The organism is Microbacterium sp. ZW T6_19, from assembly GCF_044987465.1.
GTDB lineage: Bacteria > Actinomycetota > Actinomycetes > Actinomycetales > Microbacteriaceae > Microbacterium > Microbacterium natoriense_A.
Genome location: NZ_JBJDRH010000010.1, coordinates 1 through 111,839, shown reverse-complemented (window position 1 = coordinate 111,839; position 111,839 = coordinate 1). Strand labels below are relative to the sequence as shown.

General features: G+C 68.6%; 108 protein-coding genes and 1 tRNA gene (1 of these 109 running past the window's edge). 40 read left to right on the top strand and 69 right to left on the bottom strand.

Annotated features, from left to right (window positions below; all coding sequences use genetic code 11):
• A protein-coding gene (locus tag ACI3KT_RS15260) for an asparaginase (protein ID WP_292905711.1) crosses the window boundary here: on the top strand, positions 1-671 show its 3' portion. 325 nt of this gene lie to the left of the window's left edge; only the last 671 of its 996 coding nucleotides appear in the window; its start codon lies beyond the left edge, outside the window; the stop codon is at positions 669-671.
• 7 nt (positions 672-678) lie between these two features.
• Here ACI3KT_RS15260 and ACI3KT_RS15255 read toward each other — a convergent pair whose 3' ends face one another.
• The 17 genes from ACI3KT_RS15255 to prmC form a co-directional block, all read right to left on the bottom strand.
• The gene (locus ACI3KT_RS15255; RefSeq protein ID WP_404905345.1) at positions 679-3,402 is read right to left on the bottom strand and encodes an FtsK/SpoIIIE domain-containing protein; all 2,724 of its coding nucleotides are present in this window, start codon (positions 3,400-3,402) and stop codon (positions 679-681) included.
• Positions 3,403-3,470: 68 nt separating this feature from the next.
• Positions 3,471-4,268, bottom strand: a complete 798-nt coding sequence (locus tag ACI3KT_RS15250) for a PP2C family serine/threonine-protein phosphatase (protein WP_307296112.1) — start codon at positions 4,266-4,268, stop codon at positions 3,471-3,473.
• 178 nt (positions 4,269-4,446) lie between these two features.
• Positions 4,447-5,334 carry a hypothetical protein gene (locus ACI3KT_RS15245; RefSeq protein WP_404905342.1) on the bottom strand — a complete coding sequence of 296 codons (888 nt, stop codon included), beginning with the start codon at positions 5,332-5,334 and terminating at the stop codon, positions 4,447-4,449.
• A gap of 163 nt (positions 5,335-5,497) precedes the next feature.
• Complete coding sequence (locus ACI3KT_RS15240) at positions 5,498-6,118, bottom strand: DUF4870 domain-containing protein (protein ID WP_292905704.1); 621 nt, start codon at positions 6,116-6,118, stop codon at positions 5,498-5,500.
• Between the two features lie 114 nt (positions 6,119-6,232).
• The gene (locus ACI3KT_RS15235) at positions 6,233-6,979 is read right to left on the bottom strand and encodes a YaaA family protein (protein WP_404905340.1); all 747 of its coding nucleotides are present in this window, start codon (positions 6,977-6,979) and stop codon (positions 6,233-6,235) included.
• A 68-nt stretch (positions 6,980-7,047) separates the two neighbouring features.
• Positions 7,048-7,308 (bottom strand): F0F1 ATP synthase subunit epsilon, encoded by a 261-nt coding sequence (locus ACI3KT_RS15230; protein ID WP_045258871.1) that lies wholly within the window; start codon positions 7,306-7,308, stop codon positions 7,048-7,050.
• A gap of 2 nt (positions 7,309-7,310) precedes the next feature.
• Positions 7,311-8,765 (bottom strand): F0F1 ATP synthase subunit beta, encoded by a 1,455-nt coding sequence (gene atpD / locus ACI3KT_RS15225; protein WP_105674674.1) that lies wholly within the window; start codon positions 8,763-8,765, stop codon positions 7,311-7,313.
• 21 nt (positions 8,766-8,786) lie between these two features.
• A complete protein-coding gene (locus ACI3KT_RS15220; protein WP_292904357.1) occupies positions 8,787-9,686 on the bottom strand; it encodes a F0F1 ATP synthase subunit gamma in 900 nt (299 codons plus the stop codon).
• A 20-nt stretch (positions 9,687-9,706) separates the two neighbouring features.
• Entirely contained in the window at positions 9,707-11,347 is a 1,641-nt protein-coding gene (atpA, locus tag ACI3KT_RS15215; protein ID WP_292904359.1) for a F0F1 ATP synthase subunit alpha, read from the bottom strand.
• Between the two features lie 47 nt (positions 11,348-11,394).
• On the bottom strand, positions 11,395-12,183 hold the full coding sequence (locus ACI3KT_RS15210; protein ID WP_404905337.1) for a F0F1 ATP synthase subunit delta: 789 nt from the start codon (positions 12,181-12,183) through the stop codon (positions 11,395-11,397).
• A complete protein-coding gene (locus tag ACI3KT_RS15205) occupies positions 12,183-12,722 on the bottom strand; it encodes a F0F1 ATP synthase subunit B (RefSeq protein ID WP_292904363.1) in 540 nt (179 codons plus the stop codon). Before ACI3KT_RS15205 ends, ACI3KT_RS15210 begins: the two co-directional genes overlap by 1 nt.
• A gap of 26 nt (positions 12,723-12,748) precedes the next feature.
• Complete coding sequence (atpE, locus tag ACI3KT_RS15200) at positions 12,749-12,982, bottom strand: ATP synthase F0 subunit C (RefSeq protein ID WP_292904365.1); 234 nt, start codon at positions 12,980-12,982, stop codon at positions 12,749-12,751.
• A 46-nt stretch (positions 12,983-13,028) separates the two neighbouring features.
• A complete protein-coding gene (gene atpB, locus ACI3KT_RS15195; RefSeq protein WP_292904367.1) occupies positions 13,029-13,811 on the bottom strand; it encodes a F0F1 ATP synthase subunit A in 783 nt (260 codons plus the stop codon).
• 147 nt (positions 13,812-13,958) lie between these two features.
• Entirely contained in the window at positions 13,959-14,465 is a 507-nt protein-coding gene (locus ACI3KT_RS15190; protein WP_292904369.1) for a hypothetical protein, read from the bottom strand.
• Complete coding sequence (locus tag ACI3KT_RS15185; RefSeq protein WP_307296086.1) at positions 14,465-15,652, bottom strand: glycosyltransferase family 4 protein; 1,188 nt, start codon at positions 15,650-15,652, stop codon at positions 14,465-14,467. Before ACI3KT_RS15185 ends, ACI3KT_RS15190 begins: the two co-directional genes overlap by 1 nt.
• Positions 15,649-16,347 carry an L-threonylcarbamoyladenylate synthase gene (locus tag ACI3KT_RS15180; RefSeq protein ID WP_404905334.1) on the bottom strand — a complete coding sequence of 233 codons (699 nt, stop codon included), beginning with the start codon at positions 16,345-16,347 and terminating at the stop codon, positions 15,649-15,651. Before ACI3KT_RS15180 ends, ACI3KT_RS15185 begins: the two co-directional genes overlap by 4 nt.
• A 41-nt stretch (positions 16,348-16,388) precedes the next feature.
• Positions 16,389-17,249 carry a peptide chain release factor N(5)-glutamine methyltransferase gene (gene prmC / locus ACI3KT_RS15175; RefSeq protein WP_307296083.1) on the bottom strand — a complete coding sequence of 287 codons (861 nt, stop codon included), beginning with the start codon at positions 17,247-17,249 and terminating at the stop codon, positions 16,389-16,391.
• 99 nt (positions 17,250-17,348) lie between these two features.
• Here prmC and cysK point away from each other — a divergent pair, with 99 nt between their 5' ends.
• Positions 17,349-18,287 carry a cysteine synthase A gene (gene cysK, locus ACI3KT_RS15170; protein ID WP_292904377.1) on the top strand — a complete coding sequence of 313 codons (939 nt, stop codon included), beginning with the start codon at positions 17,349-17,351 and terminating at the stop codon, positions 18,285-18,287.
• Between the two features lie 5 nt (positions 18,288-18,292).
• Entirely contained in the window at positions 18,293-18,865 is a 573-nt protein-coding gene (gene epsC / locus ACI3KT_RS15165) for a serine O-acetyltransferase EpsC (RefSeq protein ID WP_404905331.1), read from the top strand.
• Here the strand turns inward: epsC and ACI3KT_RS15160 are convergent, their stop codons facing one another.
• Both ACI3KT_RS15160 and ACI3KT_RS15155 read right to left on the bottom strand, forming a co-directional pair.
• Complete coding sequence (locus ACI3KT_RS15160) at positions 18,866-19,267, bottom strand: phage holin family protein (RefSeq protein ID WP_292904381.1); 402 nt, start codon at positions 19,265-19,267, stop codon at positions 18,866-18,868.
• 72 nt (positions 19,268-19,339) lie between these two features.
• Complete coding sequence (locus ACI3KT_RS15155; protein WP_404905328.1) at positions 19,340-20,884, bottom strand: CitMHS family transporter; 1,545 nt, start codon at positions 20,882-20,884, stop codon at positions 19,340-19,342.
• Positions 20,885-21,048: 164 nt separating this feature from the next.
• On the opposite strand from ACI3KT_RS15155, the gene ACI3KT_RS15150 reads away from it, so the two are divergent.
• Together ACI3KT_RS15150 and ACI3KT_RS15145 are read left to right on the top strand one after the other, a co-directional pair.
• Positions 21,049-22,686 (top strand): ATP-binding protein, encoded by a 1,638-nt coding sequence (locus tag ACI3KT_RS15150; protein WP_404905390.1) that lies wholly within the window; start codon positions 21,049-21,051, stop codon positions 22,684-22,686.
• Entirely contained in the window at positions 22,683-23,336 is a 654-nt protein-coding gene (locus ACI3KT_RS15145; RefSeq protein ID WP_404905326.1) for a response regulator, read from the top strand. The genes ACI3KT_RS15150 and ACI3KT_RS15145 overlap by 4 nt, the downstream gene beginning before the upstream one ends.
• A 10-nt stretch (positions 23,337-23,346) precedes the next feature.
• Here the strand turns inward: ACI3KT_RS15145 and prfA are convergent, their stop codons facing one another.
• The 5 genes from prfA to lysA form a co-directional block, all read right to left on the bottom strand.
• The gene (gene prfA / locus ACI3KT_RS15140) at positions 23,347-24,426 is read right to left on the bottom strand and encodes a peptide chain release factor 1 (RefSeq protein ID WP_404905323.1); all 1,080 of its coding nucleotides are present in this window, start codon (positions 24,424-24,426) and stop codon (positions 23,347-23,349) included.
• 8 nt (positions 24,427-24,434) lie between these two features.
• On the bottom strand, positions 24,435-26,372 hold the full coding sequence (gene rho, locus ACI3KT_RS15135) for a transcription termination factor Rho (protein WP_292904303.1): 1,938 nt from the start codon (positions 26,370-26,372) through the stop codon (positions 24,435-24,437).
• Between the two features lie 178 nt (positions 26,373-26,550).
• Positions 26,551-27,480, bottom strand: a complete 930-nt coding sequence (gene thrB / locus ACI3KT_RS15130) for a homoserine kinase (protein WP_292904325.1) — start codon at positions 27,478-27,480, stop codon at positions 26,551-26,553.
• 2 nt (positions 27,481-27,482) lie between these two features.
• Complete coding sequence (locus ACI3KT_RS15125; protein WP_292904305.1) at positions 27,483-28,790, bottom strand: homoserine dehydrogenase; 1,308 nt, start codon at positions 28,788-28,790, stop codon at positions 27,483-27,485.
• A 57-nt stretch (positions 28,791-28,847) separates the two neighbouring features.
• A complete protein-coding gene (gene lysA, locus ACI3KT_RS15120) occupies positions 28,848-30,266 on the bottom strand; it encodes a diaminopimelate decarboxylase (RefSeq protein WP_292904307.1) in 1,419 nt (472 codons plus the stop codon).
• Positions 30,267-30,415: 149 nt separating this feature from the next.
• Here lysA and ACI3KT_RS15115 point away from each other — a divergent pair, with 149 nt between their 5' ends.
• Both ACI3KT_RS15115 and ACI3KT_RS15110 read left to right on the top strand, forming a co-directional pair.
• On the top strand, positions 30,416-31,468 hold the full coding sequence (locus ACI3KT_RS15115) for a YihY/virulence factor BrkB family protein (protein WP_404905321.1): 1,053 nt from the start codon (positions 30,416-30,418) through the stop codon (positions 31,466-31,468).
• A 26-nt stretch (positions 31,469-31,494) separates the two neighbouring features.
• Complete coding sequence (locus ACI3KT_RS15110; protein ID WP_404905318.1) at positions 31,495-32,388, top strand: alpha/beta fold hydrolase; 894 nt, start codon at positions 31,495-31,497, stop codon at positions 32,386-32,388.
• A gap of 18 nt (positions 32,389-32,406) precedes the next feature.
• Here the strand turns inward: ACI3KT_RS15110 and ACI3KT_RS15105 are convergent, their stop codons facing one another.
• Both ACI3KT_RS15105 and argS read right to left on the bottom strand, forming a co-directional pair.
• Entirely contained in the window at positions 32,407-33,255 is an 849-nt protein-coding gene (locus ACI3KT_RS15105) for an LmeA family phospholipid-binding protein (RefSeq protein ID WP_404905315.1), read from the bottom strand.
• Between the two features lie 26 nt (positions 33,256-33,281).
• Positions 33,282-34,946, bottom strand: coding sequence for an arginine--tRNA ligase (gene argS / locus ACI3KT_RS15100; protein ID WP_307296053.1), 1,665 nt, complete (start codon positions 34,944-34,946; stop codon positions 33,282-33,284).
• A gap of 71 nt (positions 34,947-35,017) precedes the next feature.
• Between argS and ACI3KT_RS15095 the strand changes: the two genes are divergently transcribed.
• Together ACI3KT_RS15095 and ACI3KT_RS15090 are read left to right on the top strand one after the other, a co-directional pair.
• Positions 35,018-35,824 carry an SGNH/GDSL hydrolase family protein gene (locus ACI3KT_RS15095; RefSeq protein ID WP_404905312.1) on the top strand — a complete coding sequence of 269 codons (807 nt, stop codon included), beginning with the start codon at positions 35,018-35,020 and terminating at the stop codon, positions 35,822-35,824.
• A 16-nt stretch (positions 35,825-35,840) separates the two neighbouring features.
• Positions 35,841-35,913 (top strand) — tRNA-Arg (locus ACI3KT_RS15090).
• Positions 35,914-35,994: 81 nt separating this feature from the next.
• On the opposite strand, the gene ACI3KT_RS15085 is transcribed toward ACI3KT_RS15090, so the two are convergent.
• A complete protein-coding gene (locus ACI3KT_RS15085; RefSeq protein ID WP_307296047.1) occupies positions 35,995-36,171 on the bottom strand; it encodes a hypothetical protein in 177 nt (58 codons plus the stop codon).
• Positions 36,172-36,493: 322 nt separating this feature from the next.
• Between ACI3KT_RS15085 and ACI3KT_RS15080 the strand changes: the two genes are divergently transcribed.
• The 4 genes from ACI3KT_RS15080 to ACI3KT_RS15065 all read left to right on the top strand — a co-directional run bounded on the left by ACI3KT_RS15080 (position 36,494) and on the right by ACI3KT_RS15065 (position 38,834).
• A complete protein-coding gene (locus ACI3KT_RS15080; RefSeq protein ID WP_404905310.1) occupies positions 36,494-36,925 on the top strand; it encodes a MarR family winged helix-turn-helix transcriptional regulator in 432 nt (143 codons plus the stop codon).
• Positions 36,926-36,939: 14 nt separating this feature from the next.
• Positions 36,940-37,362 (top strand): organic hydroperoxide resistance protein, encoded by a 423-nt coding sequence (locus tag ACI3KT_RS15075; RefSeq protein WP_292905240.1) that lies wholly within the window; start codon positions 36,940-36,942, stop codon positions 37,360-37,362.
• 11 nt (positions 37,363-37,373) lie between these two features.
• On the top strand, positions 37,374-38,351 hold the full coding sequence (locus ACI3KT_RS15070) for a zinc-binding dehydrogenase (RefSeq protein ID WP_404905307.1): 978 nt from the start codon (positions 37,374-37,376) through the stop codon (positions 38,349-38,351).
• 81 nt (positions 38,352-38,432) lie between these two features.
• On the top strand, positions 38,433-38,834 hold the full coding sequence (locus ACI3KT_RS15065; RefSeq protein ID WP_404905304.1) for a RidA family protein: 402 nt from the start codon (positions 38,433-38,435) through the stop codon (positions 38,832-38,834).
• A 68-nt stretch (positions 38,835-38,902) separates the two neighbouring features.
• Here the strand turns inward: ACI3KT_RS15065 and ACI3KT_RS15060 are convergent, their stop codons facing one another.
• The 5 genes from ACI3KT_RS15060 to ACI3KT_RS15040 all read right to left on the bottom strand — a co-directional run bounded on the left by ACI3KT_RS15060 (position 38,903) and on the right by ACI3KT_RS15040 (position 42,980).
• Positions 38,903-39,979, bottom strand: a complete 1,077-nt coding sequence (locus tag ACI3KT_RS15060; RefSeq protein ID WP_404905301.1) for a DNA polymerase IV — start codon at positions 39,977-39,979, stop codon at positions 38,903-38,905.
• A gap of 52 nt (positions 39,980-40,031) precedes the next feature.
• Positions 40,032-40,424: a DUF1304 domain-containing protein gene (locus tag ACI3KT_RS15055; protein ID WP_404905298.1), complete on the bottom strand. Its 393-nt coding sequence runs from the start codon at positions 40,422-40,424 to the stop codon at positions 40,032-40,034.
• A gap of 26 nt (positions 40,425-40,450) precedes the next feature.
• Positions 40,451-41,341 carry a CPBP family intramembrane glutamic endopeptidase gene (locus ACI3KT_RS15050; protein WP_404905295.1) on the bottom strand — a complete coding sequence of 297 codons (891 nt, stop codon included), beginning with the start codon at positions 41,339-41,341 and terminating at the stop codon, positions 40,451-40,453.
• The gene (gene trmB / locus ACI3KT_RS15045) at positions 41,338-42,063 is read right to left on the bottom strand and encodes a tRNA (guanosine(46)-N7)-methyltransferase TrmB (protein WP_404905292.1); all 726 of its coding nucleotides are present in this window, start codon (positions 42,061-42,063) and stop codon (positions 41,338-41,340) included. Before trmB ends, ACI3KT_RS15050 begins: the two co-directional genes overlap by 4 nt.
• 74 nt (positions 42,064-42,137) lie before the next feature.
• On the bottom strand, positions 42,138-42,980 hold the full coding sequence (locus tag ACI3KT_RS15040) for a DUF3097 domain-containing protein (RefSeq protein ID WP_404905289.1): 843 nt from the start codon (positions 42,978-42,980) through the stop codon (positions 42,138-42,140).
• Positions 42,981-43,070: 90 nt separating this feature from the next.
• Between ACI3KT_RS15040 and ACI3KT_RS15035 the strand changes: the two genes are divergently transcribed.
• The 4 genes from ACI3KT_RS15035 to ACI3KT_RS15020 all read left to right on the top strand — a co-directional run bounded on the left by ACI3KT_RS15035 (position 43,071) and on the right by ACI3KT_RS15020 (position 47,240).
• Complete coding sequence (locus ACI3KT_RS15035; RefSeq protein WP_404905286.1) at positions 43,071-45,122, top strand: TPM domain-containing protein; 2,052 nt, start codon at positions 43,071-43,073, stop codon at positions 45,120-45,122.
• A 55-nt stretch (positions 45,123-45,177) separates the two neighbouring features.
• Positions 45,178-45,924, top strand: coding sequence for a PspA/IM30 family protein (locus ACI3KT_RS15030; RefSeq protein ID WP_292905256.1), 747 nt, complete (start codon positions 45,178-45,180; stop codon positions 45,922-45,924).
• Positions 45,925-45,987: 63 nt separating this feature from the next.
• Positions 45,988-46,791, top strand: coding sequence for an arginase family protein (locus ACI3KT_RS15025; protein ID WP_404905283.1), 804 nt, complete (start codon positions 45,988-45,990; stop codon positions 46,789-46,791).
• Positions 46,788-47,240: a Fe-S oxidoreductase gene (locus ACI3KT_RS15020; protein ID WP_292905260.1), complete on the top strand. Its 453-nt coding sequence runs from the start codon at positions 46,788-46,790 to the stop codon at positions 47,238-47,240. Before ACI3KT_RS15025 ends, ACI3KT_RS15020 begins: the two co-directional genes overlap by 4 nt.
• Here the strand turns inward: ACI3KT_RS15020 and ACI3KT_RS15015 are convergent.
• From ACI3KT_RS15015 to ACI3KT_RS15005, 3 genes are read right to left on the bottom strand one after another with little or no spacing between them, the layout of a single operon-like run.
• On the bottom strand, positions 47,231-47,695 hold the full coding sequence (locus ACI3KT_RS15015; RefSeq protein WP_292905262.1) for an SIP domain-containing protein: 465 nt from the start codon (positions 47,693-47,695) through the stop codon (positions 47,231-47,233). The two genes, ACI3KT_RS15020 and ACI3KT_RS15015, sit on opposite strands and share 10 nt — an antisense overlap.
• 34 nt (positions 47,696-47,729) lie before the next feature.
• Positions 47,730-48,449: a tyrosine-protein phosphatase gene (locus tag ACI3KT_RS15010; RefSeq protein ID WP_404905280.1), complete on the bottom strand. Its 720-nt coding sequence runs from the start codon at positions 48,447-48,449 to the stop codon at positions 47,730-47,732.
• Positions 48,446-48,922 (bottom strand): carboxymuconolactone decarboxylase family protein, encoded by a 477-nt coding sequence (locus ACI3KT_RS15005; RefSeq protein WP_292905266.1) that lies wholly within the window; start codon positions 48,920-48,922, stop codon positions 48,446-48,448. The genes ACI3KT_RS15010 and ACI3KT_RS15005 overlap by 4 nt, the downstream gene beginning before the upstream one ends.
• 171 nt (positions 48,923-49,093) lie before the next feature.
• Here ACI3KT_RS15005 and ACI3KT_RS15000 point away from each other — a divergent pair, with 171 nt between their 5' ends.
• The 6 genes from ACI3KT_RS15000 to ACI3KT_RS14975 all read left to right on the top strand — a co-directional run bounded on the left by ACI3KT_RS15000 (position 49,094) and on the right by ACI3KT_RS14975 (position 55,020).
• Positions 49,094-50,005: an alpha/beta fold hydrolase gene (locus tag ACI3KT_RS15000; RefSeq protein WP_404905277.1), complete on the top strand. Its 912-nt coding sequence runs from the start codon at positions 49,094-49,096 to the stop codon at positions 50,003-50,005.
• 91 nt (positions 50,006-50,096) lie between these two features.
• Positions 50,097-51,617 carry an ABC transporter substrate-binding protein gene (locus tag ACI3KT_RS14995; protein WP_404905274.1) on the top strand — a complete coding sequence of 507 codons (1,521 nt, stop codon included), beginning with the start codon at positions 50,097-50,099 and terminating at the stop codon, positions 51,615-51,617.
• Positions 51,618-51,624: 7 nt separating this feature from the next.
• On the top strand, positions 51,625-52,575 hold the full coding sequence (locus ACI3KT_RS14990) for an ABC transporter permease (protein ID WP_404905271.1): 951 nt from the start codon (positions 51,625-51,627) through the stop codon (positions 52,573-52,575).
• Complete coding sequence (locus ACI3KT_RS14985) at positions 52,572-53,441, top strand: ABC transporter permease (protein ID WP_404905268.1); 870 nt, start codon at positions 52,572-52,574, stop codon at positions 53,439-53,441. Before ACI3KT_RS14990 ends, ACI3KT_RS14985 begins: the two co-directional genes overlap by 4 nt.
• Positions 53,438-54,229, top strand: a complete 792-nt coding sequence (locus tag ACI3KT_RS14980) for an ATP-binding cassette domain-containing protein (protein WP_404905265.1) — start codon at positions 53,438-53,440, stop codon at positions 54,227-54,229. The genes ACI3KT_RS14985 and ACI3KT_RS14980 overlap by 4 nt, the downstream gene beginning before the upstream one ends.
• Entirely contained in the window at positions 54,226-55,020 is a 795-nt protein-coding gene (locus ACI3KT_RS14975) for an ABC transporter ATP-binding protein (protein ID WP_404905262.1), read from the top strand. Before ACI3KT_RS14980 ends, ACI3KT_RS14975 begins: the two co-directional genes overlap by 4 nt.
• On the opposite strand, the gene ACI3KT_RS14970 is transcribed toward ACI3KT_RS14975, so the two are convergent.
• The 3 genes from ACI3KT_RS14970 to ACI3KT_RS14960 are packed head-to-tail and all read right to left on the bottom strand — an operon-like array spanning position 55,009 to position 57,117.
• Positions 55,009-55,620 carry a GNAT family N-acetyltransferase gene (locus ACI3KT_RS14970; protein ID WP_292905280.1) on the bottom strand — a complete coding sequence of 204 codons (612 nt, stop codon included), beginning with the start codon at positions 55,618-55,620 and terminating at the stop codon, positions 55,009-55,011. The two genes, ACI3KT_RS14975 and ACI3KT_RS14970, sit on opposite strands and share 12 nt — an antisense overlap.
• 4 nt (positions 55,621-55,624) lie before the next feature.
• Positions 55,625-56,335: a uracil-DNA glycosylase gene (locus ACI3KT_RS14965; protein WP_292905282.1), complete on the bottom strand. Its 711-nt coding sequence runs from the start codon at positions 56,333-56,335 to the stop codon at positions 55,625-55,627.
• Positions 56,335-57,117 carry an SDR family oxidoreductase gene (locus tag ACI3KT_RS14960; protein WP_404905259.1) on the bottom strand — a complete coding sequence of 261 codons (783 nt, stop codon included), beginning with the start codon at positions 57,115-57,117 and terminating at the stop codon, positions 56,335-56,337. Before ACI3KT_RS14960 ends, ACI3KT_RS14965 begins: the two co-directional genes overlap by 1 nt.
• A 149-nt stretch (positions 57,118-57,266) precedes the next feature.
• Here ACI3KT_RS14960 and ACI3KT_RS14955 point away from each other — a divergent pair, with 149 nt between their 5' ends.
• From ACI3KT_RS14955 to ACI3KT_RS14945, 3 genes are all read left to right on the top strand, one after another.
• Positions 57,267-58,589 carry a bifunctional o-acetylhomoserine/o-acetylserine sulfhydrylase gene (locus tag ACI3KT_RS14955; protein ID WP_404905256.1) on the top strand — a complete coding sequence of 441 codons (1,323 nt, stop codon included), beginning with the start codon at positions 57,267-57,269 and terminating at the stop codon, positions 58,587-58,589.
• Positions 58,590-58,828: 239 nt separating this feature from the next.
• Positions 58,829-59,650 (top strand): endonuclease/exonuclease/phosphatase family protein, encoded by an 822-nt coding sequence (locus ACI3KT_RS14950; protein ID WP_404905253.1) that lies wholly within the window; start codon positions 58,829-58,831, stop codon positions 59,648-59,650.
• A 46-nt stretch (positions 59,651-59,696) separates the two neighbouring features.
• Positions 59,697-60,905 (top strand): homoserine O-acetyltransferase, encoded by a 1,209-nt coding sequence (locus ACI3KT_RS14945; protein ID WP_404905250.1) that lies wholly within the window; start codon positions 59,697-59,699, stop codon positions 60,903-60,905.
• Here the strand turns inward: ACI3KT_RS14945 and ACI3KT_RS14940 are convergent.
• From ACI3KT_RS14940 to ACI3KT_RS14920, 5 genes are read right to left on the bottom strand one after another with little or no spacing between them, the layout of a single operon-like run.
• Positions 60,891-61,487, bottom strand: a complete 597-nt coding sequence (locus tag ACI3KT_RS14940) for an NUDIX hydrolase (protein WP_404905248.1) — start codon at positions 61,485-61,487, stop codon at positions 60,891-60,893. The genes ACI3KT_RS14945 and ACI3KT_RS14940 overlap by 15 nt on opposite strands.
• 9 nt (positions 61,488-61,496) lie before the next feature.
• Positions 61,497-62,717: an MFS transporter gene (locus ACI3KT_RS14935; protein ID WP_404905245.1), complete on the bottom strand. Its 1,221-nt coding sequence runs from the start codon at positions 62,715-62,717 to the stop codon at positions 61,497-61,499.
• A gap of 9 nt (positions 62,718-62,726) precedes the next feature.
• On the bottom strand, positions 62,727-63,059 hold the full coding sequence (locus tag ACI3KT_RS14930; RefSeq protein ID WP_307295980.1) for a thiamine-binding protein: 333 nt from the start codon (positions 63,057-63,059) through the stop codon (positions 62,727-62,729).
• Positions 63,060-63,061: 2 nt separating this feature from the next.
• Positions 63,062-64,297, bottom strand: coding sequence for a hypothetical protein (locus ACI3KT_RS14925; RefSeq protein ID WP_404905242.1), 1,236 nt, complete (start codon positions 64,295-64,297; stop codon positions 63,062-63,064).
• Positions 64,294-65,139 (bottom strand): NAD(P)H-hydrate dehydratase, encoded by an 846-nt coding sequence (locus tag ACI3KT_RS14920; protein ID WP_404905239.1) that lies wholly within the window; start codon positions 65,137-65,139, stop codon positions 64,294-64,296. The genes ACI3KT_RS14925 and ACI3KT_RS14920 overlap by 4 nt, the downstream gene beginning before the upstream one ends.
• 56 nt (positions 65,140-65,195) lie before the next feature.
• On the opposite strand from ACI3KT_RS14920, the gene ACI3KT_RS14915 reads away from it, so the two are divergent.
• Complete coding sequence (locus ACI3KT_RS14915) at positions 65,196-66,263, top strand: NADH:flavin oxidoreductase/NADH oxidase (RefSeq protein WP_307295975.1); 1,068 nt, start codon at positions 65,196-65,198, stop codon at positions 66,261-66,263.
• 18 nt (positions 66,264-66,281) lie between these two features.
• Here the strand turns inward: ACI3KT_RS14915 and ACI3KT_RS14910 are convergent, their stop codons facing one another.
• From ACI3KT_RS14910 to ACI3KT_RS14900, 3 genes are all read right to left on the bottom strand, one after another.
• On the bottom strand, positions 66,282-67,343 hold the full coding sequence (locus tag ACI3KT_RS14910) for a hemolysin family protein (RefSeq protein WP_307295972.1): 1,062 nt from the start codon (positions 67,341-67,343) through the stop codon (positions 66,282-66,284).
• Positions 67,340-68,650 carry a hemolysin family protein gene (locus tag ACI3KT_RS14905; RefSeq protein WP_307295969.1) on the bottom strand — a complete coding sequence of 437 codons (1,311 nt, stop codon included), beginning with the start codon at positions 68,648-68,650 and terminating at the stop codon, positions 67,340-67,342. The genes ACI3KT_RS14910 and ACI3KT_RS14905 overlap by 4 nt, the downstream gene beginning before the upstream one ends.
• 121 nt (positions 68,651-68,771) lie before the next feature.
• Positions 68,772-70,226: a GuaB1 family IMP dehydrogenase-related protein gene (locus ACI3KT_RS14900; RefSeq protein WP_404905237.1), complete on the bottom strand. Its 1,455-nt coding sequence runs from the start codon at positions 70,224-70,226 to the stop codon at positions 68,772-68,774.
• A gap of 160 nt (positions 70,227-70,386) precedes the next feature.
• Between ACI3KT_RS14900 and ACI3KT_RS14895 the strand changes: the two genes are divergently transcribed.
• Positions 70,387-74,064, top strand: a complete 3,678-nt coding sequence (locus ACI3KT_RS14895) for a multifunctional oxoglutarate decarboxylase/oxoglutarate dehydrogenase thiamine pyrophosphate-binding subunit/dihydrolipoyllysine-residue succinyltransferase subunit (RefSeq protein ID WP_404905234.1) — start codon at positions 70,387-70,389, stop codon at positions 74,062-74,064.
• Between the two features lie 64 nt (positions 74,065-74,128).
• Here ACI3KT_RS14895 and ACI3KT_RS14890 read toward each other — a convergent pair whose 3' ends face one another.
• From ACI3KT_RS14890 to ACI3KT_RS14840, 11 genes are all read right to left on the bottom strand, one after another.
• Positions 74,129-75,142, bottom strand: coding sequence for an N-acetylglucosamine kinase (locus ACI3KT_RS14890; RefSeq protein ID WP_404905231.1), 1,014 nt, complete (start codon positions 75,140-75,142; stop codon positions 74,129-74,131).
• Positions 75,139-76,395 (bottom strand): 6-phospho-beta-glucosidase, encoded by a 1,257-nt coding sequence (locus tag ACI3KT_RS14885; RefSeq protein WP_404905228.1) that lies wholly within the window; start codon positions 76,393-76,395, stop codon positions 75,139-75,141. The genes ACI3KT_RS14890 and ACI3KT_RS14885 overlap by 4 nt, the downstream gene beginning before the upstream one ends.
• Positions 76,396-76,432: 37 nt before the next feature.
• Positions 76,433-77,569, bottom strand: coding sequence for an ROK family protein (locus tag ACI3KT_RS14880; RefSeq protein ID WP_404905225.1), 1,137 nt, complete (start codon positions 77,567-77,569; stop codon positions 76,433-76,435).
• A gap of 100 nt (positions 77,570-77,669) precedes the next feature.
• A complete protein-coding gene (locus tag ACI3KT_RS14875; protein ID WP_404905222.1) occupies positions 77,670-78,527 on the bottom strand; it encodes an ABC transporter ATP-binding protein in 858 nt (285 codons plus the stop codon).
• Complete coding sequence (locus ACI3KT_RS14870) at positions 78,524-79,381, bottom strand: ABC transporter ATP-binding protein (RefSeq protein ID WP_404905219.1); 858 nt, start codon at positions 79,379-79,381, stop codon at positions 78,524-78,526. Before ACI3KT_RS14870 ends, ACI3KT_RS14875 begins: the two co-directional genes overlap by 4 nt.
• Positions 79,378-80,361 (bottom strand): ABC transporter permease, encoded by a 984-nt coding sequence (locus tag ACI3KT_RS14865; protein ID WP_292905321.1) that lies wholly within the window; start codon positions 80,359-80,361, stop codon positions 79,378-79,380. The genes ACI3KT_RS14870 and ACI3KT_RS14865 overlap by 4 nt, the downstream gene beginning before the upstream one ends.
• Positions 80,354-81,352 carry an ABC transporter permease gene (locus ACI3KT_RS14860; RefSeq protein WP_292905323.1) on the bottom strand — a complete coding sequence of 333 codons (999 nt, stop codon included), beginning with the start codon at positions 81,350-81,352 and terminating at the stop codon, positions 80,354-80,356. The genes ACI3KT_RS14865 and ACI3KT_RS14860 overlap by 8 nt, the downstream gene beginning before the upstream one ends.
• Before the next feature lie 38 nt (positions 81,353-81,390).
• Positions 81,391-83,055 (bottom strand): ABC transporter substrate-binding protein, encoded by a 1,665-nt coding sequence (locus ACI3KT_RS14855; RefSeq protein ID WP_404905217.1) that lies wholly within the window; start codon positions 83,053-83,055, stop codon positions 81,391-81,393.
• A 176-nt stretch (positions 83,056-83,231) separates the two neighbouring features.
• A complete protein-coding gene (locus ACI3KT_RS14850; protein WP_404905214.1) occupies positions 83,232-84,536 on the bottom strand; it encodes a GNAT family N-acetyltransferase in 1,305 nt (434 codons plus the stop codon).
• Positions 84,537-84,569: 33 nt separating this feature from the next.
• Complete coding sequence (locus tag ACI3KT_RS14845) at positions 84,570-84,815, bottom strand: zf-HC2 domain-containing protein (RefSeq protein WP_292905329.1); 246 nt, start codon at positions 84,813-84,815, stop codon at positions 84,570-84,572.
• Positions 84,812-85,474 (bottom strand): sigma-70 family RNA polymerase sigma factor, encoded by a 663-nt coding sequence (locus ACI3KT_RS14840; protein ID WP_373426284.1) that lies wholly within the window; start codon positions 85,472-85,474, stop codon positions 84,812-84,814. Before ACI3KT_RS14840 ends, ACI3KT_RS14845 begins: the two co-directional genes overlap by 4 nt.
• Positions 85,475-85,546: 72 nt before the next feature.
• Here ACI3KT_RS14840 and aroA point away from each other — a divergent pair, with 72 nt between their 5' ends.
• From aroA to bcp, 3 genes are read left to right on the top strand one after another with little or no spacing between them, the layout of a single operon-like run.
• The gene (aroA, locus tag ACI3KT_RS14835) at positions 85,547-86,872 is read left to right on the top strand and encodes a 3-phosphoshikimate 1-carboxyvinyltransferase (protein ID WP_307295947.1); all 1,326 of its coding nucleotides are present in this window, start codon (positions 85,547-85,549) and stop codon (positions 86,870-86,872) included.
• Entirely contained in the window at positions 86,869-87,942 is a 1,074-nt protein-coding gene (gene rsgA / locus ACI3KT_RS14830; protein WP_292905333.1) for a ribosome small subunit-dependent GTPase A, read from the top strand. Before aroA ends, rsgA begins: the two co-directional genes overlap by 4 nt.
• Before the next feature lie 9 nt (positions 87,943-87,951).
• Positions 87,952-88,425, top strand: coding sequence for a thioredoxin-dependent thiol peroxidase (bcp, locus tag ACI3KT_RS14825; protein WP_292905335.1), 474 nt, complete (start codon positions 87,952-87,954; stop codon positions 88,423-88,425).
• A gap of 14 nt (positions 88,426-88,439) precedes the next feature.
• Here the strand turns inward: bcp and ACI3KT_RS14820 are convergent, their stop codons facing one another.
• On the bottom strand, positions 88,440-88,826 hold the full coding sequence (locus tag ACI3KT_RS14820) for a hypothetical protein (RefSeq protein WP_307295941.1): 387 nt from the start codon (positions 88,824-88,826) through the stop codon (positions 88,440-88,442).
• Positions 88,827-89,059: 233 nt separating this feature from the next.
• Here ACI3KT_RS14820 and ACI3KT_RS14815 point away from each other — a divergent pair, with 233 nt between their 5' ends.
• Positions 89,060-89,308 (top strand): WhiB family transcriptional regulator, encoded by a 249-nt coding sequence (locus tag ACI3KT_RS14815; protein WP_067198513.1) that lies wholly within the window; start codon positions 89,060-89,062, stop codon positions 89,306-89,308.
• 107 nt (positions 89,309-89,415) lie between these two features.
• On the opposite strand, the gene ACI3KT_RS14810 is transcribed toward ACI3KT_RS14815, so the two are convergent.
• Positions 89,416-90,900, bottom strand: coding sequence for a sensor histidine kinase (locus tag ACI3KT_RS14810; RefSeq protein WP_292905343.1), 1,485 nt, complete (start codon positions 90,898-90,900; stop codon positions 89,416-89,418).
• Positions 90,901-90,939: 39 nt separating this feature from the next.
• Entirely contained in the window at positions 90,940-91,326 is a 387-nt protein-coding gene (locus ACI3KT_RS14805) for an Rv3235 family protein (RefSeq protein WP_045259292.1), read from the bottom strand.
• A gap of 126 nt (positions 91,327-91,452) precedes the next feature.
• Here ACI3KT_RS14805 and ACI3KT_RS14800 point away from each other — a divergent pair, with 126 nt between their 5' ends.
• On the top strand, positions 91,453-92,064 hold the full coding sequence (locus ACI3KT_RS14800; protein ID WP_404905211.1) for a hypothetical protein: 612 nt from the start codon (positions 91,453-91,455) through the stop codon (positions 92,062-92,064).
• Here the strand turns inward: ACI3KT_RS14800 and ACI3KT_RS14795 are convergent.
• Positions 92,052-92,327, bottom strand: coding sequence for a helix-turn-helix domain-containing protein (locus ACI3KT_RS14795; protein ID WP_292905349.1), 276 nt, complete (start codon positions 92,325-92,327; stop codon positions 92,052-92,054). The two genes, ACI3KT_RS14800 and ACI3KT_RS14795, sit on opposite strands and share 13 nt — an antisense overlap.
• 97 nt (positions 92,328-92,424) lie before the next feature.
• Here ACI3KT_RS14795 and ACI3KT_RS14790 point away from each other — a divergent pair, with 97 nt between their 5' ends.
• Entirely contained in the window at positions 92,425-93,045 is a 621-nt protein-coding gene (locus ACI3KT_RS14790) for an SAF domain-containing protein (protein WP_404905208.1), read from the top strand.
• Positions 93,042-94,277 carry a CpaE family protein gene (locus ACI3KT_RS14785; RefSeq protein ID WP_404905206.1) on the top strand — a complete coding sequence of 412 codons (1,236 nt, stop codon included), beginning with the start codon at positions 93,042-93,044 and terminating at the stop codon, positions 94,275-94,277. Before ACI3KT_RS14790 ends, ACI3KT_RS14785 begins: the two co-directional genes overlap by 4 nt.
• On the opposite strand, the gene ACI3KT_RS14780 is transcribed toward ACI3KT_RS14785, so the two are convergent.
• From ACI3KT_RS14780 to secA, 3 genes are all read right to left on the bottom strand, one after another.
• A complete protein-coding gene (locus tag ACI3KT_RS14780) occupies positions 94,201-95,427 on the bottom strand; it encodes a pyridoxal phosphate-dependent aminotransferase (RefSeq protein WP_292905355.1) in 1,227 nt (408 codons plus the stop codon). The two genes, ACI3KT_RS14785 and ACI3KT_RS14780, sit on opposite strands and share 77 nt — an antisense overlap.
• Positions 95,428-95,436: 9 nt before the next feature.
• Positions 95,437-96,129 (bottom strand): GntR family transcriptional regulator, encoded by a 693-nt coding sequence (locus ACI3KT_RS14775; RefSeq protein ID WP_404905203.1) that lies wholly within the window; start codon positions 96,127-96,129, stop codon positions 95,437-95,439.
• 106 nt (positions 96,130-96,235) lie between these two features.
• Positions 96,236-99,037, bottom strand: coding sequence for a preprotein translocase subunit SecA (gene secA / locus ACI3KT_RS14770; RefSeq protein ID WP_292905359.1), 2,802 nt, complete (start codon positions 99,035-99,037; stop codon positions 96,236-96,238).
• 166 nt (positions 99,038-99,203) lie between these two features.
• Between secA and ACI3KT_RS14765 the strand changes: the two genes are divergently transcribed.
• The 4 genes from ACI3KT_RS14765 to ACI3KT_RS14750 all read left to right on the top strand — a co-directional run bounded on the left by ACI3KT_RS14765 (position 99,204) and on the right by ACI3KT_RS14750 (position 104,759).
• Positions 99,204-99,821, top strand: coding sequence for a PadR family transcriptional regulator (locus ACI3KT_RS14765; protein ID WP_307295916.1), 618 nt, complete (start codon positions 99,204-99,206; stop codon positions 99,819-99,821).
• Complete coding sequence (locus tag ACI3KT_RS14760; protein ID WP_404905200.1) at positions 99,821-100,543, top strand: ABC transporter ATP-binding protein; 723 nt, start codon at positions 99,821-99,823, stop codon at positions 100,541-100,543. The genes ACI3KT_RS14765 and ACI3KT_RS14760 overlap by 1 nt, the downstream gene beginning before the upstream one ends.
• Entirely contained in the window at positions 100,540-103,365 is a 2,826-nt protein-coding gene (locus ACI3KT_RS14755) for an FtsX-like permease family protein (RefSeq protein WP_404905197.1), read from the top strand. Before ACI3KT_RS14760 ends, ACI3KT_RS14755 begins: the two co-directional genes overlap by 4 nt.
• Positions 103,366-103,439: 74 nt before the next feature.
• Entirely contained in the window at positions 103,440-104,759 is a 1,320-nt protein-coding gene (locus tag ACI3KT_RS14750) for a hypothetical protein (RefSeq protein WP_404905194.1), read from the top strand.
• A 98-nt stretch (positions 104,760-104,857) separates the two neighbouring features.
• Here the strand turns inward: ACI3KT_RS14750 and hpf are convergent, their stop codons facing one another.
• The 5 genes from hpf to mtrA all read right to left on the bottom strand — a co-directional run bounded on the left by hpf (position 104,858) and on the right by mtrA (position 110,487).
• The gene (gene hpf, locus ACI3KT_RS14745) at positions 104,858-105,514 is read right to left on the bottom strand and encodes a ribosome hibernation-promoting factor, HPF/YfiA family (protein ID WP_292905369.1); all 657 of its coding nucleotides are present in this window, start codon (positions 105,512-105,514) and stop codon (positions 104,858-104,860) included.
• A 94-nt stretch (positions 105,515-105,608) separates the two neighbouring features.
• Complete coding sequence (locus ACI3KT_RS14740; RefSeq protein ID WP_404905191.1) at positions 105,609-106,283, bottom strand: ComF family protein; 675 nt, start codon at positions 106,281-106,283, stop codon at positions 105,609-105,611.
• 106 nt (positions 106,284-106,389) lie between these two features.
• Positions 106,390-108,108, bottom strand: coding sequence for a GerMN domain-containing protein (locus tag ACI3KT_RS14735; RefSeq protein WP_404905188.1), 1,719 nt, complete (start codon positions 108,106-108,108; stop codon positions 106,390-106,392).
• Entirely contained in the window at positions 108,108-109,799 is a 1,692-nt protein-coding gene (gene mtrB / locus ACI3KT_RS14730; RefSeq protein ID WP_292905375.1) for an MtrAB system histidine kinase MtrB, read from the bottom strand. Before mtrB ends, ACI3KT_RS14735 begins: the two co-directional genes overlap by 1 nt.
• 7 nt (positions 109,800-109,806) lie before the next feature.
• On the bottom strand, positions 109,807-110,487 hold the full coding sequence (gene mtrA / locus ACI3KT_RS14725) for an MtrAB system response regulator MtrA (protein WP_292905377.1): 681 nt from the start codon (positions 110,485-110,487) through the stop codon (positions 109,807-109,809).
• 95 nt (positions 110,488-110,582) lie between these two features.
• On the opposite strand from mtrA, the gene ACI3KT_RS14720 reads away from it, so the two are divergent.
• A partial coding sequence (locus ACI3KT_RS14720; protein WP_404905185.1) for a hypothetical protein occupies positions 110,583-111,839 on the top strand: 1,257 nt, incomplete at its 3' end.

Below are 111,839 nucleotides of genomic sequence, written 5' to 3'. Positions count from 1 at the left end.
GCCCGGTGTCATGGCCGACCGATTCGGCCACACGCGACGAGCTCGTTCGCGAGCATGGGGTTCCGACCCGCATCCGCATGGGCTGCTCCGGCAAGCACGCAGCGATGCTGCGCGCCTGTGTCGCGACGGGCTGGCCGACCGACGGCTATCTCGACCCTTCGCACCCTCTGCAGCTGCACATCCGCGAAGTCGTCGAGCGTCTCAGCGGAGAGAAGGTCGCGCACACCGCCATCGACGGGTGCGGCGCCCCCGTGCACGCGATCACCTTGACCGGTCTCGCTCGGGCGATCCATCGCATCGGCAGCGCGTCGGAGCGCTCGCCCTTCGCGCTGCACAGGGTGGCCGGATCCCTCGTCCGCGCTGTTCGCGAGAGCCCGTGGACTATCGAAGGGCCCGGACGGCCCGACACGGTCGCGATCGAGAAGCTCGGCGTGTTCGCCAAGTACGGAGCGGAGGGCGTCATGGTGATGGTCGCCCCCAACGGGACCACCGTCGTGCTCAAGACCCTCGACGGCTCGACGCGTATCGGCACTCTGGTCGCCGCGACCCTGCTCTCCCGCGCGGGCGCCCTGACCAGTGCCGAGGTGGACTCTCTCGCCGCTGAGCTTCCGCTGGTCGTACGCGGTGGAGCCGCAGAGGTTGGCGCGATCCGGGTGAGCCCGCTCCTCTGAGGATCGCTCACCGCGACATCAACTCGGGAAGCACGACACGCTGCGGCTGTTCGGCGTCACGCAGCGACCATGCCCGGCCCGCGTGCAGATGTGCGAAGGGCGGAGTTTCGCGGACGCCCGCGAGTTGCCGCAGGTCTGCCGGATTCTCTGCCCGGATCAGTACTTCGCCGTGCGCTCTGATCCGTTGCCAGATCTGCCAGTTGCGCTGCCAGGTGTCGGAGTCCGCGACGAGGATCGCCGGTCGTGCCGAGTCCGACGGCTCCAGCGGGGCGAGCACGACCTCGCACCCCGGATGCGCCTCCTGCATCGCCCGTGCCACGGCGTGGGGGCCCGATGTGACGACGGCGGTGAACTGCGCCGACGGCGTCCAACGCATCGGATGCGGGGCCGGACTGCTCGGAAAGCCCTCTTCGTCGACCCAGGCGATCTGGACGTCACGCTCCCCCAGCGTCGCACGCCCCGGGGCTCTGTCTCGATCGAACGTCGCCGATTCTCCGCCCGCGGCCAAGTGCTCCACACGGCTCGGCATCCGCAGCAGGGCACGTCTCGGCAGAGCATCCATCAGCCGTCCCACTGCACCCGATGCTCTGGTCGCGGTCAGCACGAACGTGGTCTCCGCGCCGGCGCGGAGAATCTGCTCCCACCGCTGCGCGAACACCTGCGCGTGCTCCGGCGGCAGGTCCGCAAGCAGAGCGTCGAGATCGTCGCACAGGATGAGATCCGGCGCCGTCGTACGTCGGTCGGAAAGATCCGCGACGACGTCCCACGCGGCCTCGACGTCCGCAGGAAGCCAGAGCGCCGAAGGATGCTGATGCCGAATCAACCGAAGCAGCGAGGTACGCCCTGAACCGGAGCCGCCGAGGACCGCGAGCCCCCGTTCGACACCCACCCGCAGAGTCTGCACCGGCTGTCGCTGCCGCTCAGGTTCATCCGCTTGACCGAGGACCAGATTCCCGGGCGGCGGCGCAGGCAGCTCCGCGAGCCTGACGAGAGGCCGCAATGCGGGCAGCCACGGGCTCTGCGCTGCTTCTGCGTCCGCCCAGGTCACCGCGGCAGCACGCAGATCCGCGGCCCTGGTCAGCGCCACACGCATGGCGATCGGCTCAGCGTCCTGGGGACGCCGTACGAGAGCCAGACCTCGCGACGCCGCACCACCGGGCAGTTCGGCCGCCGCGTCCGTGCCGATCACGAGCCGGCTGTCTGAGGGATCGCCGACACGCAGACTCACGCGGAGGGGGCAGTTAGCGGCAAGCGCGTCGCGGATCACTCCGGAGGCCCGCTGCGTGCCGATCACGAGGTGCATGCCGAGCGCCCGCCCGCGGGCCGCGATATCGGTGAACACCGCGCCGAGATCAGCATGCTCCTGGAGCAGCGCCGCGAACTCGTCCACGACGATCACCAGCCTCGGCATGTCAGAGTCGCGCACATCGCGAACCCCCGCGGAGGCCAACGCGCTCTCACGCCGACGCAATTCGGCCGTGAGGCTCGAGACCCCCCGTCGCGCACCCGCCTCGTCGAGGTCGGTGATCACGGCCGCGACCTGCGGGAGCTCGCGCAGCGGCTCGAACGCCGTGCCTCCTTTGAAATCCGCGAGCACGAAAAGAACACGTTCGGGACCGTGCGCCGAGGCCATCGCTGCCACCCAAGACACCAGCAGTTCGCTCTTGCCCGTGCCGGTGGTCCCCGTGACGATCGCGTGCGGGCCGTCTTCGACGATGTCGACGACCACCTCGTCGCGCTCGTTCCGTCCGATGGTCGCGGGCAGCCCGCTCGACCCGGCGTGCTGTGCGAGATCGCTCAGCGCGACAGCTGTCGGCAGCACATCGATGTCATCCTGCCCCTCGGCCCTCGTCGCCGAGATCGCCGCCGTCTGCGCGACCGACACTCCCTCTGCGGAGACTTCGGCGATCCCGTGCGGAGTCCGCAGCGACGCCCGTCTCGGCTCGACGACATCCAGGACGGTCGTCACGCCCTCCGGCACCTCGTCGGTCGCCGTGCCGATCCAGATCACCGACTCGGCCTGCGGCCTCGGCTCACCGATCCGCGCGACGCCGACGCGCAGCGCCTCCCTTCGCGACGAGGCTCCGAATCCACCGATGCCCCACTCGTGCATGCGCTCTCCGACGATCGCGACCTGCGCCGCGCTGAACCGCAGGCAGAGCTGCACGACGAGTCCTCGCATGACCGCCAGAACCAGGGGCTCGGGACCACGCAGACACACGCCCCCTCCGAGGGGGACGGCGATGGGCGAGTCGTCGAGACGACCGCAGCGCTTCTGAAACGCTCTCGCGCGATCGTCATCACCGCCGGACGACCGGATCTCGCTGCGTGCTCCGCCTCGGCCCACGACGAGGAGAGTGGCGGCATCCGCTCCCTCGGGGCCGCGCAGCGGCGGTCGCCGCATCGCGGACGCCGCATCGGGACACCTCAGGTCCTGCAGCGCTCGTTCTTCATCGTGTCTGCGCACGAGCTCGTCCTCAGCTCGCTCCCACGCCGCCTGGTTCTCGATCTCGGCGATGCGCCGCGCCCTCCTACGGGCCCTTGCGCCGTCGATCAGCGAGGCCGCGATCATCAGCGGGCCGAGGGCGGCGAAGCACAGGGCGAACAGCGAGCCGGTCACCAGCCACATCACCACGCCGCCGGCGACGGGGACGAGCGCAGCCATGAAGGGCATCGGCGGGCGCTTCGCTTCGGCGGGCGCGGCGGGAATCGCGATCGTCAGGGAGTCCATACCCACAGTGCACACCATCGTGCACCACGATGTCGGCGTTATCCCCAGCGTTCGCCGGAGATCACTCGCTATTGCTCAGAAGGCGCGTCTGTGGAGGAAGAGTCGTCGTCGACCTGCACGATCACAAGCGTCACGTTGTCTCTGCCGCCGTTCTCCAACGCGGCGGCCAGCATCGCGTCCACCGCGGCGCCGGGGTCGGCGTTCTCCTTCAGGAAGTGCTGGATACCGTAATCGGTCAGCTCTTTCGTCAACCCGTCGGAGCAGATCACGAAGCGGTCGCCGTCGCGCACGTCGATGGTCACGTAGTCAGGGGCCGTGAGCTCGCTGGCTCCGACGGCTCGCGTGATCACGTTGCTGTAGGGATGCCCCTCGGCCTCATCGGGGCTGATCTTTCCGGCGGCGATCAGTTCCTGAACGACCGAATGATCGGTGGTCACCTGGACCAGGCGATCGTCGCGGAGAAGGTAGACGCGTGAATCCCCGATATTGAGCGCCACCCAGTGCGCGTCGTCACCCTCTGACTCGAGGAACACTCCCGTCAGGGTGGTGCCGGTGCCCTCATCGGTCGTCTCCGGGTGAGCGGCGATGTCGCCCACGACCAGTTCGAGCGCACTCTCGATCCGCTCCCGGCTCACCTCACCCCCATCCAGCAGCGCCTCGAGACGAGCGATCGTGCGCTGGCTGGCGATCTCGCCTCCCGCGTGCCCGCCCATGCCATCCGCGACGATGAACAACGGATACTCCGCGAAGAAGGAATCCTGGTTGGTGTCACGACGCAGGCCTACATCGGTGACGCCGGCCCAAGACAACCGGAATCGCTTCGGCCCAGCAGTGATGCCGTGCGTCTTCGTCGTCGTCTCAGCCACGTGCCGCCTCCGAACTGCCTGCGGCGATTCGGGGGGCCTCAGGATACAGACACATCGTAGTGGACTCCCGATCCCTCGTTGGCGTGATGACCATGTCTCCCACGTTATCGCGCACGGGAGGATGCATGTGACTGCGCGGAGCCCTCGACCGACGTCAAGGGCTCCGCGCAGTCAGCTCTCAGACCGGAGGCTGCATCGGGTCGGCCGGCGGCACCGGTGGCTGCGGTGCCGCGGGCGGAGCGGCCGGTGGCTGCGGTGCCGCGGGTGGCGCAGCCGGCAGCTGAGGTGCCGCAGGCGGAGCAGCCGGTGGCTGCGGTGCCGCAGACGGGAACACCGGCGGCTGAGGCGCCGCAGGCTGACCGTATCCTGGCTGCGACGGCGGGACCGGGGCGCCGTAGCCTGGCTGCCCATACCCCTGCGGAGCGCCGTAACCCTGCGGCGCCGGCGGGACAGGAGCACCATAGCCCTGAGGAGCGCCATTGCCTGGCTGCGCGTAACCCTGAGGAGCGCCATAACCCTGAGGAGCGCCGTAACCCTGAGGCGCCCCATAGCCCTGCGGAGCCGCCCCGGGCTGCACGGGAACGCCCTGCCAGACCGTGCGGTCTGCGAAGAAGCCGTTGCCCGCCCATGACGCGGGCACGATGTTCGGGTTCCAGCGTGACCCGTCGAAGGCGACGATCGCCATCCAGACGACGGGCAGGAAGATGTAGAGGACGACCCACACCGAGTCCTTCTGCAGCTTCAGGCCGACGCGCCACGCGGCCAGGATGAGGAGCACCTGCATCCCGATCACGAAGAGCAGACCGACGCCGATCCAGCTCAACAGGATCGCTCCGCCCATGCAGTACAGCAGAAGCCAGGGGCTGATGTCTCCGAGCTTCATGAAGATCATCGTGTTGTAGACGGGGACCCACGCGCGCCATCTGTCGGTGACGCCGGCCTTGTCGAAGATCTTCATCATCAGGAACGAGCCGACCACGTAGCCGATCACGCTGCCGACGAGGAGGATGGTGATGTAGATGCCGAGGAACGCGTAGAAACCGCTCTCGTATCCGTCGTATCCCATGAGACTCGCTTTTCTCTGGTCTCGGGAGGCGGCTCTCGCCTCCGCGGCGAAGCGTGCGCTCCGCACTGGCCATGTTAGCGGCGGTCGCTCCGCCGACCGCAAGCGTGGCCCGGGAACGAGAAAGGCCTCCGACACTCGGTCGAAGGCCCTTCTCGGATTTGCTCTACTTGATCCAGTTCGGAGCCAGGTAGAACTTGCCCTCCTGGCCGGCCGCGAGCTGCGGCGGCACGTTGATGGCGTGGATGATGCCGATGATCAGCTGCGCGAGGCTGACGAGCGGCAGCAGGAACGCGCCGATGATCACGAAGCTCAGCACGACGCACGCCGCATAGGCGATCGCGAGGACGATCTGGAAGTTCAGGTTCGCCGCATTCGCACGCTGGTAGTTCGGGGCGACCTTGTCCTTCTCGATCAGGAAGAAGATCAGCGCGGGGATCCAGCCGAAGAACACCGACAGCCAGAGGTTGATGGTGATGTTGGGCTGAACAGGAGCGCCGTACGCGGGCTGGGCACCGTAGGGGGCCCCGGCCGGTGCGCCGTAGCCGGGTGCCGGAGCGCCCTGGGGCGGCTGGCCGTACCCGGGAGCGGGCTGGCCGTACGCCGGCTGGCCGTAGCCCGGTGCGGGCTGGCCGGGAGCAGGCTGACCCGGAGCCGGAGCGGAAGCGGGCGGAACAGGAGCAGACGGGGCAGACTGCGGTGCTGCGGGGGGTGCCGGCGGCACGTTCGCCGCGCCGGTCTGATCACCGCTGTTCGGCTCCGCGGGACCGGTTGCATCGTTAGACATGGGAATTCCCTCCTAGTGCGGCCCGTGCCCGGGCCGAGCACCCACTACTCTCCCACACAGCCAAAGTGCTGGCAACGACGCCGCGCGAAGCGTTTACCTTCGCGTTACACAGGGTCATTCGTCGACGACGAGCTCAAGAACGCCTCGTTCATCGGCATCGCGGAACTGGAAGTCGTTCGCCGCCGCCCAGGTGCGCAACCCTCTCAACGTCCCGAACCGCGGTCGCTGCTGTGCGAGTGCACGCACGAGCAGACCTTTGGACTTCTTGTTGAAGTGGTTCAGCGCCCGGCCCTGCGAGGTGACGACACGGACATAGGCGGAGGGGACCGATGCGGGAACGGGCCCGAGCGCGACATACGCCTCGCTCCGGAGATCGAGTACGAAGGACGGCGCCTCCACCCCGATCGCGGCGGTCGTCGCCTCCGCCCAGTGACGGCGCAGCGCCTTCAGCCCGGGCAGGGATGTCCCGGCCGAGAGCCGATAGGCGGGGATGGTGTCGAGCGCGCCGACGGGGCCGAACGGAGCAGAATGGATCCACACGTGCGAGCCCAGCCAGCGGCGCGAGGCCGGAGACAGGGACGCGGCATCCAGCGCGTCGTACAGCACGCCGGTGTAGCGATCCGCCGCGGGCATCGTGGCGGCGGTGCGCAGCATCCGATTGTGCTCCACCTCCCCTGCCTGCCGGGCGCTGAGACCAAGCACCCTGCGTGCCGTGTCCTCGTCCGCCGAGAGATCGACAAGGGCGTCGATGACGGCCTGTCGCTCGGCGGCGAGGCCGGACAGTGCCAGCTCGTCGACGACGAGCGGCGCGCCGGCGCCGCCGGGATGCTTCGTCTCGGAGGGAGGGAGCAGGATCTTCATGGAGCCTCCGGGGACACGCCGAAGCGCAAGGCGCCGTGAGGAGCCTTGCGCTTCGGACTGAGATTCGATCAGGCGATGAGAGCCGCGTTGCCGGCCACGATCGTCAGGTTGTTCCCCTCCATGGAGAGGAATCCGTCCTGCGCGTTGGCCAGCACCTTGGTGCCGTCTTCCTGGGTGATGCGGACCTGGCCCTCTGCGAGGATCGCCAGCACCGGCTCGTGGCCGGTCATGAAGCCGATCTCACCCTCGACGGTCTTGGCGACCACGAGACTCGCCTCTCCCGTCCAGACCTCCGCCTCGGCGGAGACGAGGCTGACATGCAGCGCCATGGTCAGGCGTTCTCCTTCTGGATCTTGGCCCACTGCTCTTCGACGTCGGAGATGCCGCCGACGTTGAAGAAGGCCTGCTCGGCGACGTGGTCGAAGTCACCGCGGGTGATCGCATCGAAGGACTCGATGGTCTCCTTGAGCGGCACGGTCGAACCCTCGACGCCCGTGAACTTCTTGGCCATGTAGGTGTTCTGCGAGAGGAACTGCTGGATGCGACGGGCGCGGGCCACGACGATCTTGTCTTCCTCGGAGAGCTCGTCGACACCGAGGATGGCGATGATCTCCTGCAGCTCCTTGTTCTTCTGGAGGATCTGCTTGACCGTGGTGGCGACGCGGTAGTGGTCCTCGCCCAAGTAGCGGGGGTCCATGATGCGCGACGTCGAGGTCAGCGGGTCGATGGCCGGGTACAGACCCTTCGACGCGATCTCACGCGAGAGCTCCGTGGTGGCGTCGAGGTGGGCGAAGGTGGTCGCCGGAGCCGGGTCGGTGTAGTCGTCGGCCGGCACGTAGATCGCCTGCAGCGAGGTGATCGAGTGACCACGGGTCGAGGTGATGCGCTCCTGGAGGAGGCCCATCTCGTCGGCGAGGTTCGGCTGGTAGCCCACGGCCGACGGCATGCGGCCGAGCAGCGTGGAGACCTCGGAACCGGCCTGCGTGAAGCGGAAGATGTTGTCGATGAAGAGCAGCACGTCCTGCTTCTGCACGTCGCGGAAGTACTCCGCCATCGTCAGAGCCGAGAGCGCGACGCGAAGACGCGTCCCCGGCGGCTCGTCCATCTGGCCGAAGACGAGGGCGGTCTTGTCGAAGACGCCCGCCTCTTCCATCTCGTGGATGAGGTCGTTGCCCTCACGGGTGCGCTCGCCGACACCGGCGAACACCGACACACCACCGTGGTCCTGCGCGACGCGCTGGATCATCTCCTGGATGAGGACGGTCTTGCCGACACCGGCGCCACCGAACAGACCGATCTTTCCACCCTGCACGTACGGGGTGAGGAGGTCGATCGACTTGATGCCCGTCTCGAACATCGTCGTCTTCGACTCGAGCTGGTCGAAGTTGGGGGCCTTGCGGTGGATCGGCCAGCGCTCCGTGACCTCGATGGTCTCACCGGGCTCGCCGTTGAGGACCTCGCCGATCACGTTGAAGACCTTGCCCTTGGTCACGTCGCCGACGGGGACCGAGATGGCCTCGCCGGTGTCGCGGACCTCTTGGCCGCGGACGATGCCGTCCGTCGGCTTGAGGGCGATCGCGCGCACGAGGTCGTCGCCCAGGTGCTGAGCGACCTCGAGGGTGATCTCGGTCGACTCCTCGCCGATGACGATCGTGGTCTTCAGCGCGTTGTAGATGTCGGGGATCGAGTCGTGCGGGAACTCGATGTCGACAACCGGACCGTTGACGCGTGCGACGCGCCCGACGACCGCGGTCGCCGGCTTGTCAGCCGTAGCGGTGGGGGTCATTTTCGTCTCTCTCCTGATGGTCTATTTGCTCGACGAGAGGGCGTCGGCGCCGCCGACGATCTCTGCGATCTGCTGCGTGATCTCCGCCTGGCGCGCGTTGTTGCGCAGACGGGTGTAGTCGGTGATGAGCTTGTCGGCGTTGTCGCTGGCCGACTTCATCGCCTTCTGCGTCGCAGCCTGCTTTGCGGCGGACGACTGCAGAAGAGCGTTGAAGACGCGGCTCTGGATGTACACCGGCAGGATCGCGTCGAGAACGGTCTCGGCATCCGGCTCGAACTCGTACAGCGGGTAGACGGTGCTGCCGGCCTCCGAGTCATCGGCCTCCGCGATCTCCAGCGGAAGCAGGCGCACGGACTCCGGCTCCTGCGTCATCATGCTGACGAAGCGGTTGAACACGAGGTGGATCTCGTCGACGCCGCCGGCGTCTCCCCCGCGGGTGAACGCCTCGAGCAGCGTGGCCGAGATCTCCTCCGCAGTGTGGAACGAGGGGGTGTCGGTGTCACCGGTCCACTCGGCGGCCGCGCTGATACGACGGAACTGGAAGTACCCGACGGCCTTGCGGCCGATCAGATAGAACACCGGCTCCTTGCCCTGCTCGCGCAGGAGCTCGGCAACCTCGAGACCCTCACGGAGGATCTGCGAGTTGAAGGCTCCTGCGAGTCCCCGGTCGGACGAGAAGATCACGACCGCGGAGCGGCGGATGTTCTCGGGTTCGCGGGTGAGCGGGTGGTCGACGTTCGAGTGCGTCGCGACGGCGGACACGGCCCTCGTCACGGCCCGCGCGAAGGGGCTGGACGCTTTGACGCGTGCCATCGCCTTCTGGATGCGCGAAGCCGCGATGAGTTCCATCGCCTTCGTGATCTTCTTGGTCGTCTGAGCAGAAGAGATCTTCTGCTTGTAGACCCTGAGTTGAGCGCCCATGAATCAGTACCTTCGCGCGATTACGCGCGACGACCCTTGACGATCTTCTCCTGGTTGACGTCCTCAGCCTCGGCTGCGGCGTGCTCCTCGTGACCAGGGGCGCCGATGGCGTGGCCCTTGCCGCCCTGGAACTCCAGGATGAAGGCGTCCGTCTGCGCGGTGAGCTCGGCGACCGTGTCGTCGTCGAGGACGTTCGTCTCACGCAGGGTGTCGAGCACCTTGGTGTTGCGACGCAGGTAGTCCAGGAGCTCGCGCTCGAAGCGCAGGACGTCCTCGACCTCGATGGTGTCGAGCTTGCCGTTCGTTCCGGCCCAGATCGAGACGACCTGCTCCTCGACGGGGTACGGCGAGTACTGCGGCTGCTTGAGCAGCTCGGTCAGACGCGCACCGCGCGACAGCTGACGACGCGACGCCTGGTCGAGGTCGGATGCGAACATCGCGAACGCCTCGAGCGAGCGGTACTGCGCGAGCTCGAGCTTCAACGTTCCCGAGACCTTCTTGATCGACTTGACCTGAGCGTCACCGCCGACTCGCGACACCGAGATACCCACGTCGACCGCGGGACGCTGGTTGGCGTTGAAGAGGTCGGACTGCAGGAAGATCTGGCCGTCGGTGATCGAGATCACGTTGGTCGGAATGTAGGCCGAGACGTCGTTCGCCTTGGTCTCGATGATGGGAAGACCCGTCATGGAACCGGCGCCGAGCTCATCGGAGAGCTTCGCGCAGCGCTCGAGCAGACGGGAGTGCAGGTAGAAGACGTCGCCCGGGTAGGCCTCGCGGCCCGGCGGGCGGCGCAGCAGGAGGGAGACGGCACGGTAGGCCTCGGCCTGCTTCGACAGGTCGTCGAAGATGATGAGGACGTGCTTGCCGCCGTACATCCAGTGCTGGCCGATAGCGGAACCCGTGTAGGGAGCCAGGTACTTGAAGCCGGCGGGGTCGGATGCCGGAGCGGCCACGATCGTGGTGTACTCCAGAGCGCCGGCCTCTTCGAGCGCGCCCTTCACCGAAGCGATGGTCGAGCCCTTCTGGCCGATGGCGACGTAGATGCAGCGGACCTGCTTGTTGACGTCGCCCGACTCCCAGTTGGCCTTCTGGTTGATGATCGTGTCGATCGCGATGGCCGTCTTGCCGGTCTGGCGGTCGCCGATGATCAGCTGACGCTGACCGCGGCCGACCGGAATCATCGCGTCGATGGCCTTGATGCCGGTCTGCATCGGCTCGTGGACCGACTTGCGCTGCATGACGCCGGGGGCCTGGAGCTCGAGTTCGCGGACGCCCTCGGTCGCGATCGAGCCGAGGCCGTCGATCGGGTTGCCGAGCGGGTCGACGACTCGACCGAGGTAGCCGTCGCCGACGGGGACCGAGAGGACCTCGCCGGTGCGGGTCACCTCCATGCCGGCCTGGATGCCGGTGAAGTCGCCGAGGACGACCACGCCGATCTGGTGCTCGTCGAGGTTCAGCGCGAGACCCTTGGTGCCGTCGGCGAAGGTGACGAGCTCATTCGCCATGACACCGGGCAGTCCTTCGACGTGCGCAATGCCATCAGCGGCGTCGATGACGGTGCCGACCTCGGTCGCCGCGGCCCCGGTGGGCTCGTATGCTGCGGCGAAGTCCTTCAGCGCGTCACGGATGACGTCGGGGCTGATCGATAGTTCTGCCATTGTCTTCCCTTTGTATCTGGGTGCGCGGTTCCCCGCGCGAAGTCGTGTTAGCCGACGAGCTTCTGGCGAAGATCGGCGAGTCGGGCGGAGATGCTGCCGTCGATGACGTCATCCGCGATCTGCACGCGCACGCCGCCGAGCACGGTGGGGTCGATGACCACGTTCAGCGAGATCTCCCCGTCGTAGCGGCTCGACAGAGCCGCCCCGAGGCGAGAGCGCTGCGCGTCGCTGAGCGGCGTCGCGCTGTGAACCGTGGCGACCTTGCGACCGCGCTGAGCCGAGACGATGTTGATCGCGCGGTTCAGCAGCTGGCGGATGCGACGCTCGCGAGGCTGGCGGACCAGCGACGAGACGATCAGCGTCGTGCCGGCGCTGACTCCCCCGGCGAGAAGACGCTCGACGAGAGCGCCCCTGGCGTCTGCTCCCCCGAGGCTGCTGCCCAGGGCGAGCTCCAGCTCCGGGTTCGCCGCGATCACCCGGGAGAAGCCGAACAGGTCGGCCTCGATGTCGGCCTGCGGTTCGGCGATCGCCGTGGCGCGGATCGCGAGCTCCTCGATTCCGTCGACGAGCTCAGCGGCCGACGACCAGCGTTCGGCGACGACCGTCCGCAGAACGCTCTGCGCGTTCTGCGAGTATCCGCCGAACACCGTCGAGACGACGTTCTGTCGCGCCTCGACGGGTGCCGAGGGGTCAGCGAGCGCGCCGCTCAGATGCGACGAGTCGCCAACGGCGCGTGCTGCGGCGAAGAGCTCCCGCGCAGTGTCGATGCTGACGCCCGACGCCGCGGCAAGCGCCTGAGTGGATGCCGCGAGTGCCTGAGTGGTCGCGCTGCCCATTACTTGGCCGCCTCGAGGTCCGCGAGGAACCGGTCGACGACAGCCGTCGCACGAGCGTCGTCGGAGAGCGTCTCGCCGACCACGCCACCGGCGAGGTCGAGAGCGAGCGAGCCGACCTCGGTGCGCAGCGAGACGAGAGCAGCCTGACGCTCGGCCTCGATCTGCGTGTGAGCGGTCGCGGTGATGCGTGCGGCCTCACCGGTCGCGGCATCCTTCGCCTCGGCGACGATCTTCTTGCCGTCCTCGCGGGCGGCCTCACGGATCTCACCGGCCTCGGTGCGGGCCTCGGCAAGCTGGCGAGTGTACTCCTCAAGCGCGGCCTCGGCCTGCTTCTGAGCCTCGTCGGCCTTGGCGATGTTGCCCTCGATTGCAGCCGAGCGCGCGTCGAGCAGTGCATACATCTTGGGCAGTGCGACCTTCCACACCACGATCAGGATGATGATGAAGCAGAGGCCCGACCAGATGATGTCGTACCACGCGGGGATCAGCGGATTGTGGGCCGCCTCTTCCGCTGCGGACGTGACAAGAGCGTTCAGCATCCTGTCTCCTTATCGAAGGGGTCGGATTACTGGAAGATGAAGTAGGTCGCGATGCCGATGAAGGCGAGCGCCTCGGTGAAGGCGATACCGATCCACATCAGGACCTGCAGGCGACCGGCCAGCTCGGGCTGACGGGCGACGCCCTCGATCGTCTTGCCGACGACGATGCCGACGCCGATGGCCGGGCCGATGGCTGCGAGGCCGTAGCCGACGGTCGCGATGTTGCCGTTGATTTCAGCGAGAACCGTAGTTGCGTCCACGGGTTTTTCCTTTCGTTGGGTGGGAAGGCAGTTGTTGCCGACCCGCTCAGTGCTCTTCTGCGACCGCGAGCTGGATGTAGACCGCGGTGAGGATGGTGAAGACGTAAGCCTGCAGGAAGGCCACGAGGACCTCGAACAGGGTGAAGGCGAAGCCGAAGGCGAGGGTTCCTGCGCCGAGCGCGATCCAGCCGCTGCCGAGGGTGAACACGAAGAACTGCGTCGCCGAGAAGAACAGCACCAGCATGAGGTGCCCGACGATCATGTTCATCAGCAGTCGGAGCGTCAGCGTCACGGGCCGGATGATGAAGGTCGAGATGATCTCGAGCGGCGTGACGATGATGTAGAGGAACGGCGGCACGCCAGAGGGGAACAGCGAGTTCTTGAAGAAGTTCTTCGGGCTCTTCTTGATGCCGGCGTAGATGAAGGTCACGTAGCTGATGATCGCGAGCAGCAGCGGCACGGCGATGATGCTGGTGCCGGCGATGTTCAGGAACGGGATGATTCCGGTGAGGTTCATGAACAGGATCATGAAGAAGAGCGTGGTCAGGATCGGCAGGAACCGACGACCGTCCTTGCGACCGAGCAGATCCTCCGCGATGTTCACGCGGACGAAGTCGAGACCCATCTCGACGACGCTCTGGAAACGACCGGGGACGACGCGCATCTTCCGGGTTCCGAGCCAGAGCACCAGGACGACGATCGCCGTCGCGAGGAACTGGATGAGGTGGATGCGGTGGATGACCAGGTCGCCGATCTGGAACACGGCATCCGGGAAGAACTCATCGATCGACGGTCCGTGGAACTCGCCGTCAGAGGCGAGTCGGGGCATCAGGGTCGCAGCAAGATTGAACAGCGCGGGCTCCAGCTTCGGGGCACCGGTCAGAACCGGGGCGACGATGGTCGGTGTGCTTCACAGCGCAAGCGCTCGCGGACGAGCGGCGGGCACATGTCAACCCTATCAGAATCTGAGGGTCCCCTAAGACGCCGGACCGCTGTCAGGAGTACGATTCGCAGCCCCGGGCGCACGGTCCTCCGGCACCTCGGTGGGCAGTGAGACGTCGCTCACGACGGGCAGTCTCATCCTCATCAGCACGACCACGTCGATCACGAGCGACATCAGAACACCGGCGACGATGGAGAGCAAGAACACCGTCGGGTGGATCCACGGCTGTCCGCTCACGAGCACCATCACGAGGAAGAACACGCCGAGCTTGACGAGCCACCCGCCGAGGACGATCGCGAAGAACAGCTGCACGTAGAGCGGCTCGCCGTACCAGCGGTTCGCGACGAGGATGCTGATGCCGGTGATCGCGAGGAACAGCGCCGCGATGAGCACGCCGAGCAGACCGCTGACGAGGCCCGAGCTCTGAGCGACGAGGTAGCCGACGCCGCCCGCGATGACCGCGAGAACACCGGTGGCCACGGCCGACCAGATCAGGGTGCGCCGCAGGATCGGCGTGCTGGAAACGGGGCTCGGGCTCATCAGGGCTCCACGGTGTTCTCGTCGGTTGCGGCGGCGTTCGCAGCTGCCGCTCGCGCCGCCTTCTTGCGGCTGCGGGTCGGGTTGAGAGTGATCACGAGGCAGGCGGCGATGCCCACGACGCCGAAGCCCACGCCGGGGAGATACTGACCAGGCCAGTCCTCGCGCGCTCCGACGTACATCAGCAGCACCGCGAGCGAGATCACGGCAGTCCACGCGTAGAAGATGAGGACGGCGTCGCGATCCCGGTGGCCGAGATCGAGCATCCGATGGTGCAGATGCTTGCGGTCGGGAGAGAACGGCGATCTGCCCGCGCTCATACGCCGGAGCACGGCGAGGCCGAAGTCGAGCAGAGGCAGGAGCACGACCAGCAGCGGCAGCAGGATCGGGATGAACGCGCCGAGGAGCCCGGAGCGGCCGATGCGCTCGGGGTCGATCACCGAGGGGTCGAGCTGCCCGGTCAACGAGATCGCCGACGTCGCCATCAGCAGACCGAGCACGAGCGCTCCCGAGTCGCCCATGAAGATCTTCGCGGGGCTCCAGTTCATCGGGAGGAAGCCGAGGCAGGCGCCGATCAGCACCGCGGCGAGGAACGTCGAGAGGTTGAAGAAGCTCGACGCGCCCGTGTCGCGGGTGACGATGTACGAGTACGCGAAGAACACGCCGTTCGCGATCAGGCACACGCCCGCGACCAGACCGTCGAGTCCGTCGATGAAGTTCACGGCGTTCATGACGATCACGATCGCGAACATCGTCATCGTGATGCTGAGCCAGCTCGAGAAGACGAGCATGTCGCCGAACGGTAGCGACAGGATCTGCAGCCCTCCGCCGATCGTGATGATGCCGGCCGCCAGGAACTGGGCGCCGAGCTTGATCATCCAGTCGAGATCCCACAGATCGTCGACCACGCCGATCACGGCGATCAGCAGGGCCGCGCCGAGGATCGACCACATGGCCTGCGGCGGCATCCAGATGGTCGAGAAGAACGGGTTCGCGGCGGAGACGCCGAAGGCGGCCGCGATGCCGAGGAAGATCGCGACGCCGCCCAGTCGCGGGGTCGGCGTCTTGTGCACATCGCGCTCGCGGATGCCGGGATACAGCTTGAACCGCAGACTCAGACGCCACACCACCGCGGTCAGAGCGAAGGTGATCGCGGCGGTGAGGATGACCGTGAAGAGGTACTGCTTCACGAATCCCCGTCCGCTTCGGGATCCGGCTCGAGCAGATCGCCGAGGATCTCCTCGAGCTGCGCGCGGCTCACCGCGCCGTGACGCAGGATGCGCACTTCCCCGGCGTCCGCAGCTCCGCCGCGGGCGACGAGCGACGTGGCGTCGATGATGGTCGAGGAGACGCCCTCGCCGCTCGGGCCGCCGTCGAGGTACACGGCGATGCTGTCGCCCAGCATCGCCTCGGCCTCAGCGGCGGAGACCGCGGCGGGCTGTCCTGTGAGGTTGGCGCTGGAGACCGCGAGCGGACCGGTCTCGGCCAGCAGCTCGAGGGCGACGCGCCCTTCGGGCATCCGCACCGCGACGGTGCCCTTGGTCTCGCCGAGGTCCCACACCAGCGACGGCTGAGCAGGCAGGACGATCGTGAGGCCGCCGGGCCAGAACGCGTCGATCAGACGCTGCACGGGCTCAGGCACGCTCTCCGCGAGGGCGACGAGCGTGTCGGTCGAGCCGATCAGCACGGGAGGCGGCTGGTCGCGGCCGCGACCCTTCGCATCGAGCAGTCGTTGGACCGCCGTGGGCGAGAACGCATCGGCGGCGACGCCGTAGACGGTGTCGGTGGGGATGACGATGAGCTCGCCGCGGCTGACGGCCTGGCGCGCGTGGCGCATACCGGCGAGCAGCTGCGCTTCGTCACCGCAGTCGAAGATGGAAGACATGACCTGTCGATTCTAGCTGTGAGCTTCTGGACGACCGCGGGTCACGGTCGGAGCGCCGTCGTGAGCCGGTCGCGGAGGGTGAGATCGCGGTGCGTGGCGGCAGCCCGCCAGCCGTCAGCGGTGAGGATGCTGCGGATCTGCTCGCCCTGCAGTTCGCCGTGCTCGATCACGAGCAGTCCGCCACCACGCAGAAGCTCGAGCGCGCGAGTGCTCAGGACACGGACGACGTCGAGACCGTCCTCTCCCCCGTACAGCGCCATCGCAGGATCGAACAGCCGCACCTCGGGATCGCGAGGGACGGCGGCATCGGGCACATAAGGCGGGTTGGAGATGACGACGGATGCCGTGCCGTCGAGCTCGCGGAACGCGTGCGCCAGATCGTCGTTCACCAGCGTGAGGTTGTCGATGCCCGCCGTGTTCCGCTGCGCCCACGGGAAGGCATCAGGCGACAGCTCCGCCGCGTACACCCGTGCGTGCGGCACCTCCGTAGCCATCGCGAGCGCGATCGCTCCGCTGCCGGTGCCCAGATCGACGCCGATCGGCTCGGGGTCTGCAGCGCTCAGGAGAGCGTCGATCGCGTACTGCACCACCGTCTCGGTCTCGGGCCGCGGCACGAAGACCCCCGGCCCGACGGCGAGCTCGAGGTGACGGAACGGCGCAGTCCCAGTGATGTGCTGAAGAGGCTCGCGCGCGCTTCGTCGGACGACGGCGGAATCAAGGGCCTCCGCATCCGCGTCGTCGGCGACGGCACCGCGGATGATGGCGGACTGCACCTCTCCCCTGCGCATGCCGAGCACGTGAGCGGCCAGGAGTTCGGCGTCGACCTGCGGGTCGGGCACGCCGGCCTCCGCCAGGCGCTGTGCGGCGGCGCGCACGAGGGTGGAGATCGTGGTGTCGGGCATGTCCTCCAGCGTAGAGCGCAACGCTCCGTCACATATGCGTCACTGAAAGCAAGCTCCCCTAGGCTTGCGGCAGTCACCCCGTCTTGGAAAGGCTCACACATGCCCGGCATCCATTCCGACATCACGACCGCGTTCGGCAACACGCCGCTGGTCCGCCTGAACCACGTGACCGAGGGGCTCGGCTCCGAGGTCCTCGCGAAGCTCGAGTACTTCAACCCCGGCTCCAGCGTCAAGGACCGTCTCGGCATCGCGATCATCAACGCGGCAGAGAAGGACGGGTCGCTGAAGGCCGGCGGCACGATCGTCGAGGCCACGAGCGGCAACACCGGCATCGCGCTCTCCCTGGTGGGCGCTGCGCGCGGCTACAAGGTCATCCTGACGATGCCCGCGTCGATGTCGAAGGAGCGCCGCGTGCTGCTGAAGGCGTTCGGCGCCGAGCTCGTGCTCACCGACCCGACCGTGGGCATGAAGGGCGCCGTCGCCGAGGCCGAGCGGATCGCCGCTGAGACGCCCGGCGCGATCCTCGCTCACCAGTTCGAGAACGAGGCCAACGCGCAGATCCACCGCGAGACCACGGCCGAGGAGATCTGGCGCGACACCGACGGCGAGGTCGACATCTTCGTCGCCGGCATCGGCACCGGTGGAACCATCACCGGCGTCGGCCAGGTGCTCAAGGAGCGCAAGCCCGGAGTGCAGGTCATCGCCGTCGAGCCGACCGCGTCGCCTCTGCTCTCGCAGGGCACGCCGGGACCGGCCAAGATCCAGGGCATCGGGCCGAACTTCGTTCCGCCCATCCTCGACACCACCGTCTACGACGAGGTCGTCACGGTCGAGTTCGAAGACGCGCTCTCGACGTCTCGCGCACTCGCCGCCCGCGAGGGCCTGCTGGTCGGCATCTCCAGCGGCGCCGCCGCATGGGCGGCTCTCCAGGTCGCCGCCCGCCCCGAGAACGCCGGCAAGAAGATCGTCGTGATCATCCCCGACACCGGTGAGCGCTACCTCTCCACCGCGCTGTTCGAGGACCTGCGCGAAGACTGATGCGAATGCCTGGATGGGTCGGGCGGATGCGCGAAGACGTCGCATCCGCCCGACTCCGTGACCCCGCGGCACGCGGCGGCCTCGAGATCGCGATCCTCTACCCCGGCCTGCACGCCATCTGGGCGCACCGGGTGAACCACGCTCTGTGGGTGCGTGGTCTCCGCTTCCCTGCACGTCTCGGTTCTCAGATCAGCCGCTGGCTGACCGGGGTCGAGATCCATCCCGGCGCGACCATCGGACGCCGCTTCTTCATCGACCACGGCATGGGCGTGGTGATCGGCGAGACCGCGGAGATCGGCGACGACGTGATGCTCTATCACGGCGTGACGCTCGGGGGCCGCACGCGCGACGCGGGCAAGCGGCATCCGACCCTCGAAGACGGCGTCGTCGTCGGGGCCGGCGCGAAGATCCTCGGTCCGATCGTGATCGGCGCGGGGACCGCGATCGGTGCGAACGCCGTGGTCACGAAGGACGCGCCCGCCGACTCGGTGCTCACCGGCATTCCCGCAAAGGCTCGCTCGCGCGTGCCCGGCGAGAACCTCGCGCACCTGCTGTCAGCGCCCGACTACTCGATCTGATCAGCGCTCACGCGCCTTCTGCACCTTTTTCTTCAGGAAGACCATCGGCAGCAGGACGCTGCCGATCGCGGTGACCAGCCACACGACCACGGCACCGAGCAACCAGGCCGCGATGCCGTCGATGCCGAACCCGTCGATCGGCAGCAGCACCACGATGATCAGCGCGATCAGGGTCGAGAAGATGCCGATCCCGCCCATCAGCACGGGTGCGTAGCGATCGGCCAGCTTGGCGACCCACGGGGAGAGAACGCTCTGCAGCACAGCGAAGATCACGATGCAGAGCACGAATCCCCACCAGTGCGACCACTTGATCTGGAAGCCCTCGAGCAGCAGATCGGCGACGATGAGGCCGATGCCTGCGGAGACGAGGTACAGGAGCGAGCGGAACAGGAGCGTGATCACGGGCCGAGCATATCGCTCAACCGCCGGAGGCGGCGGGAGGCCGGGGTGTCCGGATCTCCCGCCGCCGAGGGATCACTGGGCCACGAAGAACGGGATGGCTCCCGTCAGCATGCCGACTCCGAGCATCACGAGCGAGACGATGGCGGCACGCCACAGCACCTTGCGGTGGTGGTCTCCCAGGTTCACGCTCGCGAGCGACACCAGAAGCAGAATCGCGGGCACGAGCGGGCTCTGCAGGTGCACGGGCTGGCCTGTGATCGACGCCCTCGCCATCTCGACGGGATCGATCCCGAAGTTCGCCGCGCTCTGCGAGAGCACAGGAAGGATGCCGAAGTAGAACGCGTCGTTCGACATGAAGAACGTGAACGGGATCGACAGGATGCCGGTGATGGGCGCGAGGAACGGCCCGAGGGCGGGCGGGAGCACGTTCGTGATCCAGTTCGCCATGGCGTCGACCATGCCGGTGCCGGTGAGCACTCCGACCAGGACGCCGGCGGCGATGACCATCGAGACGACGCCGACGATGCTGGGCGCGTGTGCGACGATCTCCGACGCCTGATCCTTGATGCCGCGGAAGTTGATGAGGAGGGCGATCCCCGCGCCGACCATGAACACGTACGGCAGCGGCAGGATGTCCAGCACCAGCAGCACCATCACGGCGATGGTGAGCGCCAGGTTGAACCAGATCAGCTTCGGACGCAGGGTCGGCCTAGCCGGATCCAGCATCGTGTCGGCCATCGCCGTGTCGGTGGGATCGACACTCGCCGCGGCGACGGGGCCGTGGCCACCGGCGACGACGACGATGTTGCCGGTGCGCAAGGAGGCACGCGCGCCCGGCTTGGGCTCTGCGCCTCGGAAGATCTTGGGCACGCTCGCCAGTGCGCCGCCGTCGGCTCCCGTGAGCAGACCGTCCGAGTCGAGGCGTCCGAGACGACTGCGCTCCTGCAGACCGAGGATCCACGCGAAGCCGAGCGTCACGACCAGGCCCGCGCCGAGGGCCGGCAGCATCGGGACGAAGATGTCGGTCGGCTGCAGGCCCAGAGCAGTCGCGGCGCGCACCGTGGGCCCACCCCAAGGCACGATGTTCAGTGTGCCGTTCATGAGACCGGCGACGCAGGTCAGGACGACCGGGCTCATCCCGAGGCGCAGATAGATGGGCAGCATGGCCGACGTCGTGATGATGAAGGTCGTCGATCCGTCGCCGTCGAGCGAGACGGCGCCGGCGAGGATGGCGGTGCCGAGCACGACCTTGGCCGGATCGTCGCCGAGCAGTCGTGTGATCACTCGGATGAGCGGATCGAACAGGCCCACGTCGATCATGATGCCGAAGAACATGATCGCGAACATCAGCAGCGCCGCGGTGGGCGCCATCTTGCCGATCGAGTCGAGGATCATGTCGCCGAGACCGAGGCCGGCTCCTGCGAACAGGCCGAACGCCGTCGGCACGAGGATCAGGGCGACCATGGGCGTGAGCCGCTTGGTCATGATGAGCGTCATGAACGCCAGCACCATCGTGAAGCCCAGAAGGACCAGCACCCACTCCGGGGGCACGAACGCCACGTCGTACGTGGGCGCCTCTTCTGCGGCCGAGAGCAGGCCGGTGAGCGCATCGGGCATACGTTGACTCCTTCGTCTTCGCTCCGTCGTCGACGACGGATCCCGATGAGACTAGGGAATCGGGCTGACGCAGGTGCGGTATCCCGCATTCCGGACGGTTGTGCGCGTAGCGTGAGTTCTGCGCATATTGCGCGAGAGGAGCACCGGTGCCCGGGACGACGACGATGAGACCGCGCTTCGCGACGCGTGCCCTGCTGCTGCACCTCGCCACCGTCGCCCTCGTCGTCGTGCTCTGCACGGGCGTGTACCTGCTCCTCGCCGTGCAGCAGCTGCGCGCAGAGGCGGAGTCGACCGCGCTCGGCATCGCGCGGACGCTGGCCGAGGATCCGCAGGTGCGGGCCGAGGTCGCACGCATCTCGGCGTCGGATCAGGCGCCTGATGCCGAAGCGCTCCGCGACGGCGACCTGCAGCGCATCTCGGCAGGGGTCACCGCCCGCACCGGTGCGCTGTTCGTGGTGATCACCGACGACCACGGCATCCGTCTCGCCCACCCGACTCCTTCACGCATCGGAGAGGAGGTCAGCACCCCGTACCAGGAGGTGCTCGCGGGCGAGGAGGTCGTCGACTGGCAGACCGGCACGCTCGGAGACTCCGCTCGAGCGAAGGTCCCGGTCCGCGACGATGCGGGCACGCCGGTCGGCGAAGTGAGTGTCGGGTTCGAGCGGGCGGGCGTGTTCGACGACCTGCCACCCCTGCTGACGGTGGTGGCCGCCACCGCCGTCGGAGCGCTGGCCCTCGCCGTTCTCGCCTTCCTGCTGCTCCGCCGCAGGTGGGAACGACTGACGCTCGGCGTGCAGCCGGAGGAGCTCGTGGCGCTGGTGCAGAACCAGGCCGCCGTGCTGAACGGAGTGGACGACGGGGTGCTCGCGGTCGACACGCACGGCGTCGTGCGGGTGAGCAATGACGCCGCCGATCGGCTTCTCGACCTCGACTCCCCCATCGGACGCCGCCTCGACGATCTCGGCCTCCCCCGGGCCGTGCTGGACGCGGTCACGGGGGCGCGCATCGGTTCGAGCGCGGTCGTGGACGATCGGATGCTGTATCTGGATTCTCGTCCCGTGGTGCGCGAGGGGCAGCCGCTGGGCCACGTGCTGATCCTCCGCGACCGCACCGATCTGGTCGCCCTGACCGAAAGGCTCGAGACCGTGCGCACCATGACCGCTGCTCTGCGCGTCCAGCGACACGAGTTCGCGAATCGCATGCACGTCGTGGCCGGACTGATCGATGCCGATCGGACCTCGGACGCCCGCTCCTTCCTCGGCGAGCTCGTCGAACGCGGATCCGTCGCCTTCCCCGTCGCAGGGCTCTCCCTCCTCACCGACCCCTTCCTGCACTCCTTCCTCGGTGCCAAGGGCGTCGAAGCCGGCGAACGAGGTGTCACGCTGCGCATCGCCGAAGAGACGCAGCTCATCGGAACCGTGATCGCAGCTGAAGACGTCGCGGCCGTGCTCGGCAACCTCGTCGACAACGCCGTCACCGCGGCAGTGGCGGGCGAGCGCACTCCGCGCTGGGTCGAGGTGGCCGTGCTCGGTGATGACGATGCGCTCGTCGTCACCGTCTCCGATTCGGGCGCCGGGCTCGGAGACGCCGATCCGCTGACGCCGCGAACGGCAGGCGATGACGCCTCCGACCGGATACACGGGCACGGACTCGGCATCCCTTTATCCCGCGAGATCGCACGCCGCAGCGGCGGAGACCTCTGGGTGATCGACCCCGGCGGTCCCGAACACGGCGCGGTGTTCGCCGCGCGTCTGGGCGGCGCTGTCGATCCCGCCTCCGCAGAACCGAAGGATCAGCCGTGACCGAACCCCTGCGAGTGCTCATCCTCGACGACGACTTCCGTGTCGGACAGCTCCATCGGGGAATCGTCGACGATCACCCCGCCTGCGCAGCAATGGATCCTGTGCGCTCGATCGCAGAGGCGAGAGACAGCATCCGCTACGCGCGACCGGATCTGCTCCTCGCCGACGTCTTCCTCCCAGACGGCGACGGCATAGCGCTCGTGCGCGACGCCGGCATCGACGCGATCCTCATCTCGGCAGCCGACGACGCCCCGACCGTGCGCCGCGCCTTGCGGTCAGGGGCGGTGGGATATCTGGTGAAGCCGTTCGAGCGCCGCGCGCTCACGGGGCTGCTCGACCGCTATGCGCGATACCGGAACCTCGTCGCCGGCGATCGTGCCTTGCGCCAGGAGGACGTGGATCGTGCGCTGGCGATCCTGCACGGGGCCGGCGAACCCGTCTCGCTGTCTCGTTCCGCGACCGAACAGCTCGTGCTCGCCGCGCTCGGCGACGGCGAGGCCTCGGCTGCAGAGGTCGGCGAGCGGGTCGGCATCTCCAGGGCGACAGCACAGCGGCATCTGGCCGCTCTCGCTGCACGGACGGTCGTCGAGGTGCGCCTGCGCTACGGCGCGACCGGGCGCCCCGAGCACCGCTACGCGGTGCGGAGCTGAGCCCGACCGGTCAGGACTCGGAGCCGACTGCGGCGAGTCGAGCCTCTTCATCGGCCTGGATAGCCGATTCGATGATCGGCTCGAGAGCGCCGTCCATCACCTGGTCGAGGTTGTACGCCTTGAAGCCCGTACGGTGATCCGCTATGCGGTTCTCCGGGAAGTTGTACGTGCGGATGCGCTCTGAGCGGTCCATGGTGCGGATCTGCGACTTGCGGGCGTCGGATGCCACGGCATCCAGCTCCTCCTGCTGCCTGGCGAGCAGGCGTGCGCGGAGGACGCGCATGGCGGCCTCGCGGTTCTGCAGTTGCGATTTCTCGTTCTGCATCGACACCACGATCCCGGTCGGCACGTGCGTGATGCGCACGGCCGAGTCGGTGGTGTTGACGGACTGCCCCCCGGGGCCTGACGACCGGAACACATCGATCTTCAGATCGTTCTGATCGATCTGGATCTCCTCGGGCTCATCCACCTCGGGGAACACCAGCACGCCGGTCGTCGACGTGTGGATGCGCCCCTGCGACTCGGTCGCCGGCACCCGCTGCACGCGGTGCACACCGCCCTCGTACTTGAGGTGCGCCCATACGCCCTGCGCCGGATCGGTCGATGAACCCTTGATCGCGACCTGGACGTCCTTGTAGCCGCCGAGATCCGACTCGTTGCGCTCGAGCAACTCGGTCTTCCAGCCCTTCGACGCGGCGTACTGGACGTACATGCGCAGCAGGTCGGCGGCGAACAGGGCGCTCTCGGCGCCGCCCTCGCCAGCCTTGATCTCCATGATCACGTCACGCGCGTCGTCGGGATCGCGCGGGATCAGCAGACGCCGCAGCCGCTCCTGTGCGGACTGCAGGCCCTCCTCGAGGGCGGGCACCTCCTCGGCGAATGCGTCGTCCTCGCGGGCGAGCTCGCGAGCAGCGTCCAGGTCGTCGGATGCCGCGGCCCACGCGTCGTAGGCCGCGACGATCCTCGACAGTTCGGCGTATCGGCGGTTGACCCGCTTCGCCCGTGCAGCGTCGGCGTGCACCGCCGGGTCGGAGAGCTCCTCCTGGACCCGGCGATGCTCGTCGATCAGCGACTGGACGGACTCGAACACGCCCGGCCTCAGCGGATGTTGCTGTCGTGACCGCCGGCCGGCAGGGTCGGGATCGACTTCTGCATCTGAACCAGGAACTCGACGTTGGAGTGGGTCTCCTTGAGCTTGCCGAGGACGACCTCGAGAGCCTGCTGCTGATCGAGACCCGCAAGGGCGCGACGCAGCTTCCAGGTGATCTTGACCTCGTCGGAGCTGAGCAGCATCTCCTCGCGGCGGGTGCTCGACGCGTTGACGTCGACCGCGGGGAAGATCCGCTTGTCGGCGAGTGCGCGAGAGAGCCGGAGCTCGCTGTTGCCGGTGCCCTTGAACTCCTCGAAGATGACCTCGTCCATCTTGGAGCCGGTCTCGACGAGCGCGGTGGCGAGGATCGTGAGCGATCCGCCGTTCTCGATGTTGCGCGCGGCGCCGAAGAAGCGCTTGGGCGGGTACAGCGCCGAGGCGTCGACGCCGCCGGTGAGCACACGACCGGATGCCGGGGCGGCGAGGTTGTAGGCGCGGCCCAGGCGGGTGATCGAGTCGAGGAGCACGACGACGTCGCGGCCCAGCTCGACGAGGCGCTTGGCGCGCTCGATCGCGAGCTCGGCGACCGTGGTGTGGTCCTCTGCGGGGCGGTCGAAGGTCGAGGCGATGACCTCGCCCTTCACGGTGCGCTCCATGTCGGTGACCTCTTCGGGACGCTCGTCGACGAGCACGACCATGAGGTGGACCTCGGGGTTGTTGGTCGCGATGGCGTTGGCGATCTGCTGCAGCACGATCGTCTTGCCGGCCTTGGGCGGCGCCACGATGAGGCCGCGCTGGCCCTTGCCGATCGGGGCGACCAGGTCGATGATGCGCTGGGTCAGCTTCTCGGGGGCCGTCTCCAGGCGCAGGCGCTCCTGCGGGTACAGCGGAGTGAGCTTGCCGAACTCGACGCGGTTCGCGGCGTCGTCGACCGACAGGCCGTTCACGGAGTCGACCTTCACCAGAGCGTTGTACTTCTGGCGCCCCTGCTGCTCGCCTTCTCGCGGCTGCTTGATGGAGCCGACGATCGCGTCGCCCTTGCGGAGGTTGTACTTCTTGACCTGTCCGAGCGAGACGTAGACGTCGCTGGGACCGGCGAGGTAACCGGTTGTGCGCACGAATGCGTAGTTGTCGAGGACGTCGAGGATGCCGGCGATCGGGATGAGGACGTCGTCCTCGCCGATCTCGGTGTCGAACTCGTCGACGGGTCCGCCGGTGCGGCGCTTGTTGCGCTGACGGTTGCGGCCATTGGCCGAACCCTGCTCGTCGTCGCCTGACTGGCTGTTGTTGTTCTGCTGCTGGTTCTGCGGCTGACCGCCCTCGTTCTGGGGCTGGCCGGCCGCGCCGTTCTGACCGCGACCGCGGTTCCGGCTGCGGCTGCGGCTGCGGCCTCGGCCGCCCTGCTCATCGCCATCGCCCTGCTCGGAAGCAGACGATCCGGAGTCGTCTGCCGAGGCCGTCTCCGCCGGCTTCTCGGGTGCATCGGCCTTGTCAACCGGCGCGGACTGAGCGTCTGCGGCGTCTGCGGTCTCGACGGGCTTCTTTGCACCGCGGCGACCACGGGGGGTCTTGGGGGCGGTCTCAGCGACCGGTGCCTCGGACGGGGCCGCCTCGACGGCTGCCGGAGCCTCAGCGGGCTGTGCGGTTTCGGCCGCGGGCGCCTCGGTGGTCTCGGCGTCCGCCTTCTTGGCGCGGCTGCGACGAGGAGCCTTCGCCTTGGGTGCGGCCTCGGCTGCGGGGGCGTCGGTCGCAGGAGCCTCGGATGCCGGCGCCGCCTCGGCGGCCGCCTTCTCCGCCTTCGCCGCGGCAGTGGCGGTGGTGGCGCGGCGCGGTGCGCGCTTGCGTGCCGGTGCTGCCGGCGCCTCAGCGGTCACGGTGTCGGCGGCGGGGGCCGCGTTCTCGTTCACGACGGACGAGTCGTTCTGGGTCTCGGAGAAATTCTCCACGAGTACTCCCTCTTTGGTCTCGGAGACACGAGCGTTCCGCGCACAACGGGTGCTGCGCGCGATCGCACGGGCTGACGCTCGGCGCCAGCCGGCCTTGGCACAGAACTCACAGAGGAGCTGTGGATCAAGGGTTTGCGTGCGGGTCCTGCAGAGTTGCAATGGGGCCAGATTCACGCAGTTACGTGGAGCCCTCCGCTCGTTCTCCCACTGTACCACCACGCACGTCGACCGCGAGCAGCAGCGCGTCCCACGGGGTGTCGGTGACGCTGGCAGCCAGTTCCACGGCGTCCTGGCGGCTTCCGGGTCCGTCGGCGAGCACCAGCACGCTGGGTCCTGCTCCCGATACGACCGCCGCGAAGCCCGCCGCGCGCAGCGCCTGCACGAGCCGTTGCGTCTCGGGCATGGCTTCGGCCCGGTAGTCCTGGTGAAGCCTGTCGGCGGTGGCGTCGAGCAGCAGCTCGGGGCTCTGCATGAGCGCCGCGATCAGCAGGGCCGAGCGCGAGACGTTGAAGACCGCGTCCTCCGTCGACACGTGCGGAGGCTGCAGCGAACGAGCCTTCGACGTGGACATGGTGTACGAGGGCACCAGCACGAGGGGCGAGACGCCGCGATGCACCAGCAGCTTCTTGTGCTGCGGGCCTCTCTCCCCCACCCACGCGATCGTCAGACCTCCGAACAGTGCGGGCGCCACGTTGTCGGGGTGCCCCTCGAGCTCGGTGGCGAGACGCAGCAGGTCGGCATCGCCGATCTCGGCCTCGCCCTCCAGCAGACCCTTCGCGGCGAGGATGCCGGCAGTCACCGCCGCCCCCGACGAGCCGAGCCCGCGGCCGTGCGGAACGCCGTTCTCCGCGATGATGCGCAGCCCCGGCATCTCGCGACCGAGGTCGGCATATACGTGCGCGATCGTGCGGACGATGAGGTTCGACGCGTCGCGAGGGATCTCATCGGCTCCTGTTCCCGAGACCTCTATCTCGAGCTCCCCGGCCGGCAGCTCCGTGACCAGAAGCGAGTCGTAGATGCTGAGCGCGAGCCCGAGGGTGTCGAAACCTGGGCCGAGGTTGGCGCTGGTGGCCGGAACCGTGACTTCGACGGTGCGTCCGAGCACCATCGTCACTCCCCTTCCACGCGCAGCACAGACACCACGCGCTCGACGACGGAGCTCTCGGCGAGAGCGTCGACGGTCGCGCTGAGAGCCTCTTCGGTCGCGCGGTGCGTGCCGATGATCAGACGGGCCGTCGGCTCGGACTCGCCCTCGACGGTCTGCACCACGGTCGCGACCGAGACGCCGCCGTCGCTGAGGATGCCGGCGACGGTCGCGAGCACGCCCGCGGCGTCGGCCACCTGGAGGGTGATCTGGTAGCGCGTGGTGACGTGGCCGATCGGCACGACCGGCAGGTTCGCCCTCGTCGACTCACCCACGCCGACGCCGCCGGCGATGTGGCGACGAGCGGCGGAGACCACGTCTCCGAGCACGGCCGACGCCGTCTGCACGCCGCCCGCGCCCGCTCCGTAGAACATCAGAGGTCCGGCGGCCTCGGCCTCGACGAACACAGCGTTGTTGGCTCCGTGCACGTTCGCGAGCGGGTGGGACTGCGGCACGAGTGCCGGGTAGACGCGCACCGAGATCGACTCGGCGCCGTTCGCCTCGATTCGCTCGCAGACCGCGAGCAGCTTGATCACGAAGCCGGCCGCGCGAGCCTCCTCGATCATGGAAGCGGTGATCGAGGAGATGCCCTCGCGGTGCACGGCGTCGAGCGGCACTGCGGTGTGGAACGCGAGGCTCGCGAGGATCGCGGCTTTCTGCGCGGCGTCATAGCCCTCGACATCCGCCGTGGGATCGGCTTCGGCGTAGCCGAGGCGCTGAGCATCGGCGAGCACCTCGGCGAAGTCGGCGCCCTCGGTGTCCATCCGGTCGAGGATGTAGTTCGTGGTGCCGTTCACGATGCCCATGATGCGCACGACGCGGTCGCCCGCAAGAGAATCGCGCAGCGGACGGATGATCGGGATCGCACCGGCGGCGGCTGCCTCGTAGTACACCGACGCTCCGACACGATCGGCTGCTTCGAACAGCTCCGGTCCGTGCGTGGCGAGCAGCGCCTTGTTGGCGGTGACCACATCCGCACCGGAGCCCAGGGCGAGCAGGATGTTCGCTCGTGCGGGCTCGATGCCGCCGATGAGCTCTATCACGATGTCGGAACCGAGGATGAGCGAATCGGCGTCGGTCGTGAACAACTCCTTGGGAAGCTCGACGTCTCGAGGCGCGTCGACATCGCGGACGGCGATGCCGGCGAGCTCGAGAGCGGCTCCCGCACGGTCGGCGAGTTCGTCGCCGTGTCGCAGCAGCAGGCTCGCCACCTGGGAGCCGACGGCCCCTGCGCCCAGCAGCGCCACCCGCAGTCGTCGATACTCAGCAGTCATGGGGACTCCTTCAGAGGTGTGTCTGTGCCGGGTGCCGCAGGGGCGCCGGGCAGAAGGTCAGCGTGCGCTGTCGGTCACGGATGCGGGATCGATCCCCGCGTCGCGCGCCAGCACGTCGGCGATGGTCTCGCCGCGCACGATGACCTGTGTGCGGCCGTCGCGCACCGCGACGACCGGTGGACGGGGAACGTGGTTGTAGTTGCTCGCGAGAGGTGCGCAATAGGCCCCGGTCGCGGGCACGGCGAGCAGGTCGCCCGGAGCGAGGTCGGCGGGGAGGTACTCGTGATCGACGACGATGTCGCCGGACTCGCAGTGCTTGCCCACTACTCGGCTGAGCTGCGGCGCGCCGATGCCGGCACGCGAGGCGAGCCGGGCCGAGAACTGCGCGCCGTACAGGGCGGGCCGCGCGTTGTCGCTCATGCCGCCGTCGACGCTGATGTAGCGGCGCACGGCTCCCGAGCCGAGCTGCACATCCTTCGTGGTACCCACCTCGTAGAGGGTGATCCCCGCGGTTCCGATGATCGCGCGCCCCGGCTCGAAGGCGAGAGCGGGCACCTCGATGCCCCGCGCGGCGCACCCTTCCGCGACGGCTGCGACGATCTCCCCGGCGAGCGTCTCGATGGGCGTCGGATCGTCGACGCGCGTGTACGCGATGCCGAATCCACCGCCGAGGTTGAGCTGAGGCACTGGCCCGCCCTCGAGGAGCGCGGCGTGGAGCTCGAGCACCCGCGAGGCGGATTCGCGGAAGCCCGCGACGCCGAAGATCTGCGAGCCGATGTGGCAGTGGAGTCCCGCGAACTCGAGTCCGGGGATCTCGCGGATGCGGGCCACCGCGGTCTCGGCATCCGCCAGCGGGAAACCGAACTTCTGGTCCTCGTGCGCGGTCGCCAGGAAGCTGTGGGTCTCGGCGTGCACGCCGCTGATCACACGCACGAAGACGCGCTGAGTGGCATGCACGCGCGCCGTGATCGCCGCGAGCCGCTCGATCTCGATCGCGCTGTCGACGATGATCGAGCCGACGCCGACCTCGACGGCTCGTTCGAGCTCGCTCATCGACTTGTTGTTGCCGTGGAAGCCGATCGCCGCGGGAGCCACGCCAGCGGCCAGCGCGACCTCGAGCTCGCCGCCCGTGCACACGTCGACGCGGAGTCCCTCGTCGACGACCCAGCGTGCGACCGTCGTGCACAGGAAGGCCTTGCCGGCGTAGTAGACCTGCGCGGTGGTCCCGTTGTCGGCGGCTGCGGCGTCGAAGGCGAGACGGAAGGCGCGAGCACGCGAGCGCACCTCGTCCTCGTCGATCACCAGCAGCGGGGTGCCGAAGGTCTGGGCCAGAGTCGTCGCGCGGATGCCTGCGATCTCGAGCGTTCCGTCGGAGTCGCGGGCGACGGATGCCGGCCACACCGCAGGGGCGAGGTCGTTGGAGTCGTCGGGCACGACGAGCCATTCCGGGGCGAGCGAATCGACAGGGGAAAGCAAGGAGCACCAATCGTGGATGATTCTCGGGCGGGATCGCGCACAGCGAGGCTGACCCGATTCTAGGGCACCCGCGAGCGGCCATCCGTCACGGTGACGCGCCGCGTCAAGCCCCTGGGTCGGTGCTGCCGCGGCTCATAGTGTGGAGCGTGATGACTACGGACTCGCCCACCTCAGCCACTCGTCGCCCTGGCATCGTGCAGCGCGCGACGGCGTCGGCGATCCGCTGGGCGCTCACGCTGCGCCCGGTGCGCGCCGCGCTGTTGTACTCGGAGCGCCGCGGGCCGATGCTCGCCGACAGCGTCACCTATCGGGCGCTCTTCAGCGTGTTCGCCGGCGTGCTGCTCGGCTTCGCGATCGCCGCCCTGTGGCTGAGCGGGAACCCGGTCGCGTTGAAGGCGATCGTGAGCGCCGTGGAGGCGGCGATCCCCGGCCTCATCGGGAAGGGCGGCGTGGTGCATGTAGACGAGCTGCAGCAGCCGGTGTCGCTGTCGATCGCCGGCATCGTCTCGCTCGTCGGCCTCATCGGAGCGGCTCTGGGCGCCATCGGCTCGCTGCGCACGGCGGTCCGCGTCATCGCCGGTACCGCGCACGACGATGTGCTCTGGGTGTGGGTCGTGCTGCGCAACCTGCTGCTCGCGATCGCGATCGGCGCCTCCTTCGTCGCGTCCGCGTTCATCACGATCGCGGGCAGGGTCGGTATCACCTGGCTCCTCAGCGTGGTCGGTCTCCCCGACCGCTCCCCCGTCGCTGAGTGGGCTGTCCGCCTGCTCTCGCTGCTCGTCGTCTTCGCGCTCGACACGGCTCTGATCGCCGTCGTCTTCCGTCTCCTCTCGGGCATGCGCGCATCCCGTCGCTCGCTGCTGAGCGGCGCGCTGCTGGGCGGCGCCGGGCTTCTCGTGCTGCAGGAGCTGTCGGGGCTGTTCGTCGGCGGCGCGTCGAGCAACCCGCTGCTCGCCTCGTTCGCCACGCTGCTGGCGCTGCTGATCTGGCTGAACCTGTCGGCGCAGGTCATGCTCATCGCCTGCGCCTACATCGTCACCGCCCACGAAGAGGAGCACGACCGCGTGCGAGCACGGTTCGGCGCGACGACTTTCGACGCACGCCGAGTGCAGCGGGCGGAGGTCGAGGTGGCGATCGCCAAGGAGGCTCTGCGCGCCGCGCAGGATGCCGCGGCAGCGCCGGCACGCGAGAAGAAGGCCTGAGCTTTCAGACAGGAACCGGGGAACCGATGAACGTGCGACGCACATCCGTCGGAGTGACCGGCGCGACGATCTCCTTCGTGGAATGGCGACCGGTCCTCCCCTCGGGCCGGACTGTGCTCCTGCTGCACGGCGGCGGAGCGGACAGCGCCGAGCTCTCGTGGGGCGAGGTGGGTCCGGCTCTTGCAGCCGCCGGGCATCGTGTGATCGCGCCCGACCACCCCGGATTCGGATCGAGCCCTCGAGCGGACTGGCCCCTCAGCCAGGAACGGCTCGTGTCATACGTCGGGGAGCTCGTCGACTCGCTCGAGCTCGCCGACTACGCGATCGGCGGACTCTCGCTGGGCGGCGGCATGGCGCTGGGCCATCTCATCGACCGACCGGGCCAGGCCCGGAGCGCCGTGCTTCTGGGAACCTACGGTCTGATGCCTCGCCTCGCAGACGGTCTGCTCGGCCGATTCACGCACTTCGCCTCGTACTCTCTCGTGCGCACCGGCCTGCTCACCTCCCTCACGCGGTCCTACTCGCGCAGCCGGCGGTCGATGGAGCGCGGTCTGCGCGACATCGTCCGGGATCCTGCCGCGCGCACCCCTGAACTCGTCGACGCGGTGCTGGCCGAGGCCTCGGGCACGGGTCTCGCAGTGTTCGGCGAATGGCAACGTGATCAGGTGCTGTGGAACCGGCTCCGCACGGCGTATACGGGTCAGCTCCCGTCCATCGCCACACCGACGCTCCTCGTCCACGGAGACCGGGATTCCGGCGTACCCATCGGGCATGCACAGGCAGCGGCGCGCCTGCTTCCTCACGGCGAACTCCTGGTGGTCCCCGAAGCCGGGCACTGGGTCCAGCGTGATCGTCCTCAGACCGTCATCCCGGCGATCCTCGATCATCTCCGAGACACCGGAGCGACGACCCGTCGCTGACGACGAGCACCGGCACCGTCAGCGTCCGGGGCAGACGCCCTTCTCGAGGAGAGTCGGGTCGGTCGCGATCGCGCCGTTCACGTCGACGTCGATGACCGCCTCGCTCCCGTCGATCGTGAGCGCCGTGAGGGTGATCCCGGCCGGCAGCTGATCGGCGATGCAGACGCGCTGCGGCTCGGTGAGCCGTTCCCCGATCGACCCGAGCGACGAGCCCACCTGAGAGGCGTCTACGACGAGACCGCCGACCGTGAGCTGCACCGGCGTGAGCTCGAGGTCGCCTTCCGCGACCCCCGGCGTGAGGGTGAGCGTGATCGGGACCGACATTCCGAGCACTTTGGCCGATCCGGCCACCGTCGCGTCCGGCGCATCGAACGCGACGGAGTCGACGGGCAGTTCGGTGCCTGCGAGGAGCGCAGTGAACTGCGTCTCGTCGATGCGGATGGTTCCCGCGGCTCCGTCCAGGTCACCGCCGCTGAGCGGCACACCGGTCGCGGTGACATCGACGGCGCCCGTGATCCCTTCGAGCGTCACAGCATCCGTCGACAGGTGAAGACTGTCCAGGCGGCCGCCGATGAGCTGCGGCAGCAGGATGCCCGCCGCGTCGACGTCGAGCTGCTGGTCTGCGGGCAGATCGAGCTGCTCGACCACCATGCCGCGGACGATGCCGGGGAGAAGCGCGCGGGCGAGAAGTTCAGCGGCGACGGCGAGCGCGGCGATCACCACGACCACGATGAGCAGGACCCACGGCCAGCGCTTCCGCCGGCGGGTGCGGGGCGGGGCCTGAGTTCCTCGCTCTCCCGGAATGACGAGCGTCTCATGCTCGCCGCCGGACTCGGGGTACGGCAGGGTGGGATTGTCGTCGCTCATCCCCCAATCCTGCCGCACCCGTCGGGTCACATGCGCTCGGGGGCGGACACTCCGAGGAGCGCCAGGCCGTTGCGGAGCACCTGGCCGGCGGCGTCGTTCAGCCAGAGCCGCGTACGGTGCACGCTCTCGACGGGGTCGTCGCCCTGCGGGATCACCCGGCAGTTGTCGTACCAGCGGTGGTAGAGACCAGCCAGCTCCTCGAGGTAGCGGGCGACGCGGTGCGGCTCGCAGATCTCGGCGGCGAAGCCGACGATGCGCGGGAACTCCTGCAGCGCACCGAGGAGCGCCGCCTCGGTCTCGTGCGTGAGCGTCTCGGGTGCGAACACGCTGCGGTCGACGCCGGAATCGGCCGCATTGCGGGCCACGTTGTGCGTGCGGGCGTGCGCGTACTGCACGTAGAAGACGGGGTTGTCGTTCGTGCGCTTCTGCAGCAGTTCGGGGTCGAGGTCGAGCGGCGAGTCCGCGGGCGAGCGCTCCAGCGCATACCTCAGCGCATCCGTGCCGATCCAGGCCTGCAGGTCGTCCATCTCGATGATGTTGCCCGCGCGTTTGCTGAGGCGGGCGCCGCGGATCGACACGAGCTGGCCGATCAGCACCTGGATGTTCTTTTCGGGGTCGTCGCCGGCCGCGCCGGCGATCGCCTTGAGGCGGTGCACGTAGCCGTGGTGGTCGGCGCCGAGCAGGTAGATCTTGTTCTGGAAGCCGCGATCGCCCTTGTTGAGGTAGTACGCGGCATCGGCGGCGAAGTACGTGTACTCGCCGTTCGAACGACGGATCACGCGGTCCTTGTCGTCTCCGAAGTCGGTCGTGCGCACCCAGACGGCGCCGTCCTCGTCGAAGACGTGGCCCTGCTCGCGCAGACGGTCGACGGCCTGATCGATGAAGCTCGTGCCGTCCTCGCCCTTGGCGTGCAGCGTCCGCTCCGAGAACCAGACGTCGAAGGGCACGTTGAACCGCTCCAGCGAGCCCTTGATCTCGGCGAGCTGATAGTCGTAGGCGAGATCACGCGCGACGGTGAGCTGCTCGTCATCGGGAAGACCGAGCAGATCGGGGCGGGCTTCGAGCACTCGGCCGGCGAGAGCAGCGATGTACTCGCCCGGGTAGCCGCCCTCGGGCGTGGGCTCTCCCTTGGCGGCCGCGACGATCGAGATCGCGAAGCGGTCCATCTGCGCACCCGCGTCGTTGATGTAGTACTCGCGCACGGCATTCGCTCCGCTCGCGAGCAGCAGCCGCACGATCGAGTCGCCGAGGGCCGCCCAGCGAGTGTGGCCGATGTGCAGCGGACCGGTCGGGTTCGCCGACACGAACTCGACGTTCACGCTGACGCCCTGCTGCGAGTCGTTGTGGCCGTAGCTCTCGCCCGCGTCGACGATCGTCTTGGCGAGCGCGCCCGCCGCCGCGGCGTCGAGACGGATGTTGATGAACCCGGGACCGGCCACCTCGGCGCTCGAGACGCCGTCGATCGTGGCCAGGCCGTCGGCGATCTGCTGTGCGAGCTCGCGCGGGTTGGTTCCGAGGGGCTTGGCCAGACGCATGGCGACGTTCGACGCCCAGTCGCCGTGGTCGCGGTTGCGGGGACGTTCGAAGACGATGTCGGATGCCGAGAGCCCGAGCGGCTCGCCCGGACGTCGCTCGGCGGCAATCGGTGCGAGGACGGCGAGAAGGGCTTGGGCGAGCGTTTCAGGGTTCATAGACTCACAAGTTTACGGCGCGTCGCGGCCACGGAATTTGCAGGGCGGATGCGGTGATCTACAGTCATGCCATGAATGCCCCGTCCCGTCGCCGCCGCACGCTCCCCGCGGTGCTCGCCATCGCCGTCGTTCTGGCGCTCGTGGCCGTCGTCCTGGGTGTGTGGCGCCCCTGGTCGCAGGCCGCGTCCACGGCGCAGGTCGCCGGTGCGGGTTCCGAGGAGGCCGTCACGATCGCTCCCGCTCCCCTGGTGCTGCCGGAGCATCCGTCCGTCCTCGTCTTCGGCGACTCCTGGACGTACGGATCCGCCGCTTCCGACCCGACCCTGGGATACGCCTACGTTCTCGCCGAACTCCTCGACGGCGCGACGACCGTGAACGGCGTCCGTGGCAGCGGCTACCTGAAGCCGGGCCTCGACGGTCCGGCCTTCGGCGAGCGCATCGCCGCGCTCGATCCCGCGCTGTCGCCCGACCTCGTGATCATCCAGGGCTCGATCAATGACCGTGAACAGGGTGAGACCGGCTATCGAGAGGCCGTGACGGCGGCCTGGGACGCGATGGCGGCCACCTACCCCGAGGCGCAGATCGTGATCCTGGGGCCGGCCCCGCATCTGCTGCCCGTCGGTGCCGGAACCGCCCGCATCGACACGGACCTCGCAGCCCTCGCCGCCGAGCGCGGCTGGTGGTACATCTCGCCCATCGGGGAGAACTGGATCACACCGTCCAACTACCTCGACGTGATCGACGTGGATTTCGGGCGCAGGCATCCTTCCACCGAAGGGCACCGCTATCTGGCCGAGAGGCTCTCCGCCGATCTCGTCGATCTCGGCGCTGCCCCGGTCACCGTCGCCGGTGGGTCGGAGAGCACCTCCAACCAGTGATATTGTCGTTCGGTGCGCCTCCGTAGCTCAGGGGATAGAGCGCCGGTTTCCGGTACCGTAGGTCGGGGGTTCGAATCCCTCCGGGGGCACGTTTTCGCGAAAGAGGCCCGTCCATTCGGACGGGCCTCTTCACGTTTCGCGGCGCTGAAGGGCGCACTGCGCGTGTCGCGTTATTCGCTCTCGCGCACGCCGCCAGCGACGCGTCGGATCTTGTCGCCCGCATCGTGCGCGGCGTTCTCCACGGCGTCGGTGACGTCGTCGACTTTGTTCTCCACAGCGTCGACGACCCGCTTGGTGAGGTTCGTCGCGCTCTCCGACGCGGCTTTGATGTGATCTCCCACAGACATGACGAGTTCCTTTCGTAGTGCGTTCTGGTACGCCTCGTAGTGCGTTCTGGTACGCCGGCGATCGGTTGTCGTCGGTCAGCTCATCACTCGACCTCGGGATGATGAGACGCGATGTGAATGGGCTTCAAGGACCTCGCGCGTTCGATGTCGCCGTCGCGCTGGGGAGCCGCTGGACCCGATCGTCGGAACGCCGAGTCTCCTTCGCCGTCCTCGCGGGACGGCTGAGCTGTGGTCATGTCCTGACCGTACGCGCCGAACATGTACGCCCTCACAGGAACGCAATTAAGTTGTACACAACTTAATTGCGTGCAATACTTCATTCATGCCCGTGATCGATGAGATGGTGTGCTTCTCGCTGTACTCCGCCGCCCGCGCGACGACGCAGGCGTACCGCGCCCTGCTGGCGCCCTGGAAGCTCACCTACCCGCAGTACCTCGTGCTCGCGATCCTCTGGAACGAGGGAGAGCAGACGATCGGCTCCCTCGGCGACATGATGCAGCTCGACTCGGGCACTCTCTCTCCCCTGGTCCGCCGACTCGAGCAGACCGGCTACGTCACCAAGGCCCGCAGCACGAACGACGAGCGCGTCGTCACGGTCCAGCTCACAGCCGAGGGCACGGCGCTGCGCGCCGAGGTCGCCCCGATCCGCGCTCGGATCGCCGAGCTCGCGGGCATCCGCGACGATGCCCACCGCCGCCGCCTGATCGCCGAACTCCAAGAACTCACCACCCTGCTGCAGAACAGCACCCACTGAAAGGAATCCACACGATGGAAGCCCTGTACACCGCCGAGGCCCTCGCCACAGGCGCCGGCCGCAACGGCCGCGTCGCGACGAGCGAAGGCCGGCTCGACTTCACCCTCGCCGTCCCGAAGGAGCTCGGCGGCTCCGGCGACGGAGCGAACCCCGAGCAGCTGTTCGCCGCCGGCTACGCCGCGTGCTTCCACTCGGCGCTGCAGACCGTCGCCCGAGCACAGAAGGTCTCGATCGTCGACTCCTCGGTCGGCGCTCGCGTGCAGATCGGCTCGAACGGCGAAGGCGGGTTCGGACTCGCCGTGCAGCTCGAGGTCGTCATCCCCGACCTCCCCCACGAGCAGGCCGTCGAACTCGCGAACGCGGCGCACCAGGTGTGCCCGTACTCGAACGCCACCCGCGGAAACATCGACGTCGACATCACCGTCTCGGACGACTGAGGAGTAGAACCATGCGCGCACTCATCCATCACACCTTCGGCGAGCCCGAAGACGTTCTGACCGTCGAAGAGCGGCCATTGCCCGAGCCCGGCCCCGGCCAGGTGCGGCTGCGCATCGTGCTCTCGCCGATCCACAATCACGACATCTGGACCATCCGAGGCACCTACGGATTCAAGCCCGAGCTGCCCGCCGCGTCGGGCACCGAGGCTCTCGGCATCGTTGATGCGCTCGGCGAGGGCGTCGACGGTCTCGCCATCGGTCAGCGCGTCGCCACCGGCGGAACCTTCGGCGCCTGGGCCGAGTACATCGTCGCGAATGCTGCCGGACTCATCCCGGTACCGGAGTCGCTGTCTGACGAGGTCGCCTCCCAGCTGGTGTCGATGCCCTTCAGCACGATCAGTCTGCTGGAGTTCCTCGAGGTGAAGCCCGGCGACTGGATCGTCCAGAACGCCGCCAACGGCGCGGTCGGCCGGATGCTGGCGCAGCTCGGCGCCGCGCGCGGCGTGAACGTGCTCGGTCTCGTCCGCCGTTCTGCCGGCGTCGAGGAGCTGCGCGCTCAGGGCATCGAGAACGTCGTCGCGACCGACCAGTCGGACTGGGTCGAGCAGGCGGCGAAGATCACCGGCGGCGCGCCGATCGTCGCCGGCGTAGACTCCGTCGGCGGTGCCGCATCGGGCCAGGTGCTGTCACTGCTCGCCGAGAACGGCACCCTCGTCGCGTTCGGCGCGATGAACTCTCCGATCATGGAGATCGCATCGGGCGACGTCATCTTCAAGCAGGCGACCGTCAAGGGCTTCTGGGGAAGCAAGGTCATCCAGACGACGGATGCCGCGACGCGCGGCGCCCTGTTCGGCGAGCTCATCCAGCGGGTGAGCGACGGGACGCTCACGCTGCCCGTCGCCGGTGTGTTCGACGCGGCGGAAGCGGCAGAAGCCATGCGCGCGAGCGGCACCCCAGGGCGCGTCGGCAAGGTGCTGCTGAAGTTCTGAACCATTCATGACGAAGGGCGGGGGCGGCGGTCCTCGCCCTTCGTCATGCCCGGCGTCCGAGGTCGCGCGCATACTGACGACATGGACATCACACTCATGCAGCCCGCAGGACTCGTCGTCAGTCCTGCGTTCAGTCACGTCGCCGTCGTTCCGCCGGGTGCCACGACGATCTACGTCGGCGGTCAGAACGGCGTCGATGAGACCGGTGCGGTCGTCTCGGCGGATGCCGGCGAGCAATCACTCCGCGCCGTCGAGAACGCCCGCGTGGCGCTGGAAGCCGCAGGTGCCGGGCTCGAAGACGTCGTCAGCTGGACCGTCTTCATCCATCAGGACGCCGACCTGCGGGCCGCCTACGGCGCTGTCGCCTCGAAACTCGCGCGAGACGGGGCGCCTCCGCTCGTGACTGCGGCGATCGTGGCTGGCCTCGGAGTTCCCGGCGCGATCATCGAGGTGAGCGCCGTCGCTGCGGTCATCCGCGGCTGAACACGCACGCGCACCGACCGTGTGACTCGTAAAGACAAGGTCACCGGTTCGGCGCTTTGCGACAGGCCTCAGATCCGGCCGCGCACCGGAGTGCGCTCGGAGGCATCCCCCTCGTCGGGCATCGTCATCTCCGCGCGGACGCCGAGCAGCCTGACCTCCCGCTCCCCGTCGAGCGTGCGGCCGAGGGCGAGGGCCGCCTCGATGAACTCGTCGCGGCTCTCGGCCGGCGCAGGCAGTTTGCGGCCGAACGTCTTCGTCTCGAACGGCGCGTAGCGCACCTTGAGATGCACGCGGACGACCGGTCGACCCTCCGCTGCGCAGTCGTCGAACGAACTGCCCGCGAGGGTGCGGATCGCCGCCTCGACCTCCTCGGCCGTCGTCAGGTTCTGCTGATACGTCGTCTCCCGGCTGTGACTGCGAGCCACCCAGGGCGTCGGATCGACGACTCTCGGCCCGATCCCCGAGCCGAGCTCCCGATACCAGACCCCCATACGCGGGCCGAACTCGCCGATGAGCTCCTGCTCATCGGCGTCGGCGAGTTCGCGAACGGTCTTCACGCCGTGGTCTGCGAGACGCTTGCTCACCTTCGGACCGACGCCCCAGAGATCTCTCGTCGGCTTCTCCCCCATCACCTCGAACCAGTTCGCAGCCGTCAGCCGGAACATTCCTCGAGGCTTGCCGAACTCCGTCGCGATCTTGGCTCGCACCTTGTTGTCGCCGATGCCGACAGAGCAATGCAGTCCTGTCGCGTCGAGCACCGCGGTCTGGGCCGAACTGGCGACGGATTCCGGGGCGTCGGAGGAGACGCCCAGGAAGCACTCGTCCCAGCCGATCACCTCGAGCACCGCCCCGGGCAGAGCGCGCAGCGTCGCCATCACCTCATGGGAAGCCGCCTCGTACGCCTGGTGGTCGACGGGGAGGAAGACGGCGTGCTCGGGCGCCTTGCGTGCCGCGATCTTGAGCGGCATCCCCGAGCCGATACCGAACGCGCGCGCTTCATAGGACGCCGTCGACACCACTGCACGCTCTGTCGGGTCGCCTCGTCCACCCACGATCACCGGGACCCCGGCCAGCTCCGGCCTGCGCAGGACTTCGACGGCCGCGATGAACTGATCCATGTCGACGTGCAGCACCCAGTCAGCCATGCACACGAGTGTGACGGCTGAGCGGGACGCTGTCACCCCCTGAGCGGATGACTCAGCTCATCGAGACGCCGATCGCCGTCACGACGACGGCCAGCAGCGGCAGAGTGCCCTGCATGAGCGCCGCACGCGCCTTGGAGCGGTCGGAGAGGATCAGCACGAGCGCGGCCGCGAGCATCATGCCGGTGCCCGCGAAGACCAGCGTGAGTCCGACCGTCGTCGCGCCCATGATGACCAGACCGACTCCCAGAAGGGCGGTGAGGGCGAGGAAGAGGTTGTAGAAGCCCTGGTTGAACGCCAGCTGCTTCGTGGTGACGGCATCCGCTTCGCTGGCGACGCCGAAGATCTTGCGGGTCTCGGGCTCGGTCCACTTCAGGGACTCGAGCGCGAAGATGAAGACGTGGAAGGCGGCTGCGGCCGCGGCGAGGACGAGTCCGGCGATGATCATGCATTCATCATCCCGCATCCGGGCCCTCACACCAGGAAGATCGGCAGCAGGCCCGGATTGTGCGCATGCACGAGCACAGCGAACACCACCGCGTCGAAGAGCAGATGCACCGTGACGACGTAGGCGAGCGAGTGCGTGCGCAGGAAGATGAACCCCTGCAGCAGCGCGAACGGGATCGTCAGCACGGGCCCCCACGCACGATAGCCCAGTTCCCAGAGGAACGACACGAACACGATCGCCTGCAGTGCGTTGGCGAGAGCATCCGGAAAATGCCGGCGCAGCAGAGCGAACACCGTGCAGATGAAGAACAGCTCGTCCCAGATGCCGACCGCGCCCACGCCCACGAACAGACGCGCGATCAGCTCGGGCGAGTCGACGACGGGCCAGTTCTGGTAGACGCCGCTGGTGATGAAGTAGAACGGGAGGATCAGCCAGCCCAGGATCAGCACGGCGATGAGCCAGCTCCACTGCAACCGGCCCCACGGGCGCCGGGCGCGCCACGGGAAGCTGATCGCGCGGTCGCGGAAGACGTATCGCGACACGAGATACGGCGCGGCCACTGCTCCTCCGAGCGCCAGGGTGAACCGCAGCATGGCGGGGTTGTCGAGCTCGGCGGCCAGCGGGATGACGCTCACGATCAGAAGACCCAGCGCGATCAGCGCGAGATCGCGGGTGAGCGATGGCTCCTGACGGATGCCGATCGCCCGTGCCGTCGAGCGGCGCGCCCCCATGCTCACGACCTCCCCCTGTCGGCTGCGGCCCCGTTCGATGAACCAGGCGGCGCCGATGCCCACGGCGAGCAGTACCCAGCCGAGCCAGGCGATCTGCAGCACGAAGAACGCGGGCGCTGCGGCGCACACGATCAGAGCGGACGCGAGGCCGGGCCAGACGGCTGCGTCACGCCGCACGCCGCTCATGCGCGCGGTGTCCTCCGGTAGACGAGATCGCGGATGTCCCGGCCCTTGGTGATGCCCTTGCGCTCGAAAGCGGTCATGACACGACCCTCGAAGCGTTCTGCCCACTCCCCCTCGAACGCCCGCTCGAACAGAGGATCGGCGTCCAGCACCTCGCGCATCTGCACCGCGTACTCCTCCCAGTCGGTCGCGAGACGCAGCAGACCGCCGTCGCGGAGCGCACGAGCCGCGGTCGCGCCGAAGCCGTCGCGCACGAGGCGACGCTTGGTGTGCTTTTTCTTGTGCCATGGATCGGGGAAGAAGATCCACACCTCGGCCGCCGCGCCTTCCGGCAGATATGAGGAGAGCACCTCGGGCGCGTTCGCCTCGACGACACGGAGGTTGTGGGCTCCGGACCTGTCGGCGTCGAGCATGGTGCGGGCGAGGCCGGCGCGGAACACTTCGACGGCGAGGAAGTCGTCGTCGGGGCGGGACGACGCGGCCGCCACGATCGCGTGCCCCTGCCCTGAGCCGATCTCGACGAAGAGGTCCGCCTCGCGGCCGTACTCGGATGCCGGATCCAGCCGGGCCTCGGGATGCACGGAAGTCCAGGCGACGTCTCTCGGCACGTCGAGCAGGTAGTGCGCAGCGAGTTCTGCGAAGGCGCGCTCCTGCGCGTCGGACATCCGGCCGCTGCGGCGCACGAAGGACACCGGTTCGTCGCGGAAAGTGCGGGGTTCGGGCATTGTTCCAGGGTACCGGGGCGCTCCGACCGGCTCAGCAACCCCGAGGAGGTCCGGGAACCCGTCGACGGGCCTGCTCAGCGGTCTGCCGGCTCCGTGACGAAATCGATCAGCTCCTCGACGCGACCCAGCAGCGCAGGCTCGAGATCGCGATAGGTGCGCACCTTCGACAGGATGCGCTGCCAGGCGAGCCCCGTGTCGGCCTGGGTCTCGTAGGGCCAGCCGAATGCGCGGCAGATGCCCGTCTTCCAGTCGGTGCCGCGTGGGATCTCCGGCCATCTCGCGATGCCGAGGGCCTTCGGAGTCACGCACTGCCAGACGTCGACGAAGGGATGCCCGACGATGCGGATGTGGCGCCCGTGCGGCCCGCGCGCGACGGCATCCGCGATCCGGGACTCCTTGGTTCCGGGCACGAGATGGTCCACGAGCACGCCGTAGCGCCTGGTCGCGCTCGGCGGCTCGGCGTCGAGGAGGGCGTCGAGCAGATCGACTCCCTGCAGAAACTCGACGACGACGCCTTCGACGCGGAGATCGGCTCCCCACACCTTCTCCACGAGCTCGGCGTCGTGCTTGCCCTCGACGAGGATCCGGCTGGGAAGCGCGGTGCGCGCGCGCTGATCCGCGACGACGAACGATCCGGATGCCGTCCGCCTCGGCCCCTGCTGCGCCGCCTTCGGCGGGACGAGCTTCACGGGCTTCCCCTCGACGAGAAACCCGCCTCCCAACGGGAACAGGCGTGTGCGCCCCTTCCAGTCTTCGAGTTCGACATTGCCGGCCTGCACCTTGGTCACGGCGCCGCAGTAGCCGTCGCCGGCGACCTCGACCACGAGATCGAGCTCGGCGGGCACCTCGGGCACCGGCTTCGCGGCGCGCTCCCGCCACCCGGCGGCGAGCACATCCGATCCATACCTGTCGTCCATGCTCTCCAGCGTATGTGTCTGCGCTGAGGGCGAACGCCCATCAGCGCCCGGATGCTGTCGCGTGTCGTCGTGTGTGCATAGACTCGACGCATGGGGGCACGGCTGCCGGTCGGAGGGACGCACATGAGGACTCGCTGGCTCGCGCTGGTCGCAGTGATGACGGCGCTCGTCGCGGGGCTGCTCTCTGCCTCAGCGGCATCGGCGACCGACCCCGTTCAGCTCGACCAGGGCTACGTCACCGACGAAGCCGGCGTCCTCAGCTCGGCTGAGAAGAAAGAGGTCGAGGCTCGTCTGCAGACGCTGACCGAGAACTCCACGGCGGATCTGTTCGTGGTGCTCGTCGACGACTTCACCTCGCCGTCCGACTACGTGGCATGGGCTGATGCCGTCGCACAGAACAACAACCTCGGCCCCGAGCAGTACCTCCTCGCGATCGCGGTCGAAGGGCGCAGCTACTACATCTCCGCCGCGCAGGGCGGACCGCTCAGCGAGGGCAAGCTCGACGACGTCGAGGAGAAGATCCAGCCCCTTCTCGCCCAGGACGACTGGGACGGCGCGATCATCCTCGCGGCAGACGAGATCCAGGGAGACGGCGGGGCCGGTGCGGTCCGAGTGTTCCTGATCATCGGCGGGATCGTCGTCGCCGCGCTGCTGGTCTGGCTCATCGTCGCCTTGATCGCGCGCGGCCGACGCAACGCCGAGGCGCGCCGGCGAGGCGCCATGCCGGAGAAGCCCGACCCGAACGACCCGTTCTCGACCCTCACCGATGAGCAGGTCCAGACGCAGGCCGGCGCCGCACTCGTGCGGGCCGACGACGCGCTGACCTCCAGCAAGGAGGAGCTCGGGTTCGCGGTCGCGCAGTTCGGCGAGAGCGCCACATCCGAGTTCTCCGTGGCGATCGAAGCAGCGAAGACGAAGATGTCGGAGGCGTTCGACATCAAGCAGAAGCTCGACGACGAGATCGAAGACACCGTCTACGACCGCCGCGCGTGGCACATCCGCATCATCCAGCTCTGCGACGAGATCGACGACGTGCTCGATGACAACACCGAGGCCTTCGACGCCCTGCGCAGGCTTCAGGAGAACGCCCCCCAGGAGCTCGATCGCGTACGGGCCGAGCGCACCGCGCTGCAGCCAGTGCTCGCGAGCGCGGCTCCCGCTCTCGCAGCGCTCGCCGCCGAGTACGACCCCGCCGCGCTGAGCACCGTCGCAGACAATCCGGCCCAGGCGCAGGAGCGCATCGCTCTCGCCGACAGGTCGATCGAAGCCGCGGCCCAGGCCATCACGACAGGCAAGACCGGTGATGCCGCCTTCGCGATCCGCACGGCCGAACAGGCCGTCGCCCAAGCGGGTCAGCTCGCCGCCGCGATCACGACCCTCGGCGCCGATCTCGCCGCGATCGAGTCCCAGGCGCGGACGCTCATGTCCGATCTGCAGGGCGATGTCGCGACTGCGCAACAGCTCCCAGACGCCGCCGGCGCCACCGCCCAGGCCGCTGCGAACGTGCAGCAGCAGCTGCAGCAGGCGCAGGCGAACCTGACCGGGGACTCCCGCAGCCCGCAGCGTGTGCTGGAGGCCCTCACCGCGGCGAACACGCAGATCGACGCGGCCATCGCCCAGGGGCGGGAGAGCATCGAGCGCGCTCGGCGCACGCAGCAGATGCTCGAGCAGACTCTCGCCCAGGCCGACGCGCAGGTCCGATCGACGAGGGACTTCATCGAGACGCGACGTGGCACCGTCGGCAGCACCGCCCGGACACGCCTCTCACAGGCCGAAGCGGGGCTCAGCGAAGCGCTGGGACTGCGAACCGCGAACCCCGAGCAGGCGCTCGCCGTCGCCCAGAACGCGCTGGAACTCGCTCGGCAGGCCAGCTCCTACGCCCAGTCCGACGTCTCCTCGTACTCCTCGGGTGGCGGTTGGGGCGGCGACCCCTTCGGGGGCTCCCGTTCAAGCGGCTCCGGCCTCGGCGGCGACATCCTCGGCGGCATCATCGGCGGCCTGCTGTCCGGTGGTGGCGGCGGAGGCGGATCATCTAGCCGCAGCGGGTGGCGCTCCGGCGGGAGCAGCGGTTTCCGCAGCTCTGGCTTCGGCGGCGGAGGCGGCGGCGGTAGATCCGGGCGCTCCGGCGGCGGACGCTTCTGATTTCCATAGGCGCATAAGTGAAGATCTCAAGCAGGACCCTCTGAAAGGAAACCGCATGACCAAGCAGTCCATCTTCGGACGAATCTCGACCCTCGTCCGCGCGAACATCAACGCGCTCCTCGACTCCGCCGAGGACCCGCAGAAGATGATCGACCAGCTCGTCCGCGACTACACGAACAACATCGCCGATGCAGAGTCGGCGATCGCGGAGACCATCGGCAACCTGCGCCTGCTCGAGCGCGACCACGAGGAAGACGTCCAGTCGGCGACCGAGTGGGGCAACAAGGCGCTCGCCGCGAGCCGCAAGGCCGACGAGATGCGCACCGCGGGCAACGCGGCGGATGCAGACAAGTTCGACAGTCTCGCCAAGATCGCGCTGCAGCGCCAGATCAGCTCGGAGCGCGAGGCGTCGGCGGCGGAGCCGCAGATCGCGTCGCAGACCGAGATCGTCGACAAGCTCAAGTCGGGCCTCAACGGCATGAAGGAGAAGCTCGGCGAGCTGAAGACCAAGCGCAGCGAGCTGCTGGCTCGCGCGAAGGTCGCCGAGGCTCAGACCAAGGTGCAGGACGCGGTCGGCTCGATCAACGTGCTCGACCCGACCAGCGAACTGGGCCGTTTCGAAGACAAGGTCCGCCGCCAGGAGGCTCTTGCTCAGGGCAAGGCCGAGCTTGCGGCATCCAGCCTCGACGCGCAGTTCGAGAGCCTCGAGGACCTCGGTGAGCTCACCGAGGTGGAGGCACGCCTCGCGGAGCTCAAGGCGGGCGGCACCGCCGCTCCGCAGCAGGCCATCGAAGGCTCCTGACACACCCTGCGGATGCCTCGGACCGTGGTCCGGGGCATCCGCTCTTTCCCTCTGGAGGCACCCGTGGTGCGTTTCCTCGTCGTCCCGCAGTGGCAGGGCTCCCCCGCCACCAGGGCAATGCTCCTCGTCGACGGAGCCACCGCGATCGCCGGAGATCTGCCGCGCGCGGCGACGACGGTGCTCGACGTCCCGGTCGAGGCGGGTGAGTCTCTGGGCACCGGCGTACGCCGGCTGAGCTCGCTGCTGCGAACTCGTGAGCTCGTCGCCGAGGCGATGACCGCCGACACCGTGGTGATCGGCGGCGACTGCAGCGTCACCGCCGCCGCTCTCGCGGCGCTCCCAGGCGGCACAGACGACCTCGCGGTCGTCTGGTGCGACGCCCACGCCGATATGAACACCCCCGAGTCCTCACCTTCGGGCGCGTTCTCCGGGATGGCTCTGCGCGCCGTACTCGGCGAAGGAGAGCCTCAGCTGGCGCTCTCACCGGGAGTTCCGCGCGATCGGGTCATCACGGTGGGCATGCGCAACCTCGACGATGAAGAAGTCGCACAGGTCGACGGGCTGACCTCGCTCTCCGTCTCAGATCTCGATTCGGCGGATGCTGTCGCCGATGCCGTCGCGGCGACCGGTGCTCGCAGGGTGTGGGTGCACATCGACGTCGACGTGCTCGACCCGGCCGAGCTGTCCGGGGTGTCGGAGGCCGCGCCTTTCGGCCTCACCACGTCGGCGTTGAGCACCGCGATCCGCCGGCTGCGCGACCGCGTGCCTCTGGCCGGTGCCACGATCTCGGGCTTCGCGCCGCGCACGCCCGCCGACGCCGTCGACGATCTCGGCGCTCTTCTCCGACTCGTCGGTGCCGTGGCGTGACCGACGACTGGCGCCCTGCGGCAGAGGCCGCTCTCGCACGCGGACGCCGTGTCGACCGGCGCATCCCGTCGTTCCTCCTGCGCTCTCCCCTCAGCCGGATCGGCTACTGGTGGGGCACTGCGGTCGGGTGGGTCTGGGGATCGATGTGGAGCACCGGACCTGTGGAACGGCGCAATGGGCTCTGGATCTTCCGCGGCATGCCGGGCTGGACGTACAACCGCGGCGGTGTCTGCGTGGGCGGGTGCTTCCTCACGGGCGACGCCAGGCCCAGCGACGCCATCCTGCGACACGAGGCCGTGCACAAGGCGCAGTGGCTGCGGTACGGGTTCCTGATGCCGGTCCTGTACCTGTTCGCCGGCCGCGACCCGCTGCGCAACCGCTTCGAGATCGAAGCAGGGCTGGAGGACGGCAACTACGTCCGCCGCTCCGGCGCCGATCGTCAGCGCTGAAGCAAGCCGAAGCGCTCGGGGACCCGGATCTGCGTCGGCTGGACACCCAGCTCAGAGGTCAGGTGGTCGACGATGTCCGCCGTGCCCAGGAATCCGCCGAGCAGCGTGACGTGCGTCTCGACCTCGTCATCGCACAGCATCTCGTCGGCCCAGGCGCAGGTCGCCCGCGCCAGCGCCTCGCCCGGCGCGCACGCTCGGCCGGTGCCGGGGGCGCCGGAGCGCTCACCGCGGGCGAGCCAGGTCACGGTCATGCGACCGGGCGCCTCGACACGTGAGATGTCTGCGGACTCCGGCACCTCGATGAAGATCCGTCCCGACGCGCACAGCGGCAGCGTCGCGAGGAACGCCTCGAGCTCGAGCAGCGAACTCTCATCGGCCGTCACCAGATGATGCGCACGGCGACGTGCCGCGCGGCGCTCCGCGCGTGTGCTGCGAGTGTCGAGAGAGGTGCTCATGATGTCTCTATCGTATCACCCAGCCAAGGCTTGCCTAACCTTGCGTTGCGGGTTCGACCAGCGCCGCCCTCAGGGAATCCAGTTCGGCATGCGTCATCCCGTTCGTGCGGAGATAACCGGCGGCCGATCCCCATCGCTCGTCGACCTTCTCGAGGAGGGCGCGCATCACGCGAGCCGGTGACTGGGTCGCGAGAGCGACAGCGTGCACCGCTTCGGGATGCTGCGCACGCAGGTACGCGGCGATGCGCTGAGTCCGCTCCCTCGGCAGCTGCGATTCGGTGAGGGCGTAGTCGGCGATGATCGCCTCACGGTCGGCATCGACCGCCGCGAGCGCGAGGGCCACGGTGACGCCGGTGCGGTCCTTCCCTACCGTGCAGTGCACGAGCGTCGCCTCACCGGTGGCGACGATCCGGATCGCCTCCACGAGACGCTCCCCGCTCTCCTCGAGCAGATGAAGATAGAGGTCGTCGAGGCTCGTGTCGGCTTCGAAGAACGAGCGCACGGAACCGAGGAACAGCGGCAGATGCGTGGTCGCGGGGCCGACGATCTCGGTCGGCTCAGCCGCGATCTCCTCACCGTCGCGCAGGTCGACGATGTGCGAGACCCGTTCGCTCAGGGCACTCGCACCTGCGGGCGTCGCGCCCGACAGCTGCCCCGAGCGCAGCAGTACGCCCGCCCGGATCCGGCCGCCCGCGGCGGGGATGCCGCCGACGTCCCGGACGTTCGCGACTCCCTCGACGTCGAGGACCGTCATACCTGCGCCTGCGGCGAGCGCGGAGGCACCGGGTAGCGCCCCGCGATGACGATCCGGTTGAACGCGTTGATCGACACGCACGCCCAGCTCAGTGCCGCATACTCCTTCTCGGTGAAGACGCTGCCGACCCGGTCGTAGACCTCGTCGGAGATCCCGTCCTCGGCGATGAAGGTGAAGGCCTCGGCCAGTTCCAGAGCGGCGCGCTCGCGTTCCGTGAAGACGCCGCTCTCGCGCCAGGCGGCGATCTGCATGAGCTCATCCGCGTCGAGGCCCGCTTTGAGCGCACGGTCGACGTGGATGCGGGTGCAGAAGCTGCATCCGTTGAGCTGAGAGCAATGGAGCATGACCAGCTCCTTGAGCCGGTCGTCGATGCCGTTCGCCGCGCAGATGTCGCCGACGGTCTTCGAGAACTCGTCGAGGGCGTGATAGGCGGCCGGTTCGGTCTTGGAGAGGTGCACTCGCGTCTCGCTCATGCCTCAATGATATTCGCCCCGCCGTAGGCGGCGGCCTGCGGAACGGACACCCCCAGAATGCGAATTGCACAGTAACGCCGGCAATCAAATTGCATATATGGAAACAGTAGTCACAATTCGCTTGCCGGATTGCTCCACGGTTTCGTCTGAGCAACATGTCGGGAGCAGAATATGCAGGTGGTGATCGACATCAGCGAGTTCAGCTATCTTCCCGCGCAGGCCGAGGTACTCGGGGTTCCGCTCCCCCGTGTCGAACGGCTCTCTCTCGAACTCCCCGACGGCCGGACCCTGAGCGCTCTGCGCTTCGGCACGGAATCCCCGCAGGTCACCCTCCTGCACGGCGCGGGACTCAACGCCCACACGTGGGACACCACGGCGCTCGCGCTGCAGCGACCGCTACTCGCGATAGACCTGGCCGGCCACGGCGACTCCTCCTGGCGAGGCGATGCCGAGTACACCGCCCGCCCGCTCGCCGCCGACGTCGCCCTGGCGCTCGATGCGTGGACCACGCATCCGCAGGTCGTCGTCGGGCAGTCGCTGGGCGGACTCACCGCCGCCGCCCTCGCCGCGTCGCGTCCTGACCTCGTGTCCGAGATCATCGTGGTCGACATCACCCCCGGGATCGACGTCACCGCCGGCCCTGCGGCGCTTCGCGCCTTCTACGAGGGCCCGACCGACTTCGCCACGCGTGAGGAACTCGTCGACAAGGCGATCTCTCTCGGGTTCGGCGGCACCCGCCCTGAGACGGAGCGCGGCGTCTTCCTCAACACGCGTGTCCGCCCGGACGGTCGCATCGAGTGGAAGCATCATTTCGCGCATCTCGCCGCACAGGCTCTCGCCGCACACGATGCGGGAAGCGCCGCAGCGCCCTCGGTCCTGCACGAGACCGGATGGGCGGATCTCGCGGAGGTGTCTGCGCCGATCACTCTGGTCAGGGCGACGGGCGGCTTCGTCAGCGAAGCGGATGCCGACGAGTTCCTGCGCCGCGTCCCCGCCGCGCGCGCGATCACTGTGAACGCCACTCACAATGTGCAGGAGACCGCCCCCGCCGAGCTCGCCGCCCTCGTCTCCGCTGTTTTGTGACCTTCCGTTCCGTTCCCGACCCGTACCCGCTCACCCGATCCCTAGGCTCGACCCACCGGCACACAGCACCTGCCGACCGAGAGGAAACCCCATGTTCCGTCGCACCCGACGAATCGCGCTGATCTCGGCGATCGCGGCCACCGCCGTGATCCTCAGCGCCTGCACCGGTTCCGCCGCTCCCGAACCGGAGGCGACATCCACCGGAAAGCCCGATCCCGATGCCACGCTGCAGGTCGGCCTGGTACTCGAGCCCACCAACCTCGACATCCGTCACACCAGTGGCGCCGCCCTCGAGCAGATCCTCATCGACAACATCTACGAGGGGCTGGTCAGCCGCACGGAAGACAACGAGATCGAGGGACGCCTCGCGTCGGACTACGAAGTCTCCTCCGACGGCCTGACCTACACGTTCACGCTGAACGACGGCATCGCCTTCCACAGCGGAACGGCGCTCACCTCCGCCGACGTGGTCGCGTCGTACGAAGCGGTCCGCACCGACGCCACCGTGCAGGGGAACGCGGAGTTCGCCGATGTCGCATCCATCACCGCTCCCGATGCCGCGACCGTCCAGATCGTGCTGAACAAGCCGAACCAGAACTTCCTCTTCGCACTCACCGGCCCCGCCGGTCTGGTGTTCCAGACCGGCGACACCACCGACCTCAAGACGGCAGAGAACGGCACCGGTCCCTTCACGCTCACCCGGTGGAACAAGGGCAGCGCGATCACGTTCGCGCGCAACGACTCGTACTGGGGCGAGAAGGCCGGGGTCGCAGAGGTCGAGTTCCAGTACATCCCCGACTTCACGGCGGGCGTGAACACAGCGCTCGATGGCGGCGTGCAGGTGCTCACCGCCGTCGACCCGAACCTCGTCACGGAGTTCGAGGGCACCGACTTCACGCTCACGACCGGCCGCACGACCGACAAGGCGACCTTGGCCTTCAACAACGCCAAGGCGCCTCTCGACGACGTCCGGGTGCGCGAGGCGCTGCGGCTCGCCATCGACCACGAAGCACTCGTGGAGGCGGTCGGCGCAGGCACGACTCTGTACGGTCCGATCCCCGAGCTCGACCCCGGATACCAGGACCTGTCCGACGTGATCTCCTACGACCCGGAGAAGGCCAAAGCGCTTCTCAAGGAGGCCGGCCAGGAAGACCTCGAACTCACTCTGACGATTCCGGCGTTCTACGGCACGACCGTCCCCAAGGTGCTCATCTCGGACTTCGCGAAGGTAGGCGTCACGCTCGACGTCGACTCCGTCGAGTTCCCCGCCTGGCTCGAAGACGTGTACACGAACCATGACTACGACCTGAGCTTCGTGCTGCACGTCGAGCCGCGCGACTTCGGCAACTTCGCCAACCCCGATTACTACTTCGGCTACGACAACCCCGAGGTGCAGAGCCTGTACACGAAGGCGCTGGAGACGGTCGATGCCGATGAGTCGGCGAAGCTGCTGGCGCAGGCGGCGAAGATCGTGTCGGAGGACCACGCCGCCGACTGGCTCTACAACGGTGAGACGATCACGGCGGTCAGCCCGCTGGTCTCCGGCTTCCCGAAGGACTCGATCAACTCGCGCATCGACCTGGCGGGCGTCACCGTCAGCTCCGAGAAATAGCCGCGATTTGCTCCGCTACGCGCTCGTCCGAGGAGCCCTGCTGATCGCAGGGCTCCTCGTGTCGAGCGTGCTCATCTTCCTCACTCTCCGCGTCTTCCCCGGAGACGTGGCCCAGCTCATCGCGGGCACGCAGGCATCCGCCGCCGAGGTCGAGGCGCTTCGGGAGTCCCTGGGGCTGAATCGGCCGCTGCCTCAGCAGTACGCCGAATGGATCGGCGGCATCCTGCACGGGGATCTCGGCACTTCGCTTCTCTCGGGGGCGTCGGTCGGCGAAGAACTCGCCCTCAAGGCTCAGGTCACGGTCCCGCTCGGGCTTCTCGCGCTGCTGATCGCGATGTTGATCGCCGTTCCCTTCGGCGTGCTCTCCGCACTGCAGCGCGGGCGCCGTGCGGGCACCGCGCTCAGCGTCGGAGCACAGGCCCTGGCCGCTGTTCCCGTCGTATGGGCGGGCATGATGCTGATCGTCGTGTTCTCCGTGTGGCTGGGATGGCTGCCGCCTCAGGGATTCCCCCGAACCGGCTGGTCCACCCCGGGGAAGGCTCTCGAATCGTTGATCCTCCCCGCCCTCACTATCGGCATCGTCGAGGGCGCCATGCTCATGCGCTTCGTACGAAGCGCGACCCTGCAGGCCGCAGGCCAGGACTTCGTCCGCACGGCCGCTGCCAAGGGTCTCACCCGCACCCGGGCGCTGGTCCAGCACGGCATCCCCGCCGTCGGGTTGTCGATCATCACGGTGCTCGGGTTGCAGATCGCCGGCATCATCGTCGGCTCGGTCGTCATCGAACAGCTGTTCACGCTCCCCGGCATCGGGCGGATGCTGGTCGCAGACGTCGGCACGCGCGACCTGATCAAGGTGCAGAGCGAGCTGCTGGTGCTCACCGGATTCGTGCTGGTCGTCGGGTTCCTCGTCGACCTGCTGCACCGCGCCATCGACCCCCGGCAGCGGGAGGCCGCATGATCCCCCGCTGGCTGCACCGCCTGTGGGCCACCTCGACGGGCCGTTTCGGCCTGATCGTCGTGTCCGTCACGGCGCTGCTCGCCCTCGTCTCGCTGCTGTGGACGCCGTTCGACCCCCAGGCCTCGGAGATCAGAGACCGCTGGCTGCCGCCGACCTGGCCGCACCTGCTCGGCACCGACGACACCGGCCGGGACATCCTCAGTCTGATCATGGCGGGTGCCCGCACCACGGTCTTCGTGAGCATCGGAGCGGGGGTCGTGGCCACGCTCGTCGGCGTCGTCCTGGCCTCGATCGGCGCACTCACCGCACGATGGCTGCGCGAGACGATCGCGGTGCTCGTGGACATTCTCATCGCCTTCCCCGTGCTGCTCATCGCCATGATGATCTCCTCCGTGTGGGGCGGCTCGCTCTGGGTCGTGATCTGGTCGGTCGGAATCGGCTTCGGCGTGAACATCGCCCGCGTCACGCGTCCCGAGCTGCGTCGGGTGCAGCAGAGCGACTTCGTTCTCGCCGCGCGCGCATCCGGACTCACGACGAGCCAGAATCTTCTGCGGCACCTGCTTCCCAACGTGGCCCCGGTGTTCATCGTGCAGCTGTCGTGGTCGATGGCGGTCGCCGTGCTCGCCGAAGCCGGGCTCTCCTACCTCGGCTTCGGCGCCTCGGTCACAGAGCCCAGCTGGGGCCTGCTGCTCGCAGACCTGCAGCGCTACATCGGCGTCCATCCGCTCTCGGTCATCTGGCCCGGGCTCGCTATCACGCTCAGCGTGCTGGCCCTCAACCTCCTCGGTGACGGTCTGCGGGAAGCCACCGACCCCACGCTGCGCCACCGCGCGGCCGAAGTGCACACACCGGGGGTGGTCGCATGAGCCTCACGGTCGAAGGACTCGCGATCGAGATCGACGGGCGCCGCGTCGTCGACGGGATCTCGTTCGACGTGCCCGACGGGGCGAAGCTCGGTCTGATCGGCGAGTCGGGATCGGGGAAGTCCCTCACCGCGCTCGCGATCCTCGGGCTGCTGCCCGACGGGGCGCGCGCGAGCGGCAGCATCCGCTGGAACGGCACCGAACTGCTCGGCATGCCCGACCGCGGACTCGCGGCGCTGCGCGGCGACGACATCGGCATCGTGTTCCAGGAGCCGCGCACGGCACTGAATCCGATCCGCACGGTCGGCCGGCAGATCGCCGAGTCGATCCGCATCCACACCGGCATAGGACGCCGGGAAGCGCGTGAGCGAGCCATCGCCGAGGCCGCGCGCGTGCGCCTGCCGGATCCGGAGCGGATCGTCGATCGCTATCCGCACCAGCTGTCAGGGGGCCAGCGACAGAGGGTCGCGATCGCGATGGCCCTCGCGTGCCGCCCCAAGCTCCTGATCGCCGACGAGCCGACCACCGCACTCGACGTCACGATCCAGGCCGAGATCCTGAAGCTGCTGATGGACCTGGTCGAGAACGAGGGCATGTCGCTCATGTTCATCACCCACGACCTCGCGGTGCTCGCCCAGGTCGCGACCGACGGCGTCGTGCTCGAACACGGCCGCGTCGTCGAGGCGGCATCCGTCCGGACTCTTCTCACGGCGCCGTCGTCGCCGATCACCCAGGGTCTGCTGCGCGACGCGACCGCGACACTGTGGCGCCCAGACGGGAGGCCGGAATGAGCCTGATCGAGACCCGCGGCCTCAGCCGCGAGTTCGCTGTGCCGAAGCGTTCGGCATGGGAGCGCGGCCGCACTCAGACTGCGCTCGCGCCGACCGATCTCGACATCGTCGAGGGGTCATCGGTCGGGATCATCGGCGAGTCGGGCTCCGGAAAGTCCACCCTGGTCAAGCTGATCCTCGGACTCGACCGTCCGACGAAGGGAACGGTGTCGGTCGACGGTCGCGCAGTGGATGCCACGGCATCCGCCCGATCACTGCACTGGCTGCGCCGCCAGACCGGACTCGTCTTCCAGGACCCCTACGCGTCGCTGGACCCCCGGATGAGCGCGGCGCAGATCATCGGCGAACCGCTGTGGGCGCTGCGCATCGAGGAGGATCACGCGGCGAGGATCCGGGAGGTCCTCGAACAGGTCGGGCTGGAACCCGACATGGCCGATCGCTATCCGCATGAGTTCTCGGGTGGCCAGCGCCAGCGCATCGCCCTCGCTCGCGCCATCGTGCATCGCCCCGGCATCCTCGTCGGCGACGAGCCGCTGTCAGCGCTCGACGTCACCGTCCGTGCGCAGATCCTCGACCTCCTGATCGAGTTGCGCCGCACCACCGGACTCACACTCGTGATGGTGTCGCACGACATCGGCGTCGTGCAGAACCTGTGCGATGCGGTGGTCGTCATGAAAGACGGTCGGATCGTCGAGCGCGGAACCACCGAGGAAGTTCTGCGGCATCCTCGGGAGGAGTACACGCAGACGCTGCTCGCGGCGATCCCGGTGATTCCGGACTCAGCGACCTGACCCGAACAGCTTCCGCCGCCGCACCGGCTTCAGAGCCTTCTTCATGTAGATCGTTCCGAGCTCGCGCCCGAACTTGTGGCCGACGCGTCCCATCCGCCCCGCCTCGACGAAGCCCAGCTTCGCGTGCAGCCGGATGGACGCCTCCGCCTTGCTGTCGCTGATCACCGCGACCATCTCGCGGATGCCGCGCTGCTCGCACGCGTCGATCAGCGCCTTCAGGAGGACTGCTCCCAGCCCCTTGCCGCCGGCTCCCGGACCCAGGTAGATCGAATCCTCGACCGTGTACCGGTAGGCGTTCTTGCCCGCCCAGGGCTGCGCGACCGCGTATCCGAGCACGACGCCTCCCGGTGAGACGGCGACGAGGAACGGCAGCTGCAGCCTGGCGAGCAGAGCGAACTTCTCGCGCCAGTACGGAATGCTGCTGCGCCCCTCATCGAGGGTGACGACGGAGTTGCTCACGAAGTGGTTGTAGATCTCCCGGATGTGCGGGAGATCGGACGCTCGAGCGGGCCTGATCGCGTAGGCGAACACCTCGGGGACCGCAGCGGGGCGAAGATGACGCGGCAGCACGCGACGTCGATCGCCGGGTTCGAACTGCATGCGCTCAGCCTAGAGGGTGCTCGCCGGCGACGCGCCAGTCGATGCCGTCCACTCCCTGCTGCTCGAGCAGCGCGTTCGCGCGCGAGAACGGTCGCGATCCGAAGAAGCCACGGCTGGCCGAGAGCGGCGAGGGGTGCGCCGAGGCGATCGACGGGGTGCCCCCGAGAAGCGGCTGCAGGTTCGCCGCATCCCTCCCCCACAGGATCGCGACGAGCGGCCGCTCGCGTGCGACGAGCGCGCGGATGGCGAGTTCGGTGACCTTCTCCCAGCCCCAGCCGCGGTGCGATGCCGCCTCGCCGGGGCGGACGGTGAGCACCCGGTTCAGCAGCAGCACCCCCTGGTCGCTCCATGCGGTGAGGTCCCCGTGCGGCGCCGGTGGGATGCCGAGATCATCCTGGCGCTCCTTGTAGATGTTGCCGAGGCTCCGCGGCACCGGCCGCACGTCGCGGTCGACGGCGAAGGAGAGGCCGATGGGGTGCCCCGGCGTCGGATACGGGTCCTGCCCTGTGATCAGGACCTTCACATCGGCGAGCGGGCGCTGGAAGGCGCGGAGGACGTGAGGGCCGGCCGGCAGGTAGCCGTTGCCCGCAGCCTGCTCCGCGCGCAGACGCTCGCCGAGCTCGGTGATGACGGGCTGCACAGGCGCGAGAGCCTCCGCCCAGCCCGGATCGATCTGACCGTCCGCCGCCAGCTCGGCGAGGGTGCGGCCGGGCATCACTCGCCCGCGCGCACGCGCAGCGGTCCGCGCGCGAGCAGGTGGTTCGCCGACTGGGCGACCGGGCGCATCGTGATCAGGTCGAGATTCACGTGTCCGGGCGCCTCGAGCGCGTAGGCGATCACATCGGCCACATCGCTCGCCTGCAAGGGCGCCTCCACACCCGAGTACACCGCCTCCGCCGCGATCGCATCTCCCCCGAGACGATTCAGCGTGAACTCCTCGGTGTGCACCATGCCGGGGGCGATCTCGGCGACGCGGATCGGCTCGCCGTTCAGCTCGAGGCGAAGCGCGTGCACGAGCATCGCCTGCGCCGCCTTGGCGGCGTTGTAGCCGCCGCCGCCCGCATATGCGACCTGCGCGGCGGTCGAGGTCACGAACACGGTGTCGGCGTGTCCGTCGACCGCCGCAGCCTTGCGCAGGAGCGGCAGGAGGCCTGCGACCAGACGCTGACTCGCCAACACGTTGGCGTCGTACATCCACTGCCAGTCGTCGACGGACGCGTCCTCGACCCGATCGGTGCCCCGCGCGCCGCCGGCGACCTGGACGAGCGCGTGCACCGGCCCCGTGGCGGCGATCTCGGAGACGAGCTCGGCGACGGCGTCGGCATCTGTCAGGTCGCAGGAGATCACCTGCGCTCCGGTCTCCGCGGCGAGCGCCGCCAGACGGTCGGCGCGACGCGCGACCCCGACGACATCCCATCCGCGGGTCCGCAGGGCGCGCACCGTCGCCTCGCCGATTCCCGAACTCGCACCTGTCACCACTGCACGCCTGTTCACCATGCCTCCACCGTACGACGTTCCGCGTCAGAACACGGAAGCCGGGTTGTTACGTCACATTTCCCATCCGTTGTTGACACCGGACGTTCTTCCGTACTCTCTCAGCAACGGCATCCGCCACCCACCCGCTTCGACGTTCCAGGGGGAACATCATGTCCGCACCCGAGACCTGGCGTTTCGAGACCAAGCAGATCCACTCCGGCGCCGCTCCCGACCCGGTGACCAAGGCTCGCGCGACGCCGATCTACCAGACCACCTCGTACGTGTTCGACAGCGCGGACCACGCGGCCAACCTCTTCGCGCTCGCGGAGTTCGGCAACATCTACACCCGCATCCAGAACCCCACGCAGGACGTGCTCGAGCAGCGCCTCGCCGCCCTCGAAGGCGGAACCGGTGCGCTGGTGCTCTCCAGCGGACAGGCGGCGTCGACCTTCGCGATCCTGAACATCGCCGAAGCCGGCGACCACTTCGTCGCGTCGAGCTCGATCTACGGCGGCACGTACAACCTGTTCAAGTACACGCTCGCCAAGCTCGGCATCGAGGTCACGTTCGTCGAGAACCAGGACGACCCCGAAGAGTGGCGTCGCGCCGTCCGTCCGAACACCAAGCTGTTCTTCGCGGAGACGATCGGCAACCCGCAGATCAACGTGCTCGACATCCGCACCGTCGCCGACATCGCGCACGAGAGCGGCGTTCCGCTCATCGTCGACAACACGATCGCGACCCCATACCTGATCCGCCCGTTCGAGTTCGGCGCCGACATCGTCGTCCACTCGGTCACGAAGTTCCTCGGCGGCCACGGCACCACGATCGGCGGCGCGATCATCGACGGCGGCACCTTCGAGTGGTCCAAGAACGTCGACAAGTTCCCGGGCCTCACGATCCCCGACCCCTCGTACCACGGTGCGAGCTACACCGCCGCGGTGGGCGACCCGCTCGCCTACATCATCAAGGCCCGCGTGCAGTTGCTCCGCGACCTCGGCTCGGCCATCGCGCCGCAGAGCGCCTGGAACCTCATCCAGGGCATCGAGACGCTGTCGTTGCGCATCGAGCGCCACGTGCAGAACGCACAGGAGATCGCAGAGTGGCTCGACAACCGTGACGACGTCGCGACGGTCAACTACTCGGGACTGCCCTCCTCCCCCTGGTACGCCGCGGCGAACAAGTACGCCCCGAAGGGCGTCGGCGCCGTGCTGTCCTTCGAGCTCAAGGGCGGTGTCGAGGCCGGTCGGGAGTTCGTGAACAGCCTCTCGCTGTTCAGTCACCTCGCCAACATCGGCGACGTGCGCTCGCTCGTCATCCACCCCGCGTCGACCACGCACGCACAGCTCACCCCCGAGCAGCAGCTCACCGCCGGCGTCACCCCTGGCCTGGTGCGTCTGTCGGTCGGCATCGAGAACGTCGACGACCTCAAGGCCGATCTCGATCAGGCTCTCGCCGCGGCTCGCCGCGTGTCGGAGGCCGCTCGCGCCTGATCTTCGCGTTCGAACGCAGCGGTGCCCCGGATCTCGGTCCGGGGCACCGCTGCGTTCGGCCGGCGCCTCGTGCTCGGCGGGAGCACAGGCGCTCCCGGCGAGAATGGAATCCCCGCACGGAGGAGCCACTGATCGAACCTGCACCACAGCCCCTCGCCGCTCGACGAACACCCAGACGAGCCGCGCGACTTCTCGCGATCACCAGCGTCTGCCTGCTCCTCGCCGTCGTCTGCACCTGGGTGCCCGGAGCCATCGGCACCGCCGGGGCAGCCCTTCTCCCCTGGCTGGGGGTCGCTCTGTTCGGCGCCGTCGTGCTCGCCATCGTCTTCGCCCGGCGCATGCTGTTCCTCGTCCTGATCCCGGTCGTCGTCTGGGCCATCGCGATCGCCCCCTCCCTGCCGACTCCGGCGACGACGTCCAGCGCGGCCCCGCTCACGATCGTGAGTCAGAACGTGCGCGCGCATTCCGGTGGCGCCGGAGCGTCCGCCGAGGAGCTCGCCGCATCGGGAGCCGACGTGATCGCCCTCGTCGAGCTCGACGGCGACAGCCTCGGGGCCGCGTCCGAGGCCCTCGCCGAGCGCTATCCGCACTCCTACGCCGTCGGCACGGTCGGCGTGTGGAGCAGGTACCCGATCGTGGCAGCCGAACCTCTCACGCTCGGACTCGACTGGAAGCGCGCTCTCCGAGTCGCCGTCGAGGGCCCGGAATCCGAGATCGCGCTCTACGTGCTGCACGCCGCTTCGGTCCGACCGGGTCACCAGGACGGTCGCGACACGATGCTGGCCGGCCTCGCCCGCACCGTGACCGCCGACCCGGCCGACGCGCTCGTCGTCGTGGGCGACTTCAACGCCGCGTCCACCGACCCCGCCATGAACGCCCTGCGCACCGGGCTCGACTGGGTGAGGCCGACCGACGGCTCCCTCGGCCTCACCTGGCCCGCCGCCTTCCCGCTCACCAGGATCGACCAGGTCTTCGCGCGCGGAGTGACCGTGCTCTCGTCGACGACGGTTCACGCCGGCAACAGCGACCACCTCGCGACGAAGACCGTAGTCGACGGATAGGCGTAACCTTCGCCGGACCGTGCCCTCGGCGGGCGAGAATGGAACCATGGACTGGCAGACGACTTCGGAAGACACGGTGCCCTCGGCGCCGGTGACGGAGGCCGACGTCCGCCTGCTCCGCGCGCGACCGCCGGCGACCGGCGCCTGGCGCGACGGCGACCCGGCAGGAGGTCGCAAGTTCCTGTCTTCCGATGCGTTCCGGACCGAGAGCGGCGCCGAGCTGCCCGGCATCCGCCTCGCATTCGAGACCTGGGGCGAGCTGAACGCCGCGCGCGACAACGCGATCCTCGTGCTGCACGCTCTGACCGGCGACAGCCACGTCCGCGGGGACGCGGGAGCGGGACACCCCACCGCCGGCTGGTGGGAGGACATCGTCGGACCCGGTGCACCGCTCGACACGGAACGATGGTTCGTGATCGCGCCGAACATGCTGGGCGGATGCCAGGGGTCGACCGGCCCCGCGAGCATCGCGCCGAACGGCTACGAGTGGGCCTCCCGTTTCCCGTATCTGACGATCCGCGACCAGGTGGCGGCGCAGGTGCGCCTCGCCGATGCCCTCGGCATCGACGCCTGGGCGGCGGTCATCGGCGGATCGATGGGCGGCATGCACGCCCTCGAGTGGGCGCTGATGCATCCCGAACGGGTCGAGCGTCTCGCCGTTCTCTCGTCGCCTCCGATCACCACAGCCGATCAGATCGCTCTGAACACTGTGCAGCTCGAGACGATCCGCATGGATCCGAGGTTCCAAGGCGGCGAGTACTACGACCTCGCCGACGGCGACGGGCCCCACAAGGGTCTCGCGCTCGCGCGCCGCATGGCGCTGTTGAACTACCGCAGCCCGATCGAGTTGAACCAGCGCTTCCAGCGCTCCTGGCAGTCCGACGTCTCACCCCTCGGCCATGGCGGACGCTTCGCCGTGGAGTCGTACCTCGACTTCCACGGCAACAAGTTCACGCGCCGTTTCGACGCGAACAGCTATGTGACTCTCGTCGAGGCGATGAATTCGCACGACGTCGGGCGCGACCGCGGCGGAGTCGAGGAGGCCCTGCGCACGGTGACGGCGAAGACGCTCGTCCTCGGGATCGACAGCGACCGGCTCTTCCCCGTCGACGGACAGCATCGCATCGCACGCAGCATCCCGAACACCCTCGACGGCAACGAGGCGGTCGTGCTGACCAGCGACTTCGGCCACGACGGCTTCCTCATCGAGACGGATGCCGTCGGCGGGCATCTCAGCCGGCTACTCGACAGCTAGAGTCCACGGCAGCGTCTGCGTCTCCAGCCGCAGTCCGTCCCAGCGGAAGGTCGTCCCTTCGATCCGCGTGACGTAGAACCTCGCCTGGTCCGCCCCGGCGAGTGCGGCGTCCGCGTCGCGGAAGGCGCGCAGATCGTGCAGCGTCACCCAGGTGGGCGGGAACAGGATCCATTCCCCCGCCGCATGGCGCCGCAGCGCCTCGTCCGGCGTGATCCACGCGTGCTCGACCACCTCGGCGGCCGCGGCACGCACCTCGCCGGCTGACGACCTGGCAAGGAAGAACCAGGTGCGGATGCGCCGAGGGATGCCCTCAGGCGGCGTCCAGCTCGACAGCACGACGAGTTCGCCGACGTCGAGACCGACTTCTTCGGACGTCTCGCGGATGGCCGCTCTCCTGGCATCGTCGACTTCCCCCGCTCCCGGCATCCGATCGATCTCTTCGATCCTGCCGCCGGGGAACACCCACGCTCCGGCGAACGATCCGCGCTCCGGGCGGCGCATCAGCAGCACCTCGAGGCCGTGCTCTCCGGTTCGCAACAGGACCACGGTTCCGGCGACCGGCAGCTCTTCGGGGACGTCCATCCCCACACTCTACGACCGGACCTGAGCCGTCCGAACGGGCTCCGAACGATACGACACCACAGCGATCAGCAGACCGGCGAGCGCGAGGGCCGCGCCCGTCCAGGCGGGCGCGGTGAAGCCCCAGCCGAAGGCGATGACCGCGCCGCCGAGAAACGCGCCGAGGCTGTTGCCGATGTTCAGGGCAGAGTGGTTGAGCGCCGCCGCGATCGACTGGTTGTCCTCGGCGACGTCCATGAGCCGCGTCTGGATCGTCGGGCTGAGCACCGACGAGACGAAGCCGACGATGAACACCATGATCGCAAGCGACACGATCCAGAAGGACAGCAGGGCCAGCAACACGAGCACCGCCGCGAGAACCGCGAGGCCGAGCAGCAGGGTGCGCTTGACGCTGATGTCGGCGAGATGACCTCCGACGAGGTTGCCCGCGGTCATGCCGAGTCCCATGAGCACGAGCACGATCGGAACGACCCATTCGGGCGAGCCGGCGATGTCGGTGACGACGGGGGCGATGTAGCTGTACACGGCGAAGAAGCCGCCGAACCCGATCGCGCCGACGCCGAGCGCGAACCACACCTGCCGGATCCGGAAGACGCGCAGCTCGGCTCGCATCGTCCGGCCAGGTTCCCCCGGATGCTCGGGCACGAAGAAGGCGATGCAGAGGGTCGCAAGAGCGAACACGCCCGCGACCACGCCGAACGCGACCCTCCAGCCCCACTGCTGACCGAGGAACGTCCCGAACGGCACGCCGACGACGTTCGCGATCGTCAGTCCGGTGAGGATGAAGGCGACCCCCTTGGCCCGGTTCCCCGGTCCCATAACGTCGGCGGCGACCAGGGCGCCGATGCCGAAATAGGCGCCGTGCGGCAGGCCGGCGAGAAAGCGCGACGCGCCGACCAGCTCGAAGCTGGCCAGCACGACCGTGAGCGCGTTGAAGACGGTCAGTGCGAGCGCGAGGGCGATCATGACGCGGTGCCGCGGAAAACGTGCAACGAACCCGGCGATGGTCGGGGCTCCGACGACGACGCCGAGTGCGTAGAGCGAGATCAGCCAGCCTGCTTGGCTGAGAGCGTCTTCGGGGCTGGATGCCCAGAGCGTCGGGAGAAGGTCGGTCGCGATGTCGGGCAGAAGGCCCATGACGACGAACTCGGTCATGCCGATTCCGAAGCTGCCGATGGCGAGGGAGAGGAGCGCCCTCTTCGCCGCACCCCTCGATTCAGTCGAGGGATTCACCTGTCCATGCTACCGGTCGGGAGATTCGTCGATCGCCTGCTCGAGGCGTTCGATCTTCGCGTCGAGCTCTCCCGAGTATCCGGGACGGATGTCGGCCTTCAGCACCAGCGACACGCGTGACCCGAAGGGCATGACGGCTTCGGTCGCCCGCTTGACGACATCCATCACCGTGTCCCAATCGGGGCCTTCGACCTCGGTGAACATGCTGGTCGTCCGGTGCGGAAGACCAGATTCCCGGACGACTCTGACCGCGGCGGCGACCGCGTCGTGCACGGAGGCATCGTCGCGGTCCGAGCCGTCTGACGGGGCGCCGCTGGGTGCGACGGAGAAGGCGATGAGCATGGTCACTCCTTGACTGCGGGTGGGGTGGATGGCACGCGCACGAGAGCGCGGATGCCGACGATGAGAAGGACGAGGAGCAGGATGTTTCGGACGCTCAGCACGAGGATCGGCAGGAACTCGGCCCGCAGCAGAGCGTCGTAGTTCAGCGGGTAGACCAGGCAGGTCAGAGCGGCCAGCGCGAGGACGATGGCCGCGGGAACCTTCGCCCTGGTTCGATCGAGCACCAGCCAGAGGATCACCGGGGCGAAGAGCCAGGTCTGGAACTGCGGCGAGCCGACTTTGTTCACGGCTATCAACGCCACGACGAGCGACAGGGCGAGCGGCGGGAACAGCCGAGAGAACGCGGCTCGCCGAACGGCCTTGACCGCCCCGATCGCGGCCACGGCGAGCACGACCAGCAGCATGAGCGGTGTGAGCACGGAGCCGACGGCATCCGCACCGGGGGCGACAATCTGGAACGTGAGGATGTCGAAGCTGTACTCGATGCGTGCGCCTCCCGTCATCGCGAGCCAGAGGAACGGCGTCGCCGCCACGGCCTCGATCTGCAGCCCTCGCCCGGTCTGCTCTGTGAAGAAGCCGAAGATCTCGGCGCGGGCGCCGAGCAGGAAGAGGACGGCGACCACTGCGGCGGTCACAAGGGAGGCGGCGAACAGCATCCGCAACCGCGCCCTGCCTGCGACGACGGCCGCCACGAGCAGCGCACCCGGCCAGATCTTGATCCACGCGCCGGCCGTGAGCAGCGCGGCCGCGATGACGGGTCGGCGCGTGAGCCACAACCCGGCGCTCACCGCCAACGGCACCGTGACCGCATCGATGCGGTAGAGCGCGATGGGACCGAGAAACAGCAGTGCGGCGCACCAGAACCACGCCGCGATCCGGCGTGGCTGGGCCGAGCTGCGCCTCGTGAGAACTCCGAAAGCAAGCGCGTCGAGCACGGTGATCATGAGCGCCCAGGCGATCAGGTAGGCCCCGGATGCGCCCAGGCCGCCGATCAGAGGCAGCGACAGGATCTTCGCGGCGAGCATGGGCACAAGCGCGAGCTGCGGGTACACCCAGGTCTCGGTGACGCCGACGATCGGCCCGCCGCTCAGAGCCGACGCCGCCCAGGGCTCGTACACGAGCACGACGTCGCCCATCGGCTGGCTGGGCAAGATCCATCCGGCCACGGCGACCACCGCATGCACGAGCAGGAAGGCGGTCCACAGGACAGCCGTCCGCGCGCTGCCCGAGCGCGTCACGCGAGGACGTCCCCGACGGCTCGGGGCAGAGCCCTCGCCACGTCGAGAGCGACCACGGGATGACCGCGGCCCACGACGCCGGCTCCGATGACTCCGGCGGCGATCCGCGCGGCCCGGCCGTGCAGCCAGGCGCCTGCCGCAGCGGCCTCCGCGATGGGACGAGCGGGGTTCGCTGCCAGGACGGCGCCGATCACTCCGGCCAGCACGTCGCCGGTGCCGGCCGTCGCCAGCCACGAGGTGGTCTCCTCGACGGCGAGGACGACGCCGGCTTCATCGGCGATCAGCGTGCGAGAGCCTTTGAGCAGAACTGCGCCGCCGACCGCTCGAGCGACCCGCACGACGGCATCTTCGCAGCTCTCCCCCGTCGCGGCCCGCAGACGCAGGGTCTCCTGCAGACGCGCGAACTCTCCCGCGTGCGGGGTGATCACGAAAGGAGCGGCTGCGCCGGTCACCAGATCCAGTGCACCGGCGTCGATCACGACCGGAACGTTGCCGGCGAGGATCTCGCGGAGGGCCCGGCTCTCGTCGTCGGTGCGCTCCGCCGGGTCGGTGCCCGACCCGATCACCCAGGCGCCTACGCGCGAACGTCCGACGTCAGCGCCGACGACGGTTTCCGGACGGCGGGCCAGCACGGCATCCGCCGGCCGTTCCTGGCCGACGTACCGGACGAATCCGGCGCCGGTGCGCCATGCCGCCTCGACCCCGAGCACCGCAGCTCCGGGGTACGCGGCCGACCCCGTGCGCAGCGCCACGACTCCACGCGAGTACTTGTCGTCACTCGGCGTCGGCACGTGCACGAACTGCGCGGTGTCGCTGCGCGACCAGGTGCGGACATCGACCATGACTCCACGTTAGTGCGACGGCCCTCACCCGGTCGCGAAGACACTACCGTCGAAGCGTGAGCATCCTCTTCTCCCCCTCCACCATCAGATCCGTCACGTTCCGCAACCGCCTGTGGGTGTCGCCGATGTGCATGTACAGCGCCGTCGACGGCGTCGTGCAGGAGTGGCATCACACCCACCTCGCCCAGTTCGCCTCCGGAGGCGCGGGCCTCGTCGTCGCCGAGGCGACCGCCGTCGTCCCCGAGGGGCGCATCTCGCCGCGCGATGCGGGACTGTGGAACGACGAGCAGCGGGATGCCTGGGCTCCCGTGGTGCAGGCGATCCACGACCGCGGGGCGCAGGCCGGGATCCAGCTCGCCCACGCCGGTCGCAAGGCGTCGACCTGGTGGCCCTGGGCGGCCGACCGCGGCTCGGTCCCCGCCTCGGACGGCGGTTGGACGACCGCTGCGCCCTCGGCTGTGGCCTTCGAAGGATTCGCCGAACCGGTCGCCCTCGACGCCGCCGGCATCGAAGAGATCGTGGCAGCCTTCACCGCGTCGGCCCGTCGCGCGGTGGATGCCGGGTTCGACGTCATCGAGATCCATGGCGCGCACGGCTATCTCCTGCACCAGTTCCTGTCTCCCCTGTCGAATCTCCGCACCGACGAGTACGGCGGAACGCTGGAGAACAGGGCGCGCCTGCTGCTGCGCGTCGTCGATGCCGTGCGCGGCGAGGTCGGCGCCGACGTGCCGCTGTTCGTGCGCATCTCGGCCACCGACCACGCCCCCGGCGGCTTCGACGCGCAGGAGGCGACGTCCGTCGCCACCTGGGCCGAGGAGCACGGCGCCGATCTCATCGACGTCTCCAGCGGCGGGCTCGTCGCCCACCAGCAGATCAGCGTGTTCCCCGGTTACCAGGTCGAGCTCTCCGAGACCGTCCGCCAGGGCGGCCGGATCCCGACCACGGCCGTGGGGCTGATCACGGCGGCGGCCCAGGCCGAGCAGGTGCTCGTCGAGGGCCGGGCCGATGCGATCTTCGCCGGTCGTGAATGGCTGCGCGATCCGCACTTCGCGCTCCGTGCCGCGCACGAGCTCGACGCCGAGGTGGCCTGGCCGCCCCAGTACGAGCGCGCACGCTGGCGCTGACCCGGTTCGGGTGCGCGGTCAGTGACCGCGCACCCGACGGGTCGCGTCGCGGACCTCGCCGACCAGCTCTTCCAGGATGTCCTCGAGGAAGAGCACCGCGATGGTCTCGCCGTGAGCGTCGCGCACCTTCGCGAGGTGGCGACCAGCACGGCGCATGAGGGCGAGCGCGTCCTCGAGATCCGTGTCCTCCTGCACCGGCACCATGTGGTGGATGCGCTTGGCCGGCACGGGTTCGGCGAGCTTCGCGGCGGCGTTCGGACCGTCCGAGGCGCGCAGGATGTCCTTGAGGTGCACGTAGCCGATCGGCGCGCTCGTCTCGTCGACGATCACGTATCGCGAGAACCCGTAGCGCGCGACGGCCTTCTCGATGTCATCCGGCGTCGTCGACGGCGGAAGCGTCACGAGCTGACTCAGCGGCACTGCGATGTCGCGGGCCTTCTTGTCCGTGAACTCCACGGCCGCAGCCACCGCACCCGCCGTATCGGCGAGAATGCCCTCGCGGCGGGACTGATCGACGATCGTGGCCACCTCCTCGAGCGTGAACGTCGACGCTGCCTCGTTCTTCGGTTCGACGCGGAAGAGACGCAGCACGCCGTTCGCCGAGGCGTTCAGCACCCAGATGACGGGCATGAAGACCTTCGACACCCACACCAGCGGCGGGGCGAGCAGCAGCACGGCGCGATCGGGAACCGAGAAGGCGAGGTTCTTGGGCACCATCTCGCCGAACACGACGTGCAGGAACGACACGATGAGAAGCGTGATCGCGAAGGACACCGCGTCGACCGCGGCATCCGCCCATCCGAAGGCGTGCATGGGCGCCGCCAGCAGGTGGTGGATCGCAGGCTCCGACACATTCAGGATCAGCAGCGAGCAGATCGTGATGCCCAGCTGCGAGGTCGCGAGCATGAGCGTCGCATGCTCCATCGCGAAGAGCGCGGTCTTGGCCGGACGTGAGCCCATCTCGGCACGGGGCTCGATCTGCGAGCGGCGCGCGGAGATGACGGCGAACTCTGCGCCGACGAAGAAGGCGTTGCCGAGGAGCAGCACGACGAGCCAGACGATTCCTGCCCAGTCGCTCATCGCTCCACCCCCTCGGTGTCCGCGCTCGGGACGTAGCGGATGCGGTCGATACGACGGCCGTCCATCCGCACGACCTGCAGGAGCCCGGAATCGAGGGGGACCTCGTCGCCCACGACAGGAACGCGCTCGAGCACGCTCATGACGTAGCCGGCGACGGTGTCGTACACGTCGCCCTCGGGCACGTCGACGCCGGCGCGGCTGCGCAGCTCGTCCGGGCGCAGCTCGCCGGGGAACGTGACGCCGTCTCGGCCCACGATCACTCCGGCCCTGGTGCGATCGTGCTCGTCCGAGACCTCGCCGACGATCTCTTCGACGAGGTCTTCGAGCGTGACCAGTCCCGCCGTGCCGCCGTACTCGTCGACCACCACGGCGAGCTGATAGCCGCGGGCGCGCAGTTCGGAGATGAGTCCGTCGACGTGCACCGTCTCGGGCACGCGCAGCGGCTCGGTGGCCAGGGCGCCGACCGGCACCTCGGCCCGGCGGTCACGCGGCACGGAGATCGCCGCCTTCAGGTGCACGACGCCGGTGATGTCGTCGAGGTCGTCGTCGTACACCGGGAAGCGGCTGTGCCCCGTGCGGCGGGCGAGCTGGATGACGTCGTCCGCAGAATCCCCCGCAGCGATCGCATGCATGCTCGGGCGAGGAGTCATCACGTCGGCGGCTGTGAGACGGGCGAAGGTCAGAGTGCGATCGAGCAGGGTGGCGGTGTCCTCCTCGAGCACACCGGCGCTCGCCGAACGACGCACGAGAGAGGAGAGCTCCTCGGCGGTGCGCGCACCCGAGAGCTCTTCCTTGGGCTCGATGCCCATGCCGCGCAAGACGCCGTTGGCGCTGCCGTTCAACACGATCACAGCCGGCTTGAACACGGTCGTGAACGCGACCTGGAACGGGATGACGAGCTTCGCCGTCGCGAGCGGCAGCGCCAGCGCGAAGTTCTTCGGGACGAGTTCGCCCAGGATCATCGACAGCGCTGTCGCGACGACCATCGCGACGATGGTCGCTATGGGAGCGATGGCCGCTTCGGGGATGTTCCAGGCCGTGAGAGTCGGCCGCAGGAGATTCGACAGTGCCGGCTCCATCGTGTAACCGGTGAGGAGAGTCGTCAGCGTGATTCCGAGCTGTGCAGCCGAGAGGTGCGTGGATGTGTGCCGGAGTGCGCCGATCGTGAGCGACAGCCTCGTTTCGCCGCGCGCTCGGCGAGCTTCGAGATCGGCACGATCGAGATTGACCAGAGCGAACTCGCTCGCGACGAACAGGCCGGTCCCGATCGTGAGCAGGAGCCCCACGCCCAGAAGGATGTAATCCATCAGAGTCTCCTCTCGCTATCGAGAGGCGGGCGATGGGGCGATCTACTGCAACTGGGAGGGTCGTCCATGGTGGTCACGATTGTACCGAATCGGGCTGTGTGAGGGGCGGATGCCGGGGCTCCTACCAGCTCACCGGCAGGGCCTTGCCCTCTTCGTATCCGGCCGCGGACTGGAGACCCACGTGCGCGCGCTCATGGAACTCGGGCACCGACGAGGCGCCGGCGTAGGTGAAGGACGAGCGGACGCCTGAGGTGATCATGTCGAGCAGGTCCTCCACCCCGGGGCGCAACGGGTCGAGGTAGATCTTCGACGAGGAGATGCCTTCGGCGAACAGCTCCTTGCGGGCGCGCTCGTACGCGTCGAGGCGGCCGAAGCGCGCCTGCACCGCCTTCGTCGAGGCCATCCCCCACGATTCCTTGTAGAGGCGGCCGTCGGTGTCGCGCTGCAGTTCGCCCGGGGCCTCGATGGTGCCGGCGAACCACGACCCGATCATGACGGATGCCGCTCCCGCGGCGAGAGCCAGGGCCACGTCCCGCGGATAGCGCACTCCTCCGTCGGCCCAGACGTGGGCGCCGAGTTCGCGAGCGGCCTCTGCGGTCTCGAGGACCGCCGAGAACTGCGGGCGGCCGACCGCCGTCATCATGCGGGTCGTGCACATGGCCCCCGGGCCCACGCCGACCTTCAGGATCGATGCCCCCGCCTCGACCAGGTCGCGCACGCCCTCGGCCGTGACGATGTTGCCGGCGACGATCGGAAGCCCCAGGCCCAGAGCGGACACCTCGGACAGCGCACGCAGCATCCCTTCCTGATGGCCGTGGGCCGTGTCGAGGACGAGCACATCGACGCCGGCACCCGCGAGTGCCTTAGCCTTCGAGGCGACGTCGCCGTTGATGCCGATCGCCGCCGCGACGGCGAGGCGCCCGTCGGCGTCGAGAGCCGGACCGTACAGCGTGGAGCGCAGGGCGCTGCGTGCGCTGAGCGTTCCGACGAGATGGCCGTGGTGAACGACCGAGACCATCTCGACGCCCGCCTCGGTGATCACGTCGAAGGCGTGGCGCTCCGAGCCGATGTCGTCCGCGTCCAGCGCCGGGGTGCCCGCGTGCACGAGGTCGCCGAGCTGCGCATCGAGCAGTGCGGTGGCGAGCCTGGTGGCCGGAAGGATGCCGAGGATCGCCTCGACGTCGTACGGGGCGTCGCCCGTCGCCACCACGATGCCGTGCCCTGCCGTCGCCGGAAGCAGCCGGAGAGCATCCGCCACGGACGCCGAAGGAGGCAGAACGATGGGCGTGTCCCACAGCACGGGTTGCGACTTCACGTCACGGATCGCCGCGTCGAGATCCTGCAGAGGCATGTCCTGAGGCAGCACGCCGAGCCCACCGCGACGGGCCAGCACGGCGGCGATCCGAGGACCGGTGACGGAGTTCATGTTGGAGGCCACCAGCGGCAGCGTCGCCGGTGTGCCGTCGTGCGGGGTCAGATCGACCTGCAGGCGGCTCGTGACACCCGATCGGCGTGGCACCAGGAAGACGTCCGAATAGGTCAGATCGACGGTGGGCTGCTTGCCTGCGAACTCCATGTCTCCACGGTAGCGAGATATGCCGCCGCGTGGCGCGCCGTCGCGACGAATCGGCGATGGAAACACGTTAGGCTTGATGGTCGAGAGTGTGCAGACCCGAGCGCATCCTGCGCCTGCGCGAGCACATGTGAGATTCAGCGATGAAAGAGGGCGATCGAGCGTGTCGAACCAGGTGACCGGCGGCGGGGGCGACGGGGGGTTCGGAGCCAATTCCTGGCTCGTGGAAGAGCTCTACGAGCAGTTCAAGACGAACCGCGACTCCGTCGACAAGGAGTGGTGGCCGGTTCTGGAGAAGTACGAGGCCGACACGGCCGGATCCTCCGCTCGTCAGGCCGCTCCCACCGAGACCACTCACCCCGTGACCGCCCCGATCCCGGTCATCGGCGCCCAGCCCGTCGCCCGCACGACCGCCAAGCCGGCCGCATCCGCTCCGATCCCCGCCCAGGCTCCCAAGCCGGCGGTGAAGGAAGCCAGCTCCGTCGCCGCCCCCGTCGACGAGGACAAGGTCACCCCGCTGCGCGGCCTGCCCAAGACCCTCGCGGCGAACATGGACGAGTCGCTCACCGTTCCGACCGCGACCAGCGTTCGCACGGTGCCCGCGAAGCTGATGATCGACAACCGCATCGTCATCAACAACCACATGGCCCGGACCCGTGGCGGCAAGATCAGCTTCACGCACCTCATCGGCTGGGCGCTGATCCGCACTCTCGACGAGTTCCGCAGCCAGAACGTGTTCTACGCCGAAGTAGACGGCAAGCCGTCGGTCGTCGCCCCGGCGCACGTCAACCTCGGCATCGCGATCGATCTGCCGAAGCCCGACGGAACCCGCGCCCTCATGGTTCCCAGCATCAAGCGCGCCGACACCATGACGTTCAACGAGTACCTCATCGCCTACGAGGACCTCGTCACCCGTGCCCGCGGCAACAAGCTGACCGCGGCGGACTTCCAGGGCACGACGGTGTCGCTCACCAATCCAGGCGGCATCGGCACGGTGCACTCCGTTCCCCGTCTGATGAAGGGCCAGGGCTGCATCATCGGCGCCGGCGCGCTCGAGTACCCGGCCGAGTTCCAGGGCGCGAGCGAGAAGACGCTGAACGAGCTCGCGATCGGCAAGACGATCACGCTCACCAGCACCTACGACCACCGCGTGATCCAGGGCGCCGGATCGGGCGAGTTCCTGAAGAAGGTGCACGAGCTGCTCATCGGACAGCGCGGCTTCTACGAGGACATCTTCGCCGCTCTGCGCATCCCCTACGCTCCGATCCACTGGAACCCGGACATCGCGGTCGACCTCGCCGAGCGCGTCGACAAGCAGTCCCGGGTGCAGGAGCTCATCAACTCGTTCCGCGTGCGCGGGCACCTGATGGCCGACATCGACCCGCTCGAGTACGTGCAGCGCTCGCACCCCGACCTCGAGATCGAGAATCACGGCCTCACTTTCTGGGATCTCGATCGCGAGTTCGTCACCGGAGGCTTCGGCGGCAAGCGCATCGCGAAGCTCCGCGACATCCTCGGCGTGCTGCGCGACTCCTACTGCCGCACCCTCGGCATCGAGTACATGCACATCCAGGACCCCGAGCAGCGCCGGTGGTTCCAGGAGAAGGTCGAGGTCAAGTACCAGAAGCCCGGCCACGACGAGCAGCTGAGGGTCCTCCGCAAGCTCAACGAGGCCGAGGCGTTCGAGACCTTCCTGCAGACGAAGTTCGTCGGGCAGAAGCGCTTCTCGCTCGAGGGCGGAGAATCCCTCGTCCCGCTGCTCGACGAGATCCTCCAGGGCGCCGCGAACGCGGGCCTCGAGGGCGCCGCGATCGGCATGGCCCACCGCGGACGCCTGAACGTCCTCACCAACATCGCCGGCAAGACCTACGGCCAGGTGTTCCAGGAGTTCGAGGGTCACCAGACTCCGGGCAACCAGCGCGGTTCCGGTGACGTGAAGTACCACCTCGGCACCGAGGGCACCTTCGTCGCCGAGGACGGCGCCGAACTGCCCGTCTACCTCGCAGCGAACCCCTCGCACCTCGAGACCGTCGACGGCGTCCTCGAAGGCATCGTGCGTGCCAAGCAGGACCGCAAGCCGATCGGCACGTTCACCTGGCTGCCCATCCTCGTCCACGGCGATGCGGCCTTCGCGGGCCAAGGCGTCGTCGTCGAGACTCTGCAGATGTCGCAGTTGCGCGGCTACCGCACGGGCGGCACGATCCACGTGGTCGTGAACAACCAGGTCGGCTTCACCACCACGCCGAACGACGGCCGCACCTCGGTGTACTCCACCGACGTCGCCAAGACGATCCAGGCCCCCGTCTTCCACGTGAACGGCGACGACCCCGAAGCCGTCATCCATGTCGCTCAGCTGGCGTTCGAATACCGCGAGCGCTTCCATCGAGACGTCGTGATCGACCTGGTGTGCTACCGCCGCCGCGGTCACAACGAGGGCGACGACCCCTCGATGACCCAGCCGCTGATGACCGACCTGATCCAGGCGAAGCGCTCGGTGCGCAAGCTCTACACCGAGTCGCTCGTCGGCCGCGGCGACATCACCGAGGAGGAGTACGACCAGGCCAAGGCCGACTTCCAGAACCGCCTCGAGATCGCATTCGCCGAGACGCACGCGGCCGAGACGGGTGCGACCCCGATCGCTCCCGATCTGCTGCCGGTCGACGAGCAGGTGGGCGCCCCCGAGATCACCGGCGTTCCGAACGAGGTGATCCAGCTCATCGGCGACGCGTTCGTGAACAAGCCCGGGGGCTTCACTGTGCACCCGAAGATCCAGCAGCTGCTCGACAAGCGTCTCGACATGAGCCGCAACGGCGGGATCGACTGGGGTTTCGGCGAGCTCCTCGCCTTCGGCTCGCTGCTCGTCGAAGGCACCACCGTGCGTCTCGCCGGCCAGGACTCGCGCCGCGGCACCTTCGTGCAGCGCCACGCGACGCTGCACGACCGTGCGAACGGTCAGGAGTGGCTGCCGCTGTCGAACCTGTCGGATTCGCAGGGCCGCTTCTTCGTCTACGACTCGCTGCTCAGCGAGTACGCCGCGCTCGGCTTCGAGTACGGATACTCGGTGGAGGCTCCTGAGGCGCTGGTGCTGTGGGAGGCGCAGTTCGGCGACTTCGTCAACGGCGCCCAGTCGGTCATCGACGAGTACATCTCGGCGGCCGAGCAGAAGTGGGGCCAGCAGTCCAGCGTGACGCTGCTGCTTCCCCACGGATACGAGGGCCAGGGACCCGACCACTCGTCGGCCCGCATCGAGCGCTTCCTGCAGCTGTGCGCGCAGGAGAACATGATCGTCGCACGTCCGTCCACTCCGGCATCGCACTTCCACCTGCTGCGTCGTCAGGCCTACGCCCGGCCCCGCAAGCCGCTGATCGTGTTCACGCCCAAGGCCATGCTGCGCCTGCGCGGTGCGACGAGCCCGGTGGAGGCGTTCACCCGCGGTCGATTCGAGCCGGTGCTCGACGACGACCGCGGTCTCGACCGCTCCGCCGTCAAGCGCGTGCTCGTGCACTCCGGCAAGGTGCACTGGGATCTGCGCGCGGAACTCGAGAAGAACCCGAACCCCGAGATCGCGCTGGTGCGCCTGGAGCAGCTGTATCCGACGCCGATCGACGAGCTGAAGGCCATCACCGACTCGTACCCGAACGCCGAGCTGGTGTGGGTTCAGGAGGAGCCAGAGAATCAGGGGGCTTGGCCGTTCCTCGCCCTCGCGTTCGCCGATGTTCCCGGCGACCGCACCTTCCGCCCCGTCTCGCGGCCCGCGTCGGCCTCGCCCGCCACCGGCTCTTCGAAGGTGCACGCTGCACAGCAGGCGGCACTGCTGCGCGAAGCGCTCACCCTCGGCTGACCCGCACGTACACGAAAGGGCGCCTCGACCGGGAAGGTCGAGGCGCCCTTTCTTGCGCTCCAGGTCAGCGCACGGATGCCGTCAGCCGCTGAGAGAACCGCTCATCCGTGCTCAGAGAAGCCGCCGCGCGCGCGAGCGCGGCCGCATCCGCTCCCCCGTCGCCGAGTGCGAGCAGAGCAGCACCGAGCACGGGCGGAGCGTCGACGATCTCCAGGTTCGCACGCGGCGCCCGCTCTGCGAGTCCGATTGCGATGCTCTCGAGCAGCAGCGGATCCCTGGCCCGTGCGACCCCGCCGCCGAACACGACGGGCACGTCCTGGTCCTGCAATCCCAGACGTGCGATGCAGGCCGCGACGTACGAGACGACCTCGTCGCCCTGTCGCTGCACGACACCGCGCGCCACCGCATCGCCTGCCAGCGCCGCGTCGAAGATGAGCGGGGCGAGCCGCGCGAAACCGTCGTCGCGCCGTCCCAGGTGCACATCTTCGATGAGCGCGCTGACGCTGGGAGCACCGACCGCGTCGAGAAGCATCGCGTGCAGACTCGTCGACGGGCCTCGGCCGTCTTCCGCCCGTGCGGAATGCCAGACGACGGCGTCGCCCAGTTCGCTCCCTCCGCCCCAGTCGCCGGAGAGCGGGCCGAGGGCGGGGAACCGCACGACGGCGCCGTCGCTGCGGACGCCGATCGCGTTCATGCCGGTGCCGCAGATGACGGCGACCGCGTCCGCCGCGTCGGTGCCCGCCCTGAGCAAGGCGTGCAGGTCGTTCTCGGCGACGTGCGGCCCTCGAGCCCAGGGCAGATGCTCGATCGCACTGCGGAACGCGTCGATCTCATCGGGCAGGTCGAGGCCGGAGAGGTAGAGCCCGACATGCGCCAGGCGCCGAGTGTCGCGACCGTCGAGCACGAGGTCGACGAGCGCGTCGATGATGCGCACCGACTCGTCGAGTCCCTCGAGCTGCGGGCTCGAACCGTGCCCGCGCTCCCACGCGAGCACGGCGCCGTCGGTGTCGAGCAGTACGACGTCGGTCTTGGAGCCGCCGCCGTCGACTGCGAGGATCAGATCGGATTCGCAGGTCACGCCCACTCCAGGAATCGGGAGTTCGCCGTGAGCAGCAGATCGGTGAGCTTCTCGGCCCGATCGTGCTGCAGCACGAGCGGATGGGCGCGCATGGCGCGCAGCACCCGGTCGCGCCCGCCGTGGAGCGCGGCGTCGAGGGCGAGGCGCTCATACCCGGCGACCGCGCTGATGAGCCCGGTGATGTCGTCGGGCAGAGCCGCGACGGGCTCGGCCACGAAACGGCCGCCGACGTGTCGGGCGGGCACTTCGATCACGTGATCGTCGGGCAGGAAGGGCAGCACACCGTCGTTGCGCAGGTTCACCACGCGCGGCAGATCCGTACCTCCGCGGATCGCGATGAGAAGCTCGATCGCCGCTTCGGAGTAGAACGCGCCGCCGCGTCTCTCGAGGATCTCGGGCTTGGTGTCGACGGCGGCATCCGCATAGATCGCGAGCAGCTCGTGCTCGATCGCCCGCACCTCCTGCGCCCGCGTGGCCGCGTGCCTCTGCTCGTGCAGCACCTCGTCGTGCGCATAGTAGTAGCGCAGGTAGTACGAGGGGATCACGCCGAGCTGCGCCAGGAGCGCAGGAGCCAGCTCGACCTCGTCGGCGAGTTCGCCGAGGCGCGTCTCGAGAGCACGGGGCAGCGTGTCGACGCCGTCGACGAAGACACCACGCTCCCAGGTGAGGTGGTTCAGGCCCACGTGGGCGAGCGTCACGCGATCGGCCTCGACACCCGCCTCCGCCGCGAACCGGCGCTGGAACCCGATGGCGACGTTGCACAGCCCGACGGCACGGTGACCTGCCTGGAGGAGCGCACGGGTGACGATGCCGACCGGATTCGTGAAGTCGACGATCCAGGCGTCCGGCTTGGCATGCGCTCGCACGACGTCGGCGATGCGCAGCACCACCGGAACCGTGCGCAGCGCCTTCGCGAGCCCGCCGGGGCCCGTCGTCTCCTGGCCGATGCAGTCGACGTCGTGCGGCCAGCTCTCATCCTGCTCGCGGGCGTCCTGACCGCCGACGCGCAGCTGGACGAGCACCGCATCCGCATCGGAGACACCGGCGACGAGATCGCTCGTCGTCGTCAGGCGACCGGGGTGGCCGCCACGGGCGAACATGCGTCGTGCCATGCCGCCGACCAGATCGAGCCTCGTCTGATCGGTGTCGACGAGGACGAGCTCTTCGATCGGAAGCTCCTTCTGAAGCCGGATGAAGCCGTCGATCAGCTCCGGGGTGTAGGTCGATCCACCGCCGACGATGGCGAGTTTCATCTGCTCTCCTTGTGCTCTCTGTGTTCGTGACCGGTGGTCACTGCGTGGGGATTCGGTCTTCGAGGCGGGTGCGGATCTGCTCGACGACGAGACTGCGCGCGCCAGCGAGCACGGCGCTGTCGCCGGTGCTGCTGAGGCGGACCTCCGGCATCGGGCGCTCGTCGCTGCGCGTGCGCGCCGCGACGAGTTCCGCCAGACGCCCGCCGCCTGCCAGCGAGGTGGGACCGCCCAGCACGACCAGCTGGGGGTCGAGCACCGCGAGCACGGGCTCGATCGTCACGGCGATCCGCTCGGCGATCGTACGCAGTGCGCCGTCGTCGGCGGCGAGCGCGGCCAACCCCGCCGGATACCGGGGAGCACCCGCCAGCTCCGACACGAACGCGGAGCCGAGCAGGGACGTCGTCACCGCCCCCGGTTCACCAGGGCCTGCCGAGACGGTCAGATAGCCGATCTCGCCCGCTCCGCCATGGGCTCCGCGGTGGATGACGCCGTCGAGATCGATGCCGATACCGAGACCCACGCCGATCCACAGGAGTGCGAAGCTGCCGGCCTCCTGGGCGACGCCGAACGAACGCTCAGCCATCGTCGCGAGATTGACGTCGTTCTCGAGCATCGCAGAGACGCCGAGTCCGGTCTCGATCCGAGCTCGGGAACCGGAAGAGGGCCAGCCGGGCAGCGAGTCCGTGAGCGAGAGCGTGTCGGCGTCGCCGCTGACGGCGGCCTGGAGTCCGACGACGACCGTCTCGACGGTGCGACGGTCCACGCGCGACGCGGTGCAGGCGGCATGGATCGCGCGTCCGACGTCTCGTTCGGGCGAACGATGCTCGCCGTGCGTGGGCACTTCCACGGTCGGATGCTCGGCACCGAGCGCATCGACGAGGACCGCTTGGATGCCGTCGTCGAGCATGTTCACGGCGACTCCGGTGACCTGGTCGTCGCGAACGCCCCAGCTCACCGCGCTGGGACCGCGGCTGCCGGCGACCTCGCCGACGGGGTGGAGCAGTTCGGCGCGCTCGAGCCGTGCGATCATCTGGGTCGCGGTCGGCTTCGACATCCCCGACAGCTCGCCGAGGCGACTGCGGGTGAGAGCGCCGTGCTCGAGGAACAACCGCAGCGCCTCGCGGTCGTTGCGCAGGCGCAGCCACGACGATGTCCCGGGGTCGATCTGCGACATGGTTGCTCCTTTCGCTGCTGGTGGGTGTACTGCGAGTCGCTCGAGCGGCGCGCCCTCGGGAGGAAGGCGGGGCGTCGGCACGATTCGAATCGGTGCGGTGTCAGAGGCCGCCGAGTTCGGCGCGGACCTCGTCGCGCAGACGTCCGAGATTCTCGGGTTCGGGTGCGGCGGCGAGAAGGGTCCTCGTGTAGTCGTGCTGAGGGTTCAGGATGACCTCGTCCGCGGGGCCCCGCTCGACGACGTCGCCTTTGTAGAGCACCATGATCTCGTCGCTGAAGTGGCGGGCGGTCGCAAGATCATGGGTGATGTACAGGACGCCGAGGTTCTCTTCCCGCTGAAGATCGGCGAGCAGATTCAGCACTCCGAGCCGGATCGACACGTCCAGCATCGACACGGGCTCGTCGGCCACGATGAATCGCGCCCCCGGGGCGAGCGCCCTCGCGATCGCCACCCGCTGCCGCTGCCCGCCCGACAACTCGTGCGGTCGTCGATCTGCGAACGACTCGGCCGGGGAGAGGCGCACCCGCTCGAGGAATTCGAGAGCCCGCTCGCGGACCTGAGCCCCCGTCAGCCGCGGATGGTGGAGGCGGATCGGACGCTCCAGATGGTGCACGATCGTGTGGAACGGGTTGAGGGACGCGAACGGATCCTGGAACACCATCTGAACCTCGGACCGATACGCGGCCAGTTCTCGCCCTCGTCTGCCCGTCGCCTTCCCGTCTAGCAGAATCTGCCCCGATGTCGGCGTCTCCAGCTTCATCAGCATCCGCGCGATCGTCGACTTCCCCGAGCCCGACTCCCCCACCAGCGCGACCGTCTTCCCCGCCGCCACCGTGAACGACACGTCCTTGACCGCGTGCAGCGATGAGGTGCGGAAGCCGGAGCGCAGATGGAAGTCCTTGACGAGGTTCCGCGCCTCCAAGGCCGGTGATGTCCCTGCTGCCGTCTTCATGCTCATCGAACGCCCTCCTGGCTCGCACCCGTACGCACGAAATCACCCCGCGCACCTGTCAGGGACGGGAAGCTCGAGAGCAGCCGCTTCGTGTACTCGTGCTTCGGAGTTCGGTAGATCTCCTCCGCCGTGCCCTCTTCGACGATCTGCCCCTGCAGCATCACCGCGATCCGGTCGCTGATCTCGATCAGCATCGGCAGATCGTGCGTGATGAAGATCACCGCGAACCCCAAACGCTCCCGCAGCCGCATGATCTCTCGGATGATTCCACGCTGCACCACGACATCCAGCGCGGTCGTCGGCTCGTCCATGATCATCACCTGCGGGTCGAGCGCCAGCGCCATCGCGATCATCATGCGCTGCCGCATGCCACCGGAGAGTTCATGGGGAAACGACGACAATCGAGCAGGGTCGACCCCGACGAGCGTGAGCAGCTCCTCCGCCCTCGCCTGCTTGTCCCGCCGCGACATCCCCCGACGATGCGTGTCGAAGATGTCGAAGATCTGCGCCCGCACGTCGATCACGGGGTTCAGAGAGTTCATCGCTCCCTGGAACACCATCGAGATCTTGTCCCACCGGAACGCCCGCAGACCCTCTCCGTCGAGACCCACGACGTCGATGTCGATCCCTGAGCGGTCGTGGAAGGTGATCGACCCGCTCGTCATGAGCGCCGGCGCCTTGAGAAGGCGGTTCACCCCATAGGCGAGCGTCGTCTTCCCGCACCCGGACTCTCCTGCGAGTCCGAGGATCTCACCGCGATTCAGGGTCAGCGAGACGTCTCGCACGGCCTGCACAGGCGGATCCACCTCGTATTCGATCGATACATTCCGCGCCGTCAGAACGGCCTCGGAAACGCTCATGCGATGGCCTCCTCTCCGCCGATGCCTCGCCCGGAGCGACGGGCACGGCGCTGGCGGCGGGCCGCGGCGGGCGCCAGCCGGAGCTTCGGATTCACGATCTCGTCGATCGCGAAGTTGATGAGAGACAACCCCGTACCGATCAGCGCGATGATCGCGCCCGGCGGCACGAACCACCACCACGCGCCGCTGCCGACGGCCTGGCCCGTCTGCGCATCGTTGAGCACGGTCCCCAGCGTGATCGATCCCGTCGGCCCCAGACCGAGATAGGAAAGACCGGCCTCCCCCAGCACCGCGAAGATGACGCCGAAGATGAGCTGGGCCGCCAGCAGCGGCACGAGATTGGGCAGGATCTCGACGAAGATCACCCGCATCGGCCGCTCCCCAGCGACCACGGAGGCGGCGACGTAGTCGCGTGTCCGCAACGAGCGGGCCGTGCCCCGAAGCACGACCGCCGACCCTGCCCATCCGGTGATCCCGAGCACGAGCGCGACGAGCAGCGAACTGCGAGCCAGCGCTCCGAGCCCTTCGGTGTGCTGCACGTAGGCCGCGATGACCATGACGAGCGGCAGACCGGGGATCACGAGCATGATGTTCGTCAGCAGCATCAGGATCTCGTCGAGCGCCCCTCCGAAGTACCCGGCGAGCACACCGAAGATCAGGGCCAGCAGCAGCGCGACGACACCGGCGACCGCGCCGACGAACAACGACCCCTGCGTGCCGACAGCGACCTGGGCGAGCACGTCGTAGCCGAGCTTCGTCGTGCCCAAAGGGTGCGCGAGGCTCGGCGGCAGCAGCGGATCGAAGCCCGCGTCCCGCGGATCGAGCGTGAGAAGCGGGCCCACGAGACCGAACACCACGATCGCCGCGATCATGACGATGCCGGTGATCAGCTTGCCCGACAGAGGGGGAAGGGTCCGCCGGGCTCGTGACACCGCCAACGCGTGCGTGGTGTCGGCAGGCGCCGTGAGGAGATCAGCCATTGCGTCGCACTCTCGGGTCGATGAAGCCGTACAGGAGGTCGATGAGGAAGTTGGCGGCCAGCACCGTGAGCGTGATCACCAGGAACACACCCTGCATCAGGGCGTAGTCGAGTCCCTGCACCGCCTGGATCATCAGCTTGCCGATGCCCGGATAGCTGAAGACCTGCTCGGTGACGATGGAACCGGCCACGACGAAGCCCAGCGCGATCCCGAATCCTGCCAGGCTCGGAATCGACGCGTTGCGTGCCGCATAGGCGCTGCGGATGCGGGACGGCCTCAGCCCTTTCGCCTCGGCCGTGAGCACATAGTCCTCGGCCATGGTCTGCACCATCATGTTGCGCATCCCCAGGAGCCAGCCGCCGACCGAAGAGATGACGATCGTCGCGGCGGGCAGCAGAGCGTGCACGAACACGCTTCCGAAGAACGGCAGACTCCATTCCGGCCCCGACGGATACTCGAACACGTCGTAGGCGCCGATGATCGGCAGCATCCCGAGCTGCACCGAGAACACGGCCACCAGAACGAGCGCCAGCCAGAAGTACGGAACGGACTGCAGGAAGGTGGTGACCGGCACGAACTGGTCGACCCAGGTGCCGCGGAACCAGCCCACCCACGCCCCGCCGATGATGCCGAGGACGAACGAGATGATGGTGGCCGCTCCCACGAGCGTCACCGTCCAGGGCAGCGCCTGGCCGATGAGCTCGCCCACCGGGGTCGGGTATCGGGTCGAGGAGACGCCGAGATCACCGTGCAGCATCCGACCCCAGTAGGCGAGGTACTGCTCCCACAGACTCGATCCCTTGTCGCCTCCGAGCAGTGCGGTGACGGCGTCGACCGTCTCCTGCGACAGCTGACGTCCGCCGCGGCGGAGCTTTCCCAACATGATCGCGACGGGGTCACCCGGCAGGATGCGGGGCAGGAGGAAGTTGAGGGAGATGGCTGCCCAGAGCGTCACGAGATAGAACACGATGCGGCGGATCCAGAACTTCATGCCATCCTCCTCTCCAGGGATCGATCCACGGGAATTCCCTACTTCTTCGCCGGACGCAGGTGCGTCAGGACGACGGCGGATGCCGTGGACAGATACGGCAGCGGCGCCGCGTACATGTCGTCGGTGGTCGGCCATCCGGTGAAGTCCGAGGTGTTGAAGAACGACTGCGAGGCGTTCAGCACCACCGGGATGTACGGCAGGTCGCGCGCGATCTCCGTCTGGATCGTCGTGTACGCGGCCTTCTTCGTGGCCTCGTCAAGAGTGCTGCCGGCCTGGACGACCGCGGCATCGACGACCGGGTTCGTGTATCGGGCGTAGTTCTGGCCCTTCTCGGGGGTCTGTCCGACCTCGGCGGTGGCGGGCGTGGCGAAGTACTGGTCGTAGTTCGAGTAGGGATCGGCCACGAGCGACTGCGTCAGACCGTACAGCGCGAGCTGGAACTGGCCGTTCGCGACCTGGCTCCAGTACTCGGCTTCGGAGACCGTGCGCGCGTTGACACGGATGCCCGCTTTCGCCGCCTGAGCGCTGATCAGCTTGGCTGCGTCGTTGTAGTCCGTCCACCCGTCCGGCGAGAAGAGATCGAGTTCGATCGGCGTCCCGCCCTTGCCGTAGAACCCGTCATCGTCCTTCGTGTAGCCCGCAGCCTCGAGGATCTCGGCCGCAGCAGCGGCATCCGCCTCCTGCGGACTCTCGGCGAGCTCGGCATCGCCGAGCCACTTCTCGTCGCGAGGCAGCAGGGCGAAGCTCGGCGAGGCGACTCCGGAGAGGCCCGCGAACGCCTTGTCGGTGATGGCGCCGCGGTCGATCGCGACGTTCAGCGCCTGCCGCACTGCGAGGTCGGTCTGCGCGCCCTCGCAGCCGAGGGAGACGTCGGCGCACGTCGTGATCACCGTCGGGTCCTGCTGCTGATTCATCGTGCTGATGTGCCCGTTCGAGGTGATCCCGTCAGGATTCGCGACGAACTGCCCCACCCAGTCGAGCTTGCCCGTCTTCAACAGATCCTCGGACGACTGATTCGAGTCGATGCCGACGTCCTGCACCTCTTTGACATCGGGTTCGCCCTCGCGGAACAGCGGGTTCGCCTCGAGCGTGTACGCCGCCTCCGTGAATGCCTTGAGCTTGTACGGGCCCGAGCCGATCGGGTTCGGGTTGGTCTCTGCGAGGACGTCGGTGATGTCGGCCCAGATGTGCTCGGGGATGATCCATGTGGAGCCGAGGATCATCGACGTGGACGTGAACTTCGGGGTCTTGTACGTGACCACGACGGTCGTCGCGTCTGTCGCGTCGGCCGACACCATGTCGGGGTCGAGGTTGGACGCGTACCCGAGGCTGAACGCGACGTCCTCGGCGGTGAGGTCTTTGTCGTCGCTCCATTTCAGGTCGGGCTTGATCTTGATGGTGAGCACTGTGCCGTCGGCGTTGAACTCGTAGGAGTCCCCGATGAGGCCGACGGGGTCGTCTGCGGACAGCTGGTTGAAGAAGAACAGCGGCTCGTAGATCGCGCCGTACGTCATGTGCGTGGCCGTGTCGACCGCGAACGGGTTGAAGTTGTTCGCGATGGGGGTCATCGACCCCGACCAGATGCGCAGGGGTCGATCTGCGGACGGGCTGTCGCCGGTGGGGGCGCATCCGCCGAGCGCGAGCGCGAGCGCGGCGGCGCCGGCGACGAGAGGAAGGGTCTTCCTCCAGCGGTTGTCGAGCATGGGAACCTCGTCTCAAGGGCTTCGTTGACTGTTGTCGAGCAGAGCGGATGAAGTCCGTCTCGAAGCGAGGTTATAGTAAAGGTTCTTTCCGGTAAAGACCTTTCCGATTATTTTGTAAAGATTATTTTCTGAGCACCACGCGGGGCTGACGCCGCCCGGTGCGACGCAGGAGCCGCTCAGTACCAGATGTCTAGCGACGGGGCGGGGAAAGACGCGAACGCCCGGTCGAGGCGCTCTACGACTCCGGGGTCGGCGTCGATCAGTCCGGCACCGTGGAGTGCGGAAGCCGAGACTCCGCCCGCGTAGAGAGCCGACAGCGCGGCCACGCCGAGCCGGGCGTCGACGGCGTCATCCGCGGCGGACTCGACGACGGCGGCGCCCGACTGGTCGATTCGCAGACGCCAGTCCCCCGCCGTGAAGCCGAGCGGATCCTCCACACGCAGCACCGTGTCGAGCGGAGCAGACCAGTGTCGCGCGGCGAGAGCAGTCGGCAGGTCCAGGATGCGCAGCCAGCCGTGGTCGTGCACGGTCTGCACGACACCGCGCGGGTCGGCGACGAGCCACGGAAGCGGGTCGTCCGTCGGACGCAGATCGGCGGTCACGTCGTCGACCAGGTCGTGCTGGAGCGCGAAGCGCCACAGCGCCGCGGTGGCATCCGGCGTCTCGGCGACGAGCATCCGCACGTGCAGACCGAAGCGGAAGGAACCGCCCTTCTCGGAGAGCGTGTACACGAGCACGCCACGGAGCTCGCCCTCGTCGTCGAGGTACCGCACGCCGCGCACCCTGTCGCGCTCGGTGTCGGAGGGAGACAGTCCCGCGAACCCCTCCCAGCGCGTCCGCCACCCGGGGATCTGCCCCGGGCGGCGCAGCCGTGCGCGTTCATGAACCGCAGCCAGATCATCGGCGAGCTGCTCTCGTTCGCGGTACTCGATCCTCCCGGAAGGCGTCGGCCCCGCCCAGCCGGCCCGACGTGCGTCGATGTCGAGTCGCACCGTGGGAACCGCGGCCCCGAATCCGTACCGCCCGTAGATCGTGGCCTCGGAGACCGTGAGGCCGGCCACGGGCACTCCCGCCGAGGCGGCCGCACGCAGTTCGCCTTCGAGCAGGGCGCGCGCGATCCCGCGGCGGCGGTGGGTCGCCGCGACCGTCACCACGCTGATCGCCCACATGTCGACGGCGGCGCCGCCGGGCACCGTGAGCGGAGTCACCCAGGAGTTCACGGTCGCGACGGGGAAGTCGGCCGCGGGCGAGGCCGGGTCGTACACCGCCGCGTTGCGCCTGGCCTGGAACGGCGCCTGCCCGAACGCCAGGGCCTGCGCGTCGGGCTCATCACCGAGGAATCCCCGCGAGACCGCGCGCTGGTAGCTCTGCGCGGTCGCTTCATCGCTCAGATCGGCGAGTCGATAGTCCAATCCGGCTGCGGCCAGAGTCTCGGCGGAGACGGCATCGACGGGAACAGCGCGCGCATCGAGGGAGGTCATGCCTCCACCCTACTGACGGTGTGCGACGCCGAATCAGTGCTGGGCGGCCTGCACCTCGCGCAGTCGCGCGAAGACCTGGTCGCGGAGCTCCTCAGGAGCCGTCTCCTTGCAGGCGCGCGCGACGACCTCGGTGAGGGTGGTCGCGACGAGAGCCTCATCCCGGCAGGACGGGCAGCTCTCGAGATGCTCGCGGATCTCGGTGTGCTCGGTCTTGCACACTTCGTTGCGGAGGTACTCCTCCAGATCCTGACGCGCCTTGTTGCAGCCGCAGTCGCTCATTTCCTGCTCCTCGTGTCAGCCGCGGCGATGCCCCGCTCCACGGCATAGTCGGCCAGCAGCTCCCGCAGCATCCGCCTGCCACGGTGCAGACGGCTCATCACGGTGCCGATGGGGGTCTTCATGATGTCGGCGATCTCCTGATAGGCGAATCCCTCGACGTCCGCGAGGTACACAGCCAGCCGGAAATCCTCCGGCACGGCCTGGAGAGCGTCCTTCACGACGGATGCCGGCATCCGGTCGATCGCCTCCGCCTCCGCTGACCGGCTGTGCGAAGCCGTCGTCGATTCGGCGCCGCCGAGCTGCCAGTCCTCGAGTTCGTCGATCGTGCCCTGGAACGGCTCGCGCTGCTTCTTGCGGTAGATGTTGATGTACGTGTTGGTGAGGATCCGGTACAGCCACGCCTTGAGATTGGTGCCCTGCGTGAAGGTGGCCCATGAGCCGTATGCCTTCACGAAGGTCTCCTGTACGAGGTCGGCGGCGTCGGCCGGATTGCGCGTCATGCGCATGGCAGCGGCGTACAGCTGATCCATGTACGGGATCGCCTGCTCCTCGAACTCGCGCCGAGGGTCGCTGACCGTGTCTGCGGTTGCGGTGTCATCCATCACCGGCCAGTCTAGGACGCTGAGGTCGACCGACTCGCGCTCAAGCGTTGCGAGCATGCTCTCTCCTTCTCGGCGAATGCCGGTCCCGATCCGTCGGGCCTGCATCCGCGTTCACTAAAGTGGGAACCGATGAGCGCCAACAGGTATTCCCCTCCCCTCGTCCAGGGCGTCTACGCCGCGCCCGCCGCCGAGGGCGCCGTGCGCGCCACGGTCACGATCCCCGGCTCGAAGTCGCTGACGAATCGCGAGCTGATCATCGCCGCGATCGCCGACGGCCCCGGCCGGCTGATCTCGCCGCTGCACTCGGACGACTCGCGTCGCATGGTCGACGCGCTGCGCGCTCTCGGCGTCGGCATCGAAGAGGTGGATGCCGGAAGCGAGTTCGGCCCCGACCTCGTCGTCACCCCCGCGAAGCTCGGAGGCGGCACGACGATCGACTGCGGACAGGCGGGTACGGTCATGCGCTTCATCGCACCTCTCGCGGGGCTCGCACAGAACGATGTTCACCTCACGGCGCACGAGACTGCGCTGCATCGCCCGATGGGCGGCCTGATCAGCGCTCTGCGCGACCTCGGCGTCGACATCGACGACGAGGGCACCTGGGCCCTGCCGTTCACGATCCGCGGTCACGGGCGCATCCGCGGCGGGCGCGTCGAGATCGACGCCTCCGCCTCCAGCCAGTTCGTCTCAGGGCTGCTTCTCGCCGCCCCCCGTTTCGACGTCGGTCTGCACCTGGTCCACACGGGTGAGCACCTGCCGAGCCTCCCGCACATCGACATGACGATCGAGGCCTTGAGCCGCCGCGGCATCCGCATCGAACGGCCTGCGACCGGCGAATGGCTCGTCGAAGCCGGGGTTCCCCGCGCCAAGGAGATCGCGATCGAGCCCGACCTCTCCAACGCCGCACCGTTCCTCGCCGCCGCCCTCGTCACCGGCGGCGCCGTGTCGGTGACGGGCTGGCCCGTGCATTCGACGCAGCCTGGGCATCTGCTGCCGGAGATCCTGCAGGCCATGGGCGCCCACGTGGGCCGTCACAGCGGCACGCTCACCGTACGCGCCGGCAGCGGGATCCACGGCGTCGACCTCGATCTGTCGGCCGCCAGCGAACTCACACCGACGCTCGTGGGCCTTGCGGTGTTCGCCGACGCCCCGACGACCATCCGCGGCATCGGGCACATCCGACTGCACGAGACCGACCGGATCGCGGCGCTGATCGAGAACGTGCGAGCCCTCGGCGGCGAAGCCGAAGAGCTGCCGGACGGCCTGCGCATCATCCCCCGGGAGCTGCACGGCGGCACGTGGGCCGCGTATCACGATCACCGCATGGCCACCACGGGTGCACTGATCGGCCTCCGGGTGGCGGGAGTCGAGATCGACGACATCGGCACCACCGCGAAGACCCTCCCGGAGTTCACCCTGCTCTGGGAGCGGATGCTGCGAGGCGACTCCGCGTGAGCTGGCTCAACGACGACGACGAACTCGACGACGACTTCGACGAGTACGACGAGTCGAGCATCCGCTCCCGCCCCAATCCGAAGGCGAATCGGCCGCGCACGAAACGGCGTCCGGCCCACGAGGACGCCCGGATCGGCCGCGTGCTCGGCGTCGACCGCGGGCGCTATTCGGTGCTGATGGGCGAGGACACCCCCGAGGAGCGCACGATCACCGCCACCCGCGCGCGTGAGCTGCGTCGCACGCCGATCGTCACCGGCGATCGTGCCCGCGTCGTCGGAGACACCTCGGGCGACGAAGGCACGCTCGCCCGCATGGTGGGCATCGTGGAGCGCACGTCCCTGCTGCGGCGCAGCGCGGACGACACCGATCAGGTCGAGCGCGTCATCGTGGCCAACGCCGACCAGATGCTCGTCGTGGTCGCCGCGGCCGACCCGGAGCCTCGAGCCCGACTGGTCGACCGCTACCTGGTCGCGGCGCTCGATGCAGGCATACGCCCTCTCCTCGTCGTGACCAAGACCGACCTCGCCGACCCGTCCGACTTCCTGAAGCACTTCGACGGGCTCGACGCCCTCCGCGTGTTCACGAGCGCCACGGGCGACATGCCGCTCGACGAGATCGGCGCCGCGCTGATCGGGCACTCGACCGTCTTCGTAGGACACTCCGGCGTCGGCAAGTCCACCCTCGTGAACGCGCTCGTGCCGAGCGCGGGGCGCGCGACCGGCCACGTCAACCAGGTGACGGGGCGCGGGCGGCACACCTCCTCGTCGACCGTGTCACTCCGGTATCGCACCCCTGCGGGCAGCGGCTGGGTCATCGACACGCCCGGTGTGCGCTCCTTCGGACTCGGGCACGTCGAACCGCAGAACATCCTCGCGGCTTTCACTGAACTCGCCCTCATCGCCGAAGACTGCCCGCGCGGCTGCACCCACCTCGCCGACGCCCCCGATTGCGCACTCATCGAGGCCGCGGAGCGCGGCGAGCTCGGCGAAACGGGACGTGCCCGTCTCGACTCCCTTCAGCGGCTGCTGCAGACCTTCGCGGACAAGGCCGAGCAGACACCCGGCCGGTAGGCTGTGCAGGTGACTGTGCGACTGGAACCCGGAACCGCTGCCCCTGACTTCGCCCTGCTCGACCAGGACGGCGGCACCGTCCGCCTGGCGGACCTCCGCGGCGAGAAGACGGTGCTCTACTTCTACCCGGCGGCGATGACACCCGGCTGCACCACGCAGGCGTGCGACTTCCGCGACAGCATCTCGTCGCTGCAGGGCGCGGGCTACCGCGTGATCGGGATCTCCCGCGACGAGCCGGCGAAGCTCGCCGAGTTCCGCGACCGCGACGGTCTCACCTTCACGCTCCTGAGCGACCCCGACCATTCCGTGCACACGGCCTACGGGGTATGGGGCGAGAAGATGAACTACGGCAAGATCATCGAAGGCGTCATCCGCTCGACCTTCGTGCTCGACGAGCAGGGAATCATCGAGCTCGCGCTCTACAACGTCAAGGCAACAGGGCACGTCGCACGCCTGCGCAAGCTCCTCGGCATCGACTCCTGACGCCCGCCGGCGGCTCAGGCCTCGGGGGCGCGTCCGCCTTCAGCTCTCGCGCTCGCGATCAGGAGCAGGAATCCCGCGACGCCCGGCAGCCCCACGCCGAGCACGAACGGCCACACGACGGGTTGCACGGTCAGCGCCGCGAACGCGATCGCGACGGCCAGCACCTGGAACACGATCCCCCCCGACCGCGCCCACGATCGTCCGGCTCGCGCGCCGAATGCGAATGCGAGCAGCGCGACCGCGCCGATCAGGGTCAGCACGATGAGGGCGAGGGCGGTGGGCAACGACGATGCGTCGCCCGCTCCGACTCCGAACAGCTCGATCAGCGCGAACACGATCAGCGCCGCCCCTTCGACGGCCAGCACGGCTGCCGCCGCGAGAGCGAGTCCTGGTGCACGCACGATGTCTCCTGGGAATCGAATGAGAAGGAGGAAAAGTCTTGATTTCGAAACATTCATGTAACAGAATAGACAAAGTCATGTGCTCCCACAGCGGCGTGGGGCGGGCTTTCTGCTCGCATCACAAACAGCGGGCATCCGCCCGCATCTGAACAGGGTAGCTGAACCCCGATCTGCCGCCCCAATCCGAGACGTCGCTCAGCGACATCTCATGAAATCCACACCGAGGAGCCCCCATGGACTGGCGCGACAAAGCCGCCTGCCTGACTGTCGACCCCGAGCTTTTCTTCCCCGTGGGGAACACCGGCCCGGCCGTCGACCAGATCGAGAAGGCGAAGTCCGTCTGCGCCACCTGCACGGTGACCGAGATCTGCCTGCAGTACGCCCTCGAGACCAGCCAGGACTCGGGCGTCTGGGGAGGCCTCTCCGAAGACGAGCGCCGCGCCCTGAAGCGCCGCGCCGCACGCGCCCGCCGCGCGTCCTGACCTGCACGACGAAACGGCCCGAGATCCTCTGGATCCCGGGCCGTTTTCTTGTCGATCAGATTCGAGGCAGGTTCCGGTCGGCTGTCGCGACCGGCACCTGCCTCGGCTCACTTCTTCAGCCAGCGCAGCGGGATGTCGATGACGACTTCGGTTCCCTCTCCCTCGCTGCCCTTCCACTCGATCGTGCCGCCGAGCTCGCCCTGGATGAGGGTGCGGATGATCTGAGTGCCGAGTCCCTGGCCGATACGGCCCTCGGGCAGGCCGCTGCCGGTGTCGATCACCGTGACATGCAGGTTCTCCTCCGTTCGGCTGGCGTCGATCGTGACGACGCCTTCTTTGCCGGCCAGTCCGTGCTCGACGGCGTTCGTGACGACCTCGGTCAGCGCGAGAGCCAACGGCGTCGCGTACTCACTCGGCAGGACCCCGAAGCGGCCCGTCGACTGCGTGCGCGCACGCGTGTTCGGCGCCGACGCGACCTCGGCGACGAGCTTGAGGACCCGGTGGAAGACCTCGTCGAAGTCGACTTTCTGCGCGAGCCCCTGGGCGAGCGTGTCGTGCACGACCGCGATCGCGTCCACACGACGCATCGCCTGGGTGAGGGCGTCGCGCGCCTCCTCGGAATGCGTGCGACGCGCCTGGATGCGCAGCAGCGATGCGACGGTCTGCAGGTTGTTCTTCACCCGGTGGTGGATCTCGCGGATAGTCGCATCCTTGGTGATGAGCTCCTGCTCCTGGTGACGCAGCTCCGACACATCGCGGCAGAGCAGAATCGCACCGATGCGGGTGCCGTGGTCCTTCAGCGGGATGGCGCGCAGCGACACCGTGACTCCCCGCGCCTCGATGTCGGTGCGCCACGGAGCGCGTCCGGTGACGACCACGGGAAGCGACTCGTCGACCTGACGGGAGGGTGGCACCAGACGTGTCGTCACCTCGGCGAGGGACTGCCCCTCGAGCTCATCGTCGAAGCCCATGCGATTGAAGGCCGACAGGGCGTTCGGACTCGCGAAGGTCGTGATGCCGTCGACATCGATGCGGATGAGACCGTCTGACGCGCGCGGCGCTCCGCGGCGCGGTGACGTGGGTGCGGCGAGATCGGGGAAGCTCCCCTCAGCGATCATGCGGAACAGGTCGTTCGCGCACTCGTCGAAGGTGATCTGCTGACGCGAGGGCGTCCTCGCCTCGCCGAGGTTCGTGTGCCTGGTCACCACGCCGATGACCGACGCAGGCTCGTCCGATCCCCTGCGCTCGTTGACGATCGGAACGGCACGCACTCTGGTCGGAGTCTCCTCGAACCAGTCGGGAGAAGACGAATCGACGATCTCCCCCGACTCGAACGCGCCCTGCACCTGCGTGCGCCACTGCGGCCGCACCCGCTCCCCCACGATGTCGCGGTAGAACAGGGTGGCCGCACCGCTCGGACGCGCGTGCGCCACCGCGATGAACGAGCCGTCGTCGGTCTGGATCCAGACCACGATGTCCGCGGACGCGAGGTCTGCGAGGAGCTGACCGTCGCCGGCGAGTCGATGAAGCCATTCGACATCGCTGTCGGTCAGGCGGCCCTGGGCCTGGGCGAGATCACTGAGTGTTGACACCCCCCAAGCCTACTGGGGGCGCGTCTCGGCTCCGGCGGTTCAGAGCACCGCGAGAGATGCGGCGCGCCAGCGCCGATCGAGGCCCTCCAGGCGGATCGCCACCGCGCGCGTCCGACCGGGCCCTGCCACGATCACGACGGCTTCGACCACGCCGTCGGCGGGGTCGGAGGTGCGGATAGACCGGATCTCGAAAGTCGGGCGCGCAGGCGAAACCCCCCTCGCACTGCGCGCCCTCGCCGACAGATTCGCCCTGGTCACCAGGCTCCGGAAGGCGTCTTCGTTGAACCAGCGGGCGAGCTGATCGACTTCTCTGACCCCGGCGAGCACTTCGAGAACGCCCTGGGTGAGACTGCGCAGCAGCGGAACGGGATCCGGCAGGTCTGCGCGGGGCGTCGGCTGCGGTGCGAAATACTCGTGAAGCGTCATCGTCTGTGCTCTCCGTCGGGGAAGATTGCCGCCAGTACAACACGCACCGAGGCCGCTGTGAGCCGCAGCGGCGATCATTGTGGATAACTCGTACATGCATCTGCGAGGTCGCCTACGCTCTATCGAATGCGATGGGACCGAGTTTTCGAGGATCTCGAGGGCCAGCTCGCCTCCGAGTGGGAGGCCGAGCGGGCGGCGCTCGACGCCGAGTCCGAGCGCCTGCGGATCTCGCGTCTGGACCTCCGGAGCAGGCTGCGGATGCTGTGCTCCGCAGGGGCTCCGGCCGTGCTCACGCTCGCGGGCGTCCATCGGCTTCCCGTGCGTCTCGTCGCGCTCGGCGCGGATTGGGTCGCCGCGTCCGATGTCGTGTCCGACGGCCCCCGGGTGGCGACGTCGATCAGGATCATCCCCTTGCACGCTGTTCGCGGCATCGCCGTCGACCACGGAATGCTCCTCACGAGCCTCGAGGAGCAGAGCGAGCAGTCGGCTGCCCTTCGGGAGCGGATGACACTCGGATTCGTGCTGCGCGATCTCGCGCGTCGCAGAGCCACTGTGCGAGTCAGCACGGCGGACGGCGAGGAGCTGCACGGCACGATCGACCGCGCCGGCGCCGACCATCTCGATCTGGCCCAGCACGAACCGGGAAGTGCGCGGCTCGCAAGCGCCGTCTCAGGCTTCCTGATCGTCCCGCTAGACGCGGTCGTCGCCGTCCAGACGGCCGGAGATCACATGCCCTGAGGCGCGGATGGCCCCCACACCTCGGGGAAGCTCGCCTCGTTGGCCTGCCGCCACAGCGCCATCCGCCTCGCCTCCTCCGACTGCTCGGCGAGATACTCGGCGAGGCTGGATTCCTCGATGCGCCACCGTGCAGGCGAACCCAGCTGGGAGCCTCTGAGACGGCCCTCGTAGACCAGTGCGATCACCTCGTCGACCTCGATGCTGAGGAGCTCAGCGACCTGGGCGGGCGCAAGGAAGCGCGGGGCGGACGAGGAACCAGGCATGCCACCATTCTCCCCCGCCCGGGCCGGCGCGCGGCCGCGCACCACCACCTGTGGATAACTTTCGAGCCGGACGCGCGATTTCTGTGACCATGAGGCCATGACATTCCTCTCGCGCCGGCGTCCGGCGTTCTGGGCCGACATCCGGTTCGTGATCGGGATCGTCCTCGTGGCCCTCTCCATCGCCGGCGTCTGGCTGATCGTGTCGTCAGCCGGTCGCACCACGCCCGTGCTGCAGGCCAGCCGCACGATCGTGCAGGGCGAGGCACTGGTGTCGGCCGACTTCCAAGTGGTCGAGGTCGGGCTCGGCCAGCTCACGACCGGCTACCTCGCCCCGCAGGATCTCGAACCCGGAATGGTCGCCTCCAGAACGCTGACAGAAGGAGAACTCGTGCCGACGACCGCTTTGGGTGAAGCCGAGTCCAGCCGAACCACGACGATCGTCGTCGAGAGCAGCACGGGCATACCGGCCGGGGTCGCCGCCGGGACGATGGTCGAACTGTGGCAGGCTCCGCCGCGGGAAGACGGCCGCAGCTACGACGCCCCGCGCATCATCGTCGGAGATGTGATCGTCAGCTCCGTCGTCGAGGCGGAGGGGATGCTCGACAGCGATGCGACGACGGTCGAGGTCGTGATCGACCGCGCAGACGTCGCCGACGTGCTCGCCGCGATCACCGGCGGCTCCGTTCTGTCCGTCGTGCCCGTGGGATCGACGCCATGATGCGCGTCCTGCTCGCCCTCCCCGAGCCGAGATCGGCGGCCCTCGCGGCCGAGCTCGACCTCGAGGACGTCGAGGTCGTGGCGGTGGTGCCGGAAGGCGCCGTCCTCCCGCTTCGCTCGGGGATCGACGTGGTCGTTGTCACGGCGAGCAGGGCGGTCCTCACCCCGGCTCTCGTCGACGCATGCGATCGAGCCGGTGTGCGCATCGTCCCGCTCGGCGACGGCGACCCCCGACTGATCGCCCGCTACGGTCTGAGCGAACCCCTGCCCGAGTCCGCCCGTGGTTGGGAGGTCGCCGCTGCACTCCTCGCGGACGCTCCGCGCACGAACCAGCCTGGGTCCCCTCGTCCGCACCGCATCACGGCGGTATGGGGGCCGCCTGGCGCCCCTGGACGCTCGACGCTGTCGATCCAGCTCGCCGTCGAGCTGGCGCGCACCGGCCGACGCACCGCGCTCGTAGACGCCGACACCGTCGCACCGTCGATCGCTCTTCTACTGGGGCTCAGCGACGACGACCCGGGCATCGCGGCGGCGTGCCGTCGGGCCGAGCTCGGCGCCCTCGATCCCGACGAACTCACCCGGCTGGCGACGGCCGTCGACACCAGCGGCGGTTCGATCGACGTGCTCGGCGGCATCAACCGTCCGAGCCGCTGGCCCGAACTATCGGCATCCCGTCTCTCGGCCGCGTTGCAGGCGTGCCGCGGATGGGCCGAGGAGACGGTCGTCGACGTCTCCGCCGCCTTCGACGCCGACGACGAGGCCACGTACGACCTCACGGGCCCTCGTCGCCACGCTGCGACCGCCGCCGCTCTCGCCGAGGCCGACACGATCGTCGCCGTCGCCTCGGCGGATCCTCTCGGGATCAGCCGGTTCCTGCGAGATCACGCCGAGCTTCGACGTCTCACCGGGCCGACTCCCGTCGTGGTGGTCGTGAACCAGCTGCGCGCCGGCCCGCTCGGACTCGATGCCCGCGGCCAGATCCGCCGCACGCTCGAGCGCTTCGGCGGCGTCGCCGACGTCGTCTTCGTCCCCTTCGATCAGCGTGCGGCGGATGCCGCGCTGCTGCATGCGCGGCCGATCGCAGACGTCGTCCCCCGGTCGCCCTTGGTGGCCGGCATCCGTCGTCTGGCCGCCCGGCTCTCACCGACGGCGAGCGCTACTGCCGATAGCTCGAGAGGAAGTTCCCGAGCCGCTCGACGGCTTCGGCCAGCACGCGCGGTTCAGGGAGCGTGACGACCCGGAAGTGATCGGGCGTCGGCCAGTTGAAGCCGGTGCCCTGCACGAGCAGGATGTGCTCGGAGACCAGGAGGTCGTAGATGAACTTGGCGTCATCGCGGATCTCGTGCACGTTCGGGTCGAGTCTCGGGAAAGCGTAGAGGGCCCCCTGCGGCTTGACGCAGGACACGCCGGGAATCGCCTCGAGCCCCTCCCACGCCACGTCACGCTGCTCGTGCAGACGTCCGGTGGGCGCGATCAGCGCATCGATGGACTGCACGCCGGACAGGGCGGCTTGCACTGCATGCTGCGCGGGGACGTTCGGGCACAGTCGGGTCGAGGCGAGCAGGGTGATGCCCTCGATGAAGCCCTTCGCGTGGGACTTCGGACCGGTCAGCACCATCCAGCCCGAACGGTAGCCGGCGACCCGGTACGTCTTGGAGAGGCCGTTGAACGTCAGGCACAGGAGGTCGGGCGCAAGCGTCGCCGTGGGGATGTGCACGGCATCGTCGAAGAGGATGCGGTCGTAGATCTCATCCGAGAGCAGCAGCAGCTCGTGCTCGCGCGCGATCTGCACCATGCCTTCGAGGATCTCCCTCGAGTACACCGCTCCCGTCGGGTTGTTCGGATTGATGATCACCATCGCCTTGGTACGCGGCGTGATCTTCGATCGGATGTCGTCGAGAGAGGGCTGCCACTCGTCATCCTCGTCGCACACGTAGTGCACCGGGGTGCCGCCGGCCAGGCTGGTCATGGCCGTCCACAGCGGATAGTCGGGCGCAGGGATCAGTACCTCGTCGCCCTCGTCGAGCAGGGCCTGCATGGTCATCGTGATCAGCTCGGACACACCGTTGCCGAGGTAGACGTCGTCCGGGTCGAACCGCGGGAAGTCCTCGATCTCCTCATAGCGGCTGACCACTGCGCGACGCGCGGAGATGATCCCCTTGCTGTCGCTGTAGCCGTGTGCGGTGGGCAGAGACGCGAGCATGTCGCGGACGATCTGGTGGGGAGCCTCGAAACCGAAGATCGCCGGGTTGCCGGTGTTGAGCTTGAGGATCCGGTGCCCCTCCGCTTCCAACCGCGCCGCCTCGACGAGGGCGTTTCCGCGGATCTCGTACAGGACGTTCTTGAGCTTCGACGACTGATCGAAGTGGCGCGATGGGGTCATCGCCCAAGCCTAGCGCCGAGATGCACCCTCGCTCTTCACGCCCGCGTCGGACGCCCCGCGCAGTGCGAGTTCGTGGGCCTCGCGCTCGCGTCGGCCGCTGTCGATGTGAGCGATGGCCAGCGCCTCCGCCCGGTCGCCGTCGCGCATCGTGATGGCCTCGTACAGCGCCTCGTGCTCGTCGGTCACGTGGATCAGATCGTCGTGCTGGGAAAGCCCCCAGCGCAGCTTGCTGCGCATGCTCCTCATCAGATCCTGCAGGAGGCGATTCTCGGCGAGCTCTGTGACGGCCTCATGGAAGTCCGCGGCGGCACGCCGTGAGGTGATCGGATCCTCAGCTCTTGCGCTGCTCTTCTCCTTCTCGAGGACGCGGCGCAGCCGAGCGAGTCCGTCACGATCATGGCGCTCGGCCGCGAGGCGGAAGGCGAGAGGCTCCAGCACGGACCGCACCTCATCGAGATCGGCCATGTCGGATGCCGTGAACTCGCGGACGATCGCCCATGTTCGGGGGCGGAGGACGATGAGCCCTTCTCCCTCGAGGATCTTGAGGGCGTCCCGCACAGGCACGCGGCTGACGCCGAACTCCGCGGCCAGATCCCTTTCGATCAGCCTGCTGCCCGGCGAGCGGACCCCGTCGAGGATGGCGTCACGCAGCCAGTCGGCCACCCGGGTCGACTCGAGGATGGGCTCTTCTGCAGTGCTCATCCCGTCATTCTTCCATTGCCCGTCCCCGGGCCGGCCCAGGTGCCTGGTCGGGGCGGATGCAGAAGGGCCGATCCTCACGGACCGGCCCTCGACTGCGTCTGTGCGACTACTTCTTCTTCTTGCCCTGGGCGCGTCGCTGCTCGCGGTTTGCCGCGGCCGGAGCTGCGGCATCCGTCTTCTGGCCGAAGGCTCCGCGCGGAGCCTCGGCCTCGGGCTGCGCGTCGGCCTGACGGGCCGCAGCGGCCTGGCGGAGCCGATCGGTCGCCGCCTGCTGCACCTGGCCTCGATCGTTGCGCACCTCGACCTCGCCGTTGTCGCCCGGCGCCGAGTACTGCAGGCGCTGATCTCCGGCGCCATCGGCCAGACCCTTGGCCTCGACCTCTGTCGCCTCGGTCTCGCCGGCACGGCGGACCTCGACCTCGAGGTTGTAGAGGTAGCCGACCGATTCCTCCTTGATCTGCCCCATCATCGACTGGAACATCGAGTAGCCCTCGCGCTGGTACTCGATCAGCGGGTCGCGCTGAGCCATCGCACGCAGTCCGATGCCGTCCTTGAGGTAGTCCATCTCGTAGAGGTGGTCGCGCCAGCGGCGATCGAGGACCTGCAGCACGACGCGTCGCTCCAGCTCGCGCGTCGCCGCCTCCCCGAGCGATTCCTCACGCTTCTCGTACGCGATCTTCGCGTCGGAGAGCAGCTCGCGTGTGAGCCCTTCAGCCGTGATGCCGCCCTTACGACCCTGCGCCTCAGCCACGACCTCGTCGATCGTCACGCTCACCGGGTAGAGGGTCTTGAGCTCGGTCCAGAGAGCATCGAAGTCCCAGCTCTCGTTGTGGCCCTCACCGGTGTGGTCGTTCACGACACCCGTGATCGCATCTTCGATGAAGTGCTGCACGCGGTCGGCGATGTCGTCGCCCTGGAGGATGTGACGGCGGTCGGCGTAGATGGCCTCGCGCTGACGGTTGAGGACGTCGTCGTACTTCAGCACGTTCTTGCGCATCTCGGCGTTGCGCGCCTCGACCTGCGACTGCGCGCTGCGGATCGCGCGGGAGACGAGCCCCGACTCGATCGGCACGTCGTCGGGGAAGTTCGTGCGATTCAGGATGGCCTCGGCCGCACCCGACTGGAACAGCCGCATGAGGTCGTCCGTGAGGCTGAGGTAGAAGCGGCTCTCACCCGGGTCCCCCTGGCGACCCGAGCGTCCACGCAGCTGATTGTCGATGCGGCGCGACTCATGGCGCTCGGTGCCGAGCACGTAGAGACCGCCAGCCTCGATGACCTTCTCGGCCTCCTCGGCGACCACGGCCTTCGTGGCCTCGTAGGTCTCGTCCCAGGCGACCTCGTACTCCTCCGGCGTCTCGACCGGGTCGAGCCCCTTCGACTTGAGCTCCTGCACGGCGAGGAACTCGGCGTTGCCGCCGAGCATGATGTCGGTTCCACGGCCTGCCATGTTCGTCGCGACCGTGACGGCGCCCAGACGACCGGCACGGGCGACGATCTCAGCCTCGCGAGCGTGGTTCTTCGCGTTGAGCACCTCGTGCTTGACGCCCTTCTTGGCGAGCAGGCGCGAAAGGTACTCGCTCTTCTCGACGCTCACCGTGCCCACGAGCACGGGCTGGCCGGAGGCGTGACGCTCGGCGATGTCCTCGACGACCTGCGCGAACTTCGCCGTCTCGTTCTTGTACACGAGGTCGGACTGGTCCTTGCGGATCATCGGCCGGTTCGTGGGGATCGGAATCACGCCGAGCTTGTAGGTCGACATGAACTCGGCGGCTTCGGTCTCGGCCGTACCGGTCATTCCCGCGAGCTTGTCGTAGAGACGGAAGTAGTTCTGCAGCGTGACCGTCGCGAGGGTCTGGTTCTCGGCCTTGACCGGCACGCCCTCCTTCGCCTCGATCGCCTGGTGGATGCCCTCGTTGTATCGGCGTCCCACCAGGATGCGGCCCGTGTGCTCGTCGACGATCATGACCTCGTCGTTCATCACGACGTAGTCGGTGTCCTTCTTGAACAGGGCGAGCGCCTTGATCGAGTTGTTCAGGAAGGAGATCAGCGGAGTGTTCGCGGACTCGTAGAGGTTGTCGATGCCGAGATAGTCCTCGACCTTCTCGATTCCGGGCTCGAGAACGCCGACCGTGCGCTTCTTCTCGTCGACCTCGTAGTCCTCGCCCTCGACGAGGGTGCGAGCGATCTTCGCGAACTCGGCGAACCAGCGGTTCGCCTCCCCTGACGACGGACCGGAGATGATCAACGGCGTGCGAGCCTCGTCGATGAGGATCGAGTCGACCTCGTCGACGATCGCGAAGAAGTGGTCGCGCTGCACGAGGTCTTCCTTGCGCCACGCCATGTTGTCACGCAGGTAGTCGAACCCGAACTCGTTGTTCGTGCCGTAGGTGATGTCCGCGGCGTACTGCTCGCGCCGCACCGCAGGGGTCTGCCCCGAGACGATGATGCCGGTCGTCATACCGAGGGCGCGGTACACGCGACCCATGAGCTCGGCCTGGTACGAGGCCAGGAAGTCGTTGACGGTGATGACGTGCACACCCTCGCCCGCGATCGCGTTGAGGTAGGCCGGGAGGGTCGCGACGAGCGTCTTGCCCTCACCGGTCTTCATCTCGGCGATGTTGCCGAGGTGGAGCGCCGCGCCGCCCATGATCTGCACGTCGTAGGCGCGCATGCCCAGCGTGCGCTTGGCCGCCTCGCGCACCGCGGCGAAGGCCTCGGGCATGAGCTGGTCGAGAGTCTCGCCCGCCGCGTAGCGCGCACGCAGCTCGGTGGTCTCGTTGCGCAGCTCCTCGTCGGTGAGCTTGGAGATGTCCTCCTCCAGGGCGTTCACCGCCTTGACGACCTGGTTCAGGCGCCGGATGACGCGCCCTTCACCGGCACGCAGCAGCTTCTCAAGAGGATTGGCCACAGATGTCATCTCCCTGTCGGATGGGTGAACCGCCCGGGCCGCCATGGGCCGGCTACGGGCATACCTTGCTCATGTTACCGGGCCGTGACCTGCAGATCGCCTGCATACAGATGGTGAGAAGGATTCCGCGTATCTATATACTGAGAAATGACTTCAGGAGGTCGTCATGTCCGTCCGTCAGAGCTTGCTCGCCATCCTCGATCAGGGCCCGTGCTACGGGTACCAACTGCGTCACGAGTTCGACCGGCGCACCGGCTCGACCTGGCCCCTCAACGTCGGACAGATCTACAACACCCTGGAGCGCCTGGAGCGCGACGGGCTCGTCGCACGCGGTGAGGCGGACGAGCAGGGTCACGTCTATTGGGAGATCACGGATGCCGGCACCGCCGAGGTCTCGGATTGGCTCTCCTCGCCGGTCGTACGCACACAGGCGACCCGCGACGAACTGGCGATCAAGCTCGCCGTGGCCGCGACGCTCCCGGGTGTCGATGTGGCGGCCGTGATCCAGACGCAGCGCAAGGCGTCGCTGACCCAGTTGCAGACCCTCCAGCGGGCGAAGTACGCGGGCAGCGATCCCGAGGGCCCTGAGGAGCTCGCATGGGCCCTCGTGATCGACTCGATGATCTTCGCGGCCGAGGCGGAGGTGCGCTGGCTCGATCACACCGAACAGCGGCTCTCCCTGCATCCGCGGCACGCCATGGGGCTGGAGCTCACGGCAGACCGACCCAAACGGGGGCGGCCCGCCAAGGCTGAAGCCGCTCTCACCGGGACAGAGCGGGGCTGATGACCGACACGGTGCTGCGCCTGGTGGGGGTGACGCAGCAGTACGGCCAGGGAGCGACCGCGGTCTCGGCGTTGTCCGGCGTCGATCTCGAGGTCTGCCGCGGCGAGCTCGTCGCCGTGATGGGGGCCTCAGGATCCGGCAAGTCGACACTGCTGTCGATCTCCGGTGGACTCGCGAAGCCGACGACCGGCGAGGTGATCATAGAGGGTGCGTACCTCAGTGAGCAGTCTCCTGCTCAGCTGGCGCAGTTGCGCCGCCGGTCGCTCGGCTTCGTGTTCCAGGACTTCAATCTCATCCCGACGCTGACGGCGATCGAGAACGTGACGCTGCCCCTCGAACTCGACGGCTTCCGTGGTCGTGTGGCCCACCGTGCCGGCCGTGATGCGCTGGAGTCGGTCGGCATGGGCGACCGACTCGACGCCTTTCCCGACGATCTCTCCGGCGGACAGCAGCAGCGCGTGGCCATCGCTCGAGCCGTCGTCGGCAGCCGCCGCCTGATCCTCGCGGACGAGCCGACCGGAGCGCTCGATTCCGTGACGGGCGAATCGGTGCTGCGGATGCTGCGGGCACGAGTGGATGCGGGAGCAGCCGGCATCCTCGTCACGCACGAGGCCCGCCATGCCGCCTTCGCCGACCGCATCGTCTTCCTCCGCGACGGCCGCATCGTCGACCAGACCCGCCGTGATGACGCGGAGATCCTGCTCACGGAGCCCGCGGGATGACGTCGCGCCTCGAGACGCCGGGGGCGTCGCGAGACGCAGCACCGGCGAGAGGCGCGTGGGCCGCGCGTTGGCGGGTCGCCGCAAGGCTGGCCAGACGACAGGTGCGGCGCACCCTGCCGTCGAGCCTCTTGATCGGCGCGCTCATGATGCTGCCGATCGCGACGATGACGGCGTACACGGTCGTCGCAGCGAGCACGATCGCCACGCCCGCCGAACAGGTGGCTACGGAGCTTGGGCGGACGCAGGCGTGGATCGGAGTGCGCGGGCTGCCCGGCAACGGCTTGTGGCAGGCGCCGACGCAGCCGGAGTTCTTCGGCTATCCCGCCACGATGAGGGCGGGCCCGGAAGGCGAACGCGTCGAGGATCCGACGACCCTGCTGCCCGACGACGTCGAGTCCATCGAGGTCGTCGAGGCGAACGTGCGCGTCGCGACCCCTGACGGGGTCACGAGCATCCAGGCGTGGACCGGGTACACATGGGAGCCACGCTTCGCCGGACGCTTCGATGTCATCGACGGACGGTCGCCGACGGGCCCGGACGAGATGATGGCGACTCCTGCCGCGCTGAGCAGGCTCGGTCTGCGCATCGGCGACACCGTCGAGCTGGCCGATCCCGCACGATCGTTGACCGTGACAGGCACGATGTCCGCCGCAGTGCTCCCCTCCGATGTCCCCGCGCTGTTCCTCCCGGCCTCGGTCGAGGTGCGCGGTGAGCCGAAGTGGTATCTGCCCGAGCATGAACTCTCATGGGAGGAGGTCGAGGAACTCAACGAGCACGGAGTCGTCGCGTTCTCCCGTGCCGTGGCATTGGATCCGCCCGACATGTCCGGCACCGACGCCGAGGGGGCGCGCGTGGACTACTGGTCGTCGCGCTGGTCGATCTTCATCATGCTCGGGGCCGCGGGTCTCTTCTCCGCCTACGTCGTCGTGATGCTCGCCGGCGCCGCATTCGCCGTTTCGGCGCGACGCCAGCAGCGCGCTCTCGCCGTCGCCGCCAGTGTCGGCGCCTCGGCGAGCGATCTGCGCCGGATCGTGCTGCTTCAGGGGACCACCCTCGGAATCGCCGCCGGCGTGGTGGGCGCCGTCGTCGGCATCGGCGCCGGCGCCGCCGTCCTGGCCGTCGTCGACAACGGATCCACAGCGCAGTTCCCCGGACTCCACCTGCCCTGGGAGATGGTCCTCGCCATCGTCGCCCTGGCGGTCCTCGTCGGCACCGCATCCGCCGCCGTCCCCGCGCACACCGTCGCCCGCTCCGACGTCCTCAGCGCGTTGCGGGGCGCTCGTCGCCCGCAGCGCGCGCGGCCGTCGCATCCGATCTGGGGCTCGGTGCTCGTCGTCGTCGGCCTCGCGGTCACGATCGCCGCCGCAGTGGCGCTGACCGTCATCGACCCGTCGATCGCGTGGGATTCGCCGCTGCGCACAGCACCACCCTACGGCGTGATCATCGGCCCCATCGTCGTGCAGCTCGGCGTCGTGCTCTCCGGCCGCTGGCTGCTCTGGACCACCGCGCGCCTGTTCTCGCGCATCGGTCTCAGCGCGCGCCTCGCATCCCGCGACGCCGCGGCCAACGCCTCGCGTTCGGTTCCCGCCTTCGGTGCGATCGGGGCGACGGTGTTCATCGGCGTCTTCGCGCTGAGCGGCGTGGCCATGCAGAACGGCCAGTCGGCGCGCAACTGGTATTACCAGGCTCCCGTCGGAAGCATGGCGATCACGTACGTGCCGACCGGGACCGGCGGCGAGTACACCCCCCTTTCCGAGCACGAGATCGACGAGGCCGGCGCGGCGGCGCTCGATCTCGCCGATGCCTCGGGCTCCCGCAGGATCGCCGTCGTCGAACGTCAGCCGGAACCGTGGTCGGCGGATGCCGACGACATGCCGTCGGCATCCGTCAGGGCCCTTGCGCTGCTGCCCGATGAGTACCTGATCGACAGCGATCGGTCGTTCATGACCGGCAGCCAGGACCCGAGCGACCCCATCTCGGTGATCGACGCCGACGAGATCGAGACCGCGCTGGGTGTGAGATTGACGTCGGCGCAGCTCGCGGCGTATCGCGACGGCGCAGCGATCTCCGCGGATCCGCGCTTCGTCACCGAGCAGACCCTCGAGATCTCTGCGTGGACGTGGGCCCAGGCCGTCGACGGCGCGCTGCCCAGCAACATCTGGCGCGAGTCTCCTGCCATGCCGGCGTGGGAGCCGCCGCTGTGGACGGAGCGACTGCCGGCGATTTCGCTCGATCTCCCGCTTCAGCCCGTGCTCGTCGCGATCTCGCCTCAGACGGCGGACCGACTCGGGATCACGACGGCTCCGCGGCTCGTCATCGCCGGGTTCGACACCGCCGTGCCGCTGGACATGCGCGATCGCCTCGGAGCGCAAGCCGAGACGTTGAGCACGTCGTCGTGGACTCTCACGGCCGGATGGGAGGACGGGCCGCCGGACGACACCCTGTGGATGGCGCCCATCATCGCGGCCGTCGCCACCCTGGTGCTCGGCGCGAGCGCGGTCGCCCTCAGCCTCGCGAGGTTCGAACGCCGCCCCGACGACGCGACGGTGTCGGCGGTCGGGGGCTCGGACGGACTGCGACGACGCATCGGCTTCTGGCAGGGCCTGATCATCGCCGGCTTCGGCACGCTCACGGGTGCCGTGGCCGGCATCCTTCCCCCGCTGGGGATCGCGATGCAGTCGGGCGGGATGCTGCTCGCCTCCGACATCCCGTGGACCGTGCTCGTGGCGCTCGCCGTCGCCCTTCCGCTTGCGATCGCCGTGGTCAGCTGGCTGGTGACTCCGCGGCGGCCCGAGCTGACTCGCCGCACAGTGATCACCTGACGCTCTGAGCGAACCGGCCCCGCTCCCGAAGGATGCACAGCCTGCTCATCCGCTCCGCTGTCTAGGATCGATTCATGGCTGGAATTTGGGGTAGACGTAAGCGCGAGCAGGAAGAGCTGGCAGCTCACGACGCCGATCTGGCTCGGCGTGCCGAGCAGGCTCTGGTTCAGACCGACGAGCGCATCCGGTCGACGTCCGATGAACTCGACTTCGCCGAGGCCGAACTCGGCGCATCGCTCACCGCCGATCTGCGTCTGGCGCTGGCGGCCGTGCGCACCCACATGCGCGAAGCCTTCCAGCTGCACCAGCTCAACCACGACGAGATCCCCGACACTCCGGAAGAGCTGCGCACCCGCAACGCCCGCATCGCGCAGCTGTGCGACTGGGCCCAGGACCTGCTCGACGAGAAGACCTCCGTTCTCGCCGAATCCGTCGCGAAGGTCCGTCGAGCTCCCGAGGTGATCGCGCAGGTCCGGGCGGATGCCGCGGCGTTGAGCGCACGCATCCCGCAGACCGGCGACGCCGTCGCCCGGCTGTCCGCGCGCTACGCGCCGTCTGCCATGAGCCAGATCGCGGCGTCGGCAGCCGAGGCCGAGCAGCTCATCGCCTTCGCCACGCACGGCGCCGACGTGTCCGAACGACGGCGTGCCGCCAAGCAGAACGAGGAGGCCAATCTCGCTCTCGAGACAGCGACCGAGGCCACCCGTCGCGCATCCGCCCTCCTCGACGCGGTCGAGGACTTCGAGATCGAGGCGCTGCGCGCCGAGTCGACGCTCGCCGAGGTGGTCGCCGATTCGCGCGGAGACCTGATCGCCGCGCGCACGGCCCCGCAGACGCCCGCGGTCGCGGCCGCCGTGACAGCGCTTCAGGAGGCGCTTGAGGCCCTCTCCCCCGCCGGCTCCCCCGGAGACCCGTTCGCCGAGCTCTCCCAGCTGCGTGCTGCGAACACCGCCCTCGACGAGGCGATCGCCACCGCACGGTACCGTGCGGAGAATCCGCTGCCCAGCATCCCCCAGGTGCAGCACGCGATAGACGACGCGGATCGCCAGCTCGGCGTCGCCCGCGGCCTGATCGCGGGCCACCGCGGATGGATCGGCGCCGACGCGCGCACCCGTCTGGCTGAGGCCGAGCGACTGCGAGTCGACCTCGCAGACCTGCTCCCCGCGGAGGAGACGCGCGAGGAGGCGCTCGCGGCCGCCCGCCGTGTCGCCCACCTCGCCTCGGAGGCGCTGCAGCTGGCCCAGCGCGACATCGACTCCTCGCGCCCGCAGGATGACGGCTGGGGCGGAGGAGGAGGCTGGGGCGGCGGTCGGCGCGGCGGCGGCAACGACATCGCCTCGGGCATCCTCGGGGGGCTCGTGATCGGCAGCCTCCTGGACGGCATGTTCGACTGACCCCGCCTGCGCAGCCCCGTCTCAGCAACGGCCGCGAGTCAGGGTAGACGGAAACGGCTCGGCATCCCGCGGGATGCCGAGCCGTTTCTGTCGAGCGGTCAGGAGGCGAGAGCCTCAGACGGTGGCGCCTGGGTGCTCAGCGCGATCACACCGTAGTCCCAGCCCTTGCGGCGGTAGACGACGCTCGGATGATCGGTTCGCACGTCGACGAACAGGAAGAAGTCGTGTCCGACGAGTTCCATGCGGTCCACGGCCTCCTCGACGGTCATCCATTCCGCGTCGAAGCTCTTGGTGCGGATCACGACCGGCGAGTACGCCTCTTCCTCGTCGTTCTGCACCGGGATGCTGCCGGTCGCGACGGCGTGCAGGACCTCGACCGACGCCGGCTGCACGTCGATTCCCTCCAGGGCACCACTGCCCTTCTCGAAGTGCGCGCCGCGCGGATGCTGGCGGCCGTCCACTCGCTTCTCCTTCGCCCGACGCAACTGCTCGGACATCTTGTCGACGGCGAGATCGAGGGCGACGAACTTGTCGCCGTCGGTGGCTTCGGCGCGGACCACGGGGCCCTTGCCGACGAGCGTCAGCTCGACCGTCTCGTCAGGTACGTGCCCGTTCCGATACACACGGTGGGTGACCTTCACATCCAGCCGCAGCGCGCGTGACGCGAACGTCTGGATCCTGGCGATCTTCTCTTCGACAACGGTTCGGAAGCGGTCGGTGATACCCACCCCGACGCCAACGATGCTTGTTTCCATTGCTGCCTCCTTGTCCCGGTCCTCCCGGCCAAGGGCGGACCGTGGTCGCCTTGTTCTGCCCAACCGTAGTCCGCTCGCACGCGGTTGTCACCACTCATTTCCTCCGTGTCGTCGGTGGATTCGCAGTGCGCTCCCTGTGACGCTCGGTCGCGGCGAGCGCCACCGCGCAGACGACGTCGAAGCCCGCCGCGGTGAGCGCCCGCGCAGCCTCGTCGAACGTGGCTCCGGTCGTGACGACATCGTCGACCAGCACCACTTTCGCTCCCCGCCCCTCTCGCCGCGTATACATGCTCTCCTGCACGTTCCTGGCGCGCTCCCGCACCGTCAGCCCTCGCTGGTCGGCATGACGGCCCCGGTGGTGCAGGAGACTCCACGGTTCAGCACCGGCACGGGAGATCAGCAGATCCGGCACACGGTATCCGCGCCGCCGGAAAGCTGCCGAGGAGGTCGGAACGGGCACGGAATGGATGCCGTCGCCCAGCTCCGGCAGCAGCACGGCCCCGAGCGCCGCCCCGAGCGGCCGGGCGAGCATGGTGTCGCCCTCGCCCTTCAGACGGCGGATGCAGCGTGCGACCACGCCCTCGAATCGCAGGGCGGCGCGCACGGGCAGGCCACGAGGTGTGCGCAGATCGATCGCCTCGGGTCGCACCTCGCTGCGGCAGGCGTCGCACAGGAGCGCGCCGGGCTCGTCGCAGCCCGCACATGTCGCAGCGAGCACGAAGGCGCCGAGCTCGGAGAGGAGAGCCTGCCAGCGCGTGGATGTCGGCATCCGCCGATCATCCCCTCGACGCGTGCAGGGCGCCCGTCCCACCGCGCGCGATCGAGGGCTCCTGTGCAGAGCCGACGCCTCCGCGCGGAATGTGCAGGAGGAGTGCTCAGTGACCCGCTCTCGTCGCCAGGAGCGACACGCCCGTCATGGACTCGCGCCATGCCGATCCACTCCGCGAGAACAGCGACCCTGTCGCCGTGAACACCCGCACCGAAGACGAGCTGCGCGCCCCGGCCAGGGAGACGGCCGCGGCGGGCGCCGTCTCGATCGTCCCCGTGCCTCCGACGATCTGGGTGAGCATCTTCGGTCCGTCCTGCTCCACCAGCACACCCAGACGGTCGGGTCCCAGCCACACCACAACGGACGCGCTGCCCGTGAGCTGGGTCAGCGGCTTCGGCTCTCCGAGCGCGGTGGGCATGCCTGTCTCATCCCGGATGACCGCCGACACCGAGATCCAGCGCTCCCCTCCGATGGTCTCGATGGCAGCGATCCGCGCCCCGTCTGCCGACACGCGGATGCCGGACACACCCGCGGCGGTCGGCCACGCGTCGGCGATCGTGCTCGACGTGTCCTTTCCGCGCCATGCCATCACCTGCGACGGCGTGGTCGAGGGGACGCTCCAGACGTAGCCGTACGGATCGATCGAGGGCTTGACGAGGCCCGCCCTGTCATCGAGCAGGTCTACCTGTCCGTCGGCCGCGATGAACACGCGCCCGTCGGCCAGCTGCACGGCCGCCCGCGTCTCGTCGGCAGCGATGTCGACCGCAGCGATCGGCTGCGAGATGCCGAGGATCTCGTCGCTGATGCCGTCGATCGGCGTGATCTCGGTGCCGACGACCGCTCCGAATGCGCCGTCCTTGAGCACCACGGTTCCGGCATCCGCCGGATCGTCCACGACCTTCACGACGCCGGCGTCGAGACTGCGTCCGTCGACGCTGAAGCGCACCTGGCTGACGTGCACGCCCGCGGCCTCCAGAGTGGCCTGCAGCTGCGTGCGCATGCGGGCGAGCGTCGTCGGATCGAGGCTCTGGGCTGCCCTGCTCAGCGCGACGTCGGCGACCTGGTCGGGATCGATCGGCACCGCGTCGCGCGCGAGCGTCACATCCGCAGGGAAGGCCGTCTGCACGGCGGGCAGCAGCCACGGACTCGGAGCCCCCTCGATCAGCGACTGCGTGATCGTGGTCGCGACCGTGGCGCGCCGTGGCAGCCAGCGCACATCGGGCACCAGGCGGCTCCATGACTGATCGAAGTACTGCAGCGGATAGTCGTCGTAGACGCGCTGGAACCGCGAGCGATCGATCACGACGCCGTCGGGCGCCTTCGAGATGCGCCATTGCCCTGCCGTCTTCACGACCACGAACTCGAGTGTCGTCATCCCCGCCGTCTCGGAGTACGCACCCGTCTGGTCGACGATCGCCAGCTGATCGATCTTGACCTGGATGTGGGCCGTGTCGCCGTTCTCCCCGTCGTCGTCGGCGGGTGCGTCCGAAGTGAGCAGGCGCGCATCCGCGCTCGCATCGATCAGGACTCCGGCGCTGGGGCTCCACTCGGTCCGGAAATCGGGGGTGAGGAAGCTCTGCGCCACGAGCCAGTTGTCGGCCGGCGTGATCCCCGCTTCGATGAATCCGTCGACGATGTCCCGCGGGCCCGCTCCGTCACGCGGACCGGAGGCGAGGAAGAGGATGTCGGGCTCGTCGGGCGACTCCCCGAGCGCGAGCCCCGACTTCACGTCGCCGCTGGTCGGCAGGCCGCTGCACGCGGCCAGTGCGAAGAGCACGATGACGGCGACGAGTGCTCCCACAGCCCGAGAGACACCGGCGCGCATCAGAGACTCCCCTCGTCGAACAGGTGCGACGGGATGTCGGCCAGCTCTATCGGCTGCGTGGCGTCGTCGAAATCGCGCTCTTCGTCCTGCGGCTCCAGCGGAATCGGAGACGGCCCGTCCAGACGTCCGTCGTGCCGAGGCAGGGTGAGCACGAAGTTCGTCCCCACGGCGAGCTCCGACCACACCGCGAGCGTACCGCCGTGCAGGGTCGCATCGCCGAGGGCTATCGAGAGGCCGAGACCGGTGCCGCCGATCGTGCGCTGGCGCGACGGATCAGCGCGCCAGAATCGGTCGAATACGCGCTCAGCATCCGCCGGTTCCATTCCGAGACCTGTGTCCCTCACCCCGACCGCCACCGCGTTCTGGTTGCTGTCGACCGTGACCACGACCGGACGACCCTCGCCGTGCTCGATCGCGTTGCCGATGAGATTGCGCAGCACGCGCCTGACCCGCCGAGGGTCCATGTCGACAGGCGAGTACCCGCCGGGGGCCACGAGCCTCAGCTCGGTGCCGTGCCCTTCCGCAAGCGGTCGCATCTGATCGATCATGTCCTCCGCGAGGTGCGCGAGGCTTGTCGCCTCGAGTTCGAGCTGCACGGAGCCCGCGTCGTAGCGGCTGATCTCGAGCAGATCGGACAGGAGCGTCTCGAAACGCTGCACCTGCGTGTGCAGCAGCTCGGCGGTCCGGGCCATGATGGGGTCGAAGTCTTCGCGCTGATCGTTGAGCATGTCGGCGGCCAGCCGGATCGTCGTGAGCGGCGTGCGCAGCTCATGCGAGACGTCGGACACGAAGCGCTGCTGCACGAGCGACAGCTCGCCCAGCTCCTTGATCTGCGATTGGATGCTGTCGGCCATCGCGTTGAAGGAACGGCCGAGGGTCGCCAGCTCGTCTTCGCCGTGCACTTCGATGCGCACCTCGAGATCACCCGACGCGAGTCGCGCACTGGTCTCGGCCGCTTCGATGATCGGGGTCGAGACCGTTCTCAGGACCACGTAGGAGATCGCCGCGACGATGGCGACCAGTCCGATTCCGGCGATCCACAGCGTGCGCTGCACGAAGGACAGCGTCTGGTCGGCGTCGGCGAGGTCGTAGGAGAAGTACACCTCGAAGGGGCCGGCCTGGGGCACGTTCAGCTGCTGTCCGACGATGATGCCCGGGACGGTCTGACCGGAGACGTCGAGGGCGACCGACTGGTAGAACTGGAAGTCGGGGGACTCGACGACGCGGTTGCTCAGGGCCGGCGAGACGAGGTTCATGCTGAGACCGGCCGTGAAGCCGTTCAGACGCACGGTCGCCACGTCGGCATCGGGCTCGATCTCGATGCGGCTGCCCGTGATCCCGACCGCGGTGGAGTTGCGCGCGAGGTCCCTCTGAATGCTGTCCCACAGCTCGGACAGTGCGGCAGGGTCGTCGCCGATCTCCGCGGAGTCGAGGATCGCCTGAGCCGAATCGACCGCGCGCAGGGCGTCTTCGAGCGCTTCGTTGCGGCGCGACTCGAACAGGTCGTTCTGAATGACGAGAGCCATCGTCACGCACGTCACGAAGATCGCGAACGCCGTCAGCAGCAGTGTGACGCTGAGCGTGCGGAATCGCAGCGAACGCCGCCACAGCTGGGCGAGCGCGGTCGGCCAGCCACGCCAGTCGCTGAGGGCAGCGACCGCCGCGGTGGTCGTCGCCGTCGTCGCGACCATCCTGCGCCTAGCCCACGCTCCCGGCGCGGTAGCCGACGCCACGCACCGTCATCACGATCTTCGGATTGTCCGGATCGAGCTCGACCTTGGCGCGCAGTCGCTGCACGTGCACGTTCACGAGACGCGTGTCGGCCTTGTAGTGATAGCCCCAGACCTGCTCGAGCAGCATCTCGCGCGAGAACACCTGCTGCGGCTTCGAGGCCAGGGCGACCAGCAGCTGGAACTCCAGCGGTGTCAGAGCGATGGGTGCGGTGCCGCGACGGACCTCGTGCGCGTCGACATCGACGGTGAGGTCGCCGACGCGGAGCTGCTCGCTCGCGGTCTGCGGGGTGGGACGGAGACGGGTGCGGATGCGGGCGACGAGCTCCTTCGGGTTGAAGGGCTTGACGATGTAGTCGTCGGCGCCGACTTCGAGACCGCGGACGATGTCCGCGGTGTCGCTGCGCGCGGTGAGCATGATCACCGGCACACCGGACTCGGCCCGGATGCGGGTGCAGATCTCGATGCCGTCCATACCGGGCAGCATGAGGTCGAGCAGCACGAGGTCGGGTCGCTGCGTGCGCCATTCCTCGACGGCCCGCGCACCGTCGGCGCAGAACACCGGCTCGAAGCCCTCGGTGCGCAGCACGATGCCGATCATCTCAGCGAGCGCGGTGTCGTCGTCGACCACAAGAATGCGTGAGGTCATAAGAGTTACCTTATGGCACCGAGTACCAGCCATCCCGTGTCTGCGCATCTTGGACGTGTTATGACACGATGGGAGCGCACGACGGAGGGAGTGCTGTGAGTGGTCAGACCTGGACCCCGGCGCCGAAGAGGGGGATCATCCCGCTGCATCCGATGACCTTCGGAATGCTGCTGGGCAAGTCGTTCGCCGCCCTGCGCCACAACCCGAAGGTGCTGTTCGGGTTCGGTGTGGTCCTGCAGCTCGTGGCCGTGCTGCTCAGCGCAGCGGTCATGGGGTTCGTGCTGTTCACGACCTTCTCGCGTCTGCAGACGGTACCGATCTCCTCGCCTGATTACGGGGCGATCCTCGCGGGGACCGTGGCGATGAACATCGTCGCGGGCATCGCCGTCGGTCTCGCGTCCGTCGCATTCACCTCGATCATGCAGGGACTGGTCGCCGCCGAGGTGGGTTTCGCCGCGATCGGCGTGAAGTCCTCGCTCGGCGGCCTGTGGCGCCGCATGGCCCCCGCCTTCTGGCGGCTCGCCGCGTTCTCTTCGCTGTCGGTTCTCGCGGTCTTCGCGGTCATCGTGATCGTGTTCGCGATCGTGATGGGCATGGCGTCCAGCGGAGCCGATGAGGGCGGGATGATCGCGGGCGTGGTCATCGTGATCGTGCTCGTAGCGGTCGCCAGCATCCCTCTGACCGTCTGGCTCGGCACCAAGCTGCTGCTCGTGCCCTCTGCGCTCGTGCTCGAGCGCGCCCGGTTCAAGGACGCCTTCGTGCGGTCGTGGCGGCTCACGCGCGGACGTTTCTGGGTCGCGTTCGGGGTGACCTTCATCATCGGCGCCATCATGGGCACAGCGATGCAGGTCGTGGGCTTCCCTGTCTCGCTGCTCAGCGGGATGCTCGGCGGCATCCTCACACCGACCGGGGATCCGGAGCCGTCGGCTCTCCTCGGGTTCTTCCTCGTTCTGCTGATCCCGCAGATCCTGCTTCTCGTGATCCAGACGATCACGCTCGTGGTCCAGAGCACCGCAGGCACCCTCGTCTACCTCGATTCGCGGATGCGCTACGAAGGGCTTGATCAGACGCTCGTCGCCTATCTCGAGCACCGTGACCTGGGCTGGCCCGAGGAGAAGATCGGCGATCCCTTCGCCGTCGACGAGAGCCGCGCCGTGACCAGCGCTCCCCCGCCAGCGCAGGTGCCCGACTGGGTGATGGCGCAGTCGGCCTTCGAAGCGTCGCAGGGCTACGGGTACGGCGCTCAATCGGGCCAGCTCCCGGTCGCGCAGCCCTACGCGCCCCAGCAGGTTCCGCCCGCAGCGCCTCTGCCGTACCCGCCGCAGGCCCCGGCCCCCTACGCGTCCCAGCAC

What these genes read in the sequence shown, in the direction of transcription:
- ACI3KT_RS15255 (WP_404905345.1), bottom strand. Translation starts at nt 3,402, where the DNA reads ATGGACTCCCTGACGATCGCGATTCCCGCCGCGCCCGCCGAAGCGAAG.
- ACI3KT_RS15245 (WP_404905342.1), bottom strand. Translation starts at nt 5,334, where the DNA reads ATGGGATACGACGGATACGAGAGCGGTTTCTACGCGTTCCTCGGCATC.
- ACI3KT_RS15240 (WP_292905704.1), bottom strand. Translation starts at nt 6,118, where the DNA reads ATGTCTAACGATGCAACCGGTCCCGCGGAGCCGAACAGCGGTGATCAG.
- ACI3KT_RS15235 (WP_404905340.1), bottom strand. Translation starts at nt 6,979, where the DNA reads ATGAAGATCCTGCTCCCTCCCTCCGAGACGAAGCATCCCGGCGGCGCC.
- ACI3KT_RS15230 (WP_045258871.1), bottom strand. Translation starts at nt 7,308, where the DNA reads ATGGCGCTGCATGTCAGCCTCGTCTCCGCCGAGGCGGAGGTCTGGACG.
- atpD (WP_105674674.1), bottom strand. Translation starts at nt 8,765, where the DNA reads ATGACCCCCACCGCTACGGCTGACAAGCCGGCGACCGCGGTCGTCGGG.
- ACI3KT_RS15220 (WP_292904357.1), bottom strand. Translation starts at nt 9,686, where the DNA reads ATGGGCGCTCAACTCAGGGTCTACAAGCAGAAGATCTCTTCTGCTCAG.
- atpA (WP_292904359.1), bottom strand. Translation starts at nt 11,347, where the DNA reads ATGGCAGAACTATCGATCAGCCCCGACGTCATCCGTGACGCGCTGAAG.
- ACI3KT_RS15210 (WP_404905337.1), bottom strand. Translation starts at nt 12,183, where the DNA reads ATGGGCAGCGCGACCACTCAGGCACTCGCGGCATCCACTCAGGCGCTT.
- ACI3KT_RS15205 (WP_292904363.1), bottom strand. Translation starts at nt 12,722, where the DNA reads ATGCTGAACGCTCTTGTCACGTCCGCAGCGGAAGAGGCGGCCCACAAT.
- atpB (WP_292904367.1), bottom strand. Translation starts at nt 13,811, where the DNA reads ATGCCCCGACTCGCCTCTGACGGCGAGTTCCACGGACCGTCGATCGAT.
- ACI3KT_RS15190 (WP_292904369.1), bottom strand. Translation starts at nt 14,465, where the DNA reads ATGAGCCCGAGCCCCGTTTCCAGCACGCCGATCCTGCGGCGCACCCTG.
- ACI3KT_RS15180 (WP_404905334.1), bottom strand. Translation starts at nt 16,347, where the DNA reads ATGTCTTCCATCTTCGACTGCGGTGACGAAGCGCAGCTGCTCGCCGGT.
- prmC (WP_307296083.1), bottom strand. Translation starts at nt 17,249, where the DNA reads ATGCCCGACACCACGATCTCCACCCTCGTGCGCGCCGCCGCACAGCGC.
- cysK (WP_292904377.1), top strand. Translation starts at nt 17,349, where the DNA reads ATGCCCGGCATCCATTCCGACATCACGACCGCGTTCGGCAACACGCCG.
- epsC (WP_404905331.1), top strand. Translation starts at nt 18,293, where the DNA reads ATGCCTGGATGGGTCGGGCGGATGCGCGAAGACGTCGCATCCGCCCGA.
- ACI3KT_RS15155 (WP_404905328.1), bottom strand. Translation starts at nt 20,884, where the DNA reads ATGCCCGATGCGCTCACCGGCCTGCTCTCGGCCGCAGAAGAGGCGCCC.
- ACI3KT_RS15150 (WP_404905390.1), top strand. Translation starts at nt 21,049, where the DNA reads ATGAGACCGCGCTTCGCGACGCGTGCCCTGCTGCTGCACCTCGCCACC.
- thrB (WP_292904325.1), bottom strand. Translation starts at nt 27,480, where the DNA reads ATGGTGCTCGGACGCACCGTCGAAGTCACGGTTCCGGCCACCAGCGCC.
- ACI3KT_RS15125 (WP_292904305.1), bottom strand. Translation starts at nt 28,790, where the DNA reads ATGACTGCTGAGTATCGACGACTGCGGGTGGCGCTGCTGGGCGCAGGG.
- ACI3KT_RS15115 (WP_404905321.1), top strand. Translation starts at nt 30,416, where the DNA reads ATGACTACGGACTCGCCCACCTCAGCCACTCGTCGCCCTGGCATCGTG.
- ACI3KT_RS15110 (WP_404905318.1), top strand. Translation starts at nt 31,495, where the DNA reads ATGAACGTGCGACGCACATCCGTCGGAGTGACCGGCGCGACGATCTCC.
- ACI3KT_RS15105 (WP_404905315.1), bottom strand. Translation starts at nt 33,255, where the DNA reads ATGAGCGACGACAATCCCACCCTGCCGTACCCCGAGTCCGGCGGCGAG.
- argS (WP_307296053.1), bottom strand. Translation starts at nt 34,946, where the DNA reads ATGAACCCTGAAACGCTCGCCCAAGCCCTTCTCGCCGTCCTCGCACCG.
- ACI3KT_RS15095 (WP_404905312.1), top strand. Translation starts at nt 35,018, where the DNA reads ATGAATGCCCCGTCCCGTCGCCGCCGCACGCTCCCCGCGGTGCTCGCC.
- ACI3KT_RS15085 (WP_307296047.1), bottom strand. Translation starts at nt 36,171, where the DNA reads ATGTCTGTGGGAGATCACATCAAAGCCGCGTCGGAGAGCGCGACGAAC.
- ACI3KT_RS15080 (WP_404905310.1), top strand. Translation starts at nt 36,494, where the DNA reads ATGCCCGTGATCGATGAGATGGTGTGCTTCTCGCTGTACTCCGCCGCC.
- ACI3KT_RS15075 (WP_292905240.1), top strand. Translation starts at nt 36,940, where the DNA reads ATGGAAGCCCTGTACACCGCCGAGGCCCTCGCCACAGGCGCCGGCCGC.
- ACI3KT_RS15070 (WP_404905307.1), top strand. Translation starts at nt 37,374, where the DNA reads ATGCGCGCACTCATCCATCACACCTTCGGCGAGCCCGAAGACGTTCTG.
- ACI3KT_RS15065 (WP_404905304.1), top strand. Translation starts at nt 38,433, where the DNA reads ATGGACATCACACTCATGCAGCCCGCAGGACTCGTCGTCAGTCCTGCG.
- ACI3KT_RS15060 (WP_404905301.1), bottom strand. Translation starts at nt 39,979, where the DNA reads ATGGCTGACTGGGTGCTGCACGTCGACATGGATCAGTTCATCGCGGCC.
- ACI3KT_RS15055 (WP_404905298.1), bottom strand. Translation starts at nt 40,424, where the DNA reads ATGATCATCGCCGGACTCGTCCTCGCCGCGGCCGCAGCCGCCTTCCAC.
- ACI3KT_RS15050 (WP_404905295.1), bottom strand. Translation starts at nt 41,341, where the DNA reads ATGAGCGGCGTGCGGCGTGACGCAGCCGTCTGGCCCGGCCTCGCGTCC.
- trmB (WP_404905292.1), bottom strand. Translation starts at nt 42,063, where the DNA reads ATGCCCGAACCCCGCACTTTCCGCGACGAACCGGTGTCCTTCGTGCGC.
- ACI3KT_RS15040 (WP_404905289.1), bottom strand. Translation starts at nt 42,980, where the DNA reads ATGGACGACAGGTATGGATCGGATGTGCTCGCCGCCGGGTGGCGGGAG.
- ACI3KT_RS15035 (WP_404905286.1), top strand. Translation starts at nt 43,071, where the DNA reads ATGGGGGCACGGCTGCCGGTCGGAGGGACGCACATGAGGACTCGCTGG.
- ACI3KT_RS15030 (WP_292905256.1), top strand. Translation starts at nt 45,178, where the DNA reads ATGACCAAGCAGTCCATCTTCGGACGAATCTCGACCCTCGTCCGCGCG.
- ACI3KT_RS15015 (WP_292905262.1), bottom strand. Translation starts at nt 47,695, where the DNA reads ATGAGCACCTCTCTCGACACTCGCAGCACACGCGCGGAGCGCCGCGCG.
- ACI3KT_RS15010 (WP_404905280.1), bottom strand. Translation starts at nt 48,449, where the DNA reads ATGACGGTCCTCGACGTCGAGGGAGTCGCGAACGTCCGGGACGTCGGC.
- ACI3KT_RS15005 (WP_292905266.1), bottom strand. Translation starts at nt 48,922, where the DNA reads ATGAGCGAGACGCGAGTGCACCTCTCCAAGACCGAACCGGCCGCCTAT.
- ACI3KT_RS15000 (WP_404905277.1), top strand. Translation starts at nt 49,094, where the DNA reads ATGCAGGTGGTGATCGACATCAGCGAGTTCAGCTATCTTCCCGCGCAG.
- ACI3KT_RS14995 (WP_404905274.1), top strand. Translation starts at nt 50,097, where the DNA reads ATGTTCCGTCGCACCCGACGAATCGCGCTGATCTCGGCGATCGCGGCC.
- ACI3KT_RS14985 (WP_404905268.1), top strand. Translation starts at nt 52,572, where the DNA reads ATGATCCCCCGCTGGCTGCACCGCCTGTGGGCCACCTCGACGGGCCGT.
- ACI3KT_RS14980 (WP_404905265.1), top strand. Translation starts at nt 53,438, where the DNA reads ATGAGCCTCACGGTCGAAGGACTCGCGATCGAGATCGACGGGCGCCGC.
- ACI3KT_RS14975 (WP_404905262.1), top strand. Translation starts at nt 54,226, where the DNA reads ATGAGCCTGATCGAGACCCGCGGCCTCAGCCGCGAGTTCGCTGTGCCG.
- ACI3KT_RS14970 (WP_292905280.1), bottom strand. Translation starts at nt 55,620, where the DNA reads ATGCAGTTCGAACCCGGCGATCGACGTCGCGTGCTGCCGCGTCATCTT.
- ACI3KT_RS14965 (WP_292905282.1), bottom strand. Translation starts at nt 56,335, where the DNA reads ATGCCCGGCCGCACCCTCGCCGAGCTGGCGGCGGACGGTCAGATCGAT.
- ACI3KT_RS14960 (WP_404905259.1), bottom strand. Translation starts at nt 57,117, where the DNA reads ATGGTGAACAGGCGTGCAGTGGTGACAGGTGCGAGTTCGGGAATCGGC.
- ACI3KT_RS14955 (WP_404905256.1), top strand. Translation starts at nt 57,267, where the DNA reads ATGTCCGCACCCGAGACCTGGCGTTTCGAGACCAAGCAGATCCACTCC.
- ACI3KT_RS14945 (WP_404905250.1), top strand. Translation starts at nt 59,697, where the DNA reads ATGGACTGGCAGACGACTTCGGAAGACACGGTGCCCTCGGCGCCGGTG.
- ACI3KT_RS14940 (WP_404905248.1), bottom strand. Translation starts at nt 61,487, where the DNA reads ATGGACGTCCCCGAAGAGCTGCCGGTCGCCGGAACCGTGGTCCTGTTG.
- ACI3KT_RS14930 (WP_307295980.1), bottom strand. Translation starts at nt 63,059, where the DNA reads ATGCTCATCGCCTTCTCCGTCGCACCCAGCGGCGCCCCGTCAGACGGC.
- ACI3KT_RS14920 (WP_404905239.1), bottom strand. Translation starts at nt 65,139, where the DNA reads ATGGTCGATGTCCGCACCTGGTCGCGCAGCGACACCGCGCAGTTCGTG.
- ACI3KT_RS14910 (WP_307295972.1), bottom strand. Translation starts at nt 67,343, where the DNA reads ATGAGCGACTGGGCAGGAATCGTCTGGCTCGTCGTGCTGCTCCTCGGC.
- ACI3KT_RS14905 (WP_307295969.1), bottom strand. Translation starts at nt 68,650, where the DNA reads ATGGATTACATCCTTCTGGGCGTGGGGCTCCTGCTCACGATCGGGACC.
- ACI3KT_RS14900 (WP_404905237.1), bottom strand. Translation starts at nt 70,226, where the DNA reads ATGGAGTTCGCAGGCAAGCAGCCCACCGTCGATCTGACCTATTCGGAC.
- ACI3KT_RS14885 (WP_404905228.1), bottom strand. Translation starts at nt 76,395, where the DNA reads ATGAAACTCGCCATCGTCGGCGGTGGATCGACCTACACCCCGGAGCTG.
- ACI3KT_RS14880 (WP_404905225.1), bottom strand. Translation starts at nt 77,569, where the DNA reads ATGTCGCAGATCGACCCCGGGACATCGTCGTGGCTGCGCCTGCGCAAC.
- ACI3KT_RS14875 (WP_404905222.1), bottom strand. Translation starts at nt 78,527, where the DNA reads ATGAGCATGAAGACGGCAGCAGGGACATCACCGGCCTTGGAGGCGCGG.
- ACI3KT_RS14870 (WP_404905219.1), bottom strand. Translation starts at nt 79,381, where the DNA reads ATGAGCGTTTCCGAGGCCGTTCTGACGGCGCGGAATGTATCGATCGAA.
- ACI3KT_RS14865 (WP_292905321.1), bottom strand. Translation starts at nt 80,361, where the DNA reads ATGGCTGATCTCCTCACGGCGCCTGCCGACACCACGCACGCGTTGGCG.
- ACI3KT_RS14860 (WP_292905323.1), bottom strand. Translation starts at nt 81,352, where the DNA reads ATGAAGTTCTGGATCCGCCGCATCGTGTTCTATCTCGTGACGCTCTGG.
- ACI3KT_RS14855 (WP_404905217.1), bottom strand. Translation starts at nt 83,055, where the DNA reads ATGCTCGACAACCGCTGGAGGAAGACCCTTCCTCTCGTCGCCGGCGCC.
- ACI3KT_RS14850 (WP_404905214.1), bottom strand. Translation starts at nt 84,536, where the DNA reads ATGACCTCCCTCGATGCGCGCGCTGTTCCCGTCGATGCCGTCTCCGCC.
- ACI3KT_RS14845 (WP_292905329.1), bottom strand. Translation starts at nt 84,815, where the DNA reads ATGAGCGACTGCGGCTGCAACAAGGCGCGTCAGGATCTGGAGGAGTAC.
- ACI3KT_RS14840 (WP_373426284.1), bottom strand. Translation starts at nt 85,474, where the DNA reads ATGCTCGCAACGCTTGAGCGCGAGTCGGTCGACCTCAGCGTCCTAGAC.
- aroA (WP_307295947.1), top strand. Translation starts at nt 85,547, where the DNA reads ATGAGCGCCAACAGGTATTCCCCTCCCCTCGTCCAGGGCGTCTACGCC.
- ACI3KT_RS14815 (WP_067198513.1), top strand. Translation starts at nt 89,060, where the DNA reads ATGGACTGGCGCGACAAAGCCGCCTGCCTGACTGTCGACCCCGAGCTT.
- ACI3KT_RS14805 (WP_045259292.1), bottom strand. Translation starts at nt 91,326, where the DNA reads ATGACGCTTCACGAGTATTTCGCACCGCAGCCGACGCCCCGCGCAGAC.
- ACI3KT_RS14800 (WP_404905211.1), top strand. Translation starts at nt 91,453, where the DNA reads ATGCGATGGGACCGAGTTTTCGAGGATCTCGAGGGCCAGCTCGCCTCC.
- ACI3KT_RS14795 (WP_292905349.1), bottom strand. Translation starts at nt 92,327, where the DNA reads ATGCCTGGTTCCTCGTCCGCCCCGCGCTTCCTTGCGCCCGCCCAGGTC.
- ACI3KT_RS14790 (WP_404905208.1), top strand. Translation starts at nt 92,425, where the DNA reads ATGACATTCCTCTCGCGCCGGCGTCCGGCGTTCTGGGCCGACATCCGG.
- ACI3KT_RS14785 (WP_404905206.1), top strand. Translation starts at nt 93,042, where the DNA reads ATGATGCGCGTCCTGCTCGCCCTCCCCGAGCCGAGATCGGCGGCCCTC.
- ACI3KT_RS14780 (WP_292905355.1), bottom strand. Translation starts at nt 95,427, where the DNA reads ATGACCCCATCGCGCCACTTCGATCAGTCGTCGAAGCTCAAGAACGTC.
- ACI3KT_RS14775 (WP_404905203.1), bottom strand. Translation starts at nt 96,129, where the DNA reads ATGAGCACTGCAGAAGAGCCCATCCTCGAGTCGACCCGGGTGGCCGAC.
- ACI3KT_RS14765 (WP_307295916.1), top strand. Translation starts at nt 99,204, where the DNA reads ATGTCCGTCCGTCAGAGCTTGCTCGCCATCCTCGATCAGGGCCCGTGC.
- ACI3KT_RS14760 (WP_404905200.1), top strand. Translation starts at nt 99,821, where the DNA reads ATGACCGACACGGTGCTGCGCCTGGTGGGGGTGACGCAGCAGTACGGC.
- ACI3KT_RS14755 (WP_404905197.1), top strand. Translation starts at nt 100,540, where the DNA reads ATGACGTCGCGCCTCGAGACGCCGGGGGCGTCGCGAGACGCAGCACCG.
- ACI3KT_RS14750 (WP_404905194.1), top strand. Translation starts at nt 103,440, where the DNA reads ATGGCTGGAATTTGGGGTAGACGTAAGCGCGAGCAGGAAGAGCTGGCA.
- hpf (WP_292905369.1), bottom strand. Translation starts at nt 105,514, where the DNA reads ATGGAAACAAGCATCGTTGGCGTCGGGGTGGGTATCACCGACCGCTTC.
- ACI3KT_RS14740 (WP_404905191.1), bottom strand. Translation starts at nt 106,283, where the DNA reads ATGCCGACATCCACGCGCTGGCAGGCTCTCCTCTCCGAGCTCGGCGCC.
- ACI3KT_RS14735 (WP_404905188.1), bottom strand. Translation starts at nt 108,108, where the DNA reads ATGCGCGCCGGTGTCTCTCGGGCTGTGGGAGCACTCGTCGCCGTCATC.
- mtrB (WP_292905375.1), bottom strand. Translation starts at nt 109,799, where the DNA reads ATGGTCGCGACGACGGCGACGACCACCGCGGCGGTCGCTGCCCTCAGC.
- mtrA (WP_292905377.1), bottom strand. Translation starts at nt 110,487, where the DNA reads ATGACCTCACGCATTCTTGTGGTCGACGACGACACCGCGCTCGCTGAG.